The organism is Fructobacillus tropaeoli (genome assembly GCF_016860625.1).
GTDB lineage: Bacteria > Bacillota > Bacilli > Lactobacillales > Lactobacillaceae > Fructobacillus > Fructobacillus tropaeoli.
Genome location: NZ_BOJU01000001.1, coordinates 1 through 115,343 on the forward strand (window position 1 = coordinate 1; position 115,343 = coordinate 115,343).

Consider the following 115,343-nt stretch of genomic DNA (forward strand, 5'->3'; position numbering starts at 1 on the left):
ATAAGATGATAAAATTAAATGGCTCAAAGAAATTCTCCTTTTGGTTTGTCTAGCAACTACCATTGTAAAGAATTCTTTGGGTTTTTTATTTTAAATTTTCTCGTTCGAATTAATTATAGAATCTGCCATTTCATTAAAAATAGGAGAAAAAAAGCATGTTGACTTTACTTGCACACGCGCACCATTCAAATGGTGGCGCTAACATCATTCAAACCATCTTAAATGGCATTATCCGAGGATTTTCATGGCGCATCGGATCCAACATTGGCCGTGGTATTCCATTTGTTTTTTGCCTGTTAATTGCTGGAGGCGTGGCCGCCTTGGCTTGGTATTTTTATCGAAAAAACAAGTAAACAACTGGCAATTAAAATCCAGCAGCGGTCATACTTGGAGAAGTAGAGAAAAGTAGAGAAAAGTAGAGAAAAGTAGAGAAAAGTAGAGAAAAGTAGAGAAAACTCTACTTTTTTGGAAAGGAGAAGTATATGAACATCGAAGAACGGGCACAAATACTCGAAAAAGGGCGCCAATTAGCGATGGTTGACGTTGCGCATGCTCTTGATATGTCGTTAAAGCCTGCAGGAGCTCACTATACGTGGACGGATCATGATAGCTTGGTGATTGATACGCGAAAGAATATGTTTTATTGGAACAGTCAAGGTTTTGGTGGTGACAATATCAAACTGATTCAAACCGTTAAAGATTGTGACTTCAATGAAGCACTTTCTTTTTTAGCTCGTGTTCAGGGGCAGACGTTTCAAGCAACCCCTTTACAACCCAAAGAGTTCACGTATCGATTAAAAGACCATCAAAAATTTAATTTAGCCAGTCAATACTTACAAGAAGAGCGAGGCTTGAGTGCCGAGACGATTAACTTTTTTAAAGACCAAGGGCTCATCAGTCAGGCGAGTTATTTAACGGATTATGAAAACAAAAAAAGTGAACCAGTCATTGTTTTTAAAAATAAAGTGCAAGACGAAATCTTGGGCATTAGTGTCCAAGGAATCTGGCAGAAAAAAGAATACGGGAAGCGGGGACATTTAAAGCGGACACAGGGGAGTGGCTTTGCAGGATTTCAAGTTGTATTAGGCAAAGTACCAACAAAACCAACCGCTCATGATCCGCTGCGAGTGATTGCTTTTGAAGCGCCGATTGACTTGTTGTCCTATTACGAGTTGTATCATCAAAAACTAGACAATATTGTCTTAGTCGCCATGAATGGCCTCAGAAAAGGCACAATTAGTCAAAGCATTGCCAATCAAATTAACCCTGAGATGGCGGCCGAGAAGAAGCCAGAATTAATGGATTTTTTGGAAGGGAATGAAATTTTTGACCAAAATGCGATTCAAGTGATTCTCGCGGTTGACCATGATGAGGCTGGTCAGAAATTTATTGATGACTTTCATTATCAACACATTAAAGTGGCCCCACATCAACCACCTAAAATGGCGCACCAAGAAAAAATGGATTGGAATGATTTTTTAAAAGGGACCAAGGGGTTACAAGCCAATCACCGTCCAAATTTTCAAACCAAATATGAACCGCAAAAGACTGTTGCATTCAGTAAGCAACAGTCTTTTTCAATGCACTAAAAGAGGAGTCAATTATGCAGGACAAAATGTATTATGGCAGCCCTGAGGGCTTGTTTCAGGAGCCGAGTTGGCCGGCACAAGGCTTTCCATTATTTGACCAGGCGGAACCCGCAATCAAGCGAGCAGGCCAGGATGGTTTTTTGTACGAAGTCAGTACCGAACCTTTACTTTTTTTAAATGCTTTACGTCCAGATCGCCTTAGTTTTTCCAAAACTGAACGAGAAACGTTGATGGCTTTTGCGCCAGCTACGGAGCAAAAGCAGCTAAACGATTCGACGAATGATTTGGATTTGGTACGTCAAGTTTTGGCTCAGGTCCAAATGGGACAGCGTCAAAACGTTGCGCAGTATTTAACGAAAATCAATTATGGTTATGCCCTCGATCAAGGGCAAGTTCTTTTGTTTGATGGTCAATATTTGGATATTTTACGAGAACAAAGCGTCCGTGATTTTCAACAAACTACCATCGAACCCCGTCGGGTTGACTGGAAACAAATGAAGCAAGAAATTGTGTCCGAAAGTGCGTTGCAAGTCGGGTACTTGGCGGAAGTGAAAGCCAAAATGTTGGCGTTAGACCCTGATATTTTTCAAAAAGTCTTCGCTAATAATTCAAACGCCATGGGGCACTTGTTACAACATGCAAGTGAAGAATCACCCGAAAATATTGGTGCTTTTGATAACCTTTTAGTCACCGAAATGGTACGTCAGTTAAATTATCAAGATTTTAAAGAAATTGCGCCATACTTTTTCAATTACCAGCAAGTGTTGAATCAGCATGGTGAAACGGAATTTGTGGCGGAAGAATTTGAAACGGCGCCTGCCTTGCAAGAAGCCTTGGCGGCTGGCGCTTTGCAAAGTGTGAATGGTTTTGATGCACGAGCATTGCAAGAAAGCTATCAAAATCTATTTCAAAGCTATTTTGAGCCGGACACTGTTGCAAGCATTCAAAACGGGTTGGATTGGGTCAAGCTGTTAAAAGATGACCAGCAGGCATTTGAGCAAAACAAAGCAGCCGATGCGACTTTTAGTTTGGCAGATTATCAAGCATTCATCCAAGAGGCCGATCCATACGGATTAATTAGTTTTTATGGGCATGAGGAAATACAAGCGTTGGTGGCAGGTGATGAGAAGCAAGTAGAACAAAGTCAGGCTGCCGAAACCAAAGGGCCAAAACTATAAGGACAATAAAAAAAGCCGGGTTTCCCCGACTTCTCTCATTCTCATGGCACCAAAAAGGAATAAATAGCCTAATCTATGGCGCAATTTCGGCTCACGCGTGCCTGTACTACTTATTCCTAAATATTATATTAGGAGGAATCGAAATGGAAGTCAAGTATTTGAATCCAAAATTTCTAGCAGAAGAAATGGCTCGCACTGGTTCTTACCAGTTTGATTTGAAAGCTAACCGTTTGTATGTTGGCATTTATGATCAAAAAACAGGATGGTTTATTCCTTTAGAAGGGCGTCTTTCTTCAAGAGCCCCACGTGATGGTGTCTTTGAAACACCGTTTCCAAACCATAACCCTCACCTTAAGAGGCCTGGTTTGAATTTGCAAAAAGCCATTTTTATAGAAAAAGAAAGTGCACTGATTGCTATTGATAACACTTTGCCTAGGGATCAATATCAATTTATCCAACAACATTTAACGCAGATTGAAGCGCAACTCAAGGCTTATACCAAACGAATTATCCAACTGCCTAATCGACATCCAAATTTAACCATGAGTACGGTGCCATTCTATCCCAAAGGCATTGAAAAACTATTGCATCAACGCGTCGATCGTTTTGGCCTGGAAGGACCGGTTACACGTTATCAGGAAACCAATACAACATCAAAAGAGGAGAAAAAGAATATGTATGAAGGCATGAAAGACACCAACCCCAAACAATTAGCGAAAGATATTTTAGCAAAAGTCCAACAAGAACCAGAACAAAGCGGGGATTTAGTGCCCGATAATCAGGAGGAAGAACTGGATGATAATTTACAAGAAATCATTCAAGGAAAAGATACCAAGCGCCTGAATCGTTATTTAAAACGAGGGCTTTCAAAATATCGCCAGTCTGATTATTTGAAAAGTTATTTAAAGTTCGCCGCACAATTCCCGCAATATTCAAGTCGTAACCAACGGTTATTACACGAACAAGCCCCTGGTGCCCGACAAGTTGCGAGCTTCCAGCAATGGAAAAACATGGGTAACCCCATCAAAAAAGGTGCCAAGTCATTACGCATTTGGGCACCCGTAACGGTCATTCAAAAAGACCAAGAGGGCCAACCTGTGCTTGATGAAAATGGTCAAAAGAAACGCGATACCTATTACAAACTTGTTCCTGTTTTTGACCAAACCCAAGTGACTGATCCCCAAAAAATCGTCCAACCAGTCAAACCAATTGAAGGTGAACTAGACAGCCCTCAGCACCCCGATCGTTTTGAAAAAGCGATGCAAATTGTCACTGGTTTAACAACAGCGAAAGTGGTTTTTGGGGCCATGCCACCGAACCATCCGGAGGCCAATGGCTATTTTAATGCTGAACAAAAAACCATTGTTTTGAAGAATGGCTTGAGTCAAAACCAAACCATTCACACGTTGTTACATGAAGTGGCACACAGTCGTTTGCACCAAAATGAAACGGCTGAATTTGGCAGTGAAGCTTACCAAAGAGGTGAGTTTGTGGCTGAAAGTATGGCCTTTATTTTGTCCGAAAAGTTAGGAATTGATACCAAAGCATATAGTTTTGGTTACCTGGATAACTGGACACAAGATGATCCAAAACTCGAAAAGCTAACCGATGTTTTTGAACAAATTAGTGCTGAAGCCAAGACGTTAGCTGATCAAATTGATGAACGGTTAATTACTTTACAAACGCAAAGTGAACATCAACAAATGTTACAAACTGTCGTGCAACCAAACCTTGAAGAGGCCAAAGAAGCACAAAGTGAAGTGACCAAAGAAAACATTCCCAGTGAAAATTTAACCCAAGCGGCGGGGCCAAAAATGTAAAAAAACCGTCGCATTTACAAAATAAAAGTAGTGGACCGCAAATGAGTATGCGCCAAAAAATGAATCAATCTGCTAACACAGGAGAAGAAGAATATGTCTGATTACCAAACCATTTATGAAACTATTCTGGCCGTTTTAACGGACGACTTTACTAAAGAATTGACACGTGAAGACCTGCTTTTAGATCCCATTGTCATGATCAAACGCGTTGAAACCCTGCAAAAAAGTTATGAAGAATTGGCACAACAAGACCAACTAGCAGACTTGGATAAAACGTTAAAATGGTTAAAAAACAATCAAGGAAAACCAGCTTATCAGTCGCTTTTTGATGATTTGAAAATGGCTTATTTTGACGAAGAACAATGACTTTGTGAAAGAATTTAACCGGGGATTGGGGCAGCGCCCCAAAGTTTACCCCCTTCATCTGCGAGCAGAAGAGGGGGGAATTTCGGCATTGTGACTAGTCACATGCTAAACTTGCAAAAAGGACGACCCTCTTTTTTAGCCAACAGGTGTTGGCTTTTTTCTTTCCCCCTGGTTTTTAGGCTGATAACCACTCTCTATGTTTGATTTCACAAAGAAAAGAAAGGAGTGATTAGATGGTTTTGAACAATAATCGTAAACGTAAAAAACAAAAAATGGTTTATTTAACAGAACAAGAAAATCAACAATTAAACCAACGTGTTCAAGCAAGTCAAAGTCCTAGTTTTCAAAATTTTGCTTTGCAAATGTTGTTAACCGGGCAAGTCGTCCATCGTGATTTTTCAGAATTAAAACAACTGCGGTTTGAGGTCGCTAAGTTAGGAGCCAATGTTAATCAGTTAGCGCGGGCCGCCCAGGTCTATCGTCAAGTTGATGCCGAAGTCGTCGAAGAAATGATGACCATGTTTCAGGAATTTAAGAAAGAACTAGATGACTTACAACAACAACTTCTTCAAAAAGATTAAGAAAGGAAGTAACACATGGTGTACACCAAAAGTTTTGTCATTCACTCTGTTGATAATTTACGTCATGCTGATCAGTACATTAAAAATAAAGAGAAAATTTCCAAAGCCCAGCAAGCTGACTATTTGAAAAGTGCCTTAACCTATGTTGAAAATGCCGAGAAAACCAATGGACAAGAAATGTTAAGTGGGCACTTGATTGGGAACTTGGCAGACTCGTATAACGAAATGTTAGCGACGCAAATGTTAGCGTATCTAGAAAAAGGGAAGGATTTAAATTTTGATGATCAAGGGCACTTGATTCCTTTTGAGTATCAAGATTTACAAAAAATAACTGGGCGGGGTAGTCCCCAGTTGGCCCACCATTTAATTCAATCCTTTAGTCCAGATGATCCATTAACGCCTGAGGAGGTCCATGAGATTGGCCGAAAAACGGTGATGGAATTAACTGGTGGGGACTATCAATTTGTGATCGCCACTCATTTAGATCAAGATCATTTGCATAACCATATTATTTTTAACCACGTGAGTTCACTGGACGGTTCCGCTTTTCGTTGGCAGAAGGGGACGGCGAAACAATATGGCGATATTTCAAACAAAATTGCCAGTCGTTATGGGGCGAAGATTATTGAACCGGGTATGAAGTCGAACCACCAACGTTATACGAAATGGCAAACGGAAAACTTATACCGCAAAAAAATCAAAGCCCGCCTAGACTACTTATTAGCCAATGCGAATTCCAAGATGGACTTCTTAGAAAAAGCCGCGGCCATTCATTTACAAGTCGATACAAGTGGCCAACACACCAAATTTAAATTGGCCGATAGTGACCAAATCAAATGGACTCGGGCGCGCAGTTTGGATAAAAAGCAGCCAGAATTGTATCAAATGGCCAACATGGAAAAGCGCTTAGCAGAAAATGATGTGCAAGTCAGTGTGGCCGAAGTCGTGCAAAATTATCAAGAAAACATTGAACAAGAACAAGAAGACTTTGGTTGGCGTGTGGTGATTGAACCTTGGCAGATTTATTCCAAAACGAGTCAAGGTTTGTATGTCAATGTGGACTTTGGCTCTGATGACCAAGCCCAAGTTTTGATTTATGGGTCACAATTAGATGAATTAGAAAACGGCCAATATGCTTTTTTTGTAAAAGATAATGATTATTACAACATCACGCGGCCACAAAAAGGACAAGGGGATAAGCGCTTTATTAAGGGCTCGACTTTAGCCCAACAGCTGAGTCGTTATAACGGGCAACAACCGATCCGAAAAGAACCCGTGATTGCTTCTTTAGCCGCAAAACTCAAAGCGTTAGACTTCTATGCCCAACATGGTGACGGGACGTTACGGAGTGGTCAGGCTCAGCAAATTGAACAAAACTTAGTGGAAACCATGGCAACGGCTAAGGAACGTTTGGCGGACCTTGACGATAAAATGGTGCAATTGCGACAAGAAATGGCCCAGCAGTTAGATGATTCAAAAGTCCGGGCAAATCTTCAAAAGGAACTAAATGCTTGGACGATTAGCCGTGATTTGTTACATGAACAATATGAGCAAGCAGTTCATGATTTAGACTATCACCGTGGTGTTCATGCCAAGATGACGAATGTCTATGAACAGCAAACCCAAAAAGAGGACACAAAGACAAGAGGTCCCCAATTATAGAAACAGGAGAAAGCAACATGAAAAAACAGGTTTAACGAAAGCAGGGCATATTTTGCAAAAACTCGTATCGTATTGGTGGAAATGGGCGCAACGTTGTTGTTTTGTCGTTGTGCTCATCATGTTTTGGGGCGGTACACACAGCGTTACCATTGCCAAAAAACAAGGTGCTCACACCCTATCAGCCGAACAGTTGGTCAACATTTACACGTTGTTATCGCCATGATTGAAGTATTGGCAGAGCTATTGACCAATCGTAAATTCAAAAATATTAAATAAAAAGGAGGAGATTGTATGAAACCATATGTGAAAATGATTTTTGTTGGGAGTGTACTCTTTTTGACATAAAATACCATGTTTTATTAAGGGGCTTATCAAGGCATGGTAGAATTGAATTAGCAATTTGTAGTAGGAGACAAGCCCCGATGATTAATAAAAATGTTGAAAATAAGCATTCATTAGCAAAAACCAAATTTCTAAACAATGTCATTCAAGGTGATTCGTTGGAAGAAATGGCAAAAATCCCTAATTCTTCAATTGATATGGTTTTAGTGGACTTACCGTATGGAACAACTCAAAATAAATGGGATAGTATCATTCCGTTAGATGAGTTATGGGCTCAATACCATCGAATTGTTAAGCCTAATGGTGCCATGGTATTTACATCGTCTGGTATGTTTACAGCTCAATTAATGCTCTCAAATGTTAAAGAATACAAATATAAATACGTCTGGGAAAAATCAAAATCTACCAATTTTTTAAACGCGAAAAAGCAACCACTTCGTAAGCATGAAGATATTTTGGTGTTTTATAAAAAGCAACCTACATACCATCCTCAGATGTCACAGGGGAAAGCCTACTCGAAGGGTGTTAGGAAAAATCAAGTTACTGGATCGTATGGTGATTTTGATCCCGTTTTGGTTAAGAGCGATGGTCAACGGTACCCTGTTGATGTTATTTATTTTAAAACGGCTGAATCCGAAGGACCTGTGGTTCATCCAACCCAAAAGCCTGTTGAGCTAGGAAGGTATTTGATTAGAACATTCACAAATCCTGGGGACGTGGTATTGGATAACACTTCTGGGGCTGGTTCATTTTTGATTGCGGCTTTAAAAGAGGGCCGTAACTTTATTGGGATTGAAAAAAATCAAAACATTGCTTTATTTAAGCATCAACCAGTGGATTATATCAATGTCACAAGAAGGCGGATTCAAGAGACTCTGAATTTATTGGAAGAAACCAATAATGATAACTTAACAACTGTTGCTAATGTCAATCTTATTAAGGAGTTGCGTTAAATGTTTGATTCTGATTTATTTGCAAATGAACGAAGCGAGGGTGGCGAATTAATTGTTGAAATGAATTTACTATTCAATCGTTATGATTGGGGAATGAAATCAGCAGTTGGAGAACTATCATTGAAAACTGAATATGCAGAGGACGACCGTAATGAGACTTTGTTTCCTGATGCGGTTATTTTTGCAGATGTAGCGAAAAATGCCCCCCTTATGGGTTGGGAATTCAAAATGCCAGATGTAAAAATTGACGACCCCGAACTGTATTCTAACGCGTTAGATAAAGCGAACCGTATGGGCACGCAGGTGTTTGTCCTTTGGAATTTTCAGTATGCAGCGGTCTACGAAAAAAATGAAGATGGCTGGCCACTGGAACCAACACGCTTTTTCAGAGAGTTTGATAGTATTTTGACAAGTCGTCAAAATGTGCATTCTAATAAGAACGAATGGAAACAGCAGCTCTATGATGTTCTCGCTTACTTGAATTTAGAATTATTAGGCCAAAAATTTGAGGTGGCACCAATAGAATTCAATATTGAAAACTATGTCTCGACAATTGCCAACAAATTGTCGCCCGAAGTTGCAACAAATTTCCTTCAAAGTTCTGACACACGCTTAAAAGCAAGAATGAGAAAATGGCGGAAATCTGAACAGGCTGAATTGATCGAAGTTGGAAAAAATGAAAGTGATGAAAAGGTCGCTAGTGCATTTGCACGAAATGTAATCATTCGGTGGGTGAACAGAATTATATTTGCACATCTGTTGAAAAGTAAGCAAAATAGTATTAATGCTTTATTAATTCGATTTTCAAAGAATGCTGACATTGTTGAATTTGCTAAGGATTTAAACTGTGCCGTTAAAAAAACGGACTTTTATACTATTCTACACGTTGAAGATTATGAGGATGAATTACCTCAACGTGTAGCAACCAATTTAAACGAATTTAATTTGTATTTAGCAAATACTGATTTTTCAAACGTCAGTGAAAAATTTGTTTCAAGATTACTTGAAAGTTTAGTGGATGTTACCGTACGAGAATTAATGGGGCTGTATACAACACCAGTAAATCTTGCGAAATTTTTAGTTGGTATAACTGTTCAAAATACAGAAGGTAACTTTGCCGATTTGACTACTGGTTCGGGAACAATCGCCCATGCAATACAAAGTCTTCTTAAATCCAACGGGAAATCTGAAGATTTTGTGCATAATCACGTCTGGGCCTCGGATAGGTTTGGTTACCCTTTGCAGATTGCCAATTTGAATTTGACATCACCCGATAGTTTTAATTTAAAGAACATTGTCTTTCAGCGTAATGTGATGAGCCTCAAAGTAGGAGAAAAAATTTCGATTGTCGATCCTGCTTTGGGGGGGTTAACGCCAGTTAAAATTCCATCTTTTGACTATATTATTTCAAATTTACCATTTATTGGAAGTAATGATAGAAATGATGAAGACCAATCATATGTTAATGAGTTGCTTGAACGTTTTAATGATCTTGATAATAAAACAGATCTTTATCAAGCTATCATCTTGCATTTCGCATCATTATTGAACAACCAGCCAAATGCTCGAGTGGGAGTTATTACTTCTAATTCCTGGACAAAAGTGAAAAAAAATTATAAGTCATTTTTTAAAACATTGACCAGCATTTTTGATGTTGAGATGGTAGTTCAGCCTAAGCGAGGACGATGGTTCCAAAATGCAGCGGTCATGACTACTATTTTGGTTCTTAAATTCAAGACAACAGATACTAATCCACTGACCAGATTTATCATGATTAAAGAAGGGCTTACGTCGCCAACTGGGTATGTAGATAAAATTGATGATTTGATTGATGATATTAAGCTGAGCGAGTCAAATGATTTGTATTGTCAACAAGTTCTGTCACTTAACGAAATTAAAGAATATCTTAATATGGGAATTTCAGTTGAGGCATTGTTTGATGACATCAGTTGGCTAGGTTTGTTGAAAACGAAGATGTCACCATTAAGTAATTACCTCGAGGGTGGAAGGGGTACAAGAACTGGAGGCGATTCAATTTTCATCATGGATAGTAAGAAAGTAGATGATGATTATGCAGTCCCTTATCTTCAGACAATTAAGGACGTTACATCATTTGAGGTTGGAAAGACTCGCCATTATTATTTCTATACAAAAGATAACTTAACTACTATAGAAGAACGCGGAGAAAAAAAGACCCTTCAATATCTAAAAAGTGTTCAGATGTCACCTTCCGCCATTAATCGACAAGAAAGGTTCGGCGATAAGTGGTTTAATGCCGATCAAGCACCTCAATATGCAGATTTCATCACATCCATCAATCCTCAAGATAGGTACTTTTGGAGTCGAATGATTCCTCGTAGTGCTGTAAATCAACGCGTGACGGCTTTTAGAATAAAAAAGTCATTTCATAATGATATTGAAGTTTTACATGCGATTTTAAATAGTTTACCAGCACAGTACATGTTAGCAGCTTCAGGTTTTGGTCGTGGACAAGGGGTGACTGATCTGACTAAGGATGGAATTATTCAAATCTACATTCCAAGTTTAGATGAACTATCAACTAGTGAGAAAAATAAAATAGTAGAACTTTGGCAAACTGTCAAGTATAAGCCCGTGCCCAGAGTAATGGAGCAGATTGAAGATGTGGCCTGGGTGAACTTTAACAAAGAAATTCTAAAAATCTACGGCCTAAATATTGATGTGTTTGACTCGATGTCAAAGGCTCTTGTTGATTTACTCGAACGTAGGTCATCTGCTAAAAGTGTGGTCGGATAAGTTCTATAAGCAGATAATACTCAGAAAGACATAAAAAACTCCGTTCCTACCACAAGTCAGGGCGAAGCCGAGCATTTAATCGATATATATTGATTAAAGTACTTAACTTTTATATAATACATTTACAGTTAGTGATAGCTCTATTTCGTCCATTAAGCTGAAAACCGCTCAAAGTATTCAACGCTTGTGGATTTATTTATTTGATAAGTTTATTTTATCACATTAATTTAATAGACTACTGTAAGACGCTTATATAGGCGTCTTTTTGTTTATTTTATTTTTCAAACCAATTTACTATGAAAGGACATCTCACTATGCCAAAATATTTAATTATTACTGAAAAGCCTTCTGCACGAAAGAACTTTGAAAAGGCACTTGGTGGCATCACTGGGCACCTTACAAATTACGATTATGAACTAACCAACTTGCGTGGCCATGTGATGACCCTTAAAGAACCACAAGAACAGGTGAGTGCTGCTCTAAAAGAAAAGTATGAATCGTGGCAACTCAAGGACTTACCGTGGAATTTAAAAGACCTATCTTGGAAGCGTACTTACTTAAAGTCTTGGAACCCTCGATCTAAAAAGATGGAAAGTACCAAGAGCCTTGTGGATGACTTGAAGAAGAAGGCAGCGACTGCCGATGCTTTAGTCATTGCCACTGATACGGATCCATCTGGTGAAGGTGATTTGCTCGCTTGGGAAGCCATTGACGCCATTAAATGGACAGGCCCCGTCTTCCGAGCTAGTTTTGCAGACGAGAGCCCCAAGAGTTTGCTAAAAGCCTTAAACAATCTAAAATCCATCGAAGGCAAGGAGCAGCATGGGGCCTATCAAAAGGGGCTGGCTCGAAACAAATGGGACTTTGCCTCGATGCAATTAACCCGTGCAGCTACCACCTTAACTCGTGGACAAGGATATTCACTTGTTTCAAGACAAGGTCGCTTAAAATCAGCCATGTTACTCAAAATTTACCAACAACTGGAAGCGATTAAGAACTATGTCAAGGTGCCTTACTTTGAGTATCGTTTTAAAGATGAAAACGGCCATGTTTTCGCACGAAAAGCACCTGAGAAGGGGGAGAAAGTTCCTTTCCGTTATGCAACGAAAGAGGCTCTAACGGCGGCCGAGAGCTTCCAGGAGAGCAGTGCTGTCCAACAATTATCCGTAACTGACAAGAAGACTGTGCCACCGAAGCTTTTAGACCTAGCCTCGCTGTCAGCCATACTGTCAAAAGAAGGCTTTAAGGCCAAGGAAATCTTGGCAACCTACCAAAAGCTGTATGAAGCGCAGATTGTTTCTTACCCCCGAACAGAAGATAAAACGATCACACCCGAGCAGTTTCAAGATATGTTGCCTTTAGTTGATCAAATTGCTAGTTTGGTTGGAGCTGATCAAACACTGCTCACTCATCGTCAACCACGTCCTACACATGTTAAAGATCAAGGAGCTCACGGTGCTAATCGTCCCGGAACTAAAGTTCCGAAGGATTTAGATAGCCTTAGTTCCTTTGGCGATTCTGCTAAGCGGATCTATGAAGTCTTAGCTAAAAACTTCTTGGCCATGTTCGCAGAAGATTATCATTATAAGCAAATCAAAGGTGCCTTACATGATTATCCAGAATTCATCACGACATTAAATCAGCCCAGTTCTTTGGGGTGGAAAGCCGTTTACCAAGACCAGGATAACGATGAGGAAGACCAAGCCAGCCAAGGGCTTGGCACCATGGGACATCTATTTGTTCATGAAGGACAAAATAGTAAGCCAACAGCACCTAGTTGGAAATGGCTGAAAACCTTCTTAGAAAAGAACAACATCGGTACTGGTGCCACCAGAACTAGTACCTATGGGGAGCTTTCAAGTGGTAAAAACGCTTATATCATTGACAAGAAAGGGAAGATTGATTTAACCAAAGACGGCCAAGCAGTGGCCATCATGGCACAAGGCACATGGTTAGCAGATCCGCGAACCACCAAGCGTGTCTTTGAAATTTTTGATCAAGTTGGCCGGTTTGAAGTCAGTGCTGATCAAGCGATGAACTCGATTGTCTTGACGGTTAACCATGATATTCCTGTCATGACCGAAAACGCCAAAAAACTAAAAGACAGCCTTGGTGCCCCCAAGGAAACTAAAAAACAAGCCAAAAGTCCCACTAAGGAAAAGGTAACTGGCATATGGCGGGGCAAGGAAGTGTCCTTCTCAAGCAAGTTTTCTGGCCATAAATTTACTGAACAAGAAATTGAAGACTTGCTCGATGGCCAAAGAATTGCTTTTAAAGCCAGAAGTAAAAAGGGGAAGTCCTTTGAAGTAGCCGGAAGGCTGGAAATTCAAACATACAAGACCAGTAAATTTGTCGGCTTTAAACCAGAATTTAAATAACAGAAAACGAAGCCATCATAAGGGCACAGATTTTGTTTGGTTTAATTTAATCCTCGATAAAAAGAAATCGCGTAAAATGAAAAAAGTAGAGAAAATGCTACTTTTGGAAAAGTGGTTGCCATGTTACAGCAGGAATATGAACGGAGACTCTTGCAAGAGCGTGGATCGTGTTATGAACGTTTACCCAGTTTAGAGATTGCGATGAAGGTTGCGCAGTTATTAGTAGAACGCTTCTCCGAGGGACTTGATTTATCTCAAAAGCGTCACCTAGCTGATCAATTATCAATAACGGATAAGAGTTTAGAGCGCTTACTGGACTTGTTATTTGACAACGGACACTATGAGTTAATAACTACTACTGACTGATGAAACTGGTAAATAAAGGCCGATCAGTGTATAACGAACAAGAAAAGTAGAGTTTTCTCTACTTTTTATTTGAAATCTATATTATAATGATTGTATCCTGGCAAAGTAAACAGTAAAATCCGTATGGTTAAGACGTTTATAATATAATATTAGTATACAAACAAGTGAAGATGGTTGCTATCCTGGAGATGTGGGTTATGATGTTAACATATAAGCCACATAAGCCGCAGAGTTGGTCAACTTCGTTGGAAGTAACATCAATTGCTAATCAAATTCGTCACACTTGTAATTTTTTGTATTTATTAAGTCGCATTATTATTCTTTTTGTTATATAATAATCCTGTCCCTTTTTAAAGGGGACAAGAAAAAGGGGATTCTTCCTCCACCCGCTGGCTGACTGGATGAACACACTATCTTGTATGAGTAATGATTTTTCGTTTCATTTTGAAATTCTCTCTTAAAATATTTTGTTCAATCCACCATTTTGGTATTTACTCATTCTTCTTAAAACACTAAATACTCTTTAATTCATGCAGTGAAATACCTTGATATCAACAAGTATCAATTACAAATCATGTAACAATTTAATTTACTCCAATCAGCAAAAGCCGTGGGGCCTACCAGAGCATTGATCTGCCACTGGTAGGCCTTTTTCTTTGCTCATAAAAAAGGGGGACATGTTGTTCGTGTCCCCTCGATGTATTCAACTATGGCCATAATAATCATAATACTGAGCTTTGGTTTCAGCCAAGCACTTAGGGTCTTGATCCAAATATTTGTAAAACTTCACGGCCATTTTGCACGTGAATTTAATGAGACGCCAAGCTAGATAAATCGTCCCAAACCAGAAGACAAAATACATGGCAACAAACAAAAAGCCAAAGATGGCACCACCTGTGCTAGTTTCAGTGTATGGATAATATTTTGCATGTTTTATCTCCCCAAGTACCACCTATAAATATAATTATTTTTTTAAATAATCTTTTAGAAATTGTTCCAATAAAGCAGAAAAACTTAACCCTTGATCGGCTGCATTGAGCATTGCTTCATCATGAATTGATGGCTTCATCATGATGACATATTGCTTTTTATTCTCTCGTTTTACGCGCGGTGTTGCAGAAGGGGTAGGGCGCTGCTTTTCATCTTCTGCTGATTGGTTTTGGTGATTTCTTTCCGTCTTATATTTAGATATTAAGAGGTATTTACAATGGATTCCCGTCACTTAACTTTAGAAGATCGTGTCAAATTAGAAACCTGGATTGAAGAAGGTTATTCTCTATCACAAATTGCCACTCGTCTAGGTTTTGCCCGTTCCACTATTACCAGTGTTATTAACTTTTGTCGAAAGAAAAACGAGATATGCCGAAGTGGTGCTCGTAAAGAATAAGTGCGCTTATTCAATAAGCGAAGCGATTGGAGGATTATCGTTTGAAGCAAGAAGAACGGCAGGAAGAAATCGAAGAAGTCCAACAGCCTCGTGGTCGCAGCCTTTAAAAGACGGGAGTAAATAATTCAAAAATTAAATAATAGAAAGTTGAAGTTCTATGGGTTCCTAGAACTGGTGGTGCGTTTTGTGGCCTATTGGTTTTTTATGGTGTCAGCGCTTCGTTTGGGAATATTTTCCAATGTGTATTTTGGATTACCCTCTGTTCGAGCGACGGATGTTATCACGACACAAAGGATGATGACACTAGAAGACGTACAAAAAGCACTAGTCATCATCAAGTTAATCTATCAAGTTAATCTTAAGATATGTTTTATTTTATCTCTCAATGATTTATGCGTTCATACGATTGGCAATAAGGCTTTTTGAAAAGTGGTTTCATCGAAACAGGAAACAAAAAAAGATTATTCGATTAACAAAAACGCCTTTAACCGCATGGCTAAGGCGTTTTATAACACAATATGATTATGCCAACAAGTGAAGTCAGATGATTTGAAAAAAACAGTCAAGCTTTGATGGGATTGTCATTGCTACGGATACTGCCCCTTCTGGGAAAGGAAACTTGCTAGCTAGAGAAGCCCTCGATGCCATTAAAAGGACTGTGGCCCAGTCTTCCGAGCAAATGGGGTCCACTATCAAAGTTAACAGAGGTGTGGAGAATTGGTAAATTAACCGTTAAAAAACTACGGATCTTGGAATAAATTTCAACAAAGTTATATATAAATTATTTTTTAGTATCTTTTATTGGGGATAATGAGGATGAAGCCTGTCCATATATGCCAGCGTTTACATTTAACTCAAAAGGAACATCGAATGCATTTCCTGAAAGCAAGGCTGTTCCAGCTGGTAAAATGGGTAATCTGGATACCATTGAATTTGAAGCGGAAGGCACATTTTTTCGAATGTAGTCTAAATCTACAGAATTTTGTATTCGATGAATAAAGTATGCCCCAACTTGAGACATAACAGTTTTAGAGAGTTCACTAGGAATTTGACTAATAACACCTAGATATACATTAAATTTCCGACCTTCTCTAGCCACAATATCAAAAATGTTAGTTTCTTCATCTTGAGAACTTTGAACATATCGATGCGCTTCATCAAGATAAAGATAGTTAAAGGGCATCTTGTCTCTTTTAGTCCGGTCAAACCTTAGATTGAATTCAAAAACTGAGCGTACTAAATAGTTTGAAACAAGCCGTAAAGCTACATCATCAAGACCGGTTAGATCGAGAATAAAGAGTTTTTCTTTTTTCCATTTCTCATCAGTTTTTCGCAGAGTGATTTCTTCACCATGATCATTGTTCAAAATCCCATTTGCACCACCATAACGATTTTTTAAATTCCTGAATCGAGCCATCATTGTTTCAGAATTTGTTCTCGATCTTCTGTTACCCTGAACTTCTTCTTCGCCAAATACAATATCTAATGATTCTTCTAAATCATCTAGATTGAAATCGTTATTACGATCTGACATAATCAAATCATTAATAGTTTTAAAGCCACTCTGAGCGATTAATGAATCAATTTTTTTCTCTATTTCTGCTTTTTCAGTAGTCTCAACACCATAGTTTAGGGTCCAATTTTCAAGTAAATTTGTTTCCCTAGGGAGAGCGCGTCTGCACCATTTAGTAACAGTACGTTTCAGTGAAGAGAAACTGTCTTGTGTCGCATCCTCTAATGCCAACTTAGTGAGCATGGCATAGAGAGTGCACTTATTACTTTTAGAGATCCTTGCAATAGAAATTGCTCGTCTTAAAATTGGCTTTTGTGTTTTTTCACTCGGAAGTAGTGCGGCAGACCAGTCATCGATTTTCAAGTTTTTCAAAACGAGATGCATGTTACTTATTTTAATATGTTCAACAAAATCTAACTCAGAATAATCACCGTGGACGTCAAAAATAAACATTTTAAATAATTCACTTAGGCTGTCTTGAACACTATTAATTCGGTCAATTAAAACACGTAGAGTTGTTGATTTTCCTGATCCAGTGTTTCCAACAATCGCAATATGAGAGGTTAACAGTTTTCTTAAATTTAAATCTGGAACAACGTTTGGATAATTATTTACGGTTCCCAAACTAATTAAATTATCACCTACACTAGAGAAAAACAGAGTTAATACACTGTCGGTGACACCGAATATGAATGAACCAACCATTGGAAACTGTACTGCACCAGAAATAAACTTACCATCTCTTAGCACTCCTAAAGGTTCCGCAAAAAAAGTTATTTTGTTTACTGAGATAAACGAGTTAGGCTGTTTTAAAGATTCTTCGACACCGTTTTTTACTTTTGTAACACGCATCAATAAGTAGGTACTTATATCGACTTTTGAGTAAACAAAGTCATTAACACCCTTTATAGAAAGTATACTACCATCATTAATTTGATCTCCAATATCATTATAATTCGAAGTAAAAGATATTAATCCTTCTCCGACGGAGTCCACTACTCCTATTTTCCATTCATCATTTTTCATCTTTAGTCACCGTTTCAAAAGGATTTTGATAAGATAGTAGCTTAGCTAGAGTGGAGAAATAGTGAACTTCTCCCGAATTATTTTCATTTGTTATAAATGTTGCACCAGCAGAACCGCCAACAAGTTTCATAAATTTTTTTGTATTTTCTTCCTCTTCATTGACAAAGGCAATCAATCTAAAATCAGAGCGACCCAACGCTTGTATAATAAAATCATTAATGTGTTCATCTCCAAATCCGTATCCATTAATAAGCAGTACTGAATTGGATTTTGTTAATTCAATTGAAAACTCACGAAATAAATCAGAAAAGGGAGAGCCTTGACTATCAGCATATTTAGAGCTAGTAGGGGCAATAACGGCCTTTGTCAGATCGCTCGATTCTCTGTCTTTTAAATTAGAATTTTTCATAATCTCATTGTGGTTATTTTTAACCCAATCTAAAGATCCATGTAGTTTGTATACTCTAAAAAACGGTTTTACTACGGACCATCTGTCCCTGAACCTCTTTGTAATATCAACGGGTCTTCTATTGTACTCAGTTGTATCAAAAGTTTGATTAACTGAATTTTTAAAACCATCGGAATATGAAAAACCTAATGAATCTAGGGCAGTTTCAATAAAGAGGTCATAGTTTGGTGTAAATAAGTTAATTGTGTCATTCTGGTCATCAGAAAGTTGCTTTATAAAAGCTAAATTTTTTAGAAAAAGTTTGTATACACTTTCTGTAGTGACTTGATAACTTGAATCACTTTTGTTTTTCAAACAACCATCTACGATAGATTTTATCAGTCCATCTATTACAAAGTTTCTGATATCATGCTCATCATTTTTTAACTCATCTTCTGACAAACCATCAATTCGATTGCCAAGCCAAGATAAGAATAACTCAATATTTTTAGCATCACCATCTTCCTTGGCAAAACTACTAGTTTTGTATTTTCCAATAACGTTAACTAAAGCAGGATTTTCTTTTTTTAATCTTTCAAAAGTTACATTCATAGTCGGAATAGCAGGTAATGAACAACCAGATCCCATCAAAATATTTAAACTAACGTTTGCTGATAGAATGTTTTTTAAAAAATTCTTTATCCCATCTTCGTCTTGTATAGTTGCATTGTTATGATCAAATCCTGATTCGTATATTTTATATTTTTGGCTATTACTAACTTCATCATTATCAACCATCTATTTACTCTCTTTCTTAATTGGAATTAGATAATATTATAGTACACTAATTTTGCATTTCTACGCCTATTTAATTATTATTTGTATTTTATAAAAACGCATATTTGTGGATAATATACAAGAAATTTTGGGACTCCATTTAAAAGCTATAAAAAACTTTCGTTGATTTATTTGTGGAATCGAATAGCATCTTTTTAAATTCATAATTAAACAGTCCTCCTGTGATACACAGAAGAATTATTTCTTTGCATTTTGTTATGAATTTATTCTTATGAGATTGCCACTACTTTAGGCTACTCAAGAGCGACCGTGACTAAAGAGGTCCAGCGAGCTACGCAACACCTAACCGGGGGACGTAAAGTCTCGACCAACGTGTCCAAGAACTTATATAAAGCCGTGACAGCACAATCCCGTGCTGATAATAAACGTATCCGGTTTTGCTCTATTCACAGATACTCGGGAAAGTAAATGTATGTGACTGGATTTTTCTATTTGCAACGATTAAAAGCGGTCTCGTTTGAGGCCTTTTTTTGTTGCCTACTAAACCCGTTCAACGTTCAAGGGAAAGCGAAGGCATTTCCATGTTTTGCTATAATTTTTCTGTATGTGATCGCAAAAACAGATTTGTTGTTTGATGCAGAATAACGGGAGAATGAAGATGGGACAAAAGCATTTACAATTGGCACAACGAGTTCAAATTGAAACGTTACTAAAAGAAGGGTATAACTTAAGTTTTATTGCTAAAACAATCGGTTACTCCAGAGCAACCCTTACGAAAGAAATACAGCGGACAACGTTACATGCTACAATGGATAGAAAGGTAAGTGCACATATATCCAGAAAAATGTACCGAGCCATTGAAGGCCAAACGTTAGCTGACCAAAAACAACGGAACAAAAAGAAATCTCCAACTAAATTAACACTCAGACGTGAACAGCTCATTAAAAAATACATCCTCGAACACAAGTGGTCACCTGAGCAAATCGCTAAGGGGCCTTTACGAGTTGGTGTGTCCTTTAAAACCATCTACAATTGGGTTAATCATAAAAGAATTAAGGGACTCGATTACTGGGCCTTACGAGATAAAGGCAAGCGGCAACGGTATCATAAGCGAGCGTTAAGTTGGAGTGAACGCAAAAGTCTGTATCTGAAAAAAGAAGATCAGAAACGAGCGACACACCAGTATTCCATTGAGTTTCGACCAAGTGTGATTGAAAACCGTAACCGTTTTGGTCATTGGGAACTAGACGGTGTTGAGTCTCGTCAATCCAGTCACTTGTTATTAACTTTTGTAGAACGTTTTAGTCGGTATGCAGTCTCGATGGTCATTAAGAATAAGTCTGCTTATACCGTCAGCAATGCTATTTCAGATTTCTGTGAAAAATATAAAGGTTGTGTGGACAGTGTGACTTGTGACCGAGGGTCCGAGTTCATTGCCTTGCAGACCCGGCAAATGTTGGATCAGCATGGCGTGAAATATTATTACGCGCATGCATATTCGCCGTATGAACGCGGTTCCAACGAGAATTTTAATAAGCTCTTACGGGAGTATTATCCCAAGAAAACGGATTTCGCTCATATAAGCCAGTCAGAGCTCGATAAAGTGGTCATGAGTATCAACACTCGTCCGATGCGTACTCATCGTTACAGGAGCCGTTTACAGGCTTTTAGACGTCACTGCCAATATCGTCGGGTTGCGTTTGACCAGCGATTCTTAAACCCAGCTTAAAGAGCAACAATTGAATTTTTTGAACCAGTCAAGGGACTGGCTTTTTTGCGTTGGTCTAAAAGTTAACAAGATTGGCAGTTGAAGAAAAATACGTTATAATTCAAAGCGTTTAGCGAAAAAAGAAGCGAAAATAACCGATTCTTTTTCGACGATAGAAAAACAAAAAACTTTTTTTCAAACAAAAAAGGCCTTATACCAAGCCTCGGAGCGATTGTTTACTTACGTTGTTAATTTTAGGGTTGCAAATTTTCTTTAATATTCTACTTTACATAATATATATTATCGAAAGTAAATGAACTAAGGGCATTTGTCAAGTCTTAATGCAACAGTTTAAAATTTTTTCTTTGAAATAACCTCTTTAAAGCTGATTATAGCAAGGTTTTTAAGCTTTTTTATAATTTGTGTTCACTAAAAAAACTTGCCTATTTTTATCATAGCCAAGGATCCAATTTATGGATTCTTTTTTATGTGATTCCTGTTATGTGAAGACGTTGATAACTGAGATGGCGTTTAAAGGCACTCAGGCGCGTTTTAAAGCCGTGTAAAGCCATAGGACGTGTGTTGATACTCATGACAACTTTTCGAAGCTTTACGAGGCTTATATGAGCGAAATCTGTTTTCTTTGGAAAGTACTCCCGCAAAGTACGGTTGAAATTCTCGTTGGAACCGCGTTCGTGTGGTGAATACGCATGCGCATAGTAATATTTGATGTTGTTTTTTTGAAAAACCCGTTGGGTCATGGTTGCTAAAAACTCTGTACCACGATCACAAGTAATCGATTTAACAGAACCTTGATATTTCTTCAAAAAGCCTTCAATCGCTTCGCTTATTGAATAAGCGTACTTATTCTTTACAAGCACCACTTCGGCATATCTCGTTTTTCTTTCGACAAAAGTTAATAACAAATGACTGGATTGCATGGACTCCACACCGTCTAGTTCCCAATGTCCGAAAACTTCACGGCGTTCGATTGCCAATGGTCGTCTTTCAATCGTATGTTGTTGGATAACAGCTCGTTTATCAGAATTTGACTGATGAAGGCTCCTCATTATTTTTTGACTTAAAGCACGCTTATACCGTTTACCTTTTAGTCGTAAACTTTTATTTGAGAGACCCTCAATTTTATTTTGGTTAATCCAGTTGTATATGCAACGGGCTGATACACCAAAATTACGACTACCGTAAACAATCTGTTCTGGTGACCATTTATCTTCCAAAATTCTTTTTTTAATAATGCTTGCACGATGATTGGATAATTTACGTGGACGCAACCTTATTTTTGAGTGTTTGTTGTATTCAGCAAGTTGATGCGCCGAGAGCGCTTGATACATTGTTTTAGCACGGTTTGCTGGCAAACGTAGCCCCATTCGTTGATGCTTGGTGGCACGTTGTATTTCTCTGGTAATAGTGGAACGGGCAAAACCTAGACGAGTGGCAATTTGTGATAGAGAATAACCTTCTGCAATCCAGGTTTCTAATTTGACACGATCTTCTAAAGTTAAGTGACGGCAATCCATTGTAAATACCTCTATAAGACAAATACTTTGATTAATTTACATTGCATTAATACATATGAATATATGCGTAAATATATGTATGAATATATGCATAAATATATGTATGAACATATGTATAAATATAATTGCATTTATACATATGATTAGATATAATAATAAAGTAAAATATAAAAAATTAAAAGGAGAAAATTGATGGAAGTTGAAGGGCCGCTATCAGAAAGAAAGCACCAAAATCAATCAGCAGAAGATGAAAAGCAACGTCCTACCCCTTCTGTAAAACCGCGTGTAAAACGAGAGAATAAAAAGCAATATGTCATCATGATGAAGCCATCAATTCATGATGAAGCAATGCTCAATGCAGCCGATCAAGGGTTAAGCTTTTCTGCTTTACTGGAACAACTGCTAAAAGATTATTTAAAAAAGTAATGATATTTACAGGTGGTAATTGGGGAGATAAAACATGCAAAAATATTATCCATACACTGAAACTAGCACAGGTGGTGCCATCTTTGGCTTTTTGTTTGTTGCCATGTATTTTGTCTTCTGGTTTGCCACTATTTATCTAGCTTGGCGTTTCATTAAATTCACGTATAAAATGACTATTAAGTTTTATAAATATTTGGATCAAGACCCCAAGTGGTTGGCCGAAACCAAAGCCCAGTACTATGGCCATCGTTAAATAAATCATGAGAACACGTTATTCGTGTTCCTTTTTTTGTGAGTAAAGAAAAAGGCCTACCAGTGGCAGATCAATGCTCTGGTAGGCCCCGCGGCTTTTGGTGATTGTTGCACAATTTGTATTGTATTGATACTTGTTGATACCAAGGTATTTCACTGCATGAATTAAAGAGTATTTAGTGTTTGAAGAAGAATGCTTAAATACTAAAATGGTGGATTACACAAAATATGCTAAGAGAGAATTTCAAAATGAAACGAAAAATCATTACTCAAACGAGATAGTGTGTTCATCCAGTCAGCCAGCGGGTGGAGGAAGAATCCCCTTTTCCCTGTCCCCTTTTAAATTAAAAAGGGACAAGGATATTATATAACAAAAAGAATAATAATACGACTTAATAAATACAAAAATTACAAAGGCGGCGAATTTAATCAACAACTGATGTTCCTTCCAATGAAGTTGACCAACCAATTAGGGCCGGCTTGTACCAATTTTCGGTTAGGTAGTGTCCGTTTACTGGTCGAGTTCCGTTCATAATTTGTTGCATTTCGTCCCGTGTGAAGTAATTAGGTAACGATGAATTATTTCCTTCCCAGTAAAAGCCACCTTGTCCGTCCCAAATGGCAATATGGCCATAGTTAATGCCATCATCTTTGCTTACTAAGTTCCAATAAATTGGAACCCTTATACCAACAGGAAATTGATCGTTGTAGTGCATGGTGCCTGCCCTTCCGGCTTTATCCGCAGCTACTTTAGCAGAATAAGATCGATTTGAATTAATGTTAAAAGCATCATCTACATATTGCAAGCAGAGGCCGGGAGCACCATAGGTATAAACATTAGGGCTCATGATTTGGCGATAGCCTGTTTCTTGGGCACCATTATAAACATTGAAGGAGTACTCTACTCCATCAATCAATTTTGTCCCATATTCAATGGTACCGTCGTGTTGATCATAATATACTCTTCCTTGTGGCAGTTGTTGCCAGCCATACTGCATTGCACCACTTTGTGGGTCAAACAAATACCAATGACCTTGATCATATTGTTGACCATATTGCATCGTGCCATCATTTCGATTGTACAGAACCCATTTGTTTTGATCAGCAATATATTGACGACCGTATTGCATTGCACCACTTTGTGGGTCAAACAAATACCAATGACCTTGGTCATATTGTTGACCATATTGCATCGTGCCATCATTTCGATTGTACAGAACCCATTTGTTTTGATCAGCAATATATTGACGACCGTATTGCATTGCACCACTTTGTGGGTCAAACAAATACCAATGACCTTGGTCATATTGTTGACCATATTGCATCGTGCCATCATTTCGATTGTACAGAACCCATTTGTTTTGATCAGCAATATATTGGCGACCATATTGCATTGCGCCAGTATGAGGATCAAACAAATACCAATGACCTTGATAGAATTGCTGGCCATGCACTAGATTCCCTTGTGAATCAAACAAATATCGCTGCCCATTAATTGTCTTAATATTACTATGGTCATTTACTATAGCGTTTTTAGGAACATAATCGGTATTAGCATCAGCACTCACGTAGTTGTTACTCCAAAGGAGCCCCCCTAGTACAAGTGTTCCAGCCACCAATAATTTTAACGTGCTGTATAATTGACTTCTCATGGCTTACTTCCCTTCAAAAAACAAACTGTCAGTACTTATTAAATATTTGATTCAATATCCAATTTATCAAAAAGGTCTCCCTCACTGCAATTATTCCCAGTATAACAAAAGCCGCTCAAAAGGGCGGCTTTTATTGTTCACATATTAAATGATTTTCTTTCGCTTTAATGCAGCAAAGTACGCGGAGGTTCCAATTGCTAAGATTGCAGCAATTTCACCCTCCATGTTTGTGTGATTGTGCGCTTCTTGCCCTGTTTTTGGCAGGACAGAAGAGGACACAGGTGTCACTGTTGATCCGGGAGTAGCAATAACCTGTTGTGGTTGTTGTACCACTTCTTTTTGAGGATAGTTATTTGTAACGTTAGTCGTGTTGTAGTTATTCGTTGTATACGAATAGTTATTAGTAGTTGGAGTCTTAATTTCTGGTTGAGGTGTATGGGTCAGGACTTCATTTGATTTTCTTGTTTGATGATTAAACGATTCTGTGAATACATTTTTGGCATCTCCGTAAGCAATTCGCTTAGTCTGAACATAGGCCCTCCATTGAACCGGTACTTTTTTGTTATCAGGAAGATCAATTAACTTAAGGTACTTATCAGTCGCCTGAAGTGAGATTTTGCCATGACCATCCATCACTGCTGTGAAGTAACTTGGGTCCATAATTTGGTTCTTGACAATCTTTTGACCATCTTCCGTTGTTAAGTCGCCACCGCTGTTTAACACGGAGTATTGTCCTGTTAGCAAATCATGAGCTGTGTCGGTTTGATCATCAATTGACCATTCGTTCGTCTTACCACCATAATTAGCAGGACGTGTGCTGGATTCTAAAGCATAGTCAAACAACTGACCATAGTCGATTGTTTGATTATTTAAGCTTGAACGGTCCCCTACACCGGCCACAACATCCTTTTTAGGATTAATTTTGGGCAATGGATTTTGGACTGTTTCAGTTTGGAATGAACGGCCAGTTTTGCTTTGAAAATCAAGTTGGTAGGCCGTGTTCTGAATTTGGCCATCAACGTCATCATTCACAGTTGTATCAAACGTCGTTACCAACGTTCGGCCTGCTTGAATATACTTTGTTAAAAAGTCTTGAGCATCTTTAGCGTTTACTGTAAATTTATGACTTTGATTGTCATATTGATAAACAAAGTCATTATTGTCGAGCAACTGCCCCTTCTTAAGGTCTTGAGCTACTGTATCAGGGTTAAACTTATACCCCTCCGGCATCAAATATGTTTTTTCCGTACCTGGGTTTGCGGTAGTCTTAGCATCATAATTATCGTAAGCACCAGGGGTTGTGCCAATACTTGACTCCGTTAGATCAGCATCCTTATAACCAGTGTAATCTTGATTGACGTAATACTTAACAATGTCCCCACGCATGACAGGCTTGGTGTTGTTATTTTCATCTTCTTCATTGGTTTCTGACTTATGTGGTTGAACAACTGGTTGATACTGTAAGTCAGTTTTGTGAACCGTCACTGCTTGCGTTTGGTCGTATAAGTGATAATTACCGGTAATGACCTTAGGACTAACCGTTTTTAGACGATCATCAGTACCAAATAAATCATAACGGAAAGTATCATATCCATCAGTACTTACACCCCACTTGCCTGTATCTGGGTCAATTTGATTGGTGTAAGGGTTATAGAACTTATGAGAGAAATCATTTCCCTGGCCAATGGCAATATATTGACCCTCGTCGGTTTCATTTCCGTTCAAATCATGAGATGAAGTGGAATAAACAGTTCCATCGTCTGCGACCTTAGTATCGTCAGAATAAGTCAAATTAACAATATTTCCAGAATTTTCGCGAATACCCTGTTCAATATCAATATCGTTATAAGTGATCGCCGTTTTGATGTTTAGCGGTTGGCCGTTTTCTGCATAGAGCTTGGCATCAATATCAGCATAGGAGGCATTGGTAATGAAGATGCTTAGAGAATGAGCACCTCGATCTTGACCGTTTCCGGTGTTTTGACTTTCATGGAAAGCCACGTAACTGCCTTTATTAGGCTTGATACTTTGAACACTGTTCACTTTATAAATCAGATAAGCATTTTGACTTGGCCCACCATCTGTCGGTGTGACAGACAAGCCATTGACTCGATATGTGTCACCCGAATTCGTAGTAAAGAAAGGAACATTTGGATCAATAGCATTTGTCTTACCTAAGAACGGGTGTAGCGAGGCATTTGTGCCGGCTTGCGATCCTTGTTGGACATTAACGCTAACAGAATTAGGTACTTGGATTTGAGAGAATGGTGTGTTCTTGTCGCCGTAGTCAGAAGAAACGATAGCCGTTGGTTTTTGGCCAGTATTTACAAACTTCAACCCCCCTTTGGTCTCTGATGGTTGATTGTTGTAATTAGTAGTTCCCTTGAGCGCTTGAGCAACATAGTCATTGTCAGCTTTTTTCTCATCAGCCAACTTCTTCAAATTATCAGCTTGTGATTGAGCATCTTGCGCAGCATCTTGGGGATCCTTTTTAACCGTATTATCTTGGGTTAAAATAACGCCACTATTTTGGGCATCAGTCGCCGCATCATTAACCTTTTTGTTGGAATCCTTTAATGAATTAATATTGGCCGTGGCCTGATTGACTTGAGCTGTTTGGGCCGTTTCATCATTCTTAACCGCTTGACGTTCATTGGACACTTGGTCTTGCGTAACGGTTTTAGTCGTTGTGCCTTGATCTGTAACAGTAACTCCAGCGGCTTGAGCCGTCGTAACCGCTTGATTGAGGGCATTATGAGTATCTTTCAAGCCATTAACTTGATTCATCTCTCCTTGATGTTCAGCAGATGGAGCTGTACTGTCAGTTCCTTGAGCAGTTGTAGTTGGCGACACCTCATCCGCATTAGCTGACTGTGAAAGACCAACTCCTCCAGAAATAAGAGTAACGGCCGCCAGTGAAGCATAGAGCCAGTGTTTACCAGCCTTATACATTTTGAAGTGATTTTTCACATTGATTGATTGGGCTTGAATAGGCATAAGTTTTCTCCTTTGTCTCTTACTAACTAAATTTTTTATTAAATCCCTAGATACCTAGATATTGATTCAAAGTTTGATTATAGCCAGGGTTTGCTTGTGACACGGCTACCGCTGCATCACGACCAACTTGTTGATTCAAAAGTTGTCCGACTCGAAAGACACGATAGCTATCTTGCCCCAATTGATTATCTGAGAAGTTTTGACGATAAACATCTAAGCTATTTCGCTTGAGTGAATCGTCGAGAGCTTGGTAAGGGCGATTGTTTACGCTATTATCATTCGTTGTGCTGGATTGATTAGTCGTTGAATTGGTTTGGGCGGTTTTCGTGTTATTTGAAGAAGAAGCCTCTTTGGTTAATTTGGTGACTTCTTTTTGTAATCGCTGATTAGTTTCTTGCGTATTTTGCAATGTTGAGTACGCCTTCATACCTCCTGCCCCGGCGCCCAGTAAAAGAAGCGAGACCCCCACACTTGTAGACCACCAGAACTTTTTGGAATGGTGAGTTGGTTTAGGTTGTAGATTGTTCTTTTGTTGGTTTTCTTGCCAAGCCATGAAATCCTTAAAAGTAAAATCGTTATCCTTATCATTGACCAAATGATCAATTTTTTCTGAAGTGACATGATTTTCTTTTAATGTGCGATTTTCAGCCATCAATTCGGCTTCGCGGTTTTTCAAATTCGTCACGGCGGCCAATGTTTCGGCAAGTTGTTCATCTTTTTCTTCAAGGGATAACTTGTAGTTTTCAGCTTTACTACGTTGGATTGAAGCTTCATCGAGAGCAATGGCTCTTTTTTCCGCTTCAGCATGAATTTGGCGTTGCTGTTCCTCAAACTTGGCAAGAGAATCGTTTTGTTCTTTTACAAACATTCTCATATAATCATTAGAAGTCGATTGAAGTGTGGTAGCCAGAGTTTGTAGTTCAGACAAGAATTGTGAAGCAAGTGTTTGCAGGTCATCTGATTTTTGTTGATCAAACTTTGCTTGATAATCTTTCGTTTGCAACTCAAGTTCTTGCTTCTTCTTAGTTTCGTATTGTGCTGCTAATTCTTCTGAGGCCCGTTTCTTTTCAGTTCTTAAAGTTTCGTCAATTTCCCTTAGTACTTGGTCATGACGGTTATTTTCTTCTGCTCGTTGATTATTCGCGCGATCCTCCAGTGACTTAAATTCCTGATTTTGAGCATTATTCAGTTCAGCAGCCAAAATTGGATCGACCACTTCATGCGCCCGGTCTAATGCTTTGTGGTTTAAGTCAAAAGAACTGGCTGACTTATTTAATGCTCTCTTGAATTGATCAATCTTAATGCCTAATTTTTGAGATGCAGAGGTATTAAGGGTTTCTGCCACTTGTCCTCGTTCAACATTCAATTCATCCTTTTTATGATCAACTTGAGCTGAGACAAAATTGGTATCTTGCTCACCAACTGATGCCAAATCATGCGTGATGTAAAATTCTGGATCGACATTGGCAATATTCCTCATTTCTTCGAGTTCATCAAAAAATGAACTTAATGTAAATGAATTCGTTAATGAAGATTCTGAAGATGCCAGTGTATCATTGTTGGTTAAAGTCGTATTCATATCATCGTCAGGTCTTTTTGTAATGGCCATTGATGTTGGGACTTCTACGGTTGATACTGAATCGAAAGTATTATTCGATTCATCTTCCGATACTTGATCAGTTTTGTTTTCTTCTTGGTTTGATGAATTCGATTGTTCACTCGAAAGATTTGAATCTGACTGCTCAAGTACTGGCTTTTCAATATGAATGTTGGTAGCGGCTTCGTTTTCACGCGTTTCAGCGTTTACAAATACTTCTTTTTCCTCGTTATATTTTGTGCGCCACTCCTCTTCGCTTGGTAAAGTGACTGATGCACTAGGCAGGAGGCCAAATAAATCTTTAAACCCGTCACCGGATTGATGATCATAAAAATCTAAAATTAACTCAATATAATCTTTACGACCAGTATAATCAACGCTGTCATTTCTTATATTCAAAAAATAATTGGCAATTGCTTGAGGTAAATGAACATAATGGCGATCAATAACAAAAGACAAGGTAAACTGATCTAATACAGCATGTTCTGGTTTAGCATCAACCTGCTTTTTCTTCTTTTTTCGGCCTTTTTCTGGCTTTGGAGTTTTGTAGCCTGTTTCAAGAAAAGACAGTGAAACGGTACCAACATTACCATTAGCTATGAGATTCAATAATAGATTTTCGACGAACCATATGTTTGCCATTGGTTTAGTCGCTTCATAACTAAGCCACCCCTTAGATTGAAAATCCGCTGAGGTATTTTCAATTACTTCATGATCAGGAAATTCTGATTCTTCTAAGTTAAATTGGAACTTATCGTCTAACAGTTGAACACTTGGATCTTCTTTTTCAATTGTTTTTTTCTTTTTTAAATGAAAGTCCATAATATCTTATTATCCTTTTCATATTATTTTTAACTACGCATCTATACTTTGGGTGTTTTTTGTTTTTTTACTGATGTCCCCTATTTTTTTGTTTTTTAATGGCGTAGAAAAATCTGGCTCAAAATTAAAAAGGCCTTCCGAAAAAACCTTTTTTAAAATGATGTTGTTCTATTATTTGAATAAATAAAAAGGGCGCCCATATAGGCGCCCTCCAGTAGTCTATTATTAAATTTCAGCCCAACAAGCTGAGTGTATTGAATTAATGGCTCACTTTATTTTTACCATACATATACATATATTTATACGTGTATGTATATGTATAAAAATTCTCCCTTGAATCAAGTTATTACTTTTTAATCTTAATATGAACTACTTATAAATTTTCCGCAATGGTGTGTCCTTCTAGTGAAGTTGACCAGCCAATCAAGGATGGTGTTTGCCAGTTTTCTGTTAAGGAATGGCCATTTACTTGTCGAGTTCCATTCATAATTTGCTTCATTTCATCAAGTGTGAAGTAATTAGGGGTAGAAGAATGATTTCCCTCCCAGTAGAAGCCGCCTTGACCGTCCCAAATGGCAATATGACCATAATTGACACCATCATCTTTATTGATTAAGTTCCAGTAGACCGGTACCTTTATTCCAACCGGGAATTGATCATTGTAGTGCATCGTGCCATTAGCGCTCGCTTTTCCTGCTGCAGCAGTTGCAGAATAAGATCGATTTGAATTAATGTTAAAAGCATCATCTACATACTGCAAGCAGAGACCGGGCGCTCCATATACATTGACATTAGGCATTACAGTTTGTCGAGGATTGCCTTTATTAATATCTTGCGCTGGCTGAGAGGCAGGGGCAGCAACTGATGAAGAACTTGCTTGGCCCGTTGCTTTCTTATTAGTTGTATCGCTTTGTTGAGCTTGGACAGTTGATGAAGAGGTTGCCGAAACAGAGGCATCTTTTACTTGCTCGTTATTATCAGCGGCAGGTTGATTGCTTGTTTTCTGATTTTGATCATTGCTCTTTGTGGCTTTGGCAGATACAGATTTCGTACTCTGCTTATTAGACTGAGGTGATGATGAATGAGTTGCATGTGCATGATGTAGTCCAAGCATAATCATTGCAAGAACAGCTACAACTCCCATCAATGCGTACCATTTCTTTTTTCCTTTACTTGCTAACATGTTTTTAAAAATCATAATACCTTCTCTTATTGATTGTATACTTCAGTAGCCGGCTGACTTCCGAAAGTACACATATATTATACATATATGTATATTTACAATATATGTATATGTATAATGCTACTGAATAACTTTATATATAACGCGTATTAATTATTACCTTCTTTTTCAATGAGTTGTTCTAACCATGAAGAAAAGCTAAGTCCTTCTTCCTCGGCTAACTCAACCCCAAAATCGTGCACAGAAGGTCGAAGTGTTAATGTATATGGTTTTTTTGTTTCTCTTTTTTTCTTATTTCTAGATATCTCTTTTTTCTTCTCTTGAATTACATTGTTGATGTGATTTTCATCTTCCTCACGATGCTTAATCATTTGCGTAAATTCTTCTTGAGAAAGATCTTTATTTTTTCGTTCTGGAAGTTGTCCTTTTACAGCCATAATCAATTCTCCTTAAATTTTATCTACTACATTTGCAATATCAGCATAGGCCATGTTGATAGTATCAAAGAATTTACGGTTTGCGTTGAAAATCTTCACATCAGATTGCATATCAGCAATAGGCATATTTTTCCGAATCGTTGCTTTAAATAATTGCTTATTTGGGATTGTAGCAATCACTTGTGGGTCATTCTTTGTTTTTTCTAATAATGTTCGGGACTCATTAGTATTATGTTCAACCTTATTGTTGATAAAGAACAGAGGTGTTTCAATGAAAGGTTTTCTTGTACTTGGATTGATTAGATGTTCCAACAAATTATCAATGCGTGATTGAATTCTCACCTTTGCGGCCCAACCAAATAAGTTTGGTTCTAGTGGACTAATAATGGCATCCGAAGCTACTACAACATTTTTGTTTACAATTCCGAAATCGGGGTGCGTATCAAAAATAATGTAATCATATTGTTTCAAATCAATCTCTTCAGCATGGTCCTGAAACCAATAACTAAGAATCAAACTGGGCATCTCGATGTCTGTTAAAGCTAGTTCTTTTTCTAGGAGTTCAAGAGATAGACTGGCAGGTAACAAATCAATATTATTTTTAACGTTATAAATCTTGGCACTCTGATCTCGAAATAGATTAACACTTGAACCCTTTTCCTCTAAAACGCCAAAAACTTCTCTCGTTAACGATAGTTGGTGGTCTAAATCAATCAATAATACTTTTTTATTTTTTGCAGCTAAATAACCCGCAAAATTATATGACTGAGTTGTCTTACCGGCGCCACCTTTTTCAGCGATGAAACCAATTTTCTTCATATCAAGCCTCACTTTATATTTACAATTAAAATTGTTCTTCGATAAACTCGAATACAAGTATAATTATATCATACATATACGTATATGTATATGTATATGTATATGTATAAATATAATCATATTCATACTGCACTTATGTAGAAATTGTACATTTTGTTTTTAGGGTAGCATGGAAATAGGTATAAAATGAAAAAGACTTTCTAAAAAAAGTCCTTTAAATAACACGGTATTGAATTTTTATAAAAAAATTGATTATTTCCAAAAATCGTCTGGTTCATTATCAGGATCAACGTACGTGAACTCTAAAGTAATCGGACGTCCGTCATCATATTTTTTTAAACACATGGCATTGATATTAAGTTCATCTAAAATATCGTCTGTTAAAAGTTCTCGATCATTTAATTGGAAGATTTTTTTAAGGACCCACTTACCAAATTTGTATTGTGAGTCAACACTTTGAATAGCTTTACCATTTGCTTGAGTAAGAACCATTTCTATTTCCTCTTCTGAAGGCATAAAGCGGATAGTAAAAGTTCGCGTTGAAACCGGAGAAGTGAGTTTTGAACCCTCTAAAAGGCCCGCACCAGTGGCAAAAAAGTTAGGATATGCACGATTAAATTCACGTGCATTGGGTACTGGAATATATACCTCATATGGTTTATCACCACGCCATAAAGCGACTAATACTTTTTTCAATAATTCTGGGTAAGGCTCTGCTTGTTTTGTTAAGACTGCTCTTATATTTTCTCGCTTTTCTTTTTCTTTAGAAGTATTGAAGTCTCCAAATAAAACAAAATCAATATTTTTCTTCCAATTTACTTTTTTGCCTAATATTGACTCACCAAGAGTAACGAGTTCTAAGTATCTGTTATCTCTTTCTTTGATTGGATTTTTGGGTCCAGCGAACCATTCATTGAAACCTGATCTTCGGTTTGTTTTGATTGCAAACGTGAATGATTGAGTAACATGATTATTGGCTTTGGTGGTTTTTACAGTAGGAAGATTTAAGAAAAAATCAAAAGCGTTATCAATGTACTGAATCGGCCATTTCTCAACACCAATTGACTCGTTATCTTCATTCTTTTTATCCGTAGCATGAAAAGACATTAGTAGCTGACTATCCGCACTATTATACTGATATATGTGGTTAGTGTCTGTAAAACGAAAATTTTGAAGATGGTCCTTGCTGGTAGGACCTAGTATTTTCAAATTATCAATATCAATTGGTAAATATGACGTTTCCCCTACCATAATATATGGTCTATCCCCCTTTTTGGGAGACTTAATTGTTGGGGAGGGCATTAGAACATGGTAAACAGAAGATACATCTTGGGTATAATCAAAACCTTGTAATTGGCTTTTTGAAGACTCAATCCGTTTGTTTCTTAATGTTGCAATTCGTGAAGCCAGCTTCAAGTAATCATCAAAATCTTCCTTACTTTTGCCGTTCATGTTTCTGTTTTTTATAGAAGAAATAATTGAAAACCAATCTTCAGATTGACTTGATGACTTAAATTGAGCTATTTTTTGAAACCCACTTTTTACACCAAAGGCTTTTATTCCAACTAAATATTTTCCTTGATTTCCGTTATTGATAGAAGCATCAAAAGATGAGTTTCCTATGTCCTCAATGGTTGCATTGAAGGAATTCTTAAAAGATGTTTCTTGATATTTAGAATTGATAATGGGTGCAATAATAACATTTGCAGTTTCGTCTTCTTTTTGTGCAAAAGCTTCACTTAGAGAAGCAAAATTAGTAATTAATTTTTTATATATTTCTTTTTGACTTGTCTCCAGATTTTCCCACATATATAATTCTCCTTTATTACTTGTTAAGCATAACAAAAAAGCCCTCCTAAGAGAGCTTTTTTTATCCAGCAATAGAATAGAATTCGTGTTTTCCACCTTTTTTTATAGCCTTATAAAAATCCAGATCGTCATAAATAGCTGTATTAGTCTTATTACTGTACTCAATTAATTTCTGTTCGGCAATAGATTTATTATTAAACCATTGTATAGGAAAGGATTCGCCTGCCATTCTTCCATCCATTTTCGTATAAATTAATGCCACCTTACCCTCAACTTGGGGGAGCGACTCGTCCAAATTCCCTTTTTCAAGAGCTTTTGTAATATTTTGTGCAATACGACTAATAACAGGTACAGCCACAGAGTTACCAGCTTGTTTGTATAATGCACTGAGTGACGAATCTGATGGTAACACATAGTCAGCTGGGTACCCTTGAGCGTTGAATGTCTCTCTCGGAGTCAACTTACGAATCTCACCATTATGAGTACGAATTAATGGTACGTTATGGCCACCTGTTCCCATGTTAGCGGTTAAAGTAGGCACAACACCGGACTTATTCTCACGAACGTACTGCCGTCTCCATTGATAAACAGTATTGGAGCTTGTCATCTCCGAGATCAAATCAGGATAAAAGGTTTGTTTGTCCTTACGATAAAAGAATTTTTCCTCTAGCGTATCTCCAAATTTAGTCGTTTCGCCTGTTTTTGCATCAAAATCAATAATGTCTGATAGAGAGGTAGTTAAATCAATTTTTTCTGGAAAGGTAAAGTTTTTAAAGGCGTTTTCGTCTTTAAAACCAACAACGTAGATACGTTCCCTATTTTGAGGGACATTCCCGTATTCTTTCGAGTTCAGAACTTTCCATTTGACGTAATAACCAGTATGAACCATAAACTCACGAATAACTTTAAAAGTATTTCCGTGATCATGAGTAACTAAGTTTTTAACATTTTCTAGAAAAACAACCTTTGGTTGTATTGATTTGATAATACGAAGGGTTTCAAAAAATAAGTCCCCTCGATTATCTTCAAACCCTTTTCTAAAACCTGCAATACTGAACGGCTGGCAAGGGAAACCAGCAAGTAGTATATTCGCATTAACAGTTTGTTCTTTAATATCGTCGGGTGTGACTTCTTTAATATCTCGACGATCAAGATAGGCGCCACGCTTATTGAAATTTAATTCAAAAGTATGTTGAGCATTTTTATCAAACTCATTTGCATAAACTGTGCGATACTTGCCTGCATCTTCAAACCCTAGATCAATTCCGCCTACACCGGCGAAAAAGCTAATGATGTCATTTTTCATGCCAAATCCTCCTTTTTCAATTTTTTTATCTGTGGAACAGTTATTAATTTTACTATAAAAAAACCGAAAAAGCTGCACCTAAGAGGAATAAACTTTTTGAAAAGAGTCTTTATTTTTTCTTTTAACTACAGATTAATATTATTTTCTAATTGACTAGCAACAAAGTCGAGATCTTCTTGTTGCGACTGTTCCGCTTTGGCGAAGTTCATAAACTTAGGGGCTACTAATTTAAAATCTTGGTAATTTAATTCTCTCGTCATTTCAGTGACCAGTATGTTATCGAATTGGTTAGTTAATCCTTGATTAGCTTTGTTTGCTTCTGACGAGAGTGCTTGAACTGTATCTTTATTTGACAATACTTTTTCCAAAATATTTGGATCCAGATATAACATATCTGATTTAACTTCTTGTAAATAGCCAACGTTCAACGCATTGTTATCAACAATTTCTTTTTTTAGTTGCTTGTAAGTGCTTTGAGATAAATCAACAGGAGATGGGTTAAGGGACTTATAGCCATTTTCGGTGTATTCTTTTTGGTTATTAAAAAAGAAATCAGAAACACTTTCAAAGTCTTCTAATTCCATGTTTCGAACCATTTCAGTCACAAGAACATTATCAAATTCGTTTTGATGATTTTGAGCTCCTTTTTGGGCTTCAGCAGTTAAAATACTGACAACACCTTCGTCAGCAAAAGTTTTGGCTAATAAATCAGGATCTAAATCCAGCATTTCTGCTTTCACATTATTAGAGTAACCAACCTCTAGTGCGCCGTTCTCAATAATTTCATCACGCTGCTTTTTAAGTGATGACGTTTGCATATTGAGCTCCCTTTCGTTACCGTTTTGTGAAATTTGTCGTGAATCACCAATTAACCAGGGACTAGATACCTTCAGAATCGCGGCTTCAGTTATCCCTAACGACTTCAAATCATTTTGTGACGACATGATGTAGTCACGCATATCATTAGTGTATCCATCTAAATCTGTTTCGTCATTGAAGAGATGACCTTCTTGATTAAATAAAACATTTGGATGTGGAAAGCGAGCATCCAATGGTGTGGGGTAAAAATGGCCATGTTTCTCAAGATTAGCAAGAATCTCTGAATCAGGTCCAGCCGGATTAAAACGGTGTAGTCCGATTTGTTCCGCAGCGACTAACATTTCACGATCCAAAACTGTGTAATCGACATTATTAGGCCATTTATAGGGTGTGATCGCCTCGGGTAGCTTGCTTTCCCACTTAATAGGATTTGGATGGTTTTCTTTTACTTTATTTTCAATTGCAGTCAGTGACCAACGTGCGATTTCAAGATCGTGTTCCTGTTGTGCAAGATGATATAGATTTTTATATTCCTGATATAGATCATTCATGTCTCTGCCCCTTAGTATTCAATAGTTGATTCGTTAGATAAAGAATTAAGATAAGCTAAATCATCATGTGATGATTTAGCAATTATTGAATTTTCTGAAATTGGGGTCTGATCTTTGTCTGCTTGATTAATATTTACATCTTCCAAAAGCCAATCAGCTCCGGTTTTTTGAATAATCTCAACTTCCTCACTCGTCAGGTTTGCATCATCATCCGGTGCACTCAGAGCACCACCAAGATAATCCGTCATAAGTGCCATATCTTCTTCCACGTCGTCAATTATTTCTGGTTTTATTTCATCACGTAAATAAACACCAAAGTAACTTTCTGGTTCATCAACACCTGAATTTTCGGGATAAACAAAGTCCATGTCTTTTAAAATGACACGCAAACTTTCCGGCGAAGGTTTTTGAGAATTAAATCCATTTCTTTTTAAGTCGTCAACAATATTCATAGCTCCGGTTTTTTCTAGTTCTCGTTCGGCAGCACGAATGACTTCTTTTACTACCAGAGTGTTATAAGTTTGTTCAGATCGTTGCCAAAGAGCTAAATATTCTTCTTTTAATGATTGCCATTCTTTCTGCATTGCTGATTCCCTCCTTATTGGTGCAATTCAATTTCTGATAGAGTACTCAGATACTCGGCATCATCAGCTGTTAGTTCTGGTTGAATGGTTTGTTCTTGCACAAGTTGTGGCTCATGCACTGATTCTTTTTCAATAATTGAAAGATTATTAGGATCAAAAACTACTAAAGCTGGATGCCCCTCAGAATCGACCTGAGTCCAGTCGGGAGCGGATCCAATTATTGCTTGGCTCAATCCTCTTCCAACAGCCTCACTTTCATTAGACAAATTTCGTAATTCGTTGATCACATCAAGATCGTTAGCTTCATCTTCAAGTAAATTAAAAGCAATTTCTTGCGCAATCTCTTCATTTTCTTCGTTCCAACCAACTTCAAGATCAGGATTTCCGGAATAATCCACAAGTGTGTATGGATATTCATCTTGTACTTCGGTGATTGACTTTAAGATTTGAACGACATCTTCCTGAGTCATTGTTACTTGTTCTGGATCAAGTTGACGCATATCGTTAATCTTGGAAGTATCAACATGATAAACGAATCCCTGGTTTTCGTGACCTTTACCGGTACCAGCGTATGACCTTGCAACTTCTTTACTCTGAGTCAGATAAATACCAAAACCCTGTGCACGGCCATTTGTTCCAATTGCTTGGTGTTTAAATGAATCAAAGTTTGATGATGAACCGTGATACCACTTTTCCATCAGAATTTCCTCCATATAGGGAAGTTTCCCTACCATGACTATGGTTGAATGAAGGTAAATTACTGATATTCCCTTTTTTAAAAACAGCTGACTCATATTCGCGTTGAGCGTTCATAAAATCCAGCTACTTTAAATACATTAAAAAAAGCACCATCAGTGGAGATAGTGCTTTGTTATATGAAATAATTAGTTATTGTAGTAACAATTGAACCGATACACCCGTTGCTCGTTCTAACGATTGAACAAATTCATCAATATATTTTGAGTTACGTTTGGAATAGCTACCAACTTGGCGTGAAATGGTTGAATGATTGATCTTGTGCCATTCAAAGAAAATGTTATATTTTTCAGTAAAAGGGGTCCCAACCACTCTAAAATGATAAAGGGTATTCCTTTCTTTGCGAAATAAAGGCTCAATTTGGCGCTTTATTTTATTTACAGTCAAATCAATTTCATTATCCATGATAAACTCCTATCAAGATAATTATACGAACATTTGTTCGTATAAGCAATATCTTATTTTGGTTTTTGCTTACCATGCGTATATTTATAAATATGAGCATACATATATGTATAAATATATGTTTAATTTCCAGACATTACTGTACTATTTGCTTCAAATTTCTCAGTACCAACAAAATGGACGTCGGTTATCTTTTTCTGCGTTGTATCAAAAGTAACGTGATAATCTAAAATCGATTGACCACTATTGAAGCCATTATATTTGGCATTCACCTTCACTTGGACAATCCCTTCTTGAAGGTCGGTATTGCTTTGGTTCTTGTCTGGGAAAAATAATACATTAGTAACATCAGATTGAAGGCCTGAAGTATCAATATAATGGTTCCCATCTACATAATCATTTGGAAATAGTTGTTGATTAGAGGTTATCTGACTAGTAGCATACTTTTCACTTGCAGTAGCCCGTTGATTAAACGTTTGAGAGTCATTAAAAGTATGATAAATGGTAAAAAAACGTGTGGCGACATCTTGTGCATCATTAAATTGCCATTGGTTATTAACAACTTTCAAAATTTGAGTCGTTTTTTTTTGGTTTTTCGTAATCCGTTGTTTCAAAGCTGTCTGTTGTTGAGCTAAGAACATATTAAGCAGGGCAAACATAATAATAATTAGGATTGCTATGAATAACAAAAAATATTTTTTACTAAATACTTTTAGTTTTTGAATCATGACTGCCCTCCACTATTACCACTATCCGTTTGATTAATTGCGGCCGAAACAATGGAATCTGATTGAGGATTATAAACTGCCTGGACAATTTTTTGATCATTATTAGGCCCATTTTGATACTGAACTGTTAGCATCATTGAAACAAGGCCATCATGATAATTGGAACTGGAGTTAATCGATTGAATATCACTTCGATAACTTTTTCCTGAATCATTATCGGTATTTGGGAACATAAATGGTAAAACCGATTTCACGAGTGGTTCTAGATGGTTTTGAAGTGCTGTTTTGTTATCAATTTTTGAACCACCATAACTAGCCGCTAAGTAGATCATTTGATTGGCTAGTTGATTACCCCGACGAATTTGTTGATTGATTGTATCAACATATTTTTCTTTGGAAATTTGTTGATGAACTACCGGTGTGGCACTTGCTTGCTTGCTCAATGCAATTGTTTGCGACATGTTTTGAATCGTTTGAAAAATCAGAACACCGATAATTACTAAAAATGAAATAAAGGTGAGCCAGCCAACTTTTGACAAGTTTTTAAAGAAAAAACCAATGCGTTTTTTCATTTTCCTCCTCCTTTGCTCTTAAGAATTCAAAATAGCCTTCAATTGTTGAACGTTGGTCCCTGTATAACGTCCTACCACAGTACCATTCTTCAAATGCAAAATGGTTGGATAGCGCGAAATACCATAGTCGGTTAAAATATCTGGATAACTATTTCCTTCACTGACCTTTTGATGCTCATTTGTAGATTCAATGACTAATACTGGCCTTTTTTGATTCTTAGAACTATCTAAAGCTGGAACAATCGTCTTAGAAGCTTGTTGACAATGCTGACAGCCGGCTTTATGAACAATAATTAAAGCATCTGGAGCAGATTTAACCGTTGCATATTCATTAGGTACTTGACCGTTGGGTGTATCAGGATAAGTTTTAGGTGTGAAATACATAAAAGATAATGCAAGAATAAAAAGCCCAATGAGTCCAGTGAAAAATAAAAATGTTCTTTTTCGATTAGAAAGCATAAGTCGCTCCTTTAATTTGTATTAGAATCTTGACCAGCGGCCATGAAGAATTTTGTAAATCCTGAGCCAATGACTCGATCATCATTATCATGACTCGATTTATTGATATCAGGAAGAACAGCAGCTGGTAATGGTAAATAATCAGCTGGCGACAAAATTGGTTGATTCCAGCTAGGTGTTTGAGTATCGCCACCGAAACCGGAGTCTTTTTTTGATAAACCAAAATGGACGTGGGCTGCTTTTATATTTTTGGGTTCAACATCACCACCATATCCCTGATACGTAATATGATCGCCACGTTTTACTTGGTCACCAACATGAACAGGAGGCTCTTTCATGGCATGGCCATAATAGGAATAATTATTATCAGTTTGTTTGATGATAACTACAAATTCATCTTTATTATGATTAACTGCTACCACTTTTCCATCATGAACAGCATATACCCACGAATTCTTATTACCATTTTTAACATCATCTTCGGTTAGGTTTTGATTTTGAAAATCTACTCCATTATGATCATGTTTTGTTGAAAGTTCGCTATAAGATGGATAGGTACCAGTTCCAAGACTATATGAGCCCTTAACTGGAAGACTATATCCTTTAGAGTTAGCTGGATTTGTGCCACTATCACCACAGTTATCAGCCAGTTCAACATGTTGACCATTTGTCTCAGCCTTTTGTCCGGCTGTCGCTGCATCACGAGCACCCAAAATAGCCGTATTGGCTTGAATAGAAGATCCGCCAAACTTTTGATAATACATTTTGGCAGAACTAGTAATGTCTTCAGTTTTCTCGGCTGCAGATCCTGGTGCACCTGGTATTTCATAATTTCTTGACCAATCGATAGCCGCTTGAGCAGGGTCAGTCGCCTTCCCTACTTTCTGCGCAACGTCCGAATAAGTGTTATGCAGTTCCCACGACACTAATTTCAATTCATTATCCAAAGTCAATGTACTTTTATCATTAGCCTTAATCGAGCCTTCGCGAGTGATTCGACCGCCATTACGATTGTTTGAGAAACCGGACCATTGAAAGATGCCGGCAACACCAGAACCAGCAGGGCCAGTTACAGCAGGATCTAACGTTTTATCTTCTCGACCAGCTGCGTTGCCTAAAGCGCCAGCGGCACCAGCACCGGAGAACCCCTCGGCATGAACTAAGTGATTAAAAATGATTTGAGCGTTTTGCTCTGTATCACCGCTTGTATCGGTTTGAACAACGTGTTGAGTGCCGGTATCACAACTATCATCTTCAGTTATCGAAACAAAAAGAAAAATGATTAGGCCAACACCTAAAAGTAAGAATCCGGCAATTAAAAAATAAGGACGTAGAATTTTTTTTAAAGAAAAAATTCGACCGTGAGATGATTTTTGAGTAAACATTTAATCACCTCCTTGAAACCTTTTTAATTGCGACTCGGTTGGTGAAACGTATACCTGGATATTAAGATCACCATCAATATTTAAAAGTGTACGTCGTGCTTTTAAGCGCGTAATTGATTTCAGCTCTGATGAAGTAATTGAATTTCCTAATATTTGATCTAAAGTATCAAGGTTACTATCGGGTAAATGGAAGAAGAAACGATATTGCAGTAAATCCATCATTTTTTTGATGTTTTTGTAGTATTCTTTGGCTTTGGCATCCGTTGTATTAGTATTAGTGACACCTAGGTCTTCAATCGTTGGCATAGCAAGCATGAGGCCTGCATAGTTTTTGCGCATTTGTTCCATTAAGGACACGATGTAATTCAAGTTATAGGCATTATCCATTTGGACATAATTTTGAGCCTCATCCAAAACAATCACAGAATGAGGAACTTGATCATAAGGTATATTTTCGTTTTGACGGCGAAGTCGCCAACGTTTTCCATTATTAATGATATTTTGTTGTTCAATCGTCAAGGCCACATAGGTCATTGCATTAAAAATATCTTTAGTGGTTAATAGACTAGAGACATCGTACCGAACAAATTGTTCGTGACTTAAGTCGGGAAACGTTGTTGTGCCATTAAAGACAGTTCCATGTTTAGATGCCATGACTTCGAAAGTGGCGATAATACGGTGCAAGCTGGCAGCCGAAAAGAGATTGTCAGCAGCATCACGGCCGTTTAAAGCTCGGTTTTTTGCTCGAAGGAACGGAATAAATTGGTTCAGCGTTGGGTACTCACTGTCGGGAATAAAGATATTGATCTGTGAGGTATCTCTCATTGGATTAGCCGTCCACATACCACGATCAATATAAAATTCAGTAATTAGAGAATTTAAAGCAATACGATCTTCAGCCAGCATTTCCTGGGTTAGGTTTTGGGACATAAAACCGTAGATTGCCAATAACTTTTCAATGTGTTGGTTAAAAGAACCAACCACGTCTACATTCTCACCCGTGGAATCGGTGACTGTCTTATAAATTTGAAAAGGATTGATTAAGCCATCTTCTCCATTTAATTTCACCGAAATGCCATCAGTGTATTTAGTAATTCCTGCATATTCACCAGATGGATCCATTATAGCCATCCGATGCCCGCGCTTAAAACCATCTTCAACCAACATTTTTTGCAATGTTGACTTCCCATAGCCTGCTGAACCAAAAAAGCCCATAAACGGACGAGTACGATTTTGTCCATCTCGCAAATACGGATTAAAAATAACGGTACCACCGGTTGATGTGGTACCAATAACCGTTCCATAAGCATCATCTTGTTTAGATGAATCTTGCCAATAAGCACCGCCTAAATCAGCAGAAGACATGGATAGGCCTTCTTGGCGTTCCGTTAAGAGTTCTAATTGCTTACTAGCTGGGGTCCACATTGAGCGCCATTCATCAAATTGAAATTCGCGTAGTGTAGCAAACTTAAAGTCTGTAAATTTTGCTTTAATATCTTTGACATTTTGACGTAACGCGCGTTTGTTGGCGGCATAAACTAATAAACGAATATAGACTCGCATTGGTTTTTGATCCGCCTTATTGACATTAAATGCTAATCGAGCAAACTCATCACCGCTGTCTGTGAAGGCATCGGTCAGTCCACCTTTAGAAGTGTCCTCAAGGTTGGAATCTGCACGATTTAAGCGTTCATTAAAACTCTTCTTATCTTCAACACTGGTTGACAACATAAAAATTGTATTTGGCAGTGTGGCGAGTTGAGAAAGCCAGTGGTTAGGTAATTCTAGAGATTTGACTTCATGGACATACATAAATTGCGCATAGCCATTGGACAGCTTGATATAATCACTAAAAATATCAATGCCACCATGAGGTTGTGTATTCAATATAGTTTGAAAATCATATTCGTTGGCCACCATTGGCCCTTCGTAAAGTTTTCTCATTTTAATCAATATAGGAAGCTGGATTATTTAAAGCGTATAACCGTTCCTCTTTCTCCTTTCGTGTCATTTCTCGGAACCGAAACGGAGCATTATCCCCCGAAGATAAATTTCTTAGCAATATCATTTTGTTCTCCAATTGCCCTTTATTTTTCGCGAAAACCGCCATTAAAAATTCACGCGACCAAAAATTATTTTCAACAAAAATTAATCGATTAATCTCACCATTAACCATTTTTAAACGCTGATTTAATTGGTGTTTCCGACGAGTATTCGTTTCATTTTTAATTTCTTCTTCAAGTAACTCTTTATTGGTTTGCCAAGCCCGTTGCTGCTTGTGCGTATTTACTTTAAAGCTGTACCCAAAAAAGCTAATATTCGTTCCGGCGTTTTGAGCTCGAAAGAATTCCCCTGCTTCATTAACCAGAACACGACTTTGTTCCCCTGTTAAATCAGCAATTGACATGCCTCGCACTAAAACTAGTTCTGCATATGTACCGTCTTTCAAAGCAATATAGTTATGAACGTCATGCGTTAGGCTCTTATACCCTAAGAAGACAACCATATTATCCATTTTGTTTTGTAATTTTGGATCATAAAAATCAAATTTCTCTGGTTCATATACTGTATTATTAATTTTTTGTACATGTTCATTTACTAGTGGCATAATTACTTCTCCAAATCTTCAAGTTTAAATGCACGATAATGCTTTTTTCTTTTATGACGATTGGCATCAAATTGCCAAATCATAAATAGTTCATAGTTTCGTCTTTCTGGATTATCTGCTGGCCGTAAAAGTAAATAAAAAGTAAATGCAGCTAAAATCAAGATTGCTAAGACAGCCAATGGCATTTGATCAGCTGGGAAGAATCTGAAAAGAAAGAAACCTATAATGAGTGATCCTCCAGCAACTGAAACGTCTTTAAAAGTGATTTTGCTTTTTCCAAAAGTAATCTGCTTTCGAACTTTTGAAGCAACACTCCAATTATTATTTGCCATATCCAACACCTCACTTTGTTTTCTATTATGACTATGGTTGTTTTTTTGCCCTGTACTGATGTACCTTAATTACAAATTTTTAGACACAAAAAAAGGAACAGGTCATCTCCTGTTCCCTTTTTAATATATAAATTTAATCAACTATTATTGTCTTGTTTAAAAATAAATGTGTTTCGATCTTTATAGCCATTAACGTAGTAATCGGCAGTTAAATCAAATAAAAAGCTATCTTTGTCATGACCATTTCCGCTATCTTGGCTTAAATCACCAATTCCAAAGCCACTGTCGACATTGTCAGTATCAGATGATTCCCCGGTCCACCCTTTATTTACACCAATCATAACATCTTTAGGGGCTTTCATTGTAGAAATATAACCAGAATACGTGTCACTAGTCACGTTACTTAAATCCGGGTAAAGTGTTTTATCTCGAATCGTACTCTTCAAACCAAAAGTAGTTGGGCGAATGTTACCAGCCGTCACTACAGTTGGTGAAGAATTTGGATTCTCCTTTTCTAGTTCTAAAATTACTTTTTTAGTATTATCACTGATGGTTTTTCGACTAGGGTCATTTGTAAACAAAACAAGAACATTATTAGTTTTAGCTGCTTTTTTGACATCTTCGATGGTCCCAATTTTAAATTGGTTCTTTTTCCATGAATTGATACTTGATGAAGAATGATCAGTGTTTTGCATGTTCTTCGAATTGTGGTATTTCATATATGAAGCGCCGCCAATCACAATAATGACAGTGACAAGCACAATCCATAATATACTTTTCGTTTTCAACATAACTCATTTCCGCCTTCTACTTAGTTAATCAAAATATAGCATGACAGCGGTTTAAAAGCAAAAAGGCCAGCCTTTTTAAGGGCTTGACCTCTACTAATTCGAATATAAAAATGAGCCATTTATTTTTGATGAGCTGACTGATGTGGATCTTTTGAATCTTGTGCCAATTGTTGCATTGCACGTTGTCGTTTTTGTTTTAATTGAGCTTGGCGTTGCGCCGCTTTTTGACGAATTCGTTGAACTCGTTCTTCACTTTGGCGCTGCCGTTGTTGGCGCTCCATTTGCTCTAGACGTTGCTGAGTTGAAGGAGTGGAACTGTCACTTACCTTATTCTGATTGCCACTAGCACCATCTTCAGATTTCTCATTGGCATCACTGAAACTAGCTAACTTATCTGCAGCCTCTTGGCCTTGGTTATTAGTATTTGATTTTGAGGAACTACCTTTTTCATCGGTGGCTTTTTTACCTGCTGGAGTCCCTTCTGTTGGATTATTCTTGTTCGATTGATTTTTCTCAGAAGGAGAATTAGTTTCAGAGGAATCACTAAGTTTTCTAGAAGAGTCCTGTCCAAGCTTATCATTCTTTTTTTGATTTGAATTTTCGCTACCATCAGACTGCTTCTTATCTTCAGAACTCATTGGCTGACTACTGTCAGCGCGATTTTCTTCTGGTGTATCGGCATTAGATAATTGCTCAGCCTTTTCTTGATCTTGGTTCCCATGATCAACGACTGGATTATTGGGATTATCCTTTGGCTTATCATTTTGCCGTGCACGTTCTTGGCGAATCTTGCGGTGCTCATTCAATTTAGTGGCACCTGCTCCTGCTAATGCTCCCAATGCAACACCTGGTGCTGCCATACGGCCCATAAACGATCCTTGACCTTTAGCACCACCAGCCATACCAAATTGCTTTTCGATAGCAGAGGATCCATCATAACAAGCCCAAGCCAGAACACCCATTGTTAGTAGGTAGATAATTCCTTTGATAAAACCACCAGCATTTGCAAACTGGTTCGCTACACTATGTGGTAGTGGGCCAATTAAACTCGCAAAGATTTGAAGCATAAACAAATCCAGGAATATACCCAAATAGCCATTTACAATATCTTGTGCTGTCCCTTTAATGCCTTCAACTGAATTAGCGCCATCACGACCAGCTGCTACTGGAGCCACAATTATCTTTCCAAACATTCCAATTGAAGCACGCATAATCTTAATGGACATCAAAAAGCCAACTACAATAATGATAATAAAAGCGCCTGTTGCTGGAATATTTTGGACACGATAGCGCTTATAACTTACACCAAGACCTTTTAAAAAACCACCATCAAGGTCAATTTTTGTTAATCCATATTGAACACCACCGGTTGTAGAAGGGACTGTTTGTAATTGATAGTTAAAAACGCTACCGATATGATCATCTTTGTTATTATTTAATTTTTTTGTTCCGTAATCGTCCAGCGGACCAACGTCACTTTTTCCAATAGAATCTGTGAAATCAGGCACTTCATTATTTTGACCTAACTTATTATAGATTGGCGCACCATCTGAAAAAGGAGCTTGGCTAAAATTATTAATTGCCCACTGTTCCAGATCCAACGTATTGGTTTGCAGGGGTGTATCGGCGAAATTTAACGAACCATTCGAATTTCCAACAATCGAATTCATCAAACTTCCTGCCATGTAAAAAATGAATGGTAACAATAAAATCATGGCTAAATTTCCAAATATGTTTTTGGTTTTGGATTTTAAAACATCTGTTTTAGCACTCGTCATATAGCCAATCATGGACATAATGAAGTAGATACCCATTAATCCAGCCCCTAACGCAACTGAGGCAAGATATAGTACATGTAGTTGAGAGCCGGTGTCCTCCATGAGCATTTTTGGTAACGTATACAACGGAAATAACGCTGCCTGAATCAAATAATCTACTCCCGTAGCTAATGCGTGCAGTAAACCGTACCAAATGTTTTGAATCCATCCAAGTAAATTATTGATGACGTTTGTATTTGGCTGTAGCCATTCTTTACGATCCAAATAGAACTTAATTAAAGGATTGTCGCCATTTGTTGTCGTATGATCCCCAGTAGCCCACTGAATAATGTTTTGATCAAAATCAGAAAAGCCCTTCCCGGGAAATGGTGATAGTTGTGTCATATTCTTTTTCCTTTCATCATATTAAACTGGCTTGATATTTTTCCCAAAATTCAGCATAGGCTGGATGCGTTTCTAAATACAATTCATCGAAGAGCTTTAGATAATCAATTCGATAATCATCTAGGTTGATATACCGCTGTGGACTATCTACTTTAATTTTGGCCAACTCTGGCGAAGGATTTAAGTACCCTTGCAATAAATTATAGGAAGCTGGCATAGCAGTCCAGCCATAATCATAAATCGGATTAGTAGCGACTAAACGGCCCTTTTTATCCTCATTTTTTGCTGCCCGGAAGAATAGCATTTGGCCCGGCTTAAATTTCATAAGTTGTTCAGGATTTAAGAGAGGTTGCTCCTTCATTTGACGATTTCGATTATCGCCTTCTGCATTATTTTGGCCTTGATTTGAGTATACAATCGTTCGATTACCCAGCATCTTACTGATACCATCTGCTGTATCTTGCGAAGAAGTCTTAATATAAGCAAAGTTAGACGAGTTAGCACGAATAGTCGCTGCCGTTTGTTGACCGTAAACATCAGTCAATTGTTCCAGGTTTTGCAAGACCAGAGTAAATTCAATATTATAGCCCAGAGCTGAGGATAGTTTGGTTTCCAATCGAGGCCACTTAGGGAAGTTTCCGAATTCGTCCATTAAGAAGTGCATTCGATTAATAACTTTATTCTTATTACGTTGGGCCCAGTCATAATTTTCTTGATAAAGCTGTTCAATAAAGAACATTGCAATCGTGTTATATTGCTGATTTAAAGGCGGTAAAATTACGAAAAGAGCTGTACGCTTTTCAGAATAATCAAAACTAATTTCAAGTTCGCCATAAACCGGATCGGATTCGATATTCGTCTTAATGGACCGCACTGCATAACCATCAATAACATCTAGTCCTGAATATTCATCCTTAACCCTTTTCGCCTTAGAGCCAAAACCAGCTGTCTCATATTTTTTATAGGCCTTAACCGTAATATATTTATCGACCAGGGACATATTAGGTGGCAAAGATTCAAGATCTTGCCTATTTTCAGCATTAGTGAAAGTGACATTAAAGGTGGTCTCGTCGTCCAGTTTTGGTTCAATGGCATATTGAACCAGACCCATCTCGTCGGCAATCACCAAGTCCTCATATTCCTTGTCTCCAACTTTAAAATTGATTTGAACCTTACGATTGCCAAAATAATGTGGTAATTGAAGTTCCATGACACGAGGGAATCCAATTGATGAATAGCGAAAATCGTTAATTGTCGTCAACTTGCGCACATTAATATCAGAGGTGAAAATTTCAATATCGGAAAACATCGAGGCATAAATGTTACCCTTTGTTTCGGAGCCACCCATACCTGATTGATTAAAGGCAGCTATGGCCATATCTAAGAGCGGATCGGACTGGTGATTTTCAATATTTTGCTTTTGCAAAATACGGAAACAGTCCACAAGCATATCCAATTTATTCTTGTTTTTAGGACGGTCTTGAAAAGTAATGGCCTCAACAGGTTTTAAGAAACGTTCACCCGTGGCTGAACTAACAGACTCTTCCATCGTTCCCAATACCTGTAACATCTCCGCCACATTCGCGATTGTCACACGATCCCAGTCGTTTTCTCTACGCATCAGCCATAGCGTTGCCAAAGCCAAACCTGAAAATGTTGCGGCTGCTCCATTCGTAAAGAACTTACTTTTGGCATCTGAACCTTCATCAGGGAAAATAGTGTTAGCCAACTGACTAACCTTCAATCGTGCTCTAGGATAGTTGCCTTTTTTAGCATAATAGATAGCCTGAGTGAGCAAGTTAATCGGCATAGAATAATTAAGGTTATCAAAATTAGCAATTTTAACGTCATAATTATGTCGCCGTAACAAGTCTACTGTCATCGTTGACAGCTCACCTTTTAAATCGCCAATAATTAATGATTGTTCACCTGACCCTCTTGCAATTAAATCAATCGTTGGTTCAACGATTGATTTCCCTTTTCCCGCACGTGTATCAGCTACTAATAATGTATTAGTAGTCTTTGGATCAATAAAATATTGTCCAGGAATATTCTTTTTTGAAGGATTCGATTCTCCTTGAGCTGAAGAAGTATACTTGAGTAATTTCTTAGGAATTAAATGTGGCTTCACTGTCGCCAAAAACAAACGCAACCCTTCATGGGACAGATTAAATTGATGGCCAACAGGCACTGAGCCAAAACCTTCATACTCTAAACCACGGTCTGGGACTGCTAAGTACTGTTGCCTCATTTCATACGGTTCTGTCCATTCAGCACCACCAAACTCATCTTGTTGATCGTTTTTAATATTTCGCCACTGCCGCCTGAGATGATATAAGCCTAAAATGAAAATGCCGGTAAAGAACATCGTCCAAGCTAAAGAGTTGATTGGTGTTGTGTGTGGAAAAGGTGACAACACCTGAACCCAATTAAACGGATTAATATAGTCAAATAATTTCGATCCTACTCGATTAAACTGATCAGCATAACTGCCTCGGTTAATCCCAACTAATTCATCATAAAATGCAAAAGCAATCATCATGAAAAAATTAGTCATAATCACGCAAACCCACGCGGTAGCAATCATGTTTTTTGTCACCCATGCCGGTGTACCTTTTTGAAAAACACGGCGACCGAAATAAGGATCTCGCTTGCTTCTCAATTTAGTTAATTTAGAATATCCAGTAATAAATAATAATGACCCTAACACTTCCAGAATAAACAGAAAGAATTGATGAAAAAGAGAAATCATTTGGCTCCCCCCTCCACCCAAAGTGGTTCTGGTAATTGGGGCCGATTGTTACTTTGCCAAGGATAATCTTGGTTAATTTGTCGGATAATTGCTGCCTCACTATCTTTTGTGTAATAAATTTGACCAGTGTTGTGACCACGTGCGTGGTAATAAACATTTTCCATCTTTTACCTCACATTTTTTGTTTCTACAATTACTTTGGTCGTTTTGTCATTATTTACTGATGTACCCTCCTACTGAGTAATAAAAAAAACCTCCCATTGGGAGGCCAAAACTCATTGATTTAAATTGTTTTCTTGCTGATTAACAAGCTCAGACAGATATTCTTGCAAGGCAACGTTAGTCCACTTAATAAATTGATATATAATTAATTATCTTTCTTAAGTGGAGATTTTTCAAATAGTGGTTGCAATTTATTATTGGTAATTTGGAATTCCTTAATAATTCTGTTGTCTTTCATCCATTCTAAAATAGCAATATTTATTTTATCATCGTCGTCATTAAATTTGATTTTCTCGTGACCTCGAGTTTTTTCCATGATTTTAATAAATTTACCTTGAGATAAGTTTCGCCGCTGTATATATTTTTTCACTTCATTCATTGATAAAGTACCGATGTTCATTGCAAAAATTTTATCGGTCAATTGATTTTCTTCGTGCAAGGATAATGTTAACAGCGGATTGCTCAATTGAATGGCATCTTTTATAAGGAGTTCCATTACTTCGGGTGAGAAGAAAGTTGAATCAACTTCAACTTCCCTCCGGTTCAATAATATTAATAGTTCTTTATCTATTTCAACATAATGAAATTCTATTAAAACTAATATCAGGTAATTGGTAGCATTTGAAATATCTGGAGCCTTTAACTTATCACCGCTATATTGCTCCCACATTCTTCTTAGCCTCTCCTCGGATAACGAATTTTCTACAAGTGTTGACTTTAGTGTGCTACTAGTTAGAGGTTCATCAAATATAATTTCATTTCTATTAATAAAATCATTTAGTTCTTCACTGAATGAATTGTGTTCAATATAGTAGTTCATGTTTGAAGCAGTTGGCTCAAAACCATCATTGCACAATAAAAGATCAACAAATTCTTTTTTAACTAAAGAAATTTTACTTATCCGCGGATTGACTACTATGTTTTTTATGAGATTAACTTTAAATTCATGAAAAACATCTGCAGCGTTTATCAAATGGATAAATTTTTCAGGCGATATATTCGGTTTTAATCGGTCTATGATTAATTGAATATTTTGTTGAGACAGACTGTATCGATTATTTAAGGCAATATCATATGTTTGAATGGGAGCTAATACGCGCAAATTAAATTCAATTGTTGGGAATATTTGTGTAATCGTGTCATAGTAACTTGAATCCAAGTTAATTAATTCCTCAATAAAATTGATATTAGCATTTCTAGCAGTTTTAAGTACCTTTTCAAATGTATTATATTGATTTTTATAAAGCCATATTATTAATTCAAAATTTAAAATTTGAGCTTGTTCGTAATCTTTTTCTTCAAGCTGTTCAACCAAACCAGGTATGTCACCTAATCTCAAATTAAAATCAATTTCTGATGACGAGGTATATAGTTTACGCATAAATATCTGAGTTGATACATCGCCATAGTAATGATTTATTATATTAAGATAATCCAATGTGATAAATCCATTTTTTATTAAAGCACGAATTAACTCTTGTTCATCTTCTTGTCCATCAATATTAGAAATTTGAGGGAAATTATAATCATTTAAATTAGGGGTATTTAAAGAAGCTAATTTACGATTCAATTTTTTCATTTCAGGTTCATAATAAACGGTTGGAGATAGATATTCTATATAATCATCTGCGTTCTCTTTATATTGTGAATATGGGCCATCAAAATCATTTTCAACATCATCGGTAATATATAGTTCCTCTTGTATAATTTTTTCAACAGTACCAAAATTGTTAATAAAAGATTTACTATAGGGATAATCCTTTGTATGCCACTTAATTCCCTTTTTTATAGCCCATAGTAAAAAAGATTCAGTTTCATTTTTTGCTGCAACGTTAGCTTGTTTTTCTTGCAATTGTTCGATTGACTCTAAAACTTTATTTTTTTGTTCTTTGATATTGTTTCTGAAGTCATTAACAATATCGCCTAGCAAACCTTTTCCATTTTGTATTTTGTCAAATTGGTCTGGAAAGATATTTTTATAGGCTATTAACGCTAATAATTCATTGTGTTTATTAATATAATCATGATTTTCGACTTCAATGCTTTTGTTTAAATTAGACATGTTTGAATAGATTGAATATTCATTATGAATATTCAATAGCAAACGATAATCATCAATAAACTGGCTGAGAATACGTAGTAATCTCGGATTAATATTTTCTCCAGAAAACAATTCTCTCAATTTATCAAAAGAATTATTAGTTGTAATAAATGGTATCACTGGAATTATTTGATCGAAAAATTTCACGCGGTCATTTTTATTTTCAAATAAATCGTCTTTAATCAAATAAATAAAAGTCCACTTTTTTGTGATATTTAGTTTAATGTTTAGTTCTCTTAGTTTATCGAATATTGAAATATCTTCAAACCTGTCCAAATCTTCAATAATTAAAACAGATTTTCCAGAGTGGTCAAATAAATATTTAATTTCATCCGTATATTTTTCGAATAAATCATCACTTTCCATATTTATTTCAGTATCCACTGGTTTTATTGAAAATTTAAAATTTCGTATTTCTATTTTGGAAAAAAATCTCCAAAGAATAACAGCACCAATTGAAAAAGAGAGGAAAAATAAAATAAGAGACGGTAAGAACCAAGATGTAACATTACGATTAGGTATAAGGACTAGGAATACAATTAAAAGAAACTCTACTATTGACATGAATTTATCTATATTAGAGATGGGTCTTTTGATTTTAAATCGTGTTAATGGGATTTGCTTTGGATCTAGTTGATAAATAATTTGATTAATAATATTTGCAAATATCATTCCTTTAGACTTTTTTGGATCTGTTTCTTTTAATCCATCAAAAGTAGAAAAACTAACCTTTAAAAAGTTACCTTCTTCATAAAAAAATGTATCTATAATGGAAGACTTGCCGCTTCCGTACTTCCCTGTAATAGCCAAATTATGGATGTGCTTATTATTCAACGCATTCCTTAAATGGACCTTATAGGATTCATAATGACTGTCATTTTTTAAATTCTCGTTTGGTGCTAGAGAATGTAACATTTTTTGTTTTGACTCCACTAAAATTTCCTCTCATATGTACCTGTTTTTATTAATTTTACCATGTTATTGTTACTCTTCTTAAAAAGAGATTTCTGCGTATTAATGCCTTATTTTTTCATGATGATTGAATTTGCCATTTTTCATCATTATCTATTTCAATTCTTAATACGCTAAGAACAGTATATAGATATTTGTTCGTATTATTAGAATAAATATTAAAATAATAGGTAATAAAAAAGCCTCTTACCCTATTAAGTAAAAAGCTTATCAGTAAAAACATTTCAAATTAACAAATCTAGAAACATGACTATGCATTGCCACGTGCTTTAGGATTTATACAGAATTAAGAAAACCATATTATTCATAATTTCCTTGTACCTCATTGTTACCACTATCATTTACAGAATCAAATGACTGAATGGCATCATAGGCAACTTAAACATCAGTTGTATTTAACTTTTCCATCAATTCTTCAGCTAAACCAACTAATAATTCTTGCTTAAGCTTTTTTGAATCAGCTTTTGCTTGCTGTAATTGTTCTTTGGCCTTGGCCTCCTTTTCTTCTTGATTACGCAACTTCTTTAATGTTGTTTGATTAAATGACATTTTCTTTTCCTCACCATAAATTTATTCTACTTTTAGCCTTTAGAAAAATCTGGCACAAAATTAACATAAGTCCGGCCATTTATGACTTTCTCTTCTAACTGACCCGAAGCAGTGTACACTTTGCCTTTTTTACTGGTAGCTTGAATTGATATTTTCTCGTTATTAAGCAGTTTTTCTACTTCCCCATCAGTAAAGCGATGCCCACTAAATGAACGATTAAATTGGATTTCTTGATTTGTCTTGGTCCAAATACCGCTCACAATATCAGGTACTACTAACTTTTGACTTGGTGTACCCAATACTTCTTGCATTTTCTTAGCATTATCAATAATGATTGGCATATCATGGGCAACGGTCAAACTAGATGATTTCATCGCATAAGCTATATCAACCTTAAATTTTCCAACTTGATCAAATATATCAAAAATTTGTTTCGTAGTTGTTGGTTGCGCAATGAAAGTCCCTTTCACAACGAATGCAGCGACCCTACCAACATCAGTAAGTTGAATTTTCCCTTTTTTGTCTTGAATATAAGCATCTTGCTTTTTTGTGGGAGAGGTCAAATCAGCATAGGTGCTTGTCCGAGTCGCTCCGGTGCCAATCTCATTTTTTTGCAGGAAGGTCTTGAGCCATGACCATGTAGGTGCTGATGGTTTACTATTTTGTCCCTCATGAATGAAGAGTTCTGCATTTTTCCCAATATTTTTATAATTGGTTTCCTCTTCTTCATGTTCTTGGTATATATCGTGCCAGCCATTTACCAAGGGGCGATTAATCATTGTCGTAAAACTTGGATTCTCTTTTATTTCAGCCTTAATTTGCTCATATTGGTAATTCTCGGCAAACATAGCTAAAAAGTTTTTTGAGAGAATTTCATAAATTTTGGGACCAGACATGCCATACTTTTTCAGGTCGGCTAAGCTAATTGGAACACGGGGCCCTGGTCGATTGGCGCCGTGGGCCCCTTCTGCTTTAACGTGTGTTTTACGAGGCGCTTTGTTCGTAAGTTTACTTACATCAACGCCAACTAAATCTGCGATTTTATCAATGTTTGGCAATGAATCATTAAACTGCTCAGGGGTAATCGTTTTATCCTCAGTTCGAGGATAAGAAACAATCTGATCTTCATAAAGCTTTTGATAAGTTTCCAAAACCTCCTTAGCTTTATAACCATCTTTAGCTAGGAGAGCTGATAGTGAAGATAAATCTAATAACTTAGGAGGTTTTGTCTCTTTTTTCTTAGTAGAAATAATCACTGGCGTTCCGGAAGAAATCAAACCCTCCTTCTCGTTTTCAGCTTCCATTTTGGAAGAAAAACGAAAAGGAACTTGCTCATCATCTTTTTTTACTGACCGGGAGTAAATATTACCAGCATTGTCCTTATATCGGTTTTCAAAATAAGGAATCTTTACATAGTTTTTAATAGCTTCTTCTTGTTCATAGACTTTATATAGCATTGCGGACTTAAGTCGTCCTTGCCTGGAAAGTATATTATAGCCACCATACTGACGGGAAGCAGTCGTTGCAATTCGAGTCAACTGCATCGAAATAAAATCCCAGCGATTACGTGCATTACCACGAATTAAATCACCATCTTTGGTAGGATCTGAAATATCACGTAGGTTAGTCATGGCCTTTTGAATAGACTTCGCAGATTCATCCAAAAAGTTCGCACGTAAAACCTTACCCTTCCAGTTGATGGCAAACAACACTTCCCAAGCTAATAGTTCCCCTTCGCCTGAAGGGTCAGTATCGGTTGCAATCACAATGGCATCAGCGATTTTTGCTTTTTCCTTAATTGCATCAACTTCACGTTTGGTGGAGCTTTCTTTTTTTGTTTTTGGGTTGTAGGAAGAAGTGTACTGATTACGCCACTGGAAAGGACTAATATCCCAGGGGAGATCGTCAAGGGACCATGATTGATATTTTTTACTTAGTTCTTTTGGCACTTGATTTTCAGGAGCTGCTAGTCCTAACATGTGTCCGTGCAAACTAACAAGCTCATAATCAAATTGATCAAAATGACCAGCCTTCCCACCCAGAGCCTTTTCAAAATTTTTACGAGCACTAGGTTTTTCAGTAATAATTAAGTATTTTGACATTTTTGCTCCTTAAATTTTTAAAATTATGTACACAGAGGACTTCCCTCTGCTTTTGAGCGCTTACGATGAAAGTCCTTGAAAATATTGAGCCAACATTTGCATTACAACCCAACCAATAGACGAGACCAAAAGTCCAATTGAAATTGCCTTTAGCTTGCTCTTTCCTTTTTCAGTCCCCTCGCGATCGCTACCAAAAAAATGTACACCAGCAACGACAGCTAACAATCCAGCTAAGCCGACAATTAAAATAAGCACCCATCCTGAGGCGGTGTGCATAGCATCTGCAATTTGCTTTGCTTTTCCTGCTAAATCAACCATTATCGTTCCTCCAACGATTTTATTTCAAAAAAGACGTAAAATTCTTTCTTGCTACATACACTATGGTTGAAGTTAAATATTCTACTGATGTCCCCAACTCAATAAAAAAGAGAATTGTTAATCAATTCTCCCTTTAGCTTTAAGAAATTTCCATGAGTGGTTTAATCCAAAATTTCAATTTTCGATCGTCATAAAGACTGCTTTCCGCTAATTGAAGATTTGGATTTTTAGCAACCCTTAAGCGCATAGCATACTTGCCCATGGGATTGATTAGCTGATATTTCAGAATCTGTTTAGAAACAACGGTATCAACTAAATCATTAATCGTCCGTTGGACTGGTCGTGCCCCTTCTTCTGGATTGAAGGCATTTTGAGCTAAATATTTAATCACCTCATCATCATAAAGAATTTTCCAACCGTTTTCATGCTTCACCATTTGAGCATATTCTTTGAATTTTTTAGCTGTAATAGCCTGAATGCTTTTCATGCTCAACTGATTAAACATAATAATATCGTCAATTCGATTAATTAATTCTGGCCGGAACCGATTTTGTAATTCTTTTTTAATTCCACGTTCAATACTCTTATCTTGAACATTAAATTTACCCTCTGGCAAACCACCATACTTCATTTGATCATTGATAAATTTAAAGCCTTCGTTAGAGGTCATGACAATATAAGCATTACGAAAAACAGCTTGTTTGCCTCGTTTGTTAGTCAAGATACCGTCCTGAAAGATTTGTAAGAGTAAATCAAAAACAGCTGGAGAAGCTTTTTCAATTTCATCTAAGAGGACAATGGTATACGGATTTTTCATGATACCGGCCGTTGCGCGCTCAATAAATTTATCAACTGCTTGGGCATCAACGAATTCTGACATATCAAATCGTAATAAGTTATCTTCTGAGTCAAATAAAACCTCGGCCATTGTCTTTACTAATTCAGTCTTACCAGTACCTGTTGGACCCAGTAGCAATTCAACAGCTAATGGACGATTTGGATCGTTGTGGTTGACAGCCACCTTTTGAACTTCTTGGCTGATAGTATCAGTGGCACGCACTTGTCCTAATACCCGCTTTGATAAAATTTCCGAAAGTTCTAAGGCGCGTTGCACATTGGATTTACTTAACGATTCAGTTGGGATTCCCGTCACCTCCTGCACTTGATCTAAGATGTCAGCAAGGACAAGGTTGTTTTTCTTTTCCAAAGTCACACGGGCTGCGGCACCTTCTAACAAATCAATAGCCTTGTCAGGTAGAAAGTGGTCATTGATATATCGTTTGGATAAATGAATGGAAGCGTGAATGGCTTCATCATCAATTTTTAAATCATAAAAAGCTTCAAGAGAAGGTTTCAACCCCCTCATAATGATGTTGGCTTCATCATCACTTGGCTCATTGACCATGATTTTTTGAAAACGCCGTTCCAAAGCCGCATCCGGTTCAATGTATTCATGGTATTCATCAGTGGTTGTTGCTGAGATTACTCGAAAGTCGCCTCGAGCCAAGCTAGGTTTCAACAGGTTACTCATATCAAGTAAACCTCGACTTGCACCAGCACCCATAATCGTGTGCACCTCGTCAATAAACAGAACATAAGCATCGCGCTTTTCTTTTAGTTCTTGAATAAGAGCTTCAAAATTTTGGGTAAAGCTGTCACCCTGAAGTGAGGCCACTTCCAGTATAAGGACTTGCACTCCCATTAATCGCTCCGGTACGTCACCATTTAAAATCCGTTTGGTTAGCCCCTCGACAACAGCGGTCTTTCCAACACCAGGTTCACCAATTAAGACCGGCGAATTTTTAGTTCGCCTTTGTAAGGATTCAATCACCTTTCGCGTTTCTTCATCACGCCCAATCACAACATATTGTTCAGGATGATCTGAAACTTGTTGAGATAAGTTTGTTGTAAATTGTTCAATTGCAGACATGATTTTTTCCCCTAAGCTCTACCAATCCTACTCATTGTCTTCAGCAGCAGCCATTGCATCAAAAAGTGTATCAGCATTTGTGATATTCTTTTGGTTCACTTCTTCATTGGTCACCTCAACGGCTTTGGCCTCTTCATCTGTTACATCTGGTAACAGATCACTTTCCGTTGAGGGCTCAATTGTAGAAACTTTATTAATAGTAGCCGTTTCTTCATTATTTTGTGCAGATGAAGTAGCATTATCGTTCAAATCAGTTGTTATAGCAGCATTATCCGGTTGAGAGTCAGATTCATCCTTTAAGGCAAAATCATGAACATGAGATGGATCCGGCAACGAATTAGATTCTTGCAAAGATGACTCTGGATCATTCGATTCTACTGCCTTATGCGATTTTAAATCGGTTTGAATTTGAGTCGTTGCCTTAGGATCCAATAAAGATTGATTTGACTCTCCTGTTTGATTAACTTGCCCTTGGGTTCCTTTCAAAATAGCAAATTTAGATTGATAAATTGCGTAATTCAACCCTTCCGTCAAATCTGATAAAGGCATAAATTGGTTGTGTACCCCCTGTCCTTCTTGGTTAAGCAATGAATAGTGAATCCATAGTTGCCCAGTCTGTACAAATGTTTGATGAATGATAAGTTCATAATCTTTTGATTGCATGGTAGCTCCTTAAATTTTCATTTCGGCATCTTGAGTGGCGAGTTCTTCTTCAGCAGTAGACTCAAGGCCTTCTTGAGGGTTTTCGTTAACTTCTTGATAGCCTGTTAAATCTTCCTCATTTGTGGTGATGTTGGTTGATTGGGTTTGATTTTGGTCCATTGTTTTCTTGAGTGGTGAGTTTTCAAATTCTTTAGGTAAAGCTGGCTCATCTTGTAAGAACGCTTCTTCTTGCTTAGGGCTTGCATAGGGTACTTGATCAATGGCATCTATGTCGTAACTAAGTGTTTCGTTCGTTGAGGAATAACGCAACTGATCGTTCCAATCCTTACAATTTAAATCAGCAGGTATATCAATTTTCAATTCCACTTGGTCAAAGGAATTCAAGCGACTTAACATCAAAGCATACTTCTTAGCGAACTTTCTTCCAACTTTATCGTTGTCGGTTGCGAAATGGATACTTTTAGGCAAGTTAATTTCACCTTTATCCGCGTTTAAATAGTGGTCTGAAATATATCGATTTAAGACCGAGTCTTTTACTCCTGATAACGAGAGAAAAGCGACTTGTTCATGTTTGTCATGAATTTCTTTAAAGTGCATTTGCCAATAACTGATAGCATCAATTGGAGCTTCTGTAATCACTAATCGATCCGGTTGCTTTTTTTCAGAAGCCCCGAAGCGAAAATTAAAACCATAATAAGAAGCCGGGCTACCTTGAATGATCCCCTTCCAGTAGCCCTGGTGCTTATCATTTCGATTTTTAGTTGGTATCGTTGCTTGTGTATCAGACCCAACAATTTTTCCAGAAGAATCTCGCCAATTGTACATGAGGTTATGAATAGTCTTCGTATGGCCATTCCTGGTAAATTTCTTCAAATGATCTGTTAAAAATCCGCCATCGGCAAGTAAATTAACTAAGATGGGATGGATCCCACGTTTTTTTTCAAGGTATTTTTTGGATTGATCTGAAATTGGACTCGTTTTTAACGATTGAAAGTCGTATTGCACATGTTCAATATCTTCATCGACGGAAGGATGAAAGTCTCCCGTCCGCTCATCTCGAATTTTCTTTAATTTTTGAATATGCTCTGCCTTATTAGTGTTGTTTTCTAAAGCATCCATCAAGCGGAGAAGGCCGCCTTTTTGATCACGGGCAAACCAAACAAAGTTATTGCGAGAAAAATTAACAAATAAGCTGTCATGACCGTCTAACAAACGATAGCCACCTTTATTTGGTTTGCCCCACTTATACCCTTCATAGGTCAGGTATTCTTCAACAGAGACGTAATTTGGATTATCTGTCATTATCTTTGCGCTCCTTGTCTTTTTCTATTAAGACTATGGTCGCGTTTGAATAATTTACAGATGTCCCCTAGTTTTCGCAAACGTAATTATACTTACATTTATAATTGTAAATATAATTATAAATAAAAAAGGCAAAAAAAAAGAACACTGACGTGTCCTTAATCCGCCTGAGGAACTGCAACATATGAAGGCGAATTCAGCAGTTGTGTTCCTACAAGCTTATGAATATATTCTAACAGCAAACAAGCTAATATACAATGTAATTTAGAATTTGTTTGAGCAATGTAAAAAAGTACATGAATAAGAATTATTTAAGGTTATCTTGTATCATACTTGCCATTTGTTGACGTGCATCCTGACTGACCTTGGAAATGTGCTGTTGACTGACATTTAATAATTTACTAACTTCCTGTGTTGATCTAGCACGGCCTGTCATATCAAATCCGTATACTAAAAATAAAACCATTCGTTCTTTTGCGTTTAATTTATTCATTGCTGAATGGACACTGTTATGAACATCTTGCTCATTTTCATTTGAGTCTGGATCAGTAGTTAAATCATCATCAAGAATAGTTGGTTTGTAAGTGAGTTCTTGTAAGCCATTTTTTACGCGTTGAGGGCTCCAACCAAGCTTATTGGCTAATTCATCAATCGACGGCTCTCGATTTAAATCATTTTGTAAAAGACTGATTTCCTTTTTTAATTGGTGCTTAGCGCGCAACTGATATCCTGAGTAGGATAAAGTGTGCTTTGAGTTATTAAATGCCATATAAATTTCTTGATTAATTCGTATATATAGATAATGAGTATGAGAATCACTATTACTTTTTTCGGGATTAAAATCTCTGATGGCTTTCAGCAAACCAAATTGGCCTGCTGATAATAATTCTTGATATAAATCTGCATTACGACTACTAGCATGTTCAGGTATATATTTATGCACACAACTGACTATCAGTCCTTGATAACTGTTCATTAAACGCTCAAGTTTGGAATCATCTCCCGAGACCACTTGATGAAAAAGTAAATTCTGTTCCTGTGTGTTCATCATTACTCCTCCAACTCTTTCTTACGTTCTGCTGATTTAATACGTGCTTGTTCCGCTTCATAAGCGTATTCTGCCTCGTCCATTCCCCGTTGGCTGTCATCCTTAGCAAGTTGCTTTAAAATGGCCTCTACGCCGAGTGAGTTCAATTTAATGAATGAATGCTTTTTCGCTTTGGCAATATGCTTTACTGGTTGTTGGATTTTAGTAGCACGAACTTTTTTGTCATCATCTTGTTGACCATTATTAAGTGAATTAATATGTTCAAATTGATTACGATTTTCATTTAGTAATTTCCGCCGTTCAGTGGCACTTAACTCAGATGATTGCATCAATTCATTATTGAGAAATATCTTGTGTTTAGCGAATAAGATTTTTTCCCGTCTTTCCAGTAAGGTCAATTCGTCTTGACGTTCTTTATCTGATAAGGTTTCCATGGATGATTCATTATCCGTTAGCAAGACACGTTCATCTTGAATTTTTTTCAGGTGATACTTGTAATATGAATCGCTGACCAGCTTAACGTCGGCCTTCTCCGGTAATGTTGTTTGCCAAGCTAGTTCTTGTTTTGTTTCTTTTTGTGAATCGGAAAGTCTGAAATTTGGGGTTTGATCAATTTCTAAATACTGAATTCTTTGTTGAATCTGTTCGTTTTGGAAAAGGGAGAAACCATCGTGCTTGTCTTTTAAGTTAGCTTGCTTGATCTTTAAATCATCAAGTTCCTGTTCACGATGGAAAACATGAATGGCCCTTTTTTGTCGTCCCAATTCTTTGGATAATTTTTTGGGTACGGGTTGCTTTTTCATTCTTAATTCTTTGACTTGTTCTTCTAATCGATTTTTGATTTCAACATGTTTTTCAAGCGAGCGTTCTTCTTGTTCATAATCAATTTCAAAATATTGAGGTTCAAGATTTTTAATTGTGCGATAAAGTTCATTGACTAATCGATTTTGAATTTTTTCCTGTTGATTACGAGCATATTGATCAGTTTTGGTCGAATGACCATAACCCTTTTGATAGACTTTTTGCAATTTTTCATTATCGTCCAGAAGGTCTAGGTTAGCAGGACTATTTTTTAAAAAGTCTTGAATAAAGTCATTTGCTAATTGATTTGCAGCCTTCATTTCAATTGCATTCGATTTAGCACGCCATTTTTTTGAATCCTCAGGTAACAAATGAATAATGGCATTTAACATTTCCTTTTGTTGGTAGCTATGATAAAAAGTATCTTGTTTTTGAAAACTTTGAATTAGTTTTTTACTATCAATTTGTCTTTTAATTAATAAATTTCTTTCAATTTCTTGATTTTTATCTAATCTTGCAGCGTTCCAAAAATCTCGTTTTAAATGATTAATCGTCTTTTGTTTAAAGACGCCCTTTGGTTCTAATTGACCGTTTTGGATGTTTTTTTTAATTGGTCGCTTTGTATTGACTTCATAAGTTGCTAAATGAATATGAATGTGATGATCATTAATATCTCCCTTCAAATGAATGTTGCCAAACCAATTGGCTGACTGGTCAATACCCTCCGCCTTTAATAAATTAGGCATCACTTGTTGCACAACTTTTTTTAAACGACGTTGGTCAAGATTACGATCAACCACGTTATCCATAATTTGTTGTTTCACTAGAAAATTATCGGATAACGAAATTACGGTTTTCCACATCAAATTATTGTTCTTTGTAGCTTGATTAATTTCTTTCTTGATATCTTGTAGCTCAGGTTGACTTAAATTAAATTTGTTTTTGGAAAAAGTTGGGGTTAAATCATCTTGGACATTTTCTTCCAATGCTGTCGCGTATTCTTTTTTTCCATATTCAACATAATCAGTGTACCGGCCATTTTTCTTAGCTAAATTTTGCCCTAAGATGTCTTGGTCGTTTTGAATGCTGGTAACTTCTTCATCTCTACCACGATGGTCCAATAAATAATCCACATAGCCAGACCGACATTTTGAAAATTGATGCTTAATGATAATGTCTGGGTTTGAACCTGAAGTCGCACTTGTTATTATATTTTGACCCATTACTGTCATTTTCCTTTCTGTTTTTATTATGTATAACTGGAAAAACCAGTTTTATTTCTTTTTTAAAATTGACTTAATTGCTTCTGTTTTTTCGCCCAAGACTTCTGCGCATTGCGAATTAGACAAGCCAAATTTCTTAGCCCATCGTACGTTTTCTTTCAGTCTTTCTAATTCATCATTTGACAAATAATGTGAAAAATCACTTCCTTCTTTTTCTAGGATTTCATGTATCAATACGCGGATTTCTCCGACGATTGTTCTTTGTACTTTAATTTTTTGTGTATGTGCAATATCCAGTCCCAATAATTCAGCTGGCAACAACCAATTGCCGTGAGAATCTGAATCGCCAATTGTCTTATACCATCTTTCTTCTTCAGGTATATCAGTGATTGGATTTTTGGCTTTCCAAAAAATTTCATCCAATTGATCAAGTTGCAAAAGCAATGATTGAAGTTGTTCAATTTCTTTGTCTGCCATCTAACTCCTCCTAATTATTGTTTTGCTTTTGAATTCTTTCGATTTCTTGATTGATCAATTCTTTAATTTTTTGATTACGTTGATATGGAATTGAACCTTCTTCCGTAAAGTTTTGCAGTTCACCATTTAACGGTAAATTCAATAGCACGATTTTCATTTGAGTTAATTCGTTTAAAATTAGTTTTAATCGATTTTCTTCCGTTAAGTTGTTCTGTCTTAAAGCTTTTTCTATTTTTTGTAATTGATTGGCATAAGTATTTTGGTTGTTTTTTTCATAAGGTATGACGAACAATTTTGCAATCATCATCAAACAAAATTTAACTACATCCGTTTTACTCATCTCATATTCAAAATTATCATTATTTTGATTCACCCAATTAAAAATTACTTGTAGATTTTTCTCGGCATCTTCATCAAAACGGAAATTATGTCTTTGATATTGGTTAGTCATAGTTATCCTCTAAAATTCGATTTAATAATTCAACTTGGTCAGAAAGAATTGATTCAATTAAAGAATTTGATTGCAAAATTTCATTTTTATTCGCTTCAATTTTTTCTAAAACCTTTGCTATATTATTTTGGGGTGTAGTCATTTCTTTAGTTAGATTTTTAATTACATCACGCATAAAAGCAGCTGTCGTTTCGTAACCATTTTCTTCCCCCATCTTCACTAACGCTTGATAATCCTGGTCATCGATATATCGAACTCGCAATTCTTTTGTCAACTTAACACCTCTTTTCTTCTGTACAGCGTATGTACAAACTGTATGTACAGCGTATGTACAAAATCATAAAAACAGAGCATAAGGGGAAATTGTCCACACGCAAGCGTTGGACCCCACAGTGTGGGGATTTCCCGTGTCCACCTCCATTTTTTCTTGTACATACAGCGTATGTACAGAAAATGGGGTAAATTTTGTCGGTTTCACCTGTTGTACATACGCTGTATGTACAGAGTGTGTACAGCGTATGTACAGATTATTCCCAACAAAACTACTTAATTTTCGTGGCTTTTTGAATATCAGGGAATTTGAATTTGCCACTTTCAACATCATTTTTCTTTTGATTTAATGAATTAGTTTCTTGGTTAGCATCGTTTAATTTTTGATTCAGATCAGTCAAAGATCGGTTCGTTGAATTGATTTCATTTCGCAAATTATCGACGGTCACGTTTCGCTTATTAGCTTCATCTTGAGTAATTGAATCGGTATTTTGTTGAAGCTTTTCAATTTGTTGATTGTCAAAATTAATCAACTGATTAGCACTCGAAATTTGTTGTTGAATGTTCTTAATATTTTGTTGATTTTGCTTTTTCTCAGATTCGATTGAAGACAAAGTAACTTGCTTAGCAGATTGATCTTTCAAATGATAATTCCGCGAAATCTTTTTTTGAATAACTGAAAAAATGGCTTTCGGTGAAGCTTGAGCAGTAGAATCGGAAGAACTTGAAAAATCAGATGAAACATTACTTGCCGGCGTGATTTTTTGTGGCATATTTGAATTGGCTTGAATTTGAATTGCCCCAAACGTTTTATCTAAATCAGTCACAATGACCACCCATTGATTATTCAATGTCGGGATCACCTTAATCTCGCCATCACCTTGACTAGTTTTCCCAGAAAACTTTAATTCATCTCCCGTTAAAACAGAGTCATTGGCAATTCCCGTAGCGGAAAATTTAAATACTGCAATATGTGCATCAGGATTAAATTGTGCAGAGGTCATTTGAACTTGTAGTGAGGAATCACCACCAACTGAAATGGGCGTATTCAGTTTTGTTGGTTGAATATTAATTGGCTCACCCTGTCGATCAACAATGGCAAAAATTAACAAGAATGCAATCAAGGAAAATGTCACAACGGCATATAATCTTTGACGAAGAATAATCTTATCTTCAAGAAAAAATTGCCATTGCCCTGGTGCTAAATGAAATTTCTTAAACATCTCTTACTGCCCCCAATTCGTAGTTAAAATACTTTTCAAATTAGAACTATCAACGTCATTATTTGAGACGATAAATTGATTTAACTGATTTAGATTCATACCAGAAATTTGAATACCTACATTGCCTTGATAGACGGGTACAATATAAAAATTTGAATGAACTTTAAGTTCAAAATTCTTTTCAATTTTTTTAGTTTGGTCAGAAAACTGATTCAAATAAACAACTTTAATACTATTTGTGCCAATCTGAGAACCGACTTGGTTGTCCATCACTTTTTTAGCAGATTTTTCAAGTTGGGTTCCTGGTTTATAAAAAACAATCAAAATTCGATTTTTACTTGAAGACTGAATGATATCCGAAGAAGAAACGTTGGGCGTTTCTGAAAAATCACCGGCTGTCACTGCTTGATAAGATTTAAAAGTTAAAACACTAATTAACACAACGGCCACTACTGCAATAATGTGCATAAGTCTGTAGAAAAAGGTTTCAATTCGCTTCATGATAATTCACCTGGCATTGGCCGCACTCGACCAGTTGTTAAAGCAATTCGTATGACTGTTTTCATCAAGGCATCATTTTGATCAGGAACAAAAATGATTTTAAAAGAATCAGTTTTTTCTTGTCCCTTATCACTAATTTCTTTCTGCATTTTGTTACTTGTAGTTACGGCAAACCGTATTGGCTGATTGTCATCTTCAACCACGGCAATCAAACTCATTTTAGGAATTTTGAACGAAGACAGACTCTCAGGTATTAAGCCATAATGCTCAATGGTTTTGCCATCTGACTGATGTTCCAATCCATTTCCTGTTAAAAAAGTAAAACGTAAATATTCTTTTTTAGTCTTCATTTTCTTCCTCCTTCATGATTAATTGATTGAGGTTTTTGGTTTCTTGATCAATCTTAAATTTCAATATTGCATGTTGCTCACTCGTGATTGGGATGAAGCTTAATCTGATAGTCAAGAAATCAATATATTTTTGTAATTGACGAATTTTCTTTTGCTTTTTATATTTAACTGTTTGTGTGTTGCAATTAATAATTGTTTCTTTTATCACCTGCTCAACACGGTCAGTTAGCATTGTTTCTTTAGTTTTAAATAAGCTCAACTGTTTAGTAACCATTACACTTCTCCCTCCCTAGTCTCTCTGAAATGTATTAATTAATAATATGGATGGGCTAACCATTTCATATGTTTTGCGTATGGCAATGGGGCATTTTTTAATTCTCTAATCTTAATGTTTTTCTGCAGCGCTAAATTTTTTGGAGCTTTACTACTTTGTTTAACTAGCTTCTGATTCACTCCGTTTACTTCGGCCGCATAATACAAACCAGCATTTTTTCTTTTTTCATAATTAGCAATAGAAATATCAATGTTATTCATACTTTTATCTCCTTTCCAAAACTAAAAGGGCAAATCATCATCGGTTACAACAACCTCATCATTGCCGTCAGAAACTAATTCATTTTCTGCTAACTGGTGGCGAAGGATTTCTTTATCTTGACGAGTTTCAATCAAATCAAAATGGTCTACATAAATGTCAGTTACAAAATGGGTATAGCCATCTTTTTCGTATGAACTACTTTGAAGATGACCATCTAAACCAATACGATCACCTTGATCAACCAATTCAACAAAATTCTGTGCTTGTTTCCCCCAGAGAACAAAGCGGAAGAAGTCGGTTGGCCGTTCTCCATCCTTATTCGTAAAATTTCTTGGTACGGCAATCCGACCGGTTGTAAAAGTTTTACCAGAAGCCGTGCGGGCCAACTCGGTTTTCATAACTAAACGACCACGTAATGCTGCAATATTCATACTCATAATTTTTGTCCTCCTGTTGTTTTACAACTTGTCAAAACGAAACATTGGCACTTTAGGTGCTATTTCTTTTGATTGAGTAGACTGTTCACTTAATGTTTTCTGCCATTGTTGCTTTTCTTGTTCTAGCGTGTCGATAACTTGTTCAATATAAAAAAGATTTGACGAATCATTTAGCGCTGCTTTCGTGATGGCTTCACTAACAATTAAGGGACCATGATACTTTGCTAATTCTGACAACCGTTGTATTTTCACTTGAGTAATTGATCCACCTGTCTCTTTTCGATATTGATCAATCAGCAATTTTTCCTTTTGCGATTCCGATTCTGCAGATTGAGTTAATACGTCATCATCATCATCTCGTTTTTCATTTGGCTTAGTATCACTTAATTCAGTATCACTATAGTCAGTATCATTAGGGTTTGATTTTGAAACCTTTGGAGGTTTATTTTTCAAACCTCCAGTGGTTTGCTTTTCAAACTTCCGGAGGTTTGATTTTGAAACCTCCTTGTCTCCCAAGGGTTCAAGGGAGTTTTCTGAGAAAGAATCATTTGTTACTGCGCCAATATAAAGACGATTTGCACGATTGAAACCCATTTTTTCTTCTTCGAGCAACCCATATTTAGCTAAGTCTTTTTTAATGGCAATCACTTTGTTTTTGCCACAGCCTAAAATTTCTTGCAAAGCTGCAACCGTGAAAACAAAGTAAACATTTTGCTGCTCATCAACCCAGCCGTTTTTTAAGGACAATTCAAACCGGTCTCTTAAAATGGCATAGGCTGTCTTGGATTCCAATCTCATATCTTTATATTTTTCTGAAGTAAAAAAGATTTTTGGAATTCGATAAAATTGTTCAAATGACTGAATTTGTTGGAGGTTAATTCTTTGCATTTGATGTGTCCTCCTCTTCATTAACAAAAGTCTGTTCAATCAATTCATCAATTGATAGATTTAAACCAGAAGAGATATGCAACAATGACTCAATTGAAGGATTTGATTGGGCGGATTGTTCCCATCTTGAAATCGCACGTTGTGGTACTTGCCAAGAATCGGCCAAATTTTTCTGAGTCATGGAATGACTAACTCGATACCCCTTAATAATTTGCCGCAAATCTAAACCTGTATTGTTATTCATGTTATACTCCTACTATGTGTAAAGGCCCTTGGTGACCACCAACTAAAAAAAGTAAAAAAAAAGAAGCCACATCGGGCTTCTTTGGTTTGCATATATGCAAAAAAATATAAGAGTTATTGGCAATGAAATCATTGCTGCCACTCACTAAATTCGCCTTCTGTTGCTTTTAATAATGCGCTTTGGGGTAAATGAACTAAGGCATTTGTCAAGTCTTAATGCAACAGTTTAAAATTTTTCTTTGAAATAACCTCTTTAAAGCTGATTATTCTTATTTTTCTGATAAAATGAACACATCATTTTTTGTAGATCCTAACAGAAATACAAGATCTAATTAATGAAATTAGAAACATAAAAAGTGAAATTAGTAAAACCAGCGGCACTGTTATAAACAAAAGAAAATTAAAATAACTAGTAAAAATAATTTGATATAATAACTAACCAAAGTGGGATTTTTAAAAGATTATGATTATGTATAAGGAAAGAAAGTCAATGAAGATAATAAAAAAGATTTTTGTTCTGATATTGTTAATTGCTATAGTTTTAGTAGCAGGATATATTTCGGGATCATCCTATTCTCTTTTGTCGCAGTCAATTAGTGTAGCATTATATATTTTCAGTATCAGTATTGCTGTTTTTATTGTCAAAGCGATTACAAAAGTAAAAATATTTGAAAAGTTGAACTGGTATGACGTTCGAATAATTATACAAAATTATATACTACAAATGGCCCTTCTATATTTGATACGTTTAATTAGTACAAAATTAGAAATCACAACTAATTATAAGAACCAAGAAAACATTTTACAGATACTACAAGGATTATCAGCACCAATATTATCAATTATGTTGTCATTTATAATATTGTTTGGCCCGATTTTAGAGGAAATAGTTTTTAGAGGGTATGTTATGAACATATTTGAACGTAAAAAAATGGGTATTTTTAGCGTTATACTATCATCTTTAATATTCTCTTATCTTCATTTACACTCTTTCTTAATAACCGAGAATAATATTATTGCATTTTTGTCTTATTTTATAACTGGAATATCCTTAGCTTTAACTTATCGAAAAACTAAAAAATTAACAGCAAGCATTGCTCAACATATGCTTGCAAACGTAATTGCATCAATACCTATTATGATAATGATTTAGGTATGTCAAAAATACTATTTCTAGCAAAAATAAAAGAAATCGAATCTCTTAATGGGCTTGACTTCTGGTAAAAAAGCAGTCTTAAATATTATGATTTAATGTGAATCCTAACTTAAGATATGTCATTGACCGACTTTAAGGACTGATACCGTTTGAATATCGGTTGTCAGTCCTTTATAATAGTTGAAAAATCATTGCTGCTTTGTCGTAAATTTACTCATAATAAAAGCCTCAAAATTTTGGAGAAAATTTTGAGGCTTTTATTATGAGACTACTTTTTTAATTTTATTTTTGATTAACGTCCGTACGTCATCCAATCCCACAATCCAAAGGCACCACCATCACTACCAGTGGTAGCATTAGAAAAATAAGCACCTCCGCCATCAGTCAATACAACTCCTCCATTGATACAAGATAGTTCATCTTCATCAATAAAATTCAAAGAATTAATATTATTCATCATTCTCTTTCTCTCCCTCCTTACAATGATATAAATAAAATTTATTGCCCAAATTTTACCATATTATTCATATAAATAATATATTTATATAGATAATTTATGGGTTTTATCTAGATATTATATATGTTTTTTCACATTATACTCTTTTAATCATCAAAGTTAATTCATTCTTATATCAACGCCAAAAGTTGTTATATTTTAGTTATCTTCTTCAATTATGATAAAATTTTGTGTGTTCATAAACAATAAGGTTTTATCATATTTTTGTTCAACATACATTGCATCTCAACTTAATTCATGCTAACTAAGGAATAAAATAAATATGAAATTCAAATATATATCACAAGTAGACGAAAGAGACTGCGGGACTGCCTGCTTAGCCATGGTTTCAAAGACTTACGGACATAATATCTCCATCGCTAGACTACGTAATTTAGCTAAGACAAACTTGGAAGGGTCTACCGCATTAGGGTTAAAAAAAGCTGCGGAAAAAATCAATTTTGATGTTAAGGCCATCCGAGCTGATATGAGCCTATTTAATAACCCAAAGCAACTGCCATTTCCATTTATCGTTCACATACAAAAACCTGACCATGGCCAATTATTGGAACACTATTATGTCGTCTATAAGGCAACTAAAAACACCATTAAAATTGCCGATCCTGACCCAGATGTAAAAAAAACATCTATGACTTATGAGGAATTTAGCCACCAATGGACTGGCGTTGCCCTCTTTTTTGCTCCAAACCCTGAATTCAAACCAGAATTAGAAAGTACAAATAGTCTAAGCGGACTGTCAACAGTCATTTTCAAACAAAAAGGACTAGTTGCTAATATCGTAGCGGCTTCACTTTTTGTAACTTTAGTTAGTATTGTAGGATCTTACTTTATTCAACTGTTAGTTGACGAATACGTTCCCAATAACATGATGGGCACCCTCTCCATCGTCAGTCTAGGATTGATTTCAGCATATATTTTTCAACAGATAATGACCTATGTACAACAGTACTTGCTCATTATTCTCGGACAACGGTTGTCGATTGACATCATTCTTTCCTACATCAAGCATCTTTTCAAGTTGCCTATGAATTTTTTCTATACTCGACGAGTAGGGAAATTAACTTCTCGTTTTAATGACGCAAATTCTGTCATTGAAGCAGTGGCTTCATCAATTCTTTCCATGCTCATTGACGTAGTCATTGTCATTATCATGGCAATTGTGTTACTCAGCTATAATGCTAACTTGTTCTTGATCACAGCCCTATCAATCCCAGTATATAGTTTAATTGTTTTAGCCTTTGTTAAAACCTTTTCACGTCTAAATCACGAGACCATGCGCTCGGGTGCAGATCTTGAGGCTTCCGTTATTGAGCGCTTAAATGGAATGGAAACGATTAAAGCATTAGGTGCTGAAGCAACAGGTTACGAGGAAATCGATCAAAATTATGTTCGTTTTTTGGAAAACTCTTTTGCTAAAGCACGCATGACTGCCATTCAGGAGGCCTTAAAAGGTACTCTAAAACTCCTTTTTCAAGTAATCGTGTTATGGTACGGTGCTAATTTAGTTGTTCAGGGACGTTTAACGATTGGAGAGTTAATGGCTTATAACGCTCTTTTAGGTTATTTTACCGAACCCTTGCAGTCCATTATTAACCTTCAAAGTAAGATTCAATCTGCCATCGTTGCTGCCCATCGGTTAAGAGAAATATATGCCGTGACATCTGAATTTAAAGACGAGGAAAAGCGCTTAGTCATTGATAGTCATCATCTAACAGTCCAGTTCAAAGATGTTTCTTTTGAGTATCAATATAATCAACCTATCTTTAATCATTTAAAGTTAACCATTCACAACAATGAAAAAATTGCGCTGGTTGGTACTTCTGGTTCAGGTAAATCAACGCTTGTAAAGCTTCTTGTACGCTTCTTTGAGCTAGAGGATAATCATGGGGAAATTACGATTAATGGCCATGATATTCGACACTTTAAAAAAGAGTCTCTTCGAACAACAATCACCTATGTACCACAGGAACCGCATCTTTTTACAGGTACCATTATCGATAATTTAATGCTAGGTGTTAAAAAGCCAATTACGAACGAAGCGATTTTTAAAGCCACTGAAATTGCTGGGATTCGAGAAGATATTGAAAAGATGTCACAGGGATTTAATACTGAAATTACCGATTCAGGAATGCTTTCTGGCGGTCAGCGACAGCGCCTTTCATTAGCACGAGCACTCCTAACGGATTCCAAAATACTTATTCTTGATGAATCAACTAGTAATCTAGATATACTAACTGAAAAGAAAGTAATTGATAACTTATTAGCTTTAACTGATAAAACCATTATTTTTGTGGCCCACCGTTTGACAATTGCAGAGCGTGTTAATCGTTTAGTTATGTTGGAAAATGGAAAAATAGTGGCAGATGGCAAACATTCTGACCTAATTGGAAAAAATGAAGCCTACACAAATCTAGTTCAGAAATAAAGTGAGGGATAAAATTTGATTAATCATAACCAATTAGAAAGTGCCGAGTTTTATCAACGTCGCTATGGGACTTTCACGACTAAACTAATTTGGCCAATTGTTATGGCTATTATTCTGATTTTTGTATTTTTATGTTTTACCAAGAAAGAAATTACAGTCAAATCAATAGGTCAAATTATTCCGCAAACAACATTAACCACGATTCAGTCGGCCAACAACTCAGCCATTATAGAAAATGACTTGAAAGAAAACAAAGTCGTTCATCAAGGTGACACTTTAATTGTGTTCAATGATAAAGATACGTCAATTAATCAGAATAACAATCAACAAAAAATTAATCGAACAAATAGTCGTTTGCAGGCTCTTAACACTTATAAACAAAGTGTTGAGCAAGGAAAAAATCTTTTTACGACGAATGACGAATATGGATACTCAGACCAATATACTGACTATCAAAGTCAGTTAGATGATATTAATTTGTCTAATCAGGAAAACATTGATGACGTTAATCAAAGCGACACTGAACAAAAAAATAAAGACAAAAAAATTAGTCAAAGTAACCAGTCAGCAAATCAAAAAAAACAATCACTGAAATCGAAAACTCTCACTAGTATTAACCAAGAAATTCAAAATCTAAATGATAGTCAAATCGACTTAAAAAGCAACCAAGAATCATTAACGAACACAGCTAACCATGCAATGATTAAATCCCCAACGGATGGGGTCATACATCTAAGAGATGCTACTGAAAAATCGCAATACTTACCAAGTGGCACACATTTATCCTGTTTTGACCAATCAAACAAAGCTTGTAGTAAGCTTTACAGTTCCTGCTAACCAGATGAACAACCTGAAAGATGATCAAAAAATTCGTTTTCAAGCTAATCAAACAGGTCCCAAACCATTTTTGTTAAATGGTGTTATTGAGCACATTGATGACGCACCAATTGAAACAAAACAAGGAAATGTTTACTTAATTCGAGCTAAAATGGCCCTAAAGAATGCAGATTATGATCAAATTCGGTATGGATTAGAAGGTAAAGTATCGGTGATTACTGGTAAAAAGACTTGGATTAACTATATTAAGAGTCTCATATTTAACAATGAATAGAAAAAATGTCATTTTTGATTTTAATTTTTATTCGAGTTAACAATTAAAAGTTGCTTCCCTATATGTTTATGCTGCTAACCAAACCTCCGAAATTGCGAGATCCTATTGTGTAGCTTGTCCAACATAATAACCAGTAGCATAGGATGCGTTATTCCGTCCGCCTATTGTTTCCTTACCTAACATAATAGCTGTTAACAAAAGTAAAAAAGACCAGTCCCACATTTTCGGGGCTGGTCTTTCTTTTATGATAAGCACACTTGCTCAATTCGACCGAAAACAATTGGTCTAGCTCTCATAATCCCAATTTAATCACATGTTAGTTTTGTGAAAAAAGATAAATATTAGAAAATAATGAATAAGCATTTTCTATACAATATATAAACAAAAAGGAACAGGTTAAAACCTGTTCCCTTTTTGTTTATATAAGTTTAATTAACTATTATTGTCTTGCTTAAAAATGAAAGTATTGCTATTATCAAACCCATTTACATAATAAAGAGCAGTAAAATCATGAATTAGATATTCGTCATCATTCAGATCACCTATCGCAGACCCGCTATCAACATGATTAGTATCAGCTGATTCACCGGTCCAACCTTTATTTACACCAATCATCACGTCTTTTGGTGCTTTCATATTTGAAATTTGTTCAGCAGTGAAACCACTGAATAAATTACTCATATCCGGATAAAGCACTTCATCACGAACAGTACTTTTTAAGCCAAAAGCAGTTGGCCGAACATTACCAGCTGTCACCACTGTTGGTGAAGAATTGGGATTTTCTTTTTCAAGCTTTAAAATTACTTTTTTCGTGTTTTCACTAATTGTTTTTCGACTAGGGTCATTTGTAAACAAAACAATAACATTATTGGTTTTGGCTGCCTTTTTTACATCCTCGATGGTCCCAATTTTAAATTGGTCCTTTTTCCATGAATTGATGCTTGATGAAGAATAGTCAGTTTTTTGCGTGTTCTTCGTATTGTGTTACATATAGGAAGCGCCGCCAATCACAATAATGACAGCTCCAAGTACAATCCATAATAGATTTTTCGTTTTCAACATAACTTATTTCCGCTTATTTTTGATGAGCCGACTGATGTGGATCTTTTGAATCTTGTGCCAGTTGCTGCATCGCACGTTGTCTTCTCTGTTTCAGCTGCGCTTGCCGTTGCGCCGCTTTTTGACGAATTCGTTGAACTCGTTCTTCACTTTGCCGTTGCTGGCGTTCCATTTGTTCTAGACGTTGCTGAGTGGAAGGAGTGGAACTGGTACTTTCATTATTTTGATTTCCACCAGTTCCATCTTCAGTTCCCTCAGAGGAACCATTGAAACTTGATAATTTTTCGGCAGTTTCTTGTCCCTTGTTATCACCATTTAACTTGGATGATCTGTCATTTTCATTCGATTGAGTATCAGAAGGCAATTGGCCATTAGACGATGATTGATTTTCTGAATCAGGATCTTGACTAAGTTTATCAGCAGCTTCTTGACCGCGCTTATCATTTGCTGTGTTGCTTGAGTTTCCAGCATCAGCAGATTGACCCTTATCTTCGCCACCCGCTGATCGATTACTGTCAGTGTTAGATTCCTCAGGTGTATCAGCCTTGGATAATTTTTCTGCCGATTCTTGATCCTGCTTCCTGTGATCGACGACTGGCTTATCCGGATTTTCCTTTGGCTGATCATTTTGCCGAGCACGTTCTTGGCGAATCTTACGCTGCTCATTTAATTTAGTAGCTCCAGCACCTGCTAATGCTCCCAATGCAACTCCCGGTGCTGCCATACGGCCCATAAACGAACCTTGACCCTTAGCACCGCCAGCCATCCCAAATCAAAAAAGAGGAAGAATTTTTAAAACAGCATCAAAATCTATGGCGGTGGCCGAAGCCCTTTTTTGCGCTCAAAAATATCATTTGAGTTAACTTATTTATAACCCAGTTACTAAGCGGTGTCAAGTAAAAAAGAAGCAATGAATCAGAAAATAAAAAAGCCTGCTGTGATCAACAACAGGACCGTCTTATTTAAAAAAATGTCTAAACCCAATAATGATTTTCACATAAGCTATATATTGGAAAAATTAGTAAGACGACGCTTCTTTTTTACTCCCTCAAATCCTTTCAGGATGTAATCATTATAATATAGATTTCAAATAAAAGGTAGAATTTTCTCTACTTTTATTGTTCGTTATACACTGATTGGCCTTTATTTACCAGTTTTAGTCAGTTTCAGTTAAAGAAAGAGAAGCCCGGTCAACACGACCGAGCTTCTTTATTTTATATTGATATTAATGGATATAAATCGTTATCACTGTGAACAAGCCAAACAAAACTCCCGGGACGTTCGAAATAATAATTGGCCAATCTTTATACGTTTTAGTCCAGCCATAGCCAGCCCAGAACGATGCATTAATCATCGCTACGAGTGGCTGTAAAACACCGACTGGATGTCCTGAAAAATTGCTAATAATTTGCGGAATATAAGAAACATACATCGCAATACATGTGAATGTGGCAGCTTTACTGAGGAGCTTCAGCTGTTTAACACGTTTTTCAGGGACAGCGTTTTCACCTGTAGGATATTCTGAAGTATCAATTCTCATAAAAATTTCCTTTCTCCATTGTTCATACCTCAAATTATAGCCGTTTTCAGCATACATAGCGAGTAAAAATGAAACAATGTTGCTTTTTATGCAATATTCTTAGCCGTTATTCAAACAATTGCAATGATTAAGCAACTCTTGCTAATGATATAATGTGACCTATATTAAAAACCGAGGTAAAAGCATGAATAAAAGTGAAGTCTTTGAGTATTTGCAGCAAAAAAATGTTTGGCACGAAATTACCGAACACCAAGCGCTATTTAGTATGGATAGCATTGTTGATGTTGATTTACCATACCCTGACGCCGATGCAAAAAATCTTTTTGTCCGTGATGATAAGAAACGAAATTACTATCTGATTACCGTTAAGGGAGATAAAAGAGTTGACTTGAAGGCCTTCCGCAAGGAAAATCAGACTCGCCCATTATCGTTTGCTTCAGAAGAAGATTTGCTAAGATTAATGGGCTTAATTCCTGGCTCGGTTTCTCCCTTTGGTCTCCTGAACGATGAAGACCGCCAGGTCAATTTTTTCCTTGATGAGGAATTTTTAAAAGAACCCGGACTAATCGGGATTCACCCAAATGAAAACACGGCAACGGTCTGGCTGAAAACCCTTAATCTCCTCGAAATGATTCAAGAACATGGGAATGAAGTTACGACTGTCCCTATTCCCGAACGAGAATAATATCATCATAATCCACTTAAAAAGCTGCAACACTGTTTCTGTAAGTAAATATGAACCCCGAAATTTGTTTGTCCAAATCTCGGCGTTCATATCAGCGCTACAGCTTTTTTAGTATTTCATTCTTTTTTTAAGAGACAACTTGATGGTATTGCTCCTGGGCAATTTGTACAATTGGCATCTGTTGTGAACTGTACGTGCCTAATTTTTTACCAATATGTTGGACAAGCCAAGCAGGTAAATAAGGTCTGGCAAGGAGAACTAGGTAAGCATCAAAACTTAGAAACGTTTCGATATCCTAAAATAGCTAAACAATTCTTCATCCGCACGCACGGGTTGACCCAGTCGCAGCATAATAATCGTTTCCAAAACTTGTTCATGACGAAGCAGATGTTCTTTTTGCGCTAAACGAACCATGATTCGTTTCAAAACCCGTTGATCATCAACAAACCGATAAGCTTTTTCAGCCCAATCAATAATGGCAAAACCATCAAAGACATTGGCTTCACCAATGTCTGCCAATGTTAAGCCCATATAACGCAATAATTGAATAGCGGTACTCAAATGGATATCTGTTTGACCACGTTCAAACTTTGAAATCACACTCGTCGATAAACCCGTTGCTTCGGCTAAATCATTGGCAGACATGCCACGAATTTCACGTAATTCACGAATCATGGCACCTAAACGTTGAACCTCCGCAAAGACATCTTTCGACATGGTCCCCCACCCCTTTTTACATTCTCAACTCTACTTTAATCATTCAGCAATCGCTTTTAATTAAGCTTGCTCTCGTAAGTACACTTGCAAATCAGCAATCGAAATCATTGGTAATTGCCACTTTTGGGCCAATTGCACTAAATCAGCCTGACGAGCCATATGACCATCTGGTAAAAGAATTTCGATGATTGCCGCTACAGGTGCGGTTCCAGCTAATTTGGCCAAATCGACACCCGCTTCGGTATGTCCATTACGCTCCAAGACACCTCCGGACTTTGCCACCAATGGGAAGGTGTGACCTGGGTGGACAAAGTCTTTTTCCGTCGCATCATCCTTACTCAATTGGGCAATCGTCCGAGCACGGTCGAAAGCAGAAACACCAGTCGTGACCCCTGTTGATACATGTTCACCATCAACCGAAATTGTAAAGGCGGTCTGATTTGTTTCATGATTATCATCAACCATTTGCCGTAAACCAAATTTCTCGGTCAATTCCGGTGCCATTGGTGCACACAGCAACCCGCGAGCATTGGTAACCATGAAGTTAACCGTTTCAGGCGTAATATTCTCGCCAAGGGCAATCAAATCGCCCTCATTCTCTCGATCTTCGTTGTCCACAACAATGACTGGTTGTCCCTTCTTCAATACTGCCAATGCGTCCGTAATCTTATCCATTTTTTCTTCCTCCTCTGTGCTTAAATGAGTGACTTTATCTTACCCGTTAAAACCCAGCGAACAGAAAAAATTTCCTATAAGAAAAATAAACACTGTAAAAATCAGCCCATATTCTGATAATAGCAAGGATTCAGCCAAGAATTCGTATATAAATAGAAACTTTTGAAACAGAATTATGATAATAAACGTTCAAAAAGCGAACAATTTCTATTGAAAATTATAAAAAAGGCTGACTAAAAAAGCAAATATCCTTTTATAACCCAAGAGCAATTCGGGCATAGGGTGACAGCCGGCCACGGTGCCATGCTGGTTCCCAAGTCAAGACAACCTCGACTTCTTGGATTTCACTCAATAAAAGTAATTGAGCGCGAATATCGTTTTCTAAAATTTTGGTTAACGGGCAGCCTGATGTTGTCAGTGTTAAATCAACGATTGCGCGATTGTCCTGAACAGTTACCTGATTAATCAATCCAAGATTGACGATGTCAATTTTCAATTCTGGATCAATTACCTGAGAAAGAGATGTTGTAATCTTCTTTTGCATTTCTTTTTGATTGGCCATTGCTTACCTCCGCTTTACTCGATTGATAATTTCGAATGGATAACAAAATTAACTGGTTATTATGAATCTTGGCAATAATTCGAGCACTCTCAATCAATTCATCCATAATAATCTGCTGGTAATGATACTGCTTCCCCACCTGGGCAAGTTGCCAATAAAAGTTTTCCAGAAACAGGGTGGTACTATTGATTTTGGCGACGTCTATGCCATCAGCTGCCATTTGAGCGGCAACTGAAAAATTCTGATTTTGTAATTGAAACTCCGCTAACAAATAGAAGATACCCATTTGTAAGCCAACTTGTTGGGAAAAATCAGTCTGATTCTGTTGCTGCGATAACTTGCTAAAAATGCTATTCGCGCGACGCCCATCTTCTTTGAGATGGTAGTAAAACATGGTAGTTGCCTGAAAGAATGCCGCTTGTATGGCCCCTAATTGACGATTGGCTAACTTTTTCTGGATGGCATGTGCCTGTGCAAAGTCTCGCTTTAGAATCACTAAATGAAAATAAGTTAGTAGCCAATAGTCATTTTGTTCATCATGACTAAATTGATTTAAATCAGCTTCGGCTAACAATGTTGCCGACAATTGGCCATCTTGATGAAAGAGTACATGTTGCAGTCGCTTGAGGTATTGTTCATTTTGATTGACCGAATGTGTCCGGCTAACCGGGAAGACATCATCTAAGGTCAAACCGAGACGTTCACATAACTGAACCATAATTTCAAACGTTGGCACACTCTGCTGATTTTCAAACTTGGATAAGGTCGATTGTGTACAGATGTCTTTGCAAAGGTCACTTTGAGAAAGCTTCAGCATTTTTCGCCGTTCAATAAACTTTTCAGTATTGATCATAATTCTCCCCACTATGAAATGAAAAAAGCAGCTAACATCAGTTAGCTGCTTTTTTGAAACCACCTCTAACTGCCTACTCAATTTTTAATTAGTAGGCAATCAACGAAAAATAAACTACTAATTATTAAAAAATAATAGGTAGCTTGACGACAATCACAGTATTCAAAATTAATTCATTCCGATATTCCATTTTATATATCCATTTTCTAATCATTTTATAATTTTAATCTTAATTCGAAACAGTCTAATTTTCAACTTTTGCTACTAATTTCACCCGTAAGCCTATAAAATAGTTATTTTCTTTATATAAAATTAGAATATTTTCTTGTTTCGCCATTCGATTCGATTAGAATTTGATTAAATTCAAGAACAAAAGGAGCAAAACATGAAAGATGAATTTTCTTTTACAGTTACAAGCGATGATTTGAAACAGCGTTCTGATCATATTAAATTAGGGGTCCATCAGGCCCCTGCTCGTTCTCTACTTTATGCGACGGGACAAGTTCAAAATCCCGAGGATATGAAGAAGCCCTTTATTGCCATTTGCAATTCATACGTCGAAATTGTCCCAGGTCATACCCATCTACGGGAATTAGCCGATATTGCGAAAGAAGCAATTCGTGAAGCGGGCGGTATTCCTTTTGAATTTAATACAATCGGTGTTGACGACGGCATCGCGATGGGCCATTCCGGGATGCGCTATTCCCTACCATCACGGGAATTAATTGCTGATTCCGCTGAAACAGTGATTACTGCTCACTGGTTTGATGGCGTTTTTTTCTTGCCAAACTGTGACAAAATCACACCCGGCATGTTGATGGCTTCCCTACGGTGCAACGTCCCTTCGATTTTCGTTTCGGGCGGCCCAATGAAAGCCGGATTGGATGCCAAGGGTAACGCTGCTACCCTTTCAACAATGTTTGAAGCAGTTGGCTCATTTAAATCAGGATTGATGACCAAAGACGAATTCTTGCAAATGGAACAAAACGTTTGTCCAACGTGTGGTTCTTGTGCGGGGATGTTCACAGCTAATTCAATGAACACCTTAATGGAAATGCTTGGGGTTACCCTGCCCTATAACGGAACAGCATTGGCAACCTCAACGGAACGACGTGACCTGATTCGCGAAGGTGCTAAGCAACTAATGCGCTTAGTCAAAGAAAACGTGAAGCCAAAAGATTTGATTACCAAAGAAGCGCTTGACGATGCCATCGCGCTTGATATGGCCATGGGTGGTTCAACAAATACTGTTCTTCATGTTTTAGCAATTGCTCATGAAGCAGGAATTGACTATAACCAAGAAGATATCAATAAAATTACTAAAAAAGTCCCTTATCTAGCCAAAATTGCGCCATCATCCAACTGGTCGATGGAAGATGTTCATCAAGCGGGTGGTATCCCAGCAATCATGAACGAACTTGTCCGCATGGGTAATATTTTACATCCTGATCGCATGACCGTGACTGGGAAAACCATTCGAGAAAACGTGGCTAACCACGAAATTTTAAATGACGAAATTATCAGGCGCTTTGATGTAAATCCTTATTCCAAAGAAGGTGGCATCTCCATCCTCTACGGTAACCTTGCACCGGATGGCGCAGCCATTAAAGCTGGTGGGGTCGATGCCAGTGTCAAACAGTTTACGGGAGAAGCCATTGTGTTCGACTCAGAAGGCGACGCTGTCAAGGCCATTGATGCTGGTCAAATTCATGCCGGTCACGTAGTGGTTATCCGTTATGAAGGACCAAAGGGAGGACCAGGCATGCCCGAAATGCTTGGTCCAACATCCGCTTTAACTGGGATGGGACTCGGAAAAGAAGTTGCCTTGATTACTGATGGGCGTTTTTCCGGAGCAACTCGCGGTATCTCAGTTGGACATATCAGTCCCGAGGCAGCTGATCAAGGGCCAATCGCTTTAATTCATGATGGCGATCAAATTACGATTGATTTGGTTGACCGGTCAATCCACCTACATGTTAGCGATGCAAAATTAGCAGAGCGAAAAACACAATTAAAACCTTTTAAGCCTAAAATCAAGCATGGTTGGATTGCTCGCTACCAAAGTCTTGTGACTTCAGCAAATACCGGTGCTGTCTTAAAGGGAGCTGATGAACTTTTCGGTTAAAGAAACGAGGTGTCCTTCATGGAAACTGAAACAGAAGACCTTAAAAACAGAATGGTCCAGGCGCTTTCAGAAGTAATTGATCCTGAGTTGAAATGTGACATCATCAATCTCGGTTTAGTTTACGGATTATCGATGGATGATCATCATTGCGTAACCGTTCAATTAACACTAACCACAATGGGCTGTCCCTTAACAGAGGTTTTAGAAACCATGATTGAACGTGCCTTAATGAATCTTGTTGAGGTCGAAAAAGTCGTCGTCGAACTCGTTTGGAATCCAGCGTGGAATAAAAACATGATGAGTGACTATGCCAAACTTGTTTTAGGAGTCTATTAACAAAAAAGGAAAGAAAAAATATGCAAAAAGCCAAACAATTATCAGATATAATTAATAAATTTTTTACTCTCTTTGTCCTGCTAATCGTCTTAATTGCTCTCTTTTTACCTAAACCCGGAACACTGATTGCCACAACCAAAGTGGGCAACCTTTCCGCCGTCTCAATCTTATTAATGATTGTTTTGTTTGGCATGGGCATTACATTAACACCAGCTGATTTTAAGCGGGTAGCCCAAAAGCCTGTTCAAGCATTAATGGGGACTGTTGCGCACTACGTTATTATGCCCTTCTTGGCATTCTTGTTAGTACACTTATTTGGTTTAACTGGTGCTGCAGCTGTTGGCGTTATTTTAGTTGGTTCTGCCCCATCCGGAACCGCATCCAACGTCATGTCATTTTTAGCCGGTGGCGACGTTGCATTGGACGTGTCAATTGGCTTGCTTTCAACATTATTGGCACCGTTTATGTTGCCATTGCTGCTCAAAATGTTAGCAGGAAAATGGGTTGATGTGCCCTTCCAGTCAATGTTTTTATCAGCATTTGAAATTGTGGTTATTCCAGTCGCTTTGGGATTGACCGTTCATATGGTCTTTCAAAAGCATGTCCAAAAAATCATCAACGTGATGCCATTAGTTTCGCAAGTAATGATTGTTTTGATTATTCTGGCCGTATTGTCTGCTAATTCAAAAACGATTCTTGCCGTTAGTACACTTGCTTTAATTCCAATTGTTATGTTGCATAATTTATTGGGCTATCTATTTGGTTTTCTGTTTGCCAAACTATTAAAAATGGACACTGCCCAACAGAAGGCCATTACGTTTGAAGTTGGTATGCAAGATTCAGCCCTTGCGTCCACATTAGCAATTTCATTTTTCGAACCTGCTTCCGCCATTTCAGCAGTTATTTTTTCTGTCTGGCACAATATCTCGGGATCCGTTTTAGCCTCCATTTGGAAAAACCATTAAGAGTTCTTCCATTCATTGCAATATAAAAAGTCAAATCCCTTAGACAGAAAAGGCCCGTTGCTTGAGCAACGGGCCTTCTTTTTCACTATTAATAGCTTATGTGCTGCTTTGCTTTACGAAACACCCATACGACCAGACTTAGTCCTGAATAAATCGAGACAAAGATGATAAAGTTCAGCAATAGATTATCCTGAATAGCGGGATAAATCTTTTCAACTTGGTCAATACCAAGAAAACTACCTAAAATAATGAAAATACTGCTAATGGAGAAGCCTCTTTTTCGGCGTTCGGGTCTCGATTTCGCTTGCATACTCATTTACCTTTCGAGTAAGTTGTTAGTCATTAAACCTGAAAGAGCTTGGGACTGATTTTTTTCAAGATTTCTAAGATAATTGTCGGCACAACAGTTAAGAGAACAATCATCAACCAATGGCTAGCTGATAAGCTAACCAAGCCGAAGAGTCCTTGAACACCCGGAATCACCGAAACGGCAATGGTAATCAATGTTGCCAAGATAGCCATGTTCACCAATGATGGGTTGGCACCATAGCGAATTGAAAAGAGCGACTTTTCAGAACGGATATTGAAAACGTGAATAATCGACGTTAATGACAAGACCACGAAGGCCATTGTCTGACCAACTTCTTCTGAAGTGGCGATACCACCCATGGTCACATTTTGACCAAACCAAATGGCACCTAAGGTCACCAAGGCAAAGAGCGATGCGTTTAATGCAATCTGTCGGCCAAGTCCCTGGCTAAACAATGATGCATTTTTCGGCATTGGTGCCTTATCCATCACGTTTGTTAACATCGGTTCACGACTCAAAGCGAATCCTGGCAAACCATCGGCTACAAGGTTGATAAAGAGCAAATGGATTGGGAGTAATGGTGAACCCCAGCCCAAAATCATGGCAATCAAGATGGCGATTAATTCCGAAATGTTAGCAGACAGAAGGAAATTAATGGTCTTACGAACCTTAACATAAACCCCTCGTCCTTCTTCGATGGCACTAATAATCGTTGCGAAATTGTCATCCGTCAGCACAATGTCCGAAGCACCACGGGCAACATCAGTTCCAGTTTGACCCATGGAAATACCAACATTGGCTGCCTTCAGAGCTGGTGCATCATTGACACCATCACCCGTCATGGCAATCGTTGCATCTTGTCGCTGCCATGACTTGATAATTCTGATTTTGTCCGTTGGTGTTACACGAGCATAAACACTATAATCCTTAACATTCTTATCCAATTCAGCATCGGATAATTGAGCCAATTCGGCACCAGTTAAAGTTTTGTCGCCGGGTTGTAAAATCCCGATTTCACGAGCAATGGCACTCGCCGTTTCAACGTGGTCACCGGTAATCATCACCGTCTTAACCCCGGCTTGTCTTGCCTGGGCAACAGCCGCTGCCGTTTCAGGACGTGGTGGATCAATAATACCAACCAAACCGACCAGTTCTAAGTTACTTTCATAAAATTCCTGAGTTGGTTCTTCGGGCAACTGATTAAAGACATGCTTTGTAATGGTCAACACACGCAGTGCCTGACGACCGAACTTTTGGTTAATCTTTTCGGCTTCGGCCACATCACCATTTGCCAACATTGGAGCCAAAACATCAAAGGCTCCCTTAGTGATGGCAATGTAACCACCATCTGGTCGCTGATGAACAGTTGTCATTCGCTTTTTCGTTGAATTAAATGGTACCTGATCAACTACGGGATATTCAGTCAATAAGTCGTCTCGACTCTTAATTGAATCAATGGCCCGTACCAAAGCAACTTCCGTTGGCAAACCATCGAAACGTGTTTCACCGTCTTCATCCTCCGCTACGGCAACGTTCGTTGACATTGCGGCCAGTGACAAAACTTCCTCGGCCTCAGGTGTAATACCATCTGCTGTAGCTGATAACTGATTTTGACCCGCTTGCCAAACCTGACGAACCGTCATCTTGTTTTGCGTCAACGTTCCAGTCTTATCCGACGCGATGACATTCGTTGTTCCCAGCGTTTCAACCGCCGGTAATCGACGAATAATAGCGTGCTTCTTAGCAATTCGCTGAACGCCAAGAGCTAGAGTCATGGTCACGATCACTGGCAGCGTTTCTGGCACAATGGCAACGGCTAAGGAGATGGCTGTTAAGAAGATGTGCTTCAAATCCATTCCTTGCGCAATTCCCAGCGTCAAAACGACAATAGCCGAGATAATGGCCAAATAAGAAATATTACGACCTAATTGAGCCAAACGACGTTGCAATGGTGTCAATGGCGTGCTGTTTTCGTTGTTCAACAGGCTGGCAATCTTACCCATTTCGGTTGCCATTCCGACGGCCGTGACAATGGCAAGGCCATGACCATTAACAACAGTCGTACCACGGTAAACCATCGTTACTCGTTCACCAAGGTCAACGTCCTTGTCTCCCTCAAAAGTAGCATCCGCATCTTTTTCAACGGGTAAACTTTCACCAGTTAATGCAGACTCTTCTGTCTGCAATTCAACAGCTTCAATTAAACGCGCATCAGCGGCGATGGATCGTCCGTTTTCTAAGAGCAAAATATCGCCGACAACAACGTCATCCGAATCAATTAATTCCGGCTGACCGTCACGCAGAACCTTAACCTGGCTCTTATTCAAATCCTTCAAGGCGGCTAAAGAGCTCTCCGCCTTTCCTTCTTGGAAAATGGACAATGCTGAGTTGATGACCACAATCCCAATCACCAACAGACTTTCGAAGTAATTATTACTTCCTTCCAAATAAGTGGCGACAAAGGAAATCCCGGCCGCAATCAGCAAAATGATAGTTGCCACATCCTTTAAACTAAGCAAAATTTTCTTAGCTAATGATGTCTTTTTTTTCAGCAACGAAAACGTTTTTCCCGTGTTCTTGCCGGCTTTTCTCGACCTGATTTTCCGAAAGCCCTTGGTCCGGTTTTGTCCCAAGAGCCTTGAGTGTTGCTTGAACTCCTTTTTGGAATGCTTGCATGAGTATTCCTTTCAATGGTTCATGAGAAGGTATCACACCAGAGATGGTCTCCTGGCCACGGCACGTCTTCTCTTGCGTGACCGTGTTGGCAGTTGCATACTACTCAAAGTTCGGCGCCGACAATAAAGTGGTGTAAGTCCCCGAATTTTGAAATCGTGTCTCTTCATAGATAAAAAGCGAACATTTTCGGCTAATCGTTTGCGATTAACATGTAGGTTTTTAGCTAATTGGAATACTGGCACAATTAACTGTCAAAATTAATATTCAGATATGTATGAAAGTACGACGCCATTAGAGTGAATAAAAGTATTCTTAAACTAATAAGTATGACTAATATTATTGTAGCATACTTATAACAATTTTTGTAAGTTTTAAAGGATAAAATAATTTTTTCTAATAAAAAACACTATTAAATCAGCGATTATATACTTTAATTAGAATAATATTGATTAAAAAACACCTATACCAATTTTGGAAGGCGTTTACCAATCGAACATTCCGTCTTGCTTTACGGAATAGACCGTCAATCACTCACTAAGACAAATTTCTTTTGCGTTTTCACTTCTTCAAAGCCAAGATGTCGATAAAAGGCATGGGCATCTTGACGATTGGCACCAGAATTAAGGCGAATAGTGTGAATATTTCGGCTTTTGCCCGCCTCCTCTAACCACTTAATTAAAGCCGAGCCAATTCCTTGCCCCTGTACTGACTGGTTGACCGCTAATGCCAAAATATTCAAAGCGGAATCAACATAAATTTCCTGGTAAACTTCGGCATGAAGATAACCTAAAACCTTGTGCTGTGGGTTTTCGGCAACGGCTAGTAGATGATGACGTTGATCTTCAAGCACTTGCAATAACTGATTTTTCGCCTTCTAAATTGGGTAATCATAACCCAACTCATTTGTATTGAGCGTATGAAGGGCAGCCAAGTCAAGCAGCGTAGCCTCACGAATAAAAAATTTTTCAGCCATTTTTCACCGACGTCCTTCCTGAAGGTACTTAACTTCGACAATCGAGTGCGCTTTTTGCCACCAATTCTGATGAGTCTGGTACCAGGCAATCGTTTCTTCTAAACCGGCATCAAAATCAGTGAAGACCGGGTGCCAGTCAAGGGCTGCCATCGTCCGGCTAGCATCCAAGGCATAACGTTGATCATGACCTGGACGGTCAGCAACATGCGAAATATTCGACGGATCTTGGCCAAGCTGATCCATGATTTTTTGCACAACTGCTAAATTACTCAACTGACAATTAGCCGAAAAAAGGTATGTTTGACCACTTTTCCCTCTTTCCAAGACAGCTAACAGGCCTCGAACGTGATCCGTCACGTGCAACCAATCACGCACCTGCTTCCCCGAACCAAATACTTGGGGCTTTTCATCACTCATGACAGTAGCAATTGTCCGTGGAATTAGCTTTTCGACATATTGATAAGGGCCATAATTATTCGACGAGTTTGAAATCGTGGCTTGAATACCAAAAGACCGGATCCAAGCTCGAACCAGGTGGTCAGAGCCTGCCTTGGTTGCCGAATATGGTGACGAAGGTTGATAACGAGACTCTTCTTGAAAAGTCGCCGTTGAATCAATCGGTAGATCACCAAAGACTTCATCAGTGGAAACGTGATGGTAAAAGACACGGTATTTACGAACTGCTTCCAGCAACGTATAGGTACCAATAATATTTGTATCCAAAAATGGCCTTGGGTCAGCTAACGAATTATCATTATGGCTTTCCGCCGCAAAGTTCATCACGACATCGACAGTCTGAACCAGCTGATCAACCAGTGGCGCGTCACAAATATCGCCAACCACTACATGCAGTCGTTCAGTTGATAAATCGGCTATATTATCTAAATTTCTGGCGTAAGTTAACTTATCTAAAACCGTGATTTCGACTTTCTGATCGTGCTTCAGCAGATAACGAACGAAGTTAGCGCCAATAAAGCCAGCGCCTCCCGTTACGAGTTTTTTTTGATAACGCATGACCCCTCTCCTCTTTGCTGATTTTAAAAAATATTATAACAAAAGGGCCCCCTCAGCAAGCACTGAATTGAACCCTTTTCAATATTTTTACATTTTTAATAGAAGCGATGCGCGAACCTTTTTGGATTCGGCTTGTGCCGTCCGAACATAAATGATATCTCCCGGCCGTAAAATCAGGTCTCCAGCTGGTAGTAAGCTTTGATTTCCCCGCTTCACCATCGTAATTAAGCTTTGACTGAGCCAGTCAATATCGCGAATTTCACGGTCCTCTAAAACTGTACCGGCCAAAACTGGCACTTCCAAGGTAATCAACTGCTGGTCACCATCCTCTTCCTGATTTTGCAAAAGACGGTTCAGCAAGGATTCATAGATTGGTGCACCGTTGCACAAGTCGACCACTAGGTAAGCAACTAAGCTGACAAAGGCCAACGGCAAAACATGGGTTACGGAACCGACCATCTCAATAATCAGGATGATGGCAGTAAAAGGCGCCTTCCCGATAGCCGCAAAATAAGCAGCCATACCGATAACCGCAAAATCAATGAGATAAGACGCAGACAGCCAACCAAAAATAACAAAAATCTGACCAATGATGGCACCATTTAAGGCACCAAGCGTCAAAATTGGTAAAAAGATGCCTCCAGGAAGACCCGAACCGTAACTAATCATCGAGAAGATAAAGCGAACTAGCACCATGGCCAATAAAATTTTGATACCTGGAACGTGGTGACCAAGCGCTAAGACTAAATTATTACCTCCACCAAGGCCATCTGACCAAAAAAGACCTAACGGAATAACCAGCATTAGTGGAATCAGGCCGTTCAGATATTTTGGTAGGTGTGTCCATTGATAAATCTTCTGGCTGGCCAAGAGCGTTTTTTGATACAGAAAGCCAAGTAAACCGAGAACGAGTCCCAAGATCAATAGAAGGCCATAGAGGCGGACTGGAATAATTGGTAATTGTCCAACTGCCAAAACAGGTGTCTGGCCAAAGACAATCGTGGAAATTGCATCGGCAATCACAGAACCAGCCAATGCCCCCAGCCAGATAACTGGTGAGAAACTATGGTAAATTTCTTCCAAAACAAACATCACACCAGCTAACGGTGCATTAAAGGCAGCAGCCAAACCAGATGCCGCACCGGCCGCAATCAATGACTTTTTTTGACTATGATCAACCTTGATGGTTTCAGCAACCCCTTGTCCGACGGCAGCACCAAGTTGAATCGAGGGTCCTTCGCGTCCCAACATCAGGCCCGAACCAATAGCTAAAATACCGGCAACAAATTTCCGCCATAGAATCGAAAAACAATTTAAATGCAGTTGATCCATCAACTGCCCTTCAACCTGTGGAATCCCGGAACCCGCGATATTGGGTTCCTTTTTCACTAACAGCGCGACAATCACGCCGATTACTAAATTAATAAGAACAACGAGGACAAGCATTGACCAGTGACCGTTTTTAATGTACGTATACATATCACGCCACCACGAAAGCGAGTGTTCAATGCTCATTCGAAAAACGGACACCACAATCCCGGTTAAAACACCAACCAAAGCCCCGTTAATAATGACCATCAATCGATTTGTATTAAAATGAAAGGTATTTTTTTGCATATTTTTAGTTTACACCTTTTTATTCTAAAATCGTAACAGAAAACAAAAATAGTTCAAAAAGATTGATAACTTTTTGAACTATTTAATAAGAAATTGTCTGGATGTTTGATTTTAATGGCGCGTTTGACCATCGCCAAAAACTTCGTACTTAATAGTCGTTAACGCTGGCAAGCCCATTGGACCACGAGCGTGCAACTTTTGCGTGGAGATCCCAATTTCGGCACCAAAGCCAAATTCAAAGCCGTCCGTAAAGCGGCTTGAAACATTTTGGTACACCACCGCTGCATCCACTCGGTTCATAAAATCAGCGACATGCTGTGAATTTTTTCCAAGGATAGTTTCGGAATGATGCGTGGTATGCGCATTAATCCAATCAATGGCAGCATCGATATCGGTCACAACCTTAATCGCCATGATTAAGTCATTGTATTCCGTATCCCAATCAATTGGTGTTGCTAATGAGAGACGGCCATCAATAGCCACAGCCTGGTCGTCGCCGCGTAGTTCAACACCAGCTTCAATCAAGGCCGAAGCCACCTTCGGCAAGAATTCAGCGGCAATTTTTTCATGAATCAGTAGCTTTTCGGCGGCGTTGCAGACAGCGGGCTTTTGCGTTTTTGCATTGACAATCACTTCGATTGCCTGATCCTGGTCGGCATCTTCATCCACAAAGATGTGCGTGTTGCCTGCCCCAGTTTCAATCACTGGTACGGTAGCATTCGTCACCACAAAGTCAATAAAGCTACCAGAACCACGAGGAATTAAGACGTCCACGTATTGACGAAGATGGAGCAATTCGTTAACGGAATCATGTGTGGTATCGGTGATTAATTGAATAATATTAGGATTCAATTGATGGTCCGTCAGTACGGAACGGAGCACCTGCGCCAAGGCAATATTGGAATGGATTGCTTCTTTACCACCACGTAAAATCACGGCGTTACCTGATTTAAACGTCAAAGCAGCGGCGTCCACTGTCACATTTGGTCGGGCCTCATAGACCATCGCTACCACTCCAAGTGGAACAGTTTTCTTGATGATTTTGAATCCAGATGGGTGTTCCCAGTTTTCGTAAGGACCGGCCAACGGATCATCCAAGTCTGCTACGGCTGCCAAGGAAGTAGCGATGCCTTCAATCGTCGCATCATCAAGCGTTAGGCGATTGCGCATTGGGCCAGAAAGCGCTGTCGCGTTTTCTAAATCCGTTTGGTTTGCCACCATAATAGCTGACTTTTGTTCCCGCAAGGCTTCAGCCATTGACAATAAAATTTGGTTGCGGTCTTGTATTGATAATTGCGCAACAACTTGTGCTGCTTCTTTGGCCTGTTGGCCAATTTTTTCAACTGTTGTCATCATCTATTCCTCAAAAAGTGTCCCAATTTCTTCTCCTGCAATCACAGCAAGGATATTGGCCGGGTCATTCCCATTCACCAAGGCCATTTTTTGACCATTTTTCATCGTTAAATCAGCTGCCGCTAACTTCGTGCTCATGCCACCAGTTCCCAAACCGGAAGTTGAACCCGTTGCACTAAGCCAAATTGTTTCCGTAATCGCTTCCACTCGGTGAATCGGCTTGGCATTTTGATCAATATTTGGGTTAGCCGTATAAAGTGCATCAACATCACTCAAAATAATTAAGCCATCGGCTTGAATTTGCTTCGCAACTAATGCGGCTAAGCGGTCGTTATCACCAAACGAGTGTTGGTGATCCAACTCGTCAACGGCAATCACATCGTTTTCGTTAATAATCGGAATCACACCCTGGTCAAAAAGTGTCTCAATGGCATTTGTAGTATTTTCTAGCATGACTGGGTTATCAAAGACATCATAAGTCAAAAGAACCTGCCCAACCTGCTGCTGATAGAAGGCAAAGCTTTGGTGGTACAAAGACATTAAATACCCCTGCCCAATGGCAGCGAGCGCCTGTTGCTTTGGAATTTCCTTTGGCCGCTGGTGCAAATTCATCTGGTTCAAAGCGACTCCAATGGCACCTGAGGTCACCAATAGCACCTGGTGACCATCCTTTTGCAAGGTCGATAGTGTTTGAGCTAAACGGTTCACAACCGGGTATTTGATTTGCCCATCCAGGTCCACAATGGTACTTGTTCCAACTTTTACAACGATTTTCTGCCAGTCTGCCATGCACTTTTTCCTTCATTAAGTTTATTCTATTATAGCAAGAAAACAGGATAGTAGCGCAATAAAAAGAAGCTACGATTGTTTTCAAATGAATAACGAGGAACACTGCTTGTTTCGACAGGAATTAACTTTTTTAGCAATCAATATAAACTAAATCAGATTCTAATCAAGTAATCTGAAAGCAACAAAAAAAGCAAAGTTAACTTTGCTTTTTTTCTATACATAATTTAGTTTCAATCAATTCAAAAACAGCATACTCAACACAGCTAAATTTGCCAAAAATGCTCAAGTACTTATGAAAACCCTATTGTCTGCTCTAGGCAACTAGTCGGTTTTCAAAAAATAAATTTAGCTGATTTTCATCAATTAACCACACGGGCAGGAATGCCGACAACCGTTTGACCAGCAAGAATGTCTTGCAAAACAACGGCATTGGCACCGACTTTACTATCTTGACCAATATGGATGTTCCCAATCACCTTGGCACCAGCACCGATTAAGACTCGGTCGCCAATGGTTGGATGACGCCGTACGCCATCCTTAACAGCGCAACGAGCGCCTAAGGTGACGCCCTGGTAAATTGTCACGTCGTCACCAATCACAGTTTCTTCACCAATCACAACGTTGACACCGTGGTCAATCACCAAGTTTTTACCAATTGTTGCGCCGGGATGAATATCAATCCCGGTTTTTCTCTTACTATGGGTCGCAAGTAGCTGAGCCAAAAATGGGTGGCCATGCGTCCAGAGATAATGGCTTTTGCGATAAGCCCTGACCGCCTTATAACCAGTATGGAAAAGCAAAACCTGGTAGCGGTGCTGTAAAGCAGGATCACGTCGAATAAAATCATCAGCAGTGTCAAACATGAGTTCTCCTTATTGATAAAAACCCTGGCGTATTCGGTCACCAGGTCAGCAATTCATCGCGTTTCCCGAATATTTACTGACGAATATACCCCCCTTTGCCTAACAAGGCATATAATCTTTGTCAGGAAAGCTACCAAATTTAAATTGGTACAGTTATAACAAGCGGTATGATAAGACCTGTAATAAATAGCAGGGAAACAGTACTTGGAGGAATTCACATGGATAGTGGAAGTATTGCTTGGGTCCTGACATCAGCCGTTTTGGTTTGGATCATGACCCCAGGTTTGGGATTGTTTTACGCAGGATTAGGCGACAAGAAAAACTTGTTGCATACGGTTGGTATATCAGTATTGCTGATTGGTCTAGCCACAGTAGTCTGGGCATTGTTAGGTTATAGCTTATCCTTTGGTGGATCTGGTTCCTTTATTGGAAACCTACATTACTTGGGACTGAACCACGTCTCCCTTTCAGGGTCTACTCGCGGTTTGAACATTCCAGATGGTGCCTTTGCCATCTTCCAGGGAATGTTCCCAATTATCACCATTACCATCATCACTGGTTCAGTGGTTGGGCGGATGCGGTTGAAGTCAATGTTAACTTTCCTAACATTATGGTTGATTTTCATTTATGCTCCCCTCGCCCACATGGTTTGGGATAATGGTTTCTTAGCTAAGTTAGGTGCCATTGACTTCGCTGGTGGTACTGTTGTTCACATCTCATCTGGTGTCACAGGTTTGGTATTGGCTTTGATTCTCGGCCCACGTAACGACCAAAAGCCACACCAAACAAATCCAATCTTTGTCTTAGTTGGTGGCTTCTTACTTTGGGTTGGTTGGTTTGGATTCAACTCTGGTTCAGCTTTAGCTGCCAACAACCAAGCCATTGTGGCATTGCTTAATTCATGGGTAGCTTCATCAGCAGCTGTTCTTTCATGGGGAGTGATTGCTTACCAGATTCAAAAGAAGGTCACACTCGATGGATTGGTAACGGGTGCCTTAGCTGGTTTGGTCGCAATTACGCCAGCAGCTGGTTACGTTCAACCATGGGCTGCTATTGTGATGGGCTTGATTGCTGGCGTCCTTGGTTTTGTCAGCATAACAACAATTAAGAACTTCTTCGGTTACGACGACACATTGGATGCCTTTGGTATTCACGGAATTGGTGGTACCGTTGGCGCTCTTCTGACCGGTGTCTTCGCTGATAAGAACTTGCCGGGTAGTGCCGCTGGTTTAATTTCTGGCCACTGGGACTTGCTTGGTCATCAAGCAATCGCCGTTTTGGTAACACTGGCTTTGGTCATTATTGGAACACTAGTTTTGGCTGGCGTTACCCGAGTGATTGCTGGCCCATTACGTGTAAGCGATGCTGATGAAAGCACTGGTTACGACAAATTGATCCACCTACTCGTTATTAAAGACTAAGTCAATTAAATCAATGCACAATAAAAGGACTGTCATCAATGACAGCCCTTTTATTTTTGCCTAAATTTAATTTGTTTGGTCAACTAAATAGTCCAACAGCAAGAACATGATTCCCTGATTGTTGCTTGGAACACCGTGAGCTAAAATATCAGCACCTGTTTGGTGCAAAGCGTTTTTAGAATCATTGGCGTACTCGCCATCATTGGCAACCATTTCTCGGACGTTGTCCGCCTCCGGTTCAAAGTGGAACTGTAATCCTAAAACATTTCCAAGAACAAATCCCTGATTTTTGACTAAATCAGTACTGAACAACAGCTCCGACTGGTCAGGTACAGTAAACATCTGTTCATGCCAATGAAGCGCTTCCACTTTCTCTGGTAAGCCTGGAATACGATCACTAACTCGCTTAACCGGTGCCCAACCGACTTCTTTATAAGGAGCATCGAGAACCGCTCCCCCAAGAACCTTGGCAATTTGTTGAGCGCCAAAACAGGCCCCAAAAATCGGCTTATGCTGGGCCATTAATTGTGCAATTAACGACCGTTCTTTAGCAATCCAAGGCAAGTCATCATTAGGACTCATTGGCCCACCCAAAATAACTAAGAAATCGACATCCTCCGCCTTTGGCAAGACATCTTGAAAATGAGCTGGGTGGTGAACGGTCATCTCATAACCGTGTTCCTGCGACCAACGAGCAATACTCCCTGGTCCTTCGTTTGGTGTATGTTGCAAAACATGAATGCGCATCAAAAAAGCCTCCTTTTTTCGACGGCAATTTGATACGGGTTTCGCCTGCATATGCCCTTAATACGGTTATTTTAACACAAAAAAGTCCTGACGGTTAACTCAGGACTTTTTTCAACGAATATTTAGAAGAACAAATGAATCAAAACAACAGCGAGCAAAACTTGAACAGCGCCGACCAAGAAACCAAAACTGAGGAACTTGACGCCACTCTTTTTGATAACTGACCACTTCAAGTTCAAGCCAATGGCCGCCAAGTTGACCACGCCGAAGAAAGTTGACACCGTGTGGCTAAACTGGTGGATTGGAGCTGGCAAAGCCATGATTGAGTTCACTACCAGTAAGATGGCAAAGACGATGATGTACCAAGGTAAAATCGTAATTTTAGCCTTTTCGTCCTCTTCGACCGCCTCTTTTGCATTTTGCCGCTTAGCGATATAAGCAAACAAAACAACTACAAAGACCAACATAATGACCCGCAACAGCTTAAACAGCGTTGCAAAGGTCACAACGTTTGAGTTAATCAAGGAAGCTGTTCCAACAACCTGACCAACGGACTGAACAGTGCCACCAACTAGGGCCCCGCGCAATAGATCATTATTACCAAATAAGAAGTGTGACAAACTTGGTAGTGTCAGCAAAAGCAGCATTCCGGTCAAGGAAACGGTTGCGACCGCTGTTCGGCGATCATCATCCTTGGCCTTGATAACGGGCGCAACAGCGGCAATGGCACTTGAACCACAGACAGCATTCCCCGCCCCCATCAGCATGGTACTGTTATCATCAACCTTGAACAGATACTTCCCCAACAAGAAGACAATCCCAATCACCAAGATCATATTAATAATGATAAAGACAATCCCATTCAATCCTAATTTGGAAAGCGTTTTAAAGGTCAAAGTCGACCCCAGCAGAGCAATCCCAATCTCAATTGGATATTTTTCTGACCATTTAACCCCAGCACCATACTGGTCACCAGCAAAAATAGTGTTTCCCAACAAAATCCCAATAATCATGGCCAAACTTTCGGCTCCCAATTGCGGTAAATATTTACTCAAAAATTGGGCAAAAAGCGAAACCACGACTGCCAGGACAATCCCGACAACATGCTTCTTCTCGATTCTCATCAGACAATCATTCCTTCTTTCGTTAGCATTTTAACAAAAAATATTACCTCCCCATTAAACACCTAACCAGGGGGGCTTCGTCAAGCTTATCAAGATTAAAATTTGATAACAAAGGACGTTTTTTAATCATTTTTAAAATCAGTTCGGAACGCCCCTTTTTCTTTTAAAATAAAACAAAAATTAAGGGGTTGTCTTTTAACCACCGTGTTATCATAATTAAAGTTAATTATAGTATAGAAAGTTGGATTATAGCATGACCTATGAATACTTGATTTTTGACCTTGATGACACCCTCTTGGATTTTACTGGAGGTGAAGTCGCCGCCATTCGTCAGCTTTTTTCAAATGAATTAGGCTTAACAGGCACTGATTTAGACCATGCACTAAAAACTTATCAAGAGATCAACCACCATCTCTGGCAACAATATGAATTCAAAGAAATTGCTCGCCAACAAATTTTTGAAGAACGCTTTCAAAAGACCCTCGAAGCTCTTGGAATCGACTATGATGCCGACCGACTTGAGCAAGAATACGCCACATTGCGTGACCATAATTATCGGATGCTCCCCTATGCAACTGAAATTTTGCAACACCTGCAAGATCAATATACGATTATCGCCGGTACGAATGGCCAAGACGCTACTCAACGCCTTCGCCTCAAGGAAACTGGCTTAGACCAGTACTTTGACCAAATTTTCACTTCTGAAATGATTGGTGCTTCTAAACCCGACGCAGCATTCTTCGACCGCATTTTCCAAGATAACCCACAAATGACCAAGGAAAATACGGTGATGATTGGGGACGGCTTAACGTCCGACATCATGGGTGGTCAAAATTATCAACTCGACACGATTTGGATTAATCCTAATCACAAAGAAAGCCCGGCAGAAATCAAGCCAACCCAGGTAGTTGAGGACTTGCCAACATTGGAAGCACTCTTGCAATAATGAAAGCTGCGATTCTATCATCGTCAGCTCAAAAAAAGTCAGACCCGCAAAGGTCTGACTTTTTTTATTTTTGGTACTTACCAATCTTTTGGTCAATCGTTAAGATCTCACCATCAGGCTGATAGGCAACCTTGATATAGGCAGAAACCTTCTTGGCACCCGCTCGGACAGCCACGTGTTGGCACTCTTTGACAATATCCATCAACTGATTATAATCATCGCCTTCAATCGTTGTTTCAAAGGGGCCAACTTCATAACGTAAGCCAGTACTCTGAATATAAGCAATCACCTCATCGACCATCCGACACAATTCTTGGTCATTTTCGGCCGCTGGTAAAACCTGAATCGCTACACTTGCACTCATTTATTTTCTCCTTTTACTACAGTCGCAAAATCAATCGTTTCGTCTGCTAAATTTTGTAAATCAGTCCACTCTTTCTTTGACTGATGGTCGTAGACACCAATCAAATGAAAACCCGCCCTCTTTGCAGTTGAAGCCGCATACAGTGCGTCCTCGTAGACTGAAATCTTGTTCGGTTGCTGGCCAAAATACCGTGCAGCAGCCTGGTAAATTGTAGGTTGCGTTTTATCCTGCCCAACATCTTCACAGGAAAAAACAAAGTCAAAAAATGGCAGCAGTTTCAGACGACGTAGACAGTCTTTGGCCAACACCGAGCTACTAGCGGTTGCCAGAACGATTTTGCGACCAGATTGGTATGCATTTTGTAAGTATGCATACACGCCAACCTTAAGCGGAATATCATTTCGATAGTGTTGGTCCATCAAAGCTCGCATCTCCTGCGCCAAGCTCTCTGCTGTGACCGGTAACGCAAATAACTCTTGTATAAAGACGGCCGAATCCGTCAAAGTCATGGTTTGAATCCGGTCATGCAAGTCTGCTGGCAACTGGTCAATGCCATGTCGGTGAAGCAATTCAGTGGCTAAATTCTCCCAAAAAGGCATGGAATCAACTAATGTGCCATCGAGGTCAAAAATCAGATATTCCTTACCGCTCATCGCTCACTCTCCCCTTTACCAACCCTATTACCAAAACCGCCCTGATTGACCGTGATTATTTAATCCAAGCTCGCTTGCATCCGCTTAAGCAGTCCCGTCTTCTGAAAAATCAGAACCACTGCCAATCCCATTCCAGCACCGACAATGGCAGCTGGTGTGTAATATGGCACAAAGTAATACCACTTGTGGACGTCCAAGCCATAGAAAATCTTCATCAATGGATAAGAAGTCAACGCCCCTAAAATACCCGTTCCAATCACTTCACCAAGGAAAACCAGGTAAAGGTTGTGGGTTTTACGATAAATCAAACCGCCAAGGATGGGGCCAAAAATAGCACCCGTCACGGCTTGAATCGTCCGACCGGACATCATTCGCAAAATACCACAAATCAAGGCACTAGCAAAGCCATACCATGGCCCCACCAAAACGGCGGCTAAGACATCAACGAAGTGTTGGAAAGGTGCCATTGCCGGGAAATAGACAAAACTATTTAAAACATAGGCCAAAGCAGCCAACAAGGCCGTCACTAACATCTTCTTCGTTGATAATTTTTTCTGTGTCTTCATCTGAAAACGCTCCTTTTAAAATCAGTGGGGTAGCGAAAAACAGCGCTCCTTTCCCACTCTTGCGGTTAAACCAGTCAGGCAGACCCTGTCTAGTAGAAAGTTCGGTCGAGACTAATTGGTCTCCTCTCACGCCGGAACACGGCTTCCCATCGCTGTTTTTTCAGGATCAAGGCGCTCCCCTTCATCCCGCCACGGCATCATCACCGTGAATTGTTCACTACCACTCCTTTCTGATTTGAAAGAAAAAAATCGAGCACCCCAAAACGGAGTCCTCGATTACAAAAGTGATACGATTTCCTCCGCCGGCATTATCCGGTTCAGGTGTTCGGGTCAATGGTTTACCATCCTCTCAGTCTGTTACACAAACTCCCCGATCGATTTTATTCAAAATAAAAGGCCGCCCAATTTATTGGTACGGCCAATTGTTGTTCACTGAAACAAACAATTTGGAACCGCTAAAATGGGTGACTGAACAATGAAGGTGACCAACATGATGGCAACCTTCATTGCCCAACGAGAATGATTATACTCATTTTAGCGAAAAAAGACAACTATTCTGTCTGATATTTCAAAATTGTTTGTTTATTTACTAACTTCCACCACAACGTCTGCAAAATCATGGTTAAAGCTAGCTGTCCAGGTTCCTTCCGTTAGATGTGGGGGCAATAGGAAGGTTCCTGAGGAAACTCGTTCCCCCGCATGCAAGGTCTTTCCTTGCGCTGCCAATTTTTTAACTAGCCATTGCAACGATTTAAGTGGATTACCCAAAACTTCGGCTGAACTTCCTTCAGCGACCACTTCGCCATTATGGGCCAAATGGGCCTTCACATCCTCAAATTCAGCAACGGTCAAAGATGTACTTTCTCGTTCTGGTCCATAAACCACAAAACCGCCAACCGCTGCATCTGCCATGACTAAGTACTTGCTCAACGATGGGAACCAGTCCGTAAACCGGGCATCAGGTACTTCCACACCAGCTGCTACAGTCGTTTTACGACGCAAATCTTCCAAAGAATCGGTAACTTGCAAGTCTTCCTTGGCCTTGAAGACCAATTCCACCTCTGCCAATGGGTCCAACAAATCGCTCTTCAACGAAAGATTGGCTGGTGACTGAACAAAATGATTCTGCACCTGAGCCCCATACAATGGTTCGTTTGAGTCGAACATATCTTGCGTTTCTTGGCTAGTCAAACTGACCTTGTAACCCCCAAGTGGCTGATTTTTCAATTCCATCAATTGGTCTTGCACTTGATAGGCAGTTTGATCATCACTGACAACCTTCTCCCATTCCGTCATCTCAAGCGGTTGACGTTCTTGATAAGCATGATAGAGGGCCTGCGCCAATTTGTCCTCTTGCTTTGCTGGTACTACCTTTACCTTGGTCTTCAATTCAGTCATTGTCATAATTAATGCTCCTTTCAGTATACAAACAGCTCACGACGGTACGAAACTTCACGGTGCCCTCCTTTTCTAAAAAATCAGCAGATAAAAAAGCGCCCTTAACCACGAAAAAAATCGTTGTTAAGGGCGCTTACGCACGGTACCACCTTAATTTGTTGAACGGTAAAGTCCAACCTCAAACGTACGGCCAAAAAAGGCGATACGCCGGTTTGATAACGGTACCAACCGAGCAAGACTTACTGATTTCAGTCCGCTAGCTAAAGAATGATCGTCTTTGAGTTTGAAAATGACGCCCTTTCACCAAACAGGCGCTCTCTAATCATTTTCTCACTCAGACAGTTCTTATTATCGCTTGTCTTTTCTATCTGTTGATTCGTAGTTTACAACTTTATGAGCGAATGTCAACCCTTTTATCATTTATTTTTAATTTAAATAAAAAACCAAGGATTTCCCCTCGGTTTCATTTCAAATCAAAAAATACTTTGAATGTTCTGATGACCAGTTGTTAAATCATAGATTTGATTGGCTGATTGTTCAGGATGAGCTAATACTTCTGTGACAAAGGCAGCAACATCTGCTCGCGAAATTTGCAAATCTTCTTTGGGACCAGCAAAGTCCACACTCAATGAAACCCTGCCAGTACCAGCAGTGTCCAAAAGCAGCGTTGGGCGAACAATCGTATAATCCAAACCGGAATTTTGCAAATACAAATCAGCATAGTGCTTCATCATAAAATAATGATAAATACCGGATGCAGACCACCGACTGCGGTCATCTGCTCCAGCAGCTGAAACCATCACATAGTGGGCAACACTAGCTTTTTTGGCAGCAATCATTGTTTTAATGGCGCCGTCCAAATCAACTTCTACCGTTCGTTCGATGCCACCCTTGTCTCCGGCACCTGCCGTGAAAACAATTTGGCCAACTTGATGGTCCATGAAAAATTGGGCCATCGCTTGTTCGTCGCTATCGAGGTCAAAATAAACTCCCTCAACACCGGCTAAATCAGCCACCGTTTGCAATTGATTTTTATTCCGAAAGGCCGCTAAAACTTCCCGCTGATTTTTGGCTAAGTCTTGAACCAAAATTTGGCCAACCTTACCGTGTGCACCGATAACAAGTGTCTTTGTCATCAAAATCTCCCTTCACTTAATCCAAAATTGTCAAAATACTTTTCGTGTCCATGCGACCAGAACGAATTTGATTCAACAAACTATCTTCATCGCGATAACCGAGCCCAACGCCCATTACAACCTGTTGGTCATCTGTTAACTTGAGCGGTGCCATTAAATCATCAGCAAATTTAACGAATTCATAGGCTGGCAAAGAATCAACCCCTGCGTCTTGGGCAGCCAGCATCAATGCTTCTGAAAAAGCGCCCAAATCAACCAATGACCAATCAGGGTAATCCTTCGGCAAAGTTAAGTAAACGATTGCCTGGGCATTATAAAGGTTGGCACCTGCCTTCCCCATCATTGTACCCCAATCATCACCAATTTGTTCCTTGGTACTAGCAAACCACCCCATGATATTCGCTTTGGCGCCATCGTCCCACTTTGGAATTGGCTGATATGGCAATACTGATTGACTCGGTGTTTGGTTCAAAACGGATTGTAAGTGTTGTTCTCGAATCGTTGCAAAGGTATTGCCAGTGGCAATCACCACTCGGACTGGTTGCGAGTTTACAAAAGATGGGACTTTCTGTGCCGTTTCGACAATTGTCTGCAACGTTTCTGTGGCAACTTCTTGATCTTTGAACCAGCGAATGGAACACCGACTATTCACAACAGTTTGAAAATTCATTTGGTAGGGACTCCGATTTCTTTCAATATTTATTAGCGACATTATCCCTATTTGTTGAAAATAATTCAACTTTGTCTCAATTGGTATAGTTGCTAATCATTTGTGCTATTTTTAAAAATACAACAAATAGCATAAAGAAATCAGAACTGATTTTTAAAATTATTTGACAGAAGAGCGCACAATTTCCTTTTTATAAACAGATAAACTTTTATCAAATTCATAAATAATTGGTTCGCCGTTTGGAATTTCGACTTTGGTTACCTGGTCCGGTGTCAAACCCTCTATAAGCTTCGTCAATGCTCTGACGGACGTTCCGTGGGCAACAATCAAGACGTCTTCTCCCGCACGCAACCGGGGCACAATTTCCTCTTCAAAAAGTGGTCGAACTCGAACTTCTGTACTTTGAATATTCTCGCTCAGTGGCAAAAGACCGTATGGCACCTGGGCATAGCGGTGGTCAAAAGCCGGGTAAGTTCGGCCATCAATGGTAACTGTTGGATCATATGCCGGCTGTTTAGGTGGCAAGACAGAATAAGACCGTCGCCAGATTTGGACCTGCTCTTTACCATACTTGGCACGCATAGCATCCTTATCCTCACCCTGCAAGATGCCATAATGGCGTTCATTTAACCGCCATGACTTCGTTAGCGGCATATATGATTGACCCAATTCATCCAAGATGCGATTAATGGTCATGATCGTCCGACTAAGAACTGAACTATAGGCTCGGGAAAAATGAATTTCCTGTTTTAAGAGCGCCTGCCCGGCATCCTGTGCTTGTTTTTTGCCAGTTGCAGACAAATAAGTATCGATCCAACCATTAAAACGGTTAGACTGGTTCCATTCACTTTGACCGTGACGTAGTAAAACAAGTTTTGGCATAATCAAGCTCCTTTGCGCTCTATTTTACACCGATTCTCTTTAAGCAGGCAATGCTTTCTATAAACAAAATAAAAAGCCTTCAAAAGAAGACTTTTATTATAAGCTAGCTTATAAGTTTACCATTCAACGCCGTATTCTTCAAAGAATTCTGGGAGTGTTTTCAAGTTTTGACCATCGTATGAATCTAAGAATTCACGAACCGAACTTGGTCGTTGCAAATCAAGGTTACTGTTATAAGTTGGGTTGAGCGTTTCTTCCATACCCTGGTCGGTCTGCTTTAATTGTAATTCTTCGACCGGCAACGAACGGGCATCTAAAATTTTAGCTTCAATCAAGAATGGTCGACCAGCCTTCGTGACCTTAATCGCCTTATCAAAGGCTGCTGGTAATTCACTGGCCTTGGTAACCGTCACTGATTCAACACCCATTCCCTGGGCAATCATGGCGAAGTCTTGATCAGCAAGATCAATTCCTGAATGATACATAGCCACATCATCTTGTTCACTCTTAATAAAGTTCAACGTCTTGTTGGCCGTAATAACATTAATAATTGGCAAATCGTACTTCTTCTCGGTCAGCAAATCTTGCATAATCATCGAGAAAGCACCATCACCCGCGATGTTCCAAACTTGGCGACCAGGGTATGACAATTGGCCAGCCAAAGCAGCTGGTAGTCCAGAACCCATAGAAGCAAAGATAGCAGAAATCACGAACTTATTCTTTGGCGTCACATGCAAATGACGGAAGGAGTTAATGATATTGTCACCAATATCAATGGCAAAAACGGCATCCGGGTCAGCAACACGGTTAATTTCTTTGTAAATTGGTTCAGCTCGGAGCGGCTCACGGGTATCATCTTGCAATTGCTTTTGGTAAGCAAACCAGTTTTCCTTGTCAGCACAAGCGGCCTTGAAGAATGCAGATTCTGGTGCTTGTTCACTACGGTCCAAGGCAGCCTGGACAAAGGCAGTTGCATCCGACCAGATACCCAAATCGAGGTTATGATGGCGACCAAGTTCTGTGCGGTCGTTATCAACCTGAACGAACTTAAACGGATGGGTCGTGTAAACTAATTTGGCAAATGGGAAATCAGCCCCAATGGCAATCAACAAATCAGCGCTCGCCATGATTTCATCGGCAGCCTTTGAGGCAGCGCGGTTGGCCATGCCCAAGTTTCCTGCATAGCTTTCATCGACATGGCCTTTTGCCAAACCGGTCATAACCAAAGGAATTTGCAATTTCTTTGATAATTCAATCAGGACGTCACCACCTTCTTGAATTCCACGACCAACGTGAATAACTGGTCGCTTGGCTTCCTTAACCAATGCTAAGAATTGATCAACTTCGTCAGCAGTTGGTTCTGGCTGTGGCGTCTTCTTATCATCTGTGGCTCCATGGGAACCATAAGCGATATCCGGAATTTGTTCGTAGCCCAAGTCGTTTGGAATAATCACCGTTGCGACACCCTGATGCTTGTAGGCTTCACGAATGGCCTGATCGACCACGTGTGGCAAACTTTCAGCCGTCATGACAGTTCGGCAATAAACGGATACATCTTCAAAGATTGGATCTTCGTTGAATTCTTGGAAAAAGTGTGAGTTCATCACCGCGCGTGGCGTTTGACCAACAAGGGCCAAAACAGGTGCATGGTCTTCCTTAGCATCATAAAGACCTGTTAACAAGTTTGTAGCTCCAGGTCCGGCTGACCCAAAGGCGACACCAATCTTACCAGTGAGCTTGGCATCCGCTGCGGCTGCCAAAGCACCAACTTGTTCATGGCGAACTTGGATATAGTGAATTTGTTCTTTTCGCTCTGCGAGGGCTGCCATGGTGGAGTTAAACGAACCCCCAGGATAGCCAAAGAGGTGATCAACACCCCAATCTTCAAGCACCTTCAACATTGCGATGCTTGCTGGAACTGTGTTTCCTGTTACTGACATAAGACATCTCCTGTTCTACTTTGCTATAGCCATATTATAACCTTGTTTTACAAAGATGTAAAAGAATTTGCACAGTTGTAACATTCAACAGACAATTATTAATAAAAAGATGCCTAGTGCTGATTTGCCAGCGATTATACTAACGTCACCTTCACCATCGTTTTGGACTTCAAAGTCGTAATCAGTCCTTCCAAATCTTTCACCCGCCTTCTGGGAACGGTTAAGATTTGACGAGAAATAGTTGAGCGACCAACCTGATTCCACTCAAAGAAAAAATTAACTTGTCCGGCATAGCGCTGGTCTACCACTCGTAATTCGTAAACGGTGTTTTTAGCCCGTTTAAATAATGGTGCCATTTCCTTTAAGATTTCAGTTATTAATTCATTTTCGACCATGATCAACCTCCACAAACTGCAAGTCTTCCCAATTTTTTGGTTCTTTATCTAAGTAAAAACCATCCATAAAAAAGCCTGTTACTCGACCAATTTCCACAGGACTGGCCCGTCCCTCAATATCGAAACTGTTCGCTTGGACAACCAATCGCTGTGAATTCCGATAAGCCAAAGCAACTACCTGCTGCATTTGCTCATATGCCATGGCCTCATGCAACTTTGTCTGATCTGCCTGGTCTTGATCCGTCTTCTGATTTTTTAATCCAGCAGTGTGATCCGAAAGAAAAAAGCCATTCCACTTGACCTTCCCTCGCTCGCGATAATCATGGTCAAAGTAGCCAGCGACGGTCGCTAACCAGTCTGGATTAGCAGAAAAATCCTTACTCATAAGCATTTCCCCCATTGTGGCCCCCAACCAAATTAGCTCGGCTAATCGCCGTGGCCCCCTTTTCCAACGAAATTGAACGAACCAGGCTCGCCGCGCCAAAGCGCCGGCGGATTTGGTCAACCACCGTATCAACCGGGTCTTCCTCTTGATCTGTTGGGCTAGGCGCTTTGTCGAAGAGTGAAATTGTTTGTACGCTTTCACTTGCCAAACCAGAAAAAGAAACTCCAATATAGCGAACTGGGTCACCCGACCAATTCTCTTGAAAAATACGTTTCAAAACGGCCATTAAGGTTTGACTGCGGTTAGTCGGTTCGATACGAACGGTCTGATGCAAACCTGTTTTGGGATTATGACGCGTATTGAAAGCGATTCCTTGGTCCGCATAACCCAAATATAGTGACGCCAGGGTTGCTTGTTGTTGGTGCGCTCGGAGGCGACTTGCCACCTGGTCTGCCATTTCTTGCACCACCACTTGGATGGCCGCTCCATCATGGTAATTTTCTGGTAAGACTTGTGAGTTCCCATAGGACTTATCTTTTGGAGTAATCTTTTCCGTTAAATCAGACCGGTCAATGCCCCACGCCAAGGCATAAAGTTGCTCCCCCATTAAGCCAAGGCGCTCTTTAAGGACGTATGGATTTTGCTTGGCTAAATCGCCAATGCTTGCAATGCCCCACCGCTGCAATTTTTGTGCCGTTTTTGACCCAATACTCCAAACATGACCAAAGTTTGTCACGGGCCACAACTTCTCCGGTACATCCTCATAGTGCCACTCGGCCAGTAGGTGTGGTGCCTTTTTAGCTTCTAAATCCAAGGCTAACTTGGCTAAAACAGGGCTATCCCCAATGCCAACTGAAAGGTAAATTCCCATTTCAGCCAGGACTTGCCGTTGAATTTTTTGGGCGACTTCTCTGGGGTTCTTACCAAATAGATGCCAAAAATCGGTGATATCCAAAATCGATTCATCAATGGAATACGGTAATAAGTGGTCATCGTCAACGTATTGTTGGTAGATAGCATTAATGGCTAAGTTTTTTTTGATATAAAGGTTCATCCGCGGCTCCGCCTTGATTAGGCCAGGAACATCTGGGACATCCTTTTGTCTGGTAACGTTGGAAATCCCCAGTCGCTTCTTAGCCATTGGCGACGAGGCCAGGACCAGACCCCCAGTGTCGTTTTCCTGGTGTGACATCACCACCAGCATGGCCTTCAGCGGATTTAAACCGCGTTCAACCGCTTCACAACTGGCATAAAAGCTTTTTGAATCGATTAGAAAGACAACCCGCCGGTCTTCATTTTGATAAATTTTTGCAAAATCGTTAGCAGTCATCCGACAGGTTTCTCCTCAGTAAGTCTGTTTTTATTATACGAACAGATGTTCGCTTTCGCAAGGAAAAATCAGTAAAAATTTGCTAAGAAAAAGACCCAACGTCATCGTCAGGTCTCTCATCGAAATTTTATGTCATCATTACTCGTCTGCTAAAGTCAAAACCTGGCCGACAACTTCATCAAAGTTGTCAGGTACCCAATCAGCTCGTCTTTGCTCTGCCAGAGCGAGGCTGATACTTTCCCCCTCGTAATCGGCGAGAAAACGGTCATAATAGCCCCCACCAAAGCCGACCCGAAGGCCGGCATCACTAAAGGCGAGCCCTGGTACTAAGACCAAATCGATTGCTGATTTCTTCAGTTCCTGACCATTTTCGGGCTCTAAAATACCAAAACTTTCACCAGCTGTCAGGGCACTATCGGCACTGATTTTAACAAAGGTTAATTCTCGATCAACCACCTTCGCCAAGCCAACCGTTTTACCGGCCTGCCAGGCGGCCTCCATAATCGGTGTTGTCTCCACTTCAAAAGGAAGCGATGCCGTCACCGCGATAGTTTGCGCCTGAAGCCAGGCTGGTTGTTGAAACAGTTTTTGATATAACTGTTCTTCTTGTTCAGCCTTTGCTATTGGGCTCAAGGCCTTTAACTTGGCTTTTTGTTCCTGGCGAATCGTCTTTTTGTCAGGCATCTGTTCACCTCCAGCGGATTCAAAGAAAAAAAGCTGCATTAACAGCTTTTCATCATTCTATACCATTATTGGTCATTAAGGCAACTTGTGTGCCATTGCCAAGCGTTCTGCTTGCTTCTTAATGTCCTTTAATGCCTTTTCATCGTCATGGTTGTGAATTGCTTCCACAATCAAATGAGCAACTTCAGCACTATCGTTTTCATCAAAACCACGAGTCGTGATGGCTGGTGTTCCGATACGAATTCCAGAAGTAATAAATGGACTGCGCTGTTCATTTGGCAAGGCTTCCTTGTTCGTCGTGATTGAGACACGATCCAACAATTCTTGTGTTTCCTTACCAGTCAAATCAGTCTTCGTCAAATCCAAGTTAAAGAGATGGTTATCAGTACCACCAGCAACAACACGGATGTCGTCAGTCTTTTCAAAGACTGCAACCATTGCCTGTGAGTTCTTGATGATTTGCTTTGCATAGTCCTTAAATTCTGGACGCAATGCTTCACCAAAGGCAACAGCCTTCGCAGCAATCACGTGTTCCAAAGGTCCACCCTGTGAACCAGGGAAAATAGCTGAATTAATTTGCTTTGCGTACTTTTCTTGTGACAAGATTACCCCACCACGTGGGCCACGCAAAGTCTTGTGGGTTGTTGATGTCACGACATCAGCAATGCCAACTGGATTTTGGTGCAAACCAGCTGCAACCAAACCAGCAATGTGGGCCATATCAACCATCAAGTAGGCCCCAACTTCATCAGCGATTTCACGGAACTTCTTAAAGTCGATTGTTCGTGAATAAGCAGATGCACCAGCCACAATCATCTGTGGCTTGACTTCCTTGGCTTGTGCCATGATGGCATCATAGTCCAAAGTTTCAGTTTCTGGATTCAAACCGTAAGTTTCTGAATGGTAAACCTTACCAGAAAAACTTACCTTGGCTCCGTGAGTCAAGTGACCACCAGCATCCAAATCCATACCCAAAATTGTATCGCCTGGCTTCAAAAAGGCCATGTAGGCTGCTGCGTTTGCCTGTGAACCAGAATGTGGTTGCACGTTGGCATATTCTGCACCAAACAATTCCTTTAAACGATCAATCGCAGCTTGTTCAACGATATCAACGTATTCCGTTCCACCATAGTAACGCTTGTAGGGATATCCTTCCGCGTACTTGTTCGTCAATACCGAACCTTGGGCAGCACGAACGGCTTTTGAAGCAAAGTTTTCAGAAGCAATCAATTCGATTGTCCGGTTTTGCCGGGCACTTTCTTGTTGAATGGCTGAAAAAATCAATGGGTCTTGGTCAGTAAAATTCATGATTTAAGCTCTCCTGGGCATCTTCTTTCACTAAATCAAACAACAATGGCTAGCCAGTCAGCTGATTGACTAGTGTAAAGTCATTATAGCAAAGATTTATTGCGATAGTCTAGCATAAGTACGACTTTTATTAAAATTCATGCAAGTAATTATTTAAATTGTTCGTGTTTAGCTGATTTTCCAAACCAATCAAGAGTTTTAGTCGGGCCTTTTGGCCATTAACGGCCGAGGCGAAGATGGCTCCCGCCTTCTCGAGCTGCACGCCACCACCAAGGTAATCGTAAACCGGCTCCGCAATCCCCTTAAAGGACCGTGAAACAATCACGACTGGGATACCAGCATCCAAGAGCTTCAAAACCCCGAGGGCAGCATCCTCACCCAGATTTCCAGCGCCAAGAGCTTCAATCACGATACCATCAATGCCCGAGTCGGCTAAAAGACTCAAAATGTGCCCATCCATCCCGGCGTAGGCCTTCATAACCGGAATTCTTTTATCAACGGCTTTAATTGGATAAGTTTGCTTATCTGGTAGGTCATAAAAGAAGAGAATCTTGCGCTTATTGACCATACCCATCGCCCCTGAAATCGGTGAGGCAAAAGTAGCAACGTTCGTTGCATGTGTTTTCGTCACGAACCGGGCAGCATGAATTTCATCATTTAAAACAACCATAACGCCCCGGTTTTTAGACTGCTCATCGATTGCCACACGCAAAGCTGATTGGAAGTTATATAAGCCATCGGAGCCCAATTCGTTCGAGGAGCGCATGGCACCGGTCATGACAATCGGAATTTCAAAGGAAAGCGTTCCGTCCAAAAAGAATGAGGTCTCTTCCAGCGTATCCGTTCCATGCGTGATGACTACCCCGTCAAAATCTTTTTCCGCATCTTTGAGACGGTTATAGAGAGCCAACATATGGGTTGGGGTAATATGTTCGGACGGCAAGTTAAAAATGTTTTCAGTCGTCAATTCCACTGCGGGTAAATCGAGGTGAGCATCATTCAATGGGTTTTGTGCACCCTGTTCAACATCACCATCAACATCCTCGTGCATGGCAATCGTTCCACCAGTATGTAAAACTAAAATTCTTTTCATGGCTTTCCCTTTCGTGCCTTAATGGTCAGCTGCCCTTCAAAAGCAGCCATTTTTTGAATGAAGACCTTTTCCTTTGGCTTCAACCCGACTTGCCGGTCATAAAGATAATCAATTACCCGTTGAATGCCGCGCTTGGTCATTAAAGATAAGGTTACCTTAGCAATCTTATTCATGTCAATTGCTGAAAATTGCCGTAAATAATAGACAACTTTCTGGTCCAAGTTTAAACGTTGGTCATCAAGATCAAAATGTGACCGTTCAATGATGCCGTTGTATTTTTCAGAATAGTCAAAGACTCCCGTTACTGATCCGGAAATCGGATCAGCCTGCCAGTTTGGCGCCACACCAAAAGCGGGCAACAGCTGTAATTCAAAAATATTGGTAATAACTTGAGGGTCCACCTGTTCATTAAGTTTTTCAAACCCCACCAACGTTTTTTCATACCATTCCGGTTCTGATTTTCCCTCTTCGAAGGCTAAATCCAAGAGCTTTACAATTAGCGCTGCATAGGCACTCACATTGATGTCCCCGACCACATTTTTATAGGGGTGACTATCTTGCACATCATTAATAAAACCCAAACCTGTATTATTTTTTGGATAAGCACCATCGAAAATCGCCCAGGAATAGGCCTGACAGGCAAAACCGACCTTTGACTTCGCCTTCTTGGCTCCGCGCGCCATCAGGGTCAGAATTCCCTTTTCCTTCGTAAAAACTCGAACCAACAGATCATTATCTCGGTAAGGCCGTGTATACAAGACGAGACCTTCAATCAATGCCATCACGGCCCTCCTTTCCATAAAAAAACAACCATCAAGCTGATGGTTGTCTGCTCAGCTATTGTGGCTGGTAAAGCGGTTTAAAAATCATCCTTACGGTAGCCAAAGCTTTGCAAAGCCTGTGGTCGATCACGCCAACGTTCCTCGACCTTAACCCAGGTTTCCAAAAAGACCTTAGAACCAAGCAGGCGCTCAATATCTTTCCGTGCTCGTGTACCAATTTCTTTAATCATTCGGCCTTGCTTACCAATCACAATGTTCTTTTGACTGGCACGCTCGACGATAATTGAAGCCTGGATGCTAACCAAACCATCATCATCAGAGGAAATTTTATCAATCACGACCGCCACGGAATGTGGGACTTCTTGCTTAGTTAATTGCAAAACCTTTTCACGAATTAATTCGGAAATAACGAAGCGTTCCGGGTGATCCGTCAACTGATCTGAATCGAAGTACTGTGGTCCTTCATCCAAATCACCGATGACTGTTTCCAACAACTCAGGAACATTATCCCCTTCTGTAGCCGAAATCGGGAAAATTTCCTTCCAGGCCGGTGCATCCTCTTGGTAAGACTGGATGACCTCGAACAGTTCTTCCTTAGGCAACAAATCCACCTTGTTGACCAGCAAATAAATCGGTGTCTTCGTTACTTCCTTCAAACGGTCGATGATATAGTTATCACCCCCGCCCCGCTTTTGGCTTGCGTCAACGACGAACCAGATAGCATCAGCCTCATGCAAAGCTGAAAAAGCTGATTTAACCATATAGTCGCCCAAAGAATTTTGGGGCTTATGAACACCGGGTGTATCAATAAAGACCACCTGGGCCTCATTAGTTGTATAAATACCTTGGATCTTATTTCGGGTAGTCTGCGCCTTATTCGACATGATGGCAATTTTTTCACCAACAATGCGGTTCAATAAAGTCGACTTTCCAACGTTTGGTCGACCAATAATGGCAACGAAACCTGATTTAAATCCTGGATTTGTCATAAAATAAGTTATCCTTTCAAACGGTGGACGAAACGAGAGAAATTCGTTTCAATCCCAAAGTAATGCCAGATGTGTGGCTGGAAAATCAGAGCTAAGATAATCAACTCAGCACCAACAGCGACTAAAACCATTCCGGCCGAAACATCCTTCACCAGACCGGCTAATGGATGGTACTTGCGTTCAACCACCAGGTCTACGACGGCTTCCACCACCGTATTTAAGAACTCGCCATAAACAGCCAAAAAGACCGCAATCACGACCCACAACCATTCAGACCGGTTAAGACCCAAGTAAAGGCCAAGCACCAGAATAAAGAATGCGAAGCTTAAATGGAAACGCATATTCCGCTCGCGAATCACCACCAAGAAAATCCCTTTCAATGCATGGTACATTGAAATCAAAAAATTCTTGTTCCGCCCTGATGGCGCCTTGGGATTGGTTTGTTCCGCCAACTTTTCCACAGCAGACTTAGGGTGAAAATCAGCCTCTTCAATCTGACCGTGGTTGTTATCGCGTAAGTCCGTAGTCATCTAAAATCTTCCTCTGCAAGTCAAACATCTCTTTTTCTTCGGCATCACCAAGCATGTGGTCATAACCGTTTAAGTGCAAGAAACCATGAACAACTAGAAAGCCAAGCTCACGTTCAAAGGAGTGACCAAGGTATTCCGCCTGGCTCTCGATAATATCAACGGAGACCAAAATATCCCCAATATTTTTAGCAATATCTTCGGCCATTTCTTCATCAAGAAGAACAGGGCTATCATCGCCATCCTCTTCAATGGCAAAAGAAATGACATCCGTTGGCTTGTCTTTACCGCGATAATCGCGATTATAAGCCTGAATGGCATCATTATTCATAAAGGTCACTGACATCTCAGTGTTGTCTGGTAATTCTAGATAGGCACCAGCATAATTTAAAACAGATTGGACGAGGTCTTGGTGAAACTGTGTCACACCGTCTTTCGTCTGATCAATTAATGCTAAATCCATTAGTTATTGGCTTCTTTCTGTGCGTTTTTTAATTCAGCTAGTCGTGCATCCGCATCTTCATAGGCGGAAACAATCAGACCAACGACTGGGTGGCGAACGACATCACCACTCTCAAAGTTAATAAAGGCAATGCGGTTGACATCGCGGAGAATCCGGCGAGCAGCCACCAGCCCAGACCGAACACCATGTGGTAAGTCAATCTGGGATGGGTCCCCGTTGACGACCATCTTAGAGCCAAAGCCAAAACGCGTCAAAATCATCTTCATTTGAGCGTTTGTCGTATTCTGAGCCTCATCGACAATGATAAAGGCATCATCAAGGGTTCGACCACGCATATAGGCGAGTGGTGCAATTTCTAGGACACCCCGTTCAATAAGACGAGCAACATGGTCTGCTCCGACTAAAGAATTCATGGCATCGTAAATGGGCCGCATATAGGGGTCAACCTTTTCCTTTAAATCACCCGGTAAGAACCCAAGTGATTCACCAGCCTCGACTGCAGGGCGAGTAATCACAATCCGCTCGACGTCACCCTTCTTTAAGGCTGAGATGGCCATGGCGACGGCTAGGAAAGTTTTTCCAGTTCCAGCGGGGCCGATTCCAAAGGTTAGATCATTCTTACGAATCGCCTGGACATATTGACGCTGACCATAATTTTTAACACGGACTGCCCGGCCCTTATTATCGCGGATAATACTTTCACTATACAAATCTGAAAAGTAATCCAATGTTCCGCGCTTCGCCATTGTCATCGCAGAGATAACGTCAGCAGGACCGACGGAAATTTGTTTCTTAATCAATTGTGTCAGTGCTTCCAAAACGGCGAGCGCCAAAGAAGCTTGGTTCGAATCGCCTTGGACAGCTACCTGATTGCCACGAACGAGCATTTTAACGGCCAAGCCCTCTTCCATTAAAACCAGAAGTTGATCCTTTGGACCCGTTAATTTGGTCTGCTGTTCAATGTTCTCAAAAGTGAATAGTTTCTCTGTTTGCGTTGTCAAAAATCCCGCACCTCATTTAGTTGAACTTACCTTATTTTAACACAACTTAGAACAAAAAAAGCCCGACAAAATCGGACTTTTCAAGTAAATCATTAGATTGTTTCAACAGAAACGTTGTTAGCTGACTTTGCCATGTCGATTGGGGCAACAGTCACAACAACAATCTTGTCACCAGCAGCTGCCAAACCTTGAGCTTGAGCAACTTCCTTGGCCTTGGAAACCAAGTCATCAACAGACTTTGGTGTGTCAGCCAAGATAGGCAAGATTCCGTTGTTCAAAGTCAATCCGCGTTGTACGCGTTCTGACTTTGTCAAAGCAATTGTCATTGCAGTAGGACGGTGCTTTGAAACCATACGTGCGGCGTAACCAGTTTCAGTCAAGACAACAACGGCCTTAGCTTCAACTGAGTCTGACAAGCGAGCAGCTGCTGAGGCAACTGATTCAACATCATCATCACCGTAGAAAGTGTCAGCATGACGGCTGTACAATGACAAAGCTGATTCAGCCTTTTCATCAAGAGCGGCCATCATAGCAACAGCTTCAACTGGGTAATCACCGTTAGCTGATTCACCAGAAAGCATTGTTGCATCAGTACCATCAAAGACTGCGTTGGCAACATCAGAAGCTTCGGCACGTGTAGGACGTGGGTTTTCTTCCATTGAATCAAGCATTTGAGTAGCAGTGATAACTGGCAATCCCAAAACGTTCATCTTGTCGATCATTTCCTTTTGAATCAAAGGCACGTTTTCGGCAGGGATTTCAACACCCATGTCACCACGTGGAACCATCAAACCATCAGAAACTTCCAAGATAGCATCCAAGTTGTCGATACCTTCTTGTGATTCGATCTTAGGGATGATTTGAACGTGTTCCATGTTCTTTTCCTTCAACAAGGCACGGATATCCAAAACATCTTCAGGCTTACGAACGAATGAAGCAGCGATATAGTTGATTTCGTGGTCCAAACCGAAACGAATGTCATCAGCATCCTTTTCAGTGATACCAGGCAAGTTGATTGAAACACCCGGGGCGTTAACACC

General features: G+C 38.9%; 108 protein-coding genes, 2 pseudogenes and 1 riboswitch (1 of these 111 running past the window's edge). Of the genes and pseudogenes, 26 read left to right on the top strand and 84 right to left on the bottom strand.

The window, feature by feature from the left end:
• Positions 1-155 precede the first annotated feature (155 nt).
• The 11 genes from FT12353_RS00005 to FT12353_RS00055 all read left to right on the top strand — a co-directional run bounded on the left by FT12353_RS00005 (position 156) and on the right by FT12353_RS00055 (position 14,010).
• Positions 156-353 carry a hypothetical protein gene (locus tag FT12353_RS00005; protein ID WP_203616684.1) on the top strand — a complete coding sequence of 66 codons (198 nt, stop codon included), beginning with the start codon at positions 156-158 and terminating at the stop codon, positions 351-353.
• A 129-nt stretch (positions 354-482) separates the two neighbouring features.
• Positions 483-1,589 carry a toprim domain-containing protein gene (locus FT12353_RS00010; protein ID WP_203616685.1) on the top strand — a complete coding sequence of 369 codons (1,107 nt, stop codon included), beginning with the start codon at positions 483-485 and terminating at the stop codon, positions 1,587-1,589.
• 14 nt (positions 1,590-1,603) lie between these two features.
• Complete coding sequence (locus tag FT12353_RS00015) at positions 1,604-2,767, top strand: hypothetical protein (protein ID WP_203616686.1); 1,164 nt, start codon at positions 1,604-1,606, stop codon at positions 2,765-2,767.
• A gap of 143 nt (positions 2,768-2,910) precedes the next feature.
• Positions 2,911-4,587, top strand: a complete 1,677-nt coding sequence (locus FT12353_RS00020; protein WP_203616691.1) for an ArdC-like ssDNA-binding domain-containing protein — start codon at positions 2,911-2,913, stop codon at positions 4,585-4,587.
• A gap of 93 nt (positions 4,588-4,680) precedes the next feature.
• The gene (locus FT12353_RS00025; RefSeq protein ID WP_203616693.1) at positions 4,681-4,953 is read left to right on the top strand and encodes a hypothetical protein; all 273 of its coding nucleotides are present in this window, start codon (positions 4,681-4,683) and stop codon (positions 4,951-4,953) included.
• 233 nt (positions 4,954-5,186) lie between these two features.
• Positions 5,187-5,534, top strand: coding sequence for a plasmid mobilization protein (locus tag FT12353_RS00030; protein ID WP_203616695.1), 348 nt, complete (start codon positions 5,187-5,189; stop codon positions 5,532-5,534).
• 15 nt (positions 5,535-5,549) lie between these two features.
• Positions 5,550-7,196 carry a relaxase/mobilization nuclease domain-containing protein gene (locus tag FT12353_RS00035; protein WP_203616697.1) on the top strand — a complete coding sequence of 549 codons (1,647 nt, stop codon included), beginning with the start codon at positions 5,550-5,552 and terminating at the stop codon, positions 7,194-7,196.
• A 422-nt stretch (positions 7,197-7,618) separates the two neighbouring features.
• Positions 7,619-8,491: a DNA-methyltransferase gene (locus tag FT12353_RS00040; RefSeq protein WP_203616699.1), complete on the top strand. Its 873-nt coding sequence runs from the start codon at positions 7,619-7,621 to the stop codon at positions 8,489-8,491.
• Complete coding sequence (locus FT12353_RS00045) at positions 8,492-11,266, top strand: Eco57I restriction-modification methylase domain-containing protein (RefSeq protein WP_203616702.1); 2,775 nt, start codon at positions 8,492-8,494, stop codon at positions 11,264-11,266. It abuts the gene before it with no gap.
• A gap of 314 nt (positions 11,267-11,580) precedes the next feature.
• Positions 11,581-13,644, top strand: coding sequence for a DNA topoisomerase (locus tag FT12353_RS00050; RefSeq protein WP_203616704.1), 2,064 nt, complete (start codon positions 11,581-11,583; stop codon positions 13,642-13,644).
• A 201-nt stretch (positions 13,645-13,845) separates the two neighbouring features.
• On the top strand, positions 13,846-14,010 hold the full coding sequence (locus FT12353_RS00055) for a hypothetical protein (protein WP_203616705.1): 165 nt from the start codon (positions 13,846-13,848) through the stop codon (positions 14,008-14,010).
• 964 nt (positions 14,011-14,974) lie between these two features.
• Here the strand turns inward: FT12353_RS00055 and FT12353_RS00060 are convergent.
• A complete protein-coding gene (locus FT12353_RS00060; protein ID WP_203616707.1) occupies positions 14,975-15,232 on the bottom strand; it encodes a hypothetical protein in 258 nt (85 codons plus the stop codon).
• Between FT12353_RS00060 and FT12353_RS00065 the strand changes: the two are divergent.
• Positions 15,218-15,358: pseudogene (locus FT12353_RS00065) on the top strand (helix-turn-helix domain-containing protein); the annotation flags it as partial. The gene FT12353_RS00060 and the pseudogene FT12353_RS00065 sit on opposite strands and share 15 nt — an antisense overlap.
• A gap of 820 nt (positions 15,359-16,178) precedes the next feature.
• On the opposite strand, the gene FT12353_RS00070 reads toward FT12353_RS00065, so the two are convergent.
• Positions 16,179-17,936, bottom strand: a complete 1,758-nt coding sequence (locus FT12353_RS00070) for an ATP-binding protein (protein ID WP_203616709.1) — start codon at positions 17,934-17,936, stop codon at positions 16,179-16,181.
• Positions 17,926-19,122 (bottom strand): SIR2 family protein, encoded by a 1,197-nt coding sequence (locus tag FT12353_RS00075; RefSeq protein WP_203616711.1) that lies wholly within the window; start codon positions 19,120-19,122, stop codon positions 17,926-17,928. Before FT12353_RS00075 ends, FT12353_RS00070 begins: the two co-directional genes overlap by 11 nt.
• A gap of 658 nt (positions 19,123-19,780) precedes the next feature.
• Here FT12353_RS00075 and FT12353_RS00080 point away from each other — a divergent pair.
• Positions 19,781-20,851: an IS30 family transposase gene (locus FT12353_RS00080; RefSeq protein WP_203616713.1), complete on the top strand. Its 1,071-nt coding sequence runs from the start codon at positions 19,781-19,783 to the stop codon at positions 20,849-20,851.
• A gap of 464 nt (positions 20,852-21,315) precedes the next feature.
• On the opposite strand, the gene FT12353_RS00085 is transcribed toward FT12353_RS00080, so the two are convergent.
• On the bottom strand, positions 21,316-22,368 hold the full coding sequence (locus FT12353_RS00085) for an IS30 family transposase (RefSeq protein ID WP_203616715.1): 1,053 nt from the start codon (positions 22,366-22,368) through the stop codon (positions 21,316-21,318).
• Between the two features lie 192 nt (positions 22,369-22,560).
• Here FT12353_RS00085 and FT12353_RS00090 point away from each other — a divergent pair, with 192 nt between their 5' ends.
• The 3 genes from FT12353_RS00090 to FT12353_RS00100 all read left to right on the top strand — a co-directional run bounded on the left by FT12353_RS00090 (position 22,561) and on the right by FT12353_RS00100 (position 23,417).
• A complete protein-coding gene (locus FT12353_RS00090) occupies positions 22,561-22,794 on the top strand; it encodes a hypothetical protein (RefSeq protein WP_203616716.1) in 234 nt (77 codons plus the stop codon).
• 34 nt (positions 22,795-22,828) lie between these two features.
• Positions 22,829-23,047, top strand: coding sequence for a hypothetical protein (locus FT12353_RS00095; RefSeq protein WP_203616722.1), 219 nt, complete (start codon positions 22,829-22,831; stop codon positions 23,045-23,047).
• Between the two features lie 178 nt (positions 23,048-23,225).
• The gene (locus FT12353_RS00100; RefSeq protein ID WP_203616724.1) at positions 23,226-23,417 is read left to right on the top strand and encodes a hypothetical protein; all 192 of its coding nucleotides are present in this window, start codon (positions 23,226-23,228) and stop codon (positions 23,415-23,417) included.
• Between the two features lie 54 nt (positions 23,418-23,471).
• On the opposite strand, the gene FT12353_RS00105 is transcribed toward FT12353_RS00100, so the two are convergent.
• From FT12353_RS00105 to FT12353_RS00315, 43 genes are all read right to left on the bottom strand, one after another.
• Positions 23,472-24,698 (bottom strand): N-acetylmuramoyl-L-alanine amidase family protein, encoded by a 1,227-nt coding sequence (locus FT12353_RS00105; protein ID WP_203616726.1) that lies wholly within the window; start codon positions 24,696-24,698, stop codon positions 23,472-23,474.
• Between the two features lie 144 nt (positions 24,699-24,842).
• A complete protein-coding gene (locus FT12353_RS00110; RefSeq protein WP_203616736.1) occupies positions 24,843-27,695 on the bottom strand; it encodes an LPXTG cell wall anchor domain-containing protein in 2,853 nt (950 codons plus the stop codon).
• 46 nt (positions 27,696-27,741) lie between these two features.
• Positions 27,742-30,114: a hypothetical protein gene (locus FT12353_RS00115; RefSeq protein ID WP_203616738.1), complete on the bottom strand. Its 2,373-nt coding sequence runs from the start codon at positions 30,112-30,114 to the stop codon at positions 27,742-27,744.
• 373 nt (positions 30,115-30,487) lie between these two features.
• Positions 30,488-31,312 carry a hypothetical protein gene (locus FT12353_RS00120; protein WP_203616741.1) on the bottom strand — a complete coding sequence of 275 codons (825 nt, stop codon included), beginning with the start codon at positions 31,310-31,312 and terminating at the stop codon, positions 30,488-30,490.
• 134 nt (positions 31,313-31,446) lie between these two features.
• Positions 31,447-31,734 carry a hypothetical protein gene (locus FT12353_RS00125; RefSeq protein ID WP_203616744.1) on the bottom strand — a complete coding sequence of 96 codons (288 nt, stop codon included), beginning with the start codon at positions 31,732-31,734 and terminating at the stop codon, positions 31,447-31,449.
• Positions 31,735-31,746: 12 nt separating this feature from the next.
• Entirely contained in the window at positions 31,747-32,553 is an 807-nt protein-coding gene (locus tag FT12353_RS00130; RefSeq protein WP_203616747.1) for a ParA family protein, read from the bottom strand.
• A 252-nt stretch (positions 32,554-32,805) separates the two neighbouring features.
• Positions 32,806-34,362: a hypothetical protein gene (locus FT12353_RS00135; RefSeq protein ID WP_203616750.1), complete on the bottom strand. Its 1,557-nt coding sequence runs from the start codon at positions 34,360-34,362 to the stop codon at positions 32,806-32,808.
• A gap of 61 nt (positions 34,363-34,423) precedes the next feature.
• Complete coding sequence (locus tag FT12353_RS00140) at positions 34,424-35,668, bottom strand: DNA cytosine methyltransferase (RefSeq protein ID WP_203616753.1); 1,245 nt, start codon at positions 35,666-35,668, stop codon at positions 34,424-34,426.
• A 125-nt stretch (positions 35,669-35,793) separates the two neighbouring features.
• Positions 35,794-37,038, bottom strand: a complete 1,245-nt coding sequence (locus FT12353_RS00145) for a hypothetical protein (protein WP_203616756.1) — start codon at positions 37,036-37,038, stop codon at positions 35,794-35,796.
• 11 nt (positions 37,039-37,049) lie between these two features.
• Positions 37,050-37,622 carry a hypothetical protein gene (locus tag FT12353_RS00150; RefSeq protein WP_203616759.1) on the bottom strand — a complete coding sequence of 191 codons (573 nt, stop codon included), beginning with the start codon at positions 37,620-37,622 and terminating at the stop codon, positions 37,050-37,052.
• 14 nt (positions 37,623-37,636) lie between these two features.
• Positions 37,637-38,320: an ADP-ribosyltransferase-containing protein gene (locus tag FT12353_RS00155; RefSeq protein WP_203616762.1), complete on the bottom strand. Its 684-nt coding sequence runs from the start codon at positions 38,318-38,320 to the stop codon at positions 37,637-37,639.
• Between the two features lie 190 nt (positions 38,321-38,510).
• Positions 38,511-38,783: a hypothetical protein gene (locus tag FT12353_RS00160; protein ID WP_203616764.1), complete on the bottom strand. Its 273-nt coding sequence runs from the start codon at positions 38,781-38,783 to the stop codon at positions 38,511-38,513.
• A 122-nt stretch (positions 38,784-38,905) separates the two neighbouring features.
• Positions 38,906-39,511: a hypothetical protein gene (locus FT12353_RS00165; RefSeq protein ID WP_203616766.1), complete on the bottom strand. Its 606-nt coding sequence runs from the start codon at positions 39,509-39,511 to the stop codon at positions 38,906-38,908.
• A complete protein-coding gene (locus tag FT12353_RS00170) occupies positions 39,508-40,083 on the bottom strand; it encodes a hypothetical protein (protein ID WP_203616768.1) in 576 nt (191 codons plus the stop codon). The genes FT12353_RS00165 and FT12353_RS00170 overlap by 4 nt, the downstream gene beginning before the upstream one ends.
• 18 nt (positions 40,084-40,101) lie before the next feature.
• Entirely contained in the window at positions 40,102-40,542 is a 441-nt protein-coding gene (locus FT12353_RS00175; protein ID WP_203616770.1) for a thioredoxin family protein, read from the bottom strand.
• 11 nt (positions 40,543-40,553) lie between these two features.
• Positions 40,554-41,927: a phage tail tip lysozyme gene (locus FT12353_RS00180; protein ID WP_203616772.1), complete on the bottom strand. Its 1,374-nt coding sequence runs from the start codon at positions 41,925-41,927 to the stop codon at positions 40,554-40,556.
• On the bottom strand, positions 41,928-43,847 hold the full coding sequence (locus FT12353_RS00185; RefSeq protein ID WP_239061145.1) for a helicase HerA domain-containing protein: 1,920 nt from the start codon (positions 43,845-43,847) through the stop codon (positions 41,928-41,930). It abuts the gene before it with no gap.
• A 25-nt stretch (positions 43,848-43,872) separates the two neighbouring features.
• Positions 43,873-44,535, bottom strand: coding sequence for a TraC-like domain-containing protein (locus FT12353_RS00190; RefSeq protein ID WP_203616803.1), 663 nt, complete (start codon positions 44,533-44,535; stop codon positions 43,873-43,875).
• A 2-nt stretch (positions 44,536-44,537) separates the two neighbouring features.
• Positions 44,538-44,867 carry a DUF5592 family protein gene (locus FT12353_RS00195; RefSeq protein WP_203616805.1) on the bottom strand — a complete coding sequence of 110 codons (330 nt, stop codon included), beginning with the start codon at positions 44,865-44,867 and terminating at the stop codon, positions 44,538-44,540.
• Between the two features lie 137 nt (positions 44,868-45,004).
• Positions 45,005-45,658, bottom strand: a complete 654-nt coding sequence (locus tag FT12353_RS00200; protein WP_203616808.1) for a hypothetical protein — start codon at positions 45,656-45,658, stop codon at positions 45,005-45,007.
• A 119-nt stretch (positions 45,659-45,777) separates the two neighbouring features.
• On the bottom strand, positions 45,778-47,820 hold the full coding sequence (locus FT12353_RS00205) for a DUF8208 domain-containing protein (protein ID WP_203616811.1): 2,043 nt from the start codon (positions 47,818-47,820) through the stop codon (positions 45,778-45,780).
• A gap of 16 nt (positions 47,821-47,836) precedes the next feature.
• Positions 47,837-50,572 carry a type IV secretory system conjugative DNA transfer family protein gene (locus tag FT12353_RS00210; RefSeq protein ID WP_203616814.1) on the bottom strand — a complete coding sequence of 912 codons (2,736 nt, stop codon included), beginning with the start codon at positions 50,570-50,572 and terminating at the stop codon, positions 47,837-47,839.
• Positions 50,569-50,736, bottom strand: a complete 168-nt coding sequence (locus FT12353_RS00215; RefSeq protein ID WP_203616817.1) for a hypothetical protein — start codon at positions 50,734-50,736, stop codon at positions 50,569-50,571. The genes FT12353_RS00210 and FT12353_RS00215 overlap by 4 nt, the downstream gene beginning before the upstream one ends.
• A 203-nt stretch (positions 50,737-50,939) precedes the next feature.
• Positions 50,940-53,828: a YobI family P-loop NTPase gene (locus FT12353_RS00220; RefSeq protein ID WP_203616820.1), complete on the bottom strand. Its 2,889-nt coding sequence runs from the start codon at positions 53,826-53,828 to the stop codon at positions 50,940-50,942.
• 417 nt (positions 53,829-54,245) lie between these two features.
• Positions 54,246-54,416, bottom strand: coding sequence for a hypothetical protein (locus FT12353_RS00225; protein ID WP_203616823.1), 171 nt, complete (start codon positions 54,414-54,416; stop codon positions 54,246-54,248).
• A gap of 32 nt (positions 54,417-54,448) precedes the next feature.
• Positions 54,449-56,518 (bottom strand): DNA topoisomerase, encoded by a 2,070-nt coding sequence (locus FT12353_RS00230; RefSeq protein ID WP_203616826.1) that lies wholly within the window; start codon positions 56,516-56,518, stop codon positions 54,449-54,451.
• 60 nt (positions 56,519-56,578) lie between these two features.
• Positions 56,579-56,836, bottom strand: coding sequence for a hypothetical protein (locus FT12353_RS00235; RefSeq protein WP_203616829.1), 258 nt, complete (start codon positions 56,834-56,836; stop codon positions 56,579-56,581).
• Positions 56,837-56,975: 139 nt separating this feature from the next.
• A complete protein-coding gene (locus FT12353_RS00240; protein ID WP_203616831.1) occupies positions 56,976-58,766 on the bottom strand; it encodes an AAA family ATPase in 1,791 nt (596 codons plus the stop codon).
• Between the two features lie 27 nt (positions 58,767-58,793).
• On the bottom strand, positions 58,794-59,429 hold the full coding sequence (locus FT12353_RS00245) for a hypothetical protein (RefSeq protein ID WP_203616834.1): 636 nt from the start codon (positions 59,427-59,429) through the stop codon (positions 58,794-58,796).
• A 9-nt stretch (positions 59,430-59,438) separates the two neighbouring features.
• The gene (locus FT12353_RS00250; RefSeq protein ID WP_203616837.1) at positions 59,439-60,731 is read right to left on the bottom strand and encodes a toprim domain-containing protein; all 1,293 of its coding nucleotides are present in this window, start codon (positions 60,729-60,731) and stop codon (positions 59,439-59,441) included.
• A gap of 307 nt (positions 60,732-61,038) precedes the next feature.
• Positions 61,039-61,782 carry a sigma-70 family RNA polymerase sigma factor gene (locus FT12353_RS00255; protein WP_203616840.1) on the bottom strand — a complete coding sequence of 248 codons (744 nt, stop codon included), beginning with the start codon at positions 61,780-61,782 and terminating at the stop codon, positions 61,039-61,041.
• On the bottom strand, positions 61,782-63,812 hold the full coding sequence (gene mobL, locus FT12353_RS00260; RefSeq protein ID WP_203616842.1) for a relaxase MobL: 2,031 nt from the start codon (positions 63,810-63,812) through the stop codon (positions 61,782-61,784). Before mobL ends, FT12353_RS00255 begins: the two co-directional genes overlap by 1 nt.
• A 42-nt stretch (positions 63,813-63,854) precedes the next feature.
• Positions 63,855-64,280, bottom strand: coding sequence for a hypothetical protein (locus FT12353_RS00265; RefSeq protein WP_203616845.1), 426 nt, complete (start codon positions 64,278-64,280; stop codon positions 63,855-63,857).
• 10 nt (positions 64,281-64,290) lie between these two features.
• Positions 64,291-64,731 (bottom strand): hypothetical protein, encoded by a 441-nt coding sequence (locus tag FT12353_RS00270; RefSeq protein ID WP_203616847.1) that lies wholly within the window; start codon positions 64,729-64,731, stop codon positions 64,291-64,293.
• Complete coding sequence (locus tag FT12353_RS00275) at positions 64,724-65,005, bottom strand: hypothetical protein (RefSeq protein WP_203616851.1); 282 nt, start codon at positions 65,003-65,005, stop codon at positions 64,724-64,726. The genes FT12353_RS00270 and FT12353_RS00275 overlap by 8 nt, the downstream gene beginning before the upstream one ends.
• Before the next feature lie 268 nt (positions 65,006-65,273).
• On the bottom strand, positions 65,274-66,224 hold the full coding sequence (locus FT12353_RS00280) for a hypothetical protein (RefSeq protein WP_203616854.1): 951 nt from the start codon (positions 66,222-66,224) through the stop codon (positions 65,274-65,276).
• A gap of 3 nt (positions 66,225-66,227) precedes the next feature.
• The gene (locus FT12353_RS00285; protein ID WP_203616856.1) at positions 66,228-66,725 is read right to left on the bottom strand and encodes a hypothetical protein; all 498 of its coding nucleotides are present in this window, start codon (positions 66,723-66,725) and stop codon (positions 66,228-66,230) included.
• Positions 66,722-67,075: a hypothetical protein gene (locus FT12353_RS00290; protein WP_203616858.1), complete on the bottom strand. Its 354-nt coding sequence runs from the start codon at positions 67,073-67,075 to the stop codon at positions 66,722-66,724. Before FT12353_RS00290 ends, FT12353_RS00285 begins: the two co-directional genes overlap by 4 nt.
• Entirely contained in the window at positions 67,065-67,349 is a 285-nt protein-coding gene (locus FT12353_RS00295) for a hypothetical protein (RefSeq protein ID WP_203616860.1), read from the bottom strand. The genes FT12353_RS00290 and FT12353_RS00295 overlap by 11 nt, the downstream gene beginning before the upstream one ends.
• Positions 67,350-67,387: 38 nt before the next feature.
• Positions 67,388-67,609 carry a hypothetical protein gene (locus FT12353_RS00300; protein WP_047974773.1) on the bottom strand — a complete coding sequence of 74 codons (222 nt, stop codon included), beginning with the start codon at positions 67,607-67,609 and terminating at the stop codon, positions 67,388-67,390.
• A gap of 21 nt (positions 67,610-67,630) precedes the next feature.
• The gene (gene ssb / locus FT12353_RS00305) at positions 67,631-68,047 is read right to left on the bottom strand and encodes a single-stranded DNA-binding protein (RefSeq protein WP_203616862.1); all 417 of its coding nucleotides are present in this window, start codon (positions 68,045-68,047) and stop codon (positions 67,631-67,633) included.
• 21 nt (positions 68,048-68,068) lie between these two features.
• A complete protein-coding gene (locus FT12353_RS00310) occupies positions 68,069-68,935 on the bottom strand; it encodes a replication initiator protein A (RefSeq protein ID WP_203616863.1) in 867 nt (288 codons plus the stop codon).
• Complete coding sequence (locus FT12353_RS00315) at positions 68,922-69,179, bottom strand: helix-turn-helix transcriptional regulator (protein ID WP_047974774.1); 258 nt, start codon at positions 69,177-69,179, stop codon at positions 68,922-68,924. The genes FT12353_RS00310 and FT12353_RS00315 overlap by 14 nt, the downstream gene beginning before the upstream one ends.
• 489 nt (positions 69,180-69,668) lie before the next feature.
• Here FT12353_RS00315 and FT12353_RS00320 point away from each other — a divergent pair, with 489 nt between their 5' ends.
• The gene (locus FT12353_RS00320) at positions 69,669-70,331 is read left to right on the top strand and encodes a CPBP family intramembrane glutamic endopeptidase (RefSeq protein WP_203616865.1); all 663 of its coding nucleotides are present in this window, start codon (positions 69,669-69,671) and stop codon (positions 70,329-70,331) included.
• 295 nt (positions 70,332-70,626) lie between these two features.
• Here the strand turns inward: FT12353_RS00320 and FT12353_RS00325 are convergent, their stop codons facing one another.
• Complete coding sequence (locus tag FT12353_RS00325) at positions 70,627-70,794, bottom strand: hypothetical protein (RefSeq protein WP_203616867.1); 168 nt, start codon at positions 70,792-70,794, stop codon at positions 70,627-70,629.
• Between the two features lie 319 nt (positions 70,795-71,113).
• On the opposite strand from FT12353_RS00325, the gene FT12353_RS00330 reads away from it, so the two are divergent.
• The 3 genes from FT12353_RS00330 to FT12353_RS00340 are packed head-to-tail and all read left to right on the top strand — an operon-like array spanning position 71,114 to position 74,387.
• A complete protein-coding gene (locus tag FT12353_RS00330; protein WP_203616876.1) occupies positions 71,114-73,276 on the top strand; it encodes a peptide cleavage/export ABC transporter in 2,163 nt (720 codons plus the stop codon).
• A 15-nt stretch (positions 73,277-73,291) separates the two neighbouring features.
• Positions 73,292-74,113, top strand: coding sequence for a hypothetical protein (locus FT12353_RS00335; RefSeq protein WP_203616879.1), 822 nt, complete (start codon positions 73,292-73,294; stop codon positions 74,111-74,113).
• A 4-nt stretch (positions 74,114-74,117) separates the two neighbouring features.
• Complete coding sequence (locus FT12353_RS00340) at positions 74,118-74,387, top strand: hypothetical protein (RefSeq protein ID WP_373299288.1); 270 nt, start codon at positions 74,118-74,120, stop codon at positions 74,385-74,387.
• A 432-nt stretch (positions 74,388-74,819) separates the two neighbouring features.
• Here the strand turns inward: FT12353_RS00340 and FT12353_RS00345 are convergent, their stop codons facing one another.
• The 3 genes from FT12353_RS00345 to FT12353_RS00355 form a co-directional block, all read right to left on the bottom strand.
• Positions 74,820-75,242, bottom strand: coding sequence for a hypothetical protein (locus FT12353_RS00345; protein ID WP_203616883.1), 423 nt, complete (start codon positions 75,240-75,242; stop codon positions 74,820-74,822).
• Positions 75,243-75,462: 220 nt separating this feature from the next.
• Complete coding sequence (locus FT12353_RS00350) at positions 75,463-76,212, bottom strand: hypothetical protein (protein ID WP_203616892.1); 750 nt, start codon at positions 76,210-76,212, stop codon at positions 75,463-75,465.
• 459 nt (positions 76,213-76,671) lie between these two features.
• On the bottom strand, positions 76,672-76,986 hold the full coding sequence (locus FT12353_RS00355) for a SemiSWEET family transporter (protein ID WP_203616894.1): 315 nt from the start codon (positions 76,984-76,986) through the stop codon (positions 76,672-76,674).
• A 184-nt stretch (positions 76,987-77,170) separates the two neighbouring features.
• Here FT12353_RS00355 and FT12353_RS00360 point away from each other — a divergent pair, with 184 nt between their 5' ends.
• Complete coding sequence (locus FT12353_RS00360) at positions 77,171-77,671, top strand: prolyl-tRNA synthetase associated domain-containing protein (RefSeq protein ID WP_203616897.1); 501 nt, start codon at positions 77,171-77,173, stop codon at positions 77,669-77,671.
• Positions 77,672-77,947: 276 nt separating this feature from the next.
• Here the strand turns inward: FT12353_RS00360 and FT12353_RS00365 are convergent, their stop codons facing one another.
• The 4 genes from FT12353_RS00365 to FT12353_RS00380 all read right to left on the bottom strand — a co-directional run bounded on the left by FT12353_RS00365 (position 77,948) and on the right by FT12353_RS00380 (position 80,478).
• Positions 77,948-78,388 (bottom strand): helix-turn-helix domain-containing protein, encoded by a 441-nt coding sequence (locus tag FT12353_RS00365; protein ID WP_203616900.1) that lies wholly within the window; start codon positions 78,386-78,388, stop codon positions 77,948-77,950.
• A 60-nt stretch (positions 78,389-78,448) separates the two neighbouring features.
• Positions 78,449-79,063, bottom strand: coding sequence for a 3,4-dihydroxy-2-butanone-4-phosphate synthase (gene ribB / locus FT12353_RS00370; protein ID WP_203616904.1), 615 nt, complete (start codon positions 79,061-79,063; stop codon positions 78,449-78,451).
• Positions 79,064-79,316: 253 nt separating this feature from the next.
• Positions 79,317-79,625, bottom strand: coding sequence for a metal-sulfur cluster assembly factor (locus FT12353_RS00375; RefSeq protein WP_203616906.1), 309 nt, complete (start codon positions 79,623-79,625; stop codon positions 79,317-79,319).
• Positions 79,567-80,478 (bottom strand): helix-turn-helix domain-containing protein, encoded by a 912-nt coding sequence (locus tag FT12353_RS00380; protein WP_203616909.1) that lies wholly within the window; start codon positions 80,476-80,478, stop codon positions 79,567-79,569. Before FT12353_RS00380 ends, FT12353_RS00375 begins: the two co-directional genes overlap by 59 nt.
• Before the next feature lie 385 nt (positions 80,479-80,863).
• Between FT12353_RS00380 and ilvD the strand changes: the two genes are divergently transcribed.
• Genes ilvD through FT12353_RS00395 form a run of 3 tightly spaced genes read left to right on the top strand, consistent with a single transcriptional unit; the run spans position 80,864 to position 83,904 of the window.
• Positions 80,864-82,603 (top strand): dihydroxy-acid dehydratase, encoded by a 1,740-nt coding sequence (gene ilvD, locus FT12353_RS00385; protein WP_203616911.1) that lies wholly within the window; start codon positions 80,864-80,866, stop codon positions 82,601-82,603.
• Between the two features lie 18 nt (positions 82,604-82,621).
• Positions 82,622-82,939, top strand: coding sequence for a metal-sulfur cluster assembly factor (locus FT12353_RS00390; RefSeq protein ID WP_059393342.1), 318 nt, complete (start codon positions 82,622-82,624; stop codon positions 82,937-82,939).
• A 20-nt stretch (positions 82,940-82,959) separates the two neighbouring features.
• Positions 82,960-83,904, top strand: a complete 945-nt coding sequence (locus tag FT12353_RS00395) for a bile acid:sodium symporter family protein (RefSeq protein WP_203616913.1) — start codon at positions 82,960-82,962, stop codon at positions 83,902-83,904.
• A 342-nt stretch (positions 83,905-84,246) separates the two neighbouring features.
• Here the strand turns inward: FT12353_RS00395 and FT12353_RS00400 are convergent.
• The 7 genes and pseudogenes from FT12353_RS00400 to epsC all read right to left on the bottom strand — a co-directional run bounded on the left by FT12353_RS00400 (position 84,247) and on the right by epsC (position 93,499).
• Positions 84,247-86,890: pseudogene (locus tag FT12353_RS00400) on the bottom strand (cation-translocating P-type ATPase).
• 523 nt (positions 86,891-87,413) lie between these two features.
• The gene (locus FT12353_RS00405) at positions 87,414-87,740 is read right to left on the bottom strand and encodes a GNAT family N-acetyltransferase (RefSeq protein WP_239061159.1); all 327 of its coding nucleotides are present in this window, start codon (positions 87,738-87,740) and stop codon (positions 87,414-87,416) included.
• 126 nt (positions 87,741-87,866) lie between these two features.
• Positions 87,867-88,877 carry a dTDP-glucose 4,6-dehydratase gene (gene rfbB, locus FT12353_RS00410; RefSeq protein WP_203616915.1) on the bottom strand — a complete coding sequence of 337 codons (1,011 nt, stop codon included), beginning with the start codon at positions 88,875-88,877 and terminating at the stop codon, positions 87,867-87,869.
• Positions 88,878-88,964: 87 nt separating this feature from the next.
• On the bottom strand, positions 88,965-90,494 hold the full coding sequence (locus FT12353_RS00415; RefSeq protein ID WP_203616917.1) for a ClC family H(+)/Cl(-) exchange transporter: 1,530 nt from the start codon (positions 90,492-90,494) through the stop codon (positions 88,965-88,967).
• A 111-nt stretch (positions 90,495-90,605) separates the two neighbouring features.
• Positions 90,606-91,850, bottom strand: a complete 1,245-nt coding sequence (locus FT12353_RS00420; RefSeq protein WP_203616919.1) for a glutamate-5-semialdehyde dehydrogenase — start codon at positions 91,848-91,850, stop codon at positions 90,606-90,608.
• Positions 91,851-92,636 (bottom strand): glutamate 5-kinase, encoded by a 786-nt coding sequence (gene proB / locus FT12353_RS00425; RefSeq protein WP_203616921.1) that lies wholly within the window; start codon positions 92,634-92,636, stop codon positions 91,851-91,853.
• 359 nt (positions 92,637-92,995) lie between these two features.
• Positions 92,996-93,499 carry a serine O-acetyltransferase EpsC gene (gene epsC, locus FT12353_RS00430; protein ID WP_059393351.1) on the bottom strand — a complete coding sequence of 168 codons (504 nt, stop codon included), beginning with the start codon at positions 93,497-93,499 and terminating at the stop codon, positions 92,996-92,998.
• Between the two features lie 218 nt (positions 93,500-93,717).
• Between epsC and FT12353_RS00435 the strand changes: the two genes are divergently transcribed.
• Positions 93,718-94,920 carry an ammonium transporter gene (locus FT12353_RS00435; RefSeq protein ID WP_059393352.1) on the top strand — a complete coding sequence of 401 codons (1,203 nt, stop codon included), beginning with the start codon at positions 93,718-93,720 and terminating at the stop codon, positions 94,918-94,920.
• A 66-nt stretch (positions 94,921-94,986) separates the two neighbouring features.
• Here FT12353_RS00435 and FT12353_RS00440 read toward each other — a convergent pair whose 3' ends face one another.
• Together FT12353_RS00440 and FT12353_RS00445 are read right to left on the bottom strand one after the other, a co-directional pair.
• Positions 94,987-95,667 (bottom strand): type 1 glutamine amidotransferase, encoded by a 681-nt coding sequence (locus tag FT12353_RS00440; RefSeq protein ID WP_203616923.1) that lies wholly within the window; start codon positions 95,665-95,667, stop codon positions 94,987-94,989.
• 122 nt (positions 95,668-95,789) lie between these two features.
• On the bottom strand, positions 95,790-96,791 hold the full coding sequence (locus FT12353_RS00445; protein WP_203616926.1) for a YeiH family protein: 1,002 nt from the start codon (positions 96,789-96,791) through the stop codon (positions 95,790-95,792).
• Positions 96,792-97,044: 253 nt separating this feature from the next.
• Here FT12353_RS00445 and FT12353_RS00450 point away from each other — a divergent pair, with 253 nt between their 5' ends.
• A complete protein-coding gene (locus FT12353_RS00450; RefSeq protein ID WP_203616934.1) occupies positions 97,045-97,737 on the top strand; it encodes a YjjG family noncanonical pyrimidine nucleotidase in 693 nt (230 codons plus the stop codon).
• A 64-nt stretch (positions 97,738-97,801) separates the two neighbouring features.
• Here the strand turns inward: FT12353_RS00450 and FT12353_RS00455 are convergent, their stop codons facing one another.
• From FT12353_RS00455 to pyk, 20 genes are all read right to left on the bottom strand, one after another.
• The gene (locus tag FT12353_RS00455) at positions 97,802-98,101 is read right to left on the bottom strand and encodes a thiamine-binding protein (RefSeq protein WP_168778287.1); all 300 of its coding nucleotides are present in this window, start codon (positions 98,099-98,101) and stop codon (positions 97,802-97,804) included.
• The gene (locus tag FT12353_RS00460; protein WP_203616937.1) at positions 98,098-98,754 is read right to left on the bottom strand and encodes an HAD family hydrolase; all 657 of its coding nucleotides are present in this window, start codon (positions 98,752-98,754) and stop codon (positions 98,098-98,100) included. Before FT12353_RS00460 ends, FT12353_RS00455 begins: the two co-directional genes overlap by 4 nt.
• Positions 98,755-98,813: 59 nt before the next feature.
• Positions 98,814-99,320, bottom strand: coding sequence for an energy coupling factor transporter S component ThiW (gene thiW, locus FT12353_RS00465; RefSeq protein ID WP_203616955.1), 507 nt, complete (start codon positions 99,318-99,320; stop codon positions 98,814-98,816).
• 277 nt (positions 99,321-99,597) lie between these two features.
• Positions 99,598-99,703, bottom strand: a riboswitch (TPP riboswitch).
• 199 nt (positions 99,704-99,902) lie between these two features.
• Positions 99,903-100,724 (bottom strand): 2-keto-4-pentenoate hydratase, encoded by an 822-nt coding sequence (locus FT12353_RS00470; protein WP_373299292.1) that lies wholly within the window; start codon positions 100,722-100,724, stop codon positions 99,903-99,905.
• A gap of 467 nt (positions 100,725-101,191) precedes the next feature.
• Complete coding sequence (locus FT12353_RS00475) at positions 101,192-101,854, bottom strand: SDR family oxidoreductase (protein ID WP_203616957.1); 663 nt, start codon at positions 101,852-101,854, stop codon at positions 101,192-101,194.
• A gap of 16 nt (positions 101,855-101,870) precedes the next feature.
• Complete coding sequence (locus tag FT12353_RS00480; RefSeq protein WP_203616970.1) at positions 101,871-102,524, bottom strand: nitroreductase family protein; 654 nt, start codon at positions 102,522-102,524, stop codon at positions 101,871-101,873.
• Positions 102,525-102,683: 159 nt separating this feature from the next.
• Complete coding sequence (locus tag FT12353_RS00485) at positions 102,684-103,406, bottom strand: 2,3-bisphosphoglycerate-dependent phosphoglycerate mutase (RefSeq protein WP_203616972.1); 723 nt, start codon at positions 103,404-103,406, stop codon at positions 102,684-102,686.
• A 116-nt stretch (positions 103,407-103,522) separates the two neighbouring features.
• Positions 103,523-105,346, bottom strand: a complete 1,824-nt coding sequence (gene spxB, locus FT12353_RS00490; protein WP_203616984.1) for a pyruvate oxidase — start codon at positions 105,344-105,346, stop codon at positions 103,523-103,525.
• Positions 105,347-105,480: 134 nt separating this feature from the next.
• The gene (locus FT12353_RS00495; protein WP_059393363.1) at positions 105,481-105,741 is read right to left on the bottom strand and encodes a hypothetical protein; all 261 of its coding nucleotides are present in this window, start codon (positions 105,739-105,741) and stop codon (positions 105,481-105,483) included.
• Positions 105,728-106,126, bottom strand: a complete 399-nt coding sequence (locus FT12353_RS00500; protein ID WP_168778014.1) for a hypothetical protein — start codon at positions 106,124-106,126, stop codon at positions 105,728-105,730. The genes FT12353_RS00495 and FT12353_RS00500 overlap by 14 nt, the downstream gene beginning before the upstream one ends.
• The gene (locus FT12353_RS00505) at positions 106,119-107,456 is read right to left on the bottom strand and encodes a Y-family DNA polymerase (protein WP_203616986.1); all 1,338 of its coding nucleotides are present in this window, start codon (positions 107,454-107,456) and stop codon (positions 106,119-106,121) included. The genes FT12353_RS00500 and FT12353_RS00505 overlap by 8 nt, the downstream gene beginning before the upstream one ends.
• 138 nt (positions 107,457-107,594) lie before the next feature.
• Positions 107,595-108,140: a 5-formyltetrahydrofolate cyclo-ligase gene (locus FT12353_RS00510; protein ID WP_203616988.1), complete on the bottom strand. Its 546-nt coding sequence runs from the start codon at positions 108,138-108,140 to the stop codon at positions 107,595-107,597.
• Positions 108,141-108,215: 75 nt separating this feature from the next.
• The gene (glyA, locus tag FT12353_RS00515; RefSeq protein ID WP_203616990.1) at positions 108,216-109,448 is read right to left on the bottom strand and encodes a serine hydroxymethyltransferase; all 1,233 of its coding nucleotides are present in this window, start codon (positions 109,446-109,448) and stop codon (positions 108,216-108,218) included.
• Positions 109,449-109,578: 130 nt separating this feature from the next.
• Positions 109,579-110,541: an asparaginase gene (locus FT12353_RS00520; RefSeq protein ID WP_203616992.1), complete on the bottom strand. Its 963-nt coding sequence runs from the start codon at positions 110,539-110,541 to the stop codon at positions 109,579-109,581.
• Complete coding sequence (gene recO, locus FT12353_RS00525) at positions 110,538-111,323, bottom strand: DNA repair protein RecO (protein WP_203616994.1); 786 nt, start codon at positions 111,321-111,323, stop codon at positions 110,538-110,540. Before recO ends, FT12353_RS00520 begins: the two co-directional genes overlap by 4 nt.
• Before the next feature lie 77 nt (positions 111,324-111,400).
• Complete coding sequence (era, locus tag FT12353_RS00530; RefSeq protein WP_203617002.1) at positions 111,401-112,312, bottom strand: GTPase Era; 912 nt, start codon at positions 112,310-112,312, stop codon at positions 111,401-111,403.
• Between the two features lie 8 nt (positions 112,313-112,320).
• Complete coding sequence (locus FT12353_RS00535) at positions 112,321-112,842, bottom strand: diacylglycerol kinase family protein (RefSeq protein WP_203617005.1); 522 nt, start codon at positions 112,840-112,842, stop codon at positions 112,321-112,323.
• Complete coding sequence (gene ybeY / locus FT12353_RS00540) at positions 112,820-113,302, bottom strand: rRNA maturation RNase YbeY (protein WP_047974438.1); 483 nt, start codon at positions 113,300-113,302, stop codon at positions 112,820-112,822. The genes FT12353_RS00535 and ybeY overlap by 23 nt, the downstream gene beginning before the upstream one ends.
• Positions 113,302-114,303, bottom strand: a complete 1,002-nt coding sequence (locus FT12353_RS00545; protein ID WP_203617008.1) for a PhoH family protein — start codon at positions 114,301-114,303, stop codon at positions 113,302-113,304. The genes ybeY and FT12353_RS00545 overlap by 1 nt, the downstream gene beginning before the upstream one ends.
• A gap of 92 nt (positions 114,304-114,395) precedes the next feature.
• A protein-coding gene (gene pyk, locus FT12353_RS00550) for a pyruvate kinase (RefSeq protein ID WP_203617012.1) crosses the window boundary here: on the bottom strand, positions 114,396-115,343 show its 3' portion. The gene runs 471 nt beyond the window's last position; 948 of the gene's 1,419 nt are visible here — the last part of the coding sequence; the start codon falls outside the window, past its right edge — the gene reads right to left on this strand; the stop codon is at positions 114,396-114,398.

Excerpts from the sequence above, each read along its gene's own strand:
- FT12353_RS00005 (WP_203616684.1), top strand. The coding sequence starts at position 156 with ATGTTGACTTTACTTGCACACGCGCACCATTCAAATGGTGGCGCTAAC.
- FT12353_RS00010 (WP_203616685.1), top strand. The coding sequence starts at position 483 with ATGAACATCGAAGAACGGGCACAAATACTCGAAAAAGGGCGCCAATTA.
- FT12353_RS00015 (WP_203616686.1), top strand. The coding sequence starts at position 1,604 with ATGCAGGACAAAATGTATTATGGCAGCCCTGAGGGCTTGTTTCAGGAG.
- FT12353_RS00020 (WP_203616691.1), top strand. The coding sequence starts at position 2,911 with ATGGAAGTCAAGTATTTGAATCCAAAATTTCTAGCAGAAGAAATGGCT.
- FT12353_RS00025 (WP_203616693.1), top strand. The coding sequence starts at position 4,681 with ATGTCTGATTACCAAACCATTTATGAAACTATTCTGGCCGTTTTAACG.
- FT12353_RS00030 (WP_203616695.1), top strand. The coding sequence starts at position 5,187 with ATGGTTTTGAACAATAATCGTAAACGTAAAAAACAAAAAATGGTTTAT.
- FT12353_RS00035 (WP_203616697.1), top strand. The coding sequence starts at position 5,550 with ATGGTGTACACCAAAAGTTTTGTCATTCACTCTGTTGATAATTTACGT.
- FT12353_RS00040 (WP_203616699.1), top strand. The coding sequence starts at position 7,619 with ATGATTAATAAAAATGTTGAAAATAAGCATTCATTAGCAAAAACCAAA.
- FT12353_RS00045 (WP_203616702.1), top strand. The coding sequence starts at position 8,492 with ATGTTTGATTCTGATTTATTTGCAAATGAACGAAGCGAGGGTGGCGAA.
- FT12353_RS00050 (WP_203616704.1), top strand. The coding sequence starts at position 11,581 with ATGCCAAAATATTTAATTATTACTGAAAAGCCTTCTGCACGAAAGAAC.
- FT12353_RS00055 (WP_203616705.1), top strand. The coding sequence starts at position 13,846 with ATGAAGGTTGCGCAGTTATTAGTAGAACGCTTCTCCGAGGGACTTGAT.
- FT12353_RS00070 (WP_203616709.1), bottom strand. The coding sequence starts at position 17,936 with ATGAAAAATGATGAATGGAAAATAGGAGTAGTGGACTCCGTCGGAGAA.
- FT12353_RS00075 (WP_203616711.1), bottom strand. The coding sequence starts at position 19,122 with ATGGTTGATAATGATGAAGTTAGTAATAGCCAAAAATATAAAATATAC.
- FT12353_RS00080 (WP_203616713.1), top strand. The coding sequence starts at position 19,781 with ATGGGACAAAAGCATTTACAATTGGCACAACGAGTTCAAATTGAAACG.
- FT12353_RS00085 (WP_203616715.1), bottom strand. The coding sequence starts at position 22,368 with ATGGATTGCCGTCACTTAACTTTAGAAGATCGTGTCAAATTAGAAACC.
- FT12353_RS00090 (WP_203616716.1), top strand. The coding sequence starts at position 22,561 with ATGGAAGTTGAAGGGCCGCTATCAGAAAGAAAGCACCAAAATCAATCA.
- FT12353_RS00095 (WP_203616722.1), top strand. The coding sequence starts at position 22,829 with ATGCAAAAATATTATCCATACACTGAAACTAGCACAGGTGGTGCCATC.
- FT12353_RS00105 (WP_203616726.1), bottom strand. The coding sequence starts at position 24,698 with ATGAGAAGTCAATTATACAGCACGTTAAAATTATTGGTGGCTGGAACA.
- FT12353_RS00110 (WP_203616736.1), bottom strand. The coding sequence starts at position 27,695 with ATGCCTATTCAAGCCCAATCAATCAATGTGAAAAATCACTTCAAAATG.
- FT12353_RS00115 (WP_203616738.1), bottom strand. The coding sequence starts at position 30,114 with ATGGACTTTCATTTAAAAAAGAAAAAAACAATTGAAAAAGAAGATCCA.
- FT12353_RS00120 (WP_203616741.1), bottom strand. The coding sequence starts at position 31,312 with ATGATTTTTAAAAACATGTTAGCAAGTAAAGGAAAAAAGAAATGGTAC.
- FT12353_RS00125 (WP_203616744.1), bottom strand. The coding sequence starts at position 31,734 with ATGGCTGTAAAAGGACAACTTCCAGAACGAAAAAATAAAGATCTTTCT.
- FT12353_RS00130 (WP_203616747.1), bottom strand. The coding sequence starts at position 32,553 with ATGAAGAAAATTGGTTTCATCGCTGAAAAAGGTGGCGCCGGTAAGACA.
- FT12353_RS00135 (WP_203616750.1), bottom strand. The coding sequence starts at position 34,362 with ATGTGGGAAAATCTGGAGACAAGTCAAAAAGAAATATATAAAAAATTA.
- FT12353_RS00140 (WP_203616753.1), bottom strand. The coding sequence starts at position 35,668 with ATGAAAAATGACATCATTAGCTTTTTCGCCGGTGTAGGCGGAATTGAT.
- FT12353_RS00145 (WP_203616756.1), bottom strand. The coding sequence starts at position 37,038 with ATGAATGATCTATATCAGGAATATAAAAATCTATATCATCTTGCACAA.
- FT12353_RS00150 (WP_203616759.1), bottom strand. The coding sequence starts at position 37,622 with ATGCAGAAAGAATGGCAATCATTAAAAGAAGAATATTTAGCTCTTTGG.
- FT12353_RS00155 (WP_203616762.1), bottom strand. The coding sequence starts at position 38,320 with ATGGAAAAGTGGTATCACGGTTCATCATCAAACTTTGATTCATTTAAA.
- FT12353_RS00160 (WP_203616764.1), bottom strand. The coding sequence starts at position 38,783 with ATGGATAATGAAATTGATTTGACTGTAAATAAAATAAAGCGCCAAATT.
- FT12353_RS00165 (WP_203616766.1), bottom strand. The coding sequence starts at position 39,511 with ATGATTCAAAAACTAAAAGTATTTAGTAAAAAATATTTTTTGTTATTC.
- FT12353_RS00170 (WP_203616768.1), bottom strand. The coding sequence starts at position 40,083 with ATGAAAAAACGCATTGGTTTTTTCTTTAAAAACTTGTCAAAAGTTGGC.
- FT12353_RS00175 (WP_203616770.1), bottom strand. The coding sequence starts at position 40,542 with ATGCTTTCTAATCGAAAAAGAACATTTTTATTTTTCACTGGACTCATT.
- FT12353_RS00180 (WP_203616772.1), bottom strand. The coding sequence starts at position 41,927 with ATGTTTACTCAAAAATCATCTCACGGTCGAATTTTTTCTTTAAAAAAA.
- FT12353_RS00185 (WP_239061145.1), bottom strand. The coding sequence starts at position 43,847 with ATGGTGGCCAACGAATATGATTTTCAAACTATATTGAATACACAACCT.
- FT12353_RS00190 (WP_203616803.1), bottom strand. The coding sequence starts at position 44,535 with ATGCCACTAGTAAATGAACATGTACAAAAAATTAATAATACAGTATAT.
- FT12353_RS00195 (WP_203616805.1), bottom strand. The coding sequence starts at position 44,867 with ATGGCAAATAATAATTGGAGTGTTGCTTCAAAAGTTCGAAAGCAGATT.
- FT12353_RS00200 (WP_203616808.1), bottom strand. The coding sequence starts at position 45,658 with ATGTTGAAAACGAAAAGTATATTATGGATTGTGCTTGTCACTGTCATT.
- FT12353_RS00205 (WP_203616811.1), bottom strand. The coding sequence starts at position 47,820 with ATGACACAACTATCACCATTTCCCGGGAAGGGCTTTTCTGATTTTGAT.
- FT12353_RS00210 (WP_203616814.1), bottom strand. The coding sequence starts at position 50,572 with ATGATTTCTCTTTTTCATCAATTCTTTCTGTTTATTCTGGAAGTGTTA.
- FT12353_RS00215 (WP_203616817.1), bottom strand. The coding sequence starts at position 50,736 with ATGGAAAATGTTTATTACCACGCACGTGGTCACAACACTGGTCAAATT.
- FT12353_RS00225 (WP_203616823.1), bottom strand. The coding sequence starts at position 54,416 with ATGTCATTTAATCAAACAACATTAAAGAAGTTGCGTAATCAAGAAGAA.
- FT12353_RS00230 (WP_203616826.1), bottom strand. The coding sequence starts at position 56,518 with ATGTCAAAATACTTAATTATTACTGAAAAACCTAGTGCTCGTAAAAAT.
- FT12353_RS00235 (WP_203616829.1), bottom strand. The coding sequence starts at position 56,836 with ATGGTTGATTTAGCAGGAAAAGCAAAGCAAATTGCAGATGCTATGCAC.
- FT12353_RS00240 (WP_203616831.1), bottom strand. The coding sequence starts at position 58,766 with ATGTCTGCAATTGAACAATTTACAACAAACTTATCTCAACAAGTTTCA.
- FT12353_RS00245 (WP_203616834.1), bottom strand. The coding sequence starts at position 59,429 with ATGCAATCAAAAGATTATGAACTTATCATTCATCAAACATTTGTACAG.
- FT12353_RS00250 (WP_203616837.1), bottom strand. The coding sequence starts at position 60,731 with ATGACAGATAATCCAAATTACGTCTCTGTTGAAGAATACCTGACCTAT.
- FT12353_RS00255 (WP_203616840.1), bottom strand. The coding sequence starts at position 61,782 with ATGATGAACACACAGGAACAGAATTTACTTTTTCATCAAGTGGTCTCG.
- mobL (WP_203616842.1), bottom strand. The coding sequence starts at position 63,812 with ATGACAGTAATGGGTCAAAATATAATAACAAGTGCGACTTCAGGTTCA.
- FT12353_RS00265 (WP_203616845.1), bottom strand. The coding sequence starts at position 64,280 with ATGGCAGACAAAGAAATTGAACAACTTCAATCATTGCTTTTGCAACTT.
- FT12353_RS00270 (WP_203616847.1), bottom strand. The coding sequence starts at position 64,731 with ATGACTAACCAATATCAAAGACATAATTTCCGTTTTGATGAAGATGCC.
- FT12353_RS00280 (WP_203616854.1), bottom strand. The coding sequence starts at position 66,224 with ATGTTTAAGAAATTTCATTTAGCACCAGGGCAATGGCAATTTTTTCTT.
- FT12353_RS00285 (WP_203616856.1), bottom strand. The coding sequence starts at position 66,725 with ATGAAGCGAATTGAAACCTTTTTCTACAGACTTATGCACATTATTGCA.
- FT12353_RS00290 (WP_203616858.1), bottom strand. The coding sequence starts at position 67,075 with ATGAAGACTAAAAAAGAATATTTACGTTTTACTTTTTTAACAGGAAAT.
- FT12353_RS00295 (WP_203616860.1), bottom strand. The coding sequence starts at position 67,349 with ATGGTTACTAAACAGTTGAGCTTATTTAAAACTAAAGAAACAATGCTA.
- FT12353_RS00300 (WP_047974773.1), bottom strand. The coding sequence starts at position 67,609 with ATGAATAACATTGATATTTCTATTGCTAATTATGAAAAAAGAAAAAAT.
- ssb (WP_203616862.1), bottom strand. The coding sequence starts at position 68,047 with ATGAGTATGAATATTGCAGCATTACGTGGTCGTTTAGTTATGAAAACC.
- FT12353_RS00310 (WP_203616863.1), bottom strand. The coding sequence starts at position 68,935 with ATGCAAAGAATTAACCTCCAACAAATTCAGTCATTTGAACAATTTTAT.
- FT12353_RS00315 (WP_047974774.1), bottom strand. The coding sequence starts at position 69,179 with ATGAATAACAATACAGGTTTAGATTTGCGGCAAATTATTAAGGGGTAT.
- FT12353_RS00320 (WP_203616865.1), top strand. The coding sequence starts at position 69,669 with ATGAAGATAATAAAAAAGATTTTTGTTCTGATATTGTTAATTGCTATA.
- FT12353_RS00325 (WP_203616867.1), bottom strand. The coding sequence starts at position 70,794 with ATGATGAATAATATTAATTCTTTGAATTTTATTGATGAAGATGAACTA.
- FT12353_RS00330 (WP_203616876.1), top strand. The coding sequence starts at position 71,114 with ATGAAATTCAAATATATATCACAAGTAGACGAAAGAGACTGCGGGACT.
- FT12353_RS00340 (WP_373299288.1), top strand. The coding sequence starts at position 74,118 with ATGAACAACCTGAAAGATGATCAAAAAATTCGTTTTCAAGCTAATCAA.
- FT12353_RS00350 (WP_203616892.1), bottom strand. The coding sequence starts at position 76,212 with ATGGCTGGCGGTGCTAAGGGTCAAGGTTCGTTTATGGGCCGTATGGCA.
- FT12353_RS00355 (WP_203616894.1), bottom strand. The coding sequence starts at position 76,986 with ATGAGAATTGATACTTCAGAATATCCTACAGGTGAAAACGCTGTCCCT.
- FT12353_RS00360 (WP_203616897.1), top strand. The coding sequence starts at position 77,171 with ATGAATAAAAGTGAAGTCTTTGAGTATTTGCAGCAAAAAAATGTTTGG.
- FT12353_RS00365 (WP_203616900.1), bottom strand. The coding sequence starts at position 78,388 with ATGTCGAAAGATGTCTTTGCGGAGGTTCAACGTTTAGGTGCCATGATT.
- ribB (WP_203616904.1), bottom strand. The coding sequence starts at position 79,063 with ATGGATAAGATTACGGACGCATTGGCAGTATTGAAGAAGGGACAACCA.
- FT12353_RS00375 (WP_203616906.1), bottom strand. The coding sequence starts at position 79,625 with ATGGCCAATCAAAAAGAAATGCAAAAGAAGATTACAACATCTCTTTCT.
- FT12353_RS00380 (WP_203616909.1), bottom strand. The coding sequence starts at position 80,478 with ATGATCAATACTGAAAAGTTTATTGAACGGCGAAAAATGCTGAAGCTT.
- ilvD (WP_203616911.1), top strand. The coding sequence starts at position 80,864 with ATGAAAGATGAATTTTCTTTTACAGTTACAAGCGATGATTTGAAACAG.
- FT12353_RS00390 (WP_059393342.1), top strand. The coding sequence starts at position 82,622 with ATGGAAACTGAAACAGAAGACCTTAAAAACAGAATGGTCCAGGCGCTT.
- FT12353_RS00395 (WP_203616913.1), top strand. The coding sequence starts at position 82,960 with ATGCAAAAAGCCAAACAATTATCAGATATAATTAATAAATTTTTTACT.
- rfbB (WP_203616915.1), bottom strand. The coding sequence starts at position 88,877 with ATGCGTTATCAAAAAAAACTCGTAACGGGAGGCGCTGGCTTTATTGGC.
- FT12353_RS00415 (WP_203616917.1), bottom strand. The coding sequence starts at position 90,494 with ATGCAAAAAAATACCTTTCATTTTAATACAAATCGATTGATGGTCATT.
- FT12353_RS00420 (WP_203616919.1), bottom strand. The coding sequence starts at position 91,850 with ATGATGACAACAGTTGAAAAAATTGGCCAACAGGCCAAAGAAGCAGCA.
- proB (WP_203616921.1), bottom strand. The coding sequence starts at position 92,636 with ATGGCAGACTGGCAGAAAATCGTTGTAAAAGTTGGAACAAGTACCATT.
- epsC (WP_059393351.1), bottom strand. The coding sequence starts at position 93,499 with ATGTTTGACACTGCTGATGATTTTATTCGACGTGATCCTGCTTTACAG.
- FT12353_RS00435 (WP_059393352.1), top strand. The coding sequence starts at position 93,718 with ATGGATAGTGGAAGTATTGCTTGGGTCCTGACATCAGCCGTTTTGGTT.
- FT12353_RS00440 (WP_203616923.1), bottom strand. The coding sequence starts at position 95,667 with ATGCGCATTCATGTTTTGCAACATACACCAAACGAAGGACCAGGGAGT.
- FT12353_RS00445 (WP_203616926.1), bottom strand. The coding sequence starts at position 96,791 with ATGAGAATCGAGAAGAAGCATGTTGTCGGGATTGTCCTGGCAGTCGTG.
- FT12353_RS00450 (WP_203616934.1), top strand. The coding sequence starts at position 97,045 with ATGACCTATGAATACTTGATTTTTGACCTTGATGACACCCTCTTGGAT.
- FT12353_RS00455 (WP_168778287.1), bottom strand. The coding sequence starts at position 98,101 with ATGAGTGCAAGTGTAGCGATTCAGGTTTTACCAGCGGCCGAAAATGAC.
- FT12353_RS00460 (WP_203616937.1), bottom strand. The coding sequence starts at position 98,754 with ATGAGCGGTAAGGAATATCTGATTTTTGACCTCGATGGCACATTAGTT.
- thiW (WP_203616955.1), bottom strand. The coding sequence starts at position 99,320 with ATGAAGACACAGAAAAAATTATCAACGAAGAAGATGTTAGTGACGGCC.
- FT12353_RS00470 (WP_373299292.1), bottom strand. The coding sequence starts at position 100,724 with ATGACAATGACTGAATTGAAGACCAAGGTAAAGGTAGTACCAGCAAAG.
- FT12353_RS00475 (WP_203616957.1), bottom strand. The coding sequence starts at position 101,854 with ATGACAAAGACACTTGTTATCGGTGCACACGGTAAGGTTGGCCAAATT.
- FT12353_RS00480 (WP_203616970.1), bottom strand. The coding sequence starts at position 102,524 with ATGAATTTTCAAACTGTTGTGAATAGTCGGTGTTCCATTCGCTGGTTC.
- FT12353_RS00485 (WP_203616972.1), bottom strand. The coding sequence starts at position 103,406 with ATGCCAAAACTTGTTTTACTACGTCACGGTCAAAGTGAATGGAACCAG.
- spxB (WP_203616984.1), bottom strand. The coding sequence starts at position 105,346 with ATGTCAGTAACAGGAAACACAGTTCCAGCAAGCATCGCAATGTTGAAG.
- FT12353_RS00495 (WP_059393363.1), bottom strand. The coding sequence starts at position 105,741 with ATGGTCGAAAATGAATTAATAACTGAAATCTTAAAGGAAATGGCACCA.
- FT12353_RS00500 (WP_168778014.1), bottom strand. The coding sequence starts at position 106,126 with ATGAGTAAGGATTTTTCTGCTAATCCAGACTGGTTAGCGACCGTCGCT.
- FT12353_RS00505 (WP_203616986.1), bottom strand. The coding sequence starts at position 107,456 with ATGACTGCTAACGATTTTGCAAAAATTTATCAAAATGAAGACCGGCGG.
- FT12353_RS00510 (WP_203616988.1), bottom strand. The coding sequence starts at position 108,140 with ATGCCTGACAAAAAGACGATTCGCCAGGAACAAAAAGCCAAGTTAAAG.
- glyA (WP_203616990.1), bottom strand. The coding sequence starts at position 109,448 with ATGAATTTTACTGACCAAGACCCATTGATTTTTTCAGCCATTCAACAA.
- FT12353_RS00520 (WP_203616992.1), bottom strand. The coding sequence starts at position 110,541 with ATGAAAAGAATTTTAGTTTTACATACTGGTGGAACGATTGCCATGCAC.
- recO (WP_203616994.1), bottom strand. The coding sequence starts at position 111,323 with ATGGCATTGATTGAAGGTCTCGTCTTGTATACACGGCCTTACCGAGAT.
- era (WP_203617002.1), bottom strand. The coding sequence starts at position 112,312 with ATGACAAATCCAGGATTTAAATCAGGTTTCGTTGCCATTATTGGTCGA.
- FT12353_RS00535 (WP_203617005.1), bottom strand. The coding sequence starts at position 112,842 with ATGACTACGGACTTACGCGATAACAACCACGGTCAGATTGAAGAGGCT.
- ybeY (WP_047974438.1), bottom strand. The coding sequence starts at position 113,302 with ATGGATTTAGCATTAATTGATCAGACGAAAGACGGTGTGACACAGTTT.